General features: G+C 71.1%; 98 protein-coding genes and 2 pseudogenes (1 of these 100 running past the window's edge). 50 read left to right on the top strand and 50 right to left on the bottom strand.

Annotated elements, in window-relative coordinates; translation table 11 throughout:
* Positions 1-45, top strand: the 3' portion of a protein-coding gene (locus IE269_RS01815; protein ID WP_438817524.1) for an ABC transporter permease. The gene continues 810 nt to the left of window position 1, outside the view; only the last 45 of its 855 coding nucleotides appear in the window; its start codon lies beyond the left edge, outside the window; the stop codon is at positions 43-45.
* Positions 46-172: 127 nt separating this feature from the next.
* On the opposite strand, the gene greA is transcribed toward IE269_RS01815, so the two are convergent.
* Both greA and IE269_RS01805 read right to left on the bottom strand, forming a co-directional pair.
* Positions 173-670: a transcription elongation factor GreA gene (gene greA, locus IE269_RS01810; RefSeq protein WP_189820876.1), complete on the bottom strand. Its 498-nt coding sequence runs from the start codon at positions 668-670 to the stop codon at positions 173-175.
* A gap of 200 nt (positions 671-870) precedes the next feature.
* Entirely contained in the window at positions 871-1,320 is a 450-nt protein-coding gene (locus tag IE269_RS01805) for a DUF4307 domain-containing protein (RefSeq protein WP_189820875.1), read from the bottom strand.
* A gap of 120 nt (positions 1,321-1,440) precedes the next feature.
* On the opposite strand from IE269_RS01805, the gene mca reads away from it, so the two are divergent.
* Both mca and IE269_RS01795 read left to right on the top strand, forming a co-directional pair.
* Positions 1,441-2,322 (top strand): mycothiol conjugate amidase Mca, encoded by an 882-nt coding sequence (gene mca / locus IE269_RS01800; RefSeq protein WP_189820874.1) that lies wholly within the window; start codon positions 1,441-1,443, stop codon positions 2,320-2,322.
* A complete protein-coding gene (locus tag IE269_RS01795; RefSeq protein WP_189820873.1) occupies positions 2,323-2,589 on the top strand; it encodes a hypothetical protein in 267 nt (88 codons plus the stop codon).
* Here IE269_RS01795 and IE269_RS01790 read toward each other — a convergent pair.
* From IE269_RS01790 to IE269_RS01775, 4 genes are all read right to left on the bottom strand, one after another.
* The gene (locus tag IE269_RS01790) at positions 2,577-3,551 is read right to left on the bottom strand and encodes an alpha/beta hydrolase (protein WP_189820872.1); all 975 of its coding nucleotides are present in this window, start codon (positions 3,549-3,551) and stop codon (positions 2,577-2,579) included. The genes IE269_RS01795 and IE269_RS01790 overlap by 13 nt on opposite strands.
* Positions 3,548-4,894 (bottom strand): CHAT domain-containing protein, encoded by a 1,347-nt coding sequence (locus IE269_RS01785; protein WP_189820871.1) that lies wholly within the window; start codon positions 4,892-4,894, stop codon positions 3,548-3,550. Before IE269_RS01785 ends, IE269_RS01790 begins: the two co-directional genes overlap by 4 nt.
* A gap of 6 nt (positions 4,895-4,900) precedes the next feature.
* Positions 4,901-7,804, bottom strand: coding sequence for a hypothetical protein (locus tag IE269_RS01780; protein ID WP_189820870.1), 2,904 nt, complete (start codon positions 7,802-7,804; stop codon positions 4,901-4,903).
* A gap of 136 nt (positions 7,805-7,940) precedes the next feature.
* Entirely contained in the window at positions 7,941-11,183 is a 3,243-nt protein-coding gene (locus IE269_RS01775) for an ATP-binding protein (RefSeq protein WP_189820869.1), read from the bottom strand.
* Between the two features lie 240 nt (positions 11,184-11,423).
* Here IE269_RS01775 and IE269_RS01770 point away from each other — a divergent pair, with 240 nt between their 5' ends.
* Entirely contained in the window at positions 11,424-13,451 is a 2,028-nt protein-coding gene (locus IE269_RS01770; RefSeq protein ID WP_189820868.1) for a thioredoxin domain-containing protein, read from the top strand.
* Positions 13,452-13,581: 130 nt separating this feature from the next.
* On the opposite strand, the gene IE269_RS01765 is transcribed toward IE269_RS01770, so the two are convergent.
* Both IE269_RS01765 and IE269_RS01760 read right to left on the bottom strand, forming a co-directional pair.
* On the bottom strand, positions 13,582-14,742 hold the full coding sequence (locus IE269_RS01765) for a glycosyltransferase (protein ID WP_438817517.1): 1,161 nt from the start codon (positions 14,740-14,742) through the stop codon (positions 13,582-13,584).
* Between the two features lie 20 nt (positions 14,743-14,762).
* Positions 14,763-16,034 carry a glycosyltransferase gene (locus tag IE269_RS01760; protein WP_189820866.1) on the bottom strand — a complete coding sequence of 424 codons (1,272 nt, stop codon included), beginning with the start codon at positions 16,032-16,034 and terminating at the stop codon, positions 14,763-14,765.
* Positions 16,035-16,575: 541 nt separating this feature from the next.
* Between IE269_RS01760 and IE269_RS01755 the strand changes: the two genes are divergently transcribed.
* Both IE269_RS01755 and IE269_RS01750 read left to right on the top strand, forming a co-directional pair.
* Positions 16,576-18,060 carry an ArnT family glycosyltransferase gene (locus IE269_RS01755; protein ID WP_229897398.1) on the top strand — a complete coding sequence of 495 codons (1,485 nt, stop codon included), beginning with the start codon at positions 16,576-16,578 and terminating at the stop codon, positions 18,058-18,060.
* Positions 18,061-18,113: 53 nt separating this feature from the next.
* Entirely contained in the window at positions 18,114-20,585 is a 2,472-nt protein-coding gene (locus IE269_RS01750) for a galactose oxidase-like domain-containing protein (protein WP_189820864.1), read from the top strand.
* A gap of 59 nt (positions 20,586-20,644) precedes the next feature.
* Here the strand turns inward: IE269_RS01750 and IE269_RS01745 are convergent, their stop codons facing one another.
* Both IE269_RS01745 and trhA read right to left on the bottom strand, forming a co-directional pair.
* Entirely contained in the window at positions 20,645-21,283 is a 639-nt protein-coding gene (locus tag IE269_RS01745; protein ID WP_229897397.1) for a TetR/AcrR family transcriptional regulator, read from the bottom strand.
* A 345-nt stretch (positions 21,284-21,628) separates the two neighbouring features.
* Positions 21,629-22,303: a PAQR family membrane homeostasis protein TrhA gene (gene trhA, locus IE269_RS01740; protein ID WP_189820862.1), complete on the bottom strand. Its 675-nt coding sequence runs from the start codon at positions 22,301-22,303 to the stop codon at positions 21,629-21,631.
* A gap of 254 nt (positions 22,304-22,557) precedes the next feature.
* On the opposite strand from trhA, the gene IE269_RS01735 reads away from it, so the two are divergent.
* The gene (locus IE269_RS01735) at positions 22,558-24,390 is read left to right on the top strand and encodes a phosphoenolpyruvate carboxykinase (GTP) (RefSeq protein ID WP_189820861.1); all 1,833 of its coding nucleotides are present in this window, start codon (positions 22,558-22,560) and stop codon (positions 24,388-24,390) included.
* Positions 24,391-24,605: 215 nt separating this feature from the next.
* On the opposite strand, the gene IE269_RS01730 is transcribed toward IE269_RS01735, so the two are convergent.
* The 10 genes from IE269_RS01730 to IE269_RS01685 all read right to left on the bottom strand — a co-directional run bounded on the left by IE269_RS01730 (position 24,606) and on the right by IE269_RS01685 (position 35,548).
* On the bottom strand, positions 24,606-25,193 hold the full coding sequence (locus tag IE269_RS01730) for a hypothetical protein (RefSeq protein ID WP_189820860.1): 588 nt from the start codon (positions 25,191-25,193) through the stop codon (positions 24,606-24,608).
* Positions 25,180-26,754, bottom strand: coding sequence for a substrate-binding and vWA domain-containing protein (locus IE269_RS01725; RefSeq protein ID WP_189820859.1), 1,575 nt, complete (start codon positions 26,752-26,754; stop codon positions 25,180-25,182). Before IE269_RS01725 ends, IE269_RS01730 begins: the two co-directional genes overlap by 14 nt.
* Positions 26,751-27,926: a toxic anion resistance protein gene (locus IE269_RS01720; RefSeq protein ID WP_189820858.1), complete on the bottom strand. Its 1,176-nt coding sequence runs from the start codon at positions 27,924-27,926 to the stop codon at positions 26,751-26,753. The genes IE269_RS01725 and IE269_RS01720 overlap by 4 nt, the downstream gene beginning before the upstream one ends.
* Positions 27,923-29,047, bottom strand: coding sequence for a substrate-binding domain-containing protein (locus tag IE269_RS01715; protein WP_189820857.1), 1,125 nt, complete (start codon positions 29,045-29,047; stop codon positions 27,923-27,925). Before IE269_RS01715 ends, IE269_RS01720 begins: the two co-directional genes overlap by 4 nt.
* Positions 29,048-29,175: 128 nt before the next feature.
* Positions 29,176-29,577, bottom strand: coding sequence for an SCO4983 family protein (locus tag IE269_RS01710; protein WP_189820856.1), 402 nt, complete (start codon positions 29,575-29,577; stop codon positions 29,176-29,178).
* 173 nt (positions 29,578-29,750) lie between these two features.
* Positions 29,751-30,962 carry a pyridoxal phosphate-dependent aminotransferase gene (locus IE269_RS01705; RefSeq protein WP_189820855.1) on the bottom strand — a complete coding sequence of 404 codons (1,212 nt, stop codon included), beginning with the start codon at positions 30,960-30,962 and terminating at the stop codon, positions 29,751-29,753.
* 230 nt (positions 30,963-31,192) lie between these two features.
* On the bottom strand, positions 31,193-31,411 hold the full coding sequence (locus IE269_RS01700; protein WP_189820854.1) for a hypothetical protein: 219 nt from the start codon (positions 31,409-31,411) through the stop codon (positions 31,193-31,195).
* A 975-nt stretch (positions 31,412-32,386) separates the two neighbouring features.
* Complete coding sequence (locus IE269_RS01695) at positions 32,387-32,596, bottom strand: hypothetical protein (protein ID WP_189820853.1); 210 nt, start codon at positions 32,594-32,596, stop codon at positions 32,387-32,389.
* 44 nt (positions 32,597-32,640) lie between these two features.
* Positions 32,641-34,236, bottom strand: a complete 1,596-nt coding sequence (locus IE269_RS01690) for an N-acyl-D-amino-acid deacylase family protein (RefSeq protein ID WP_189820852.1) — start codon at positions 34,234-34,236, stop codon at positions 32,641-32,643.
* Between the two features lie 13 nt (positions 34,237-34,249).
* Complete coding sequence (locus IE269_RS01685) at positions 34,250-35,548, bottom strand: amino acid deaminase (RefSeq protein WP_189820851.1); 1,299 nt, start codon at positions 35,546-35,548, stop codon at positions 34,250-34,252.
* A gap of 79 nt (positions 35,549-35,627) precedes the next feature.
* Here IE269_RS01685 and IE269_RS01680 point away from each other — a divergent pair, with 79 nt between their 5' ends.
* From IE269_RS01680 to IE269_RS01665, 4 genes are all read left to right on the top strand, one after another.
* Positions 35,628-36,710 (top strand): sugar kinase, encoded by a 1,083-nt coding sequence (locus IE269_RS01680; RefSeq protein ID WP_268253581.1) that lies wholly within the window; start codon positions 35,628-35,630, stop codon positions 36,708-36,710.
* On the top strand, positions 36,707-37,486 hold the full coding sequence (locus tag IE269_RS01675; RefSeq protein WP_189820849.1) for an IclR family transcriptional regulator: 780 nt from the start codon (positions 36,707-36,709) through the stop codon (positions 37,484-37,486). The genes IE269_RS01680 and IE269_RS01675 overlap by 4 nt, the downstream gene beginning before the upstream one ends.
* A 57-nt stretch (positions 37,487-37,543) precedes the next feature.
* Positions 37,544-37,957: a RidA family protein gene (locus IE269_RS01670; protein ID WP_189820848.1), complete on the top strand. Its 414-nt coding sequence runs from the start codon at positions 37,544-37,546 to the stop codon at positions 37,955-37,957.
* A gap of 745 nt (positions 37,958-38,702) precedes the next feature.
* Positions 38,703-40,214: a GntP family permease gene (locus IE269_RS01665; protein ID WP_229897395.1), complete on the top strand. Its 1,512-nt coding sequence runs from the start codon at positions 38,703-38,705 to the stop codon at positions 40,212-40,214.
* Between the two features lie 688 nt (positions 40,215-40,902).
* Here the strand turns inward: IE269_RS01665 and IE269_RS01660 are convergent.
* The gene (locus IE269_RS01660) at positions 40,903-42,099 is read right to left on the bottom strand and encodes a serine hydrolase domain-containing protein (protein ID WP_229897393.1); all 1,197 of its coding nucleotides are present in this window, start codon (positions 42,097-42,099) and stop codon (positions 40,903-40,905) included.
* A 625-nt stretch (positions 42,100-42,724) separates the two neighbouring features.
* On the opposite strand from IE269_RS01660, the gene IE269_RS42920 reads away from it, so the two are divergent.
* The 7 genes from IE269_RS42920 (at position 42,725) to IE269_RS01625 (ending at position 48,678) form a co-directional block, all read left to right on the top strand.
* Positions 42,725-42,985, top strand: a complete 261-nt coding sequence (locus IE269_RS42920) for a hypothetical protein (protein ID WP_229897392.1) — start codon at positions 42,725-42,727, stop codon at positions 42,983-42,985.
* Between the two features lie 117 nt (positions 42,986-43,102).
* The gene (locus IE269_RS01650; protein ID WP_189820846.1) at positions 43,103-44,449 is read left to right on the top strand and encodes an Nramp family divalent metal transporter; all 1,347 of its coding nucleotides are present in this window, start codon (positions 43,103-43,105) and stop codon (positions 44,447-44,449) included.
* A gap of 168 nt (positions 44,450-44,617) precedes the next feature.
* Positions 44,618-45,634: a DUF1648 domain-containing protein gene (locus IE269_RS01645; protein WP_189820845.1), complete on the top strand. Its 1,017-nt coding sequence runs from the start codon at positions 44,618-44,620 to the stop codon at positions 45,632-45,634.
* 1 nt (position 45,635) lies between these two features.
* Complete coding sequence (locus IE269_RS01640; protein ID WP_189820844.1) at positions 45,636-46,013, top strand: GntR family transcriptional regulator; 378 nt, start codon at positions 45,636-45,638, stop codon at positions 46,011-46,013.
* A 148-nt stretch (positions 46,014-46,161) separates the two neighbouring features.
* Complete coding sequence (locus IE269_RS01635; RefSeq protein WP_189820843.1) at positions 46,162-46,854, top strand: sporulation delaying protein family toxin; 693 nt, start codon at positions 46,162-46,164, stop codon at positions 46,852-46,854.
* Positions 46,855-46,966: 112 nt separating this feature from the next.
* Positions 46,967-47,617, top strand: a complete 651-nt coding sequence (locus IE269_RS01630) for an SdpA family antimicrobial peptide system protein (RefSeq protein WP_189820842.1) — start codon at positions 46,967-46,969, stop codon at positions 47,615-47,617.
* Positions 47,611-48,678: a sporulation-delaying protein SdpB family protein gene (locus tag IE269_RS01625; protein ID WP_189820841.1), complete on the top strand. Its 1,068-nt coding sequence runs from the start codon at positions 47,611-47,613 to the stop codon at positions 48,676-48,678. Before IE269_RS01630 ends, IE269_RS01625 begins: the two co-directional genes overlap by 7 nt.
* Here IE269_RS01625 and IE269_RS01620 read toward each other — a convergent pair.
* Positions 48,573-49,643 carry a chitinase gene (locus IE269_RS01620; protein ID WP_308436927.1) on the bottom strand — a complete coding sequence of 357 codons (1,071 nt, stop codon included), beginning with the start codon at positions 49,641-49,643 and terminating at the stop codon, positions 48,573-48,575. The two genes, IE269_RS01625 and IE269_RS01620, sit on opposite strands and share 106 nt — an antisense overlap.
* 506 nt (positions 49,644-50,149) lie before the next feature.
* Here IE269_RS01620 and IE269_RS01615 point away from each other — a divergent pair.
* The 14 genes and pseudogenes from IE269_RS01615 (at position 50,150) to IE269_RS01550 (ending at position 64,191) form a co-directional block, all read left to right on the top strand.
* A complete protein-coding gene (locus tag IE269_RS01615) occupies positions 50,150-51,004 on the top strand; it encodes a hypothetical protein (RefSeq protein WP_189820839.1) in 855 nt (284 codons plus the stop codon).
* A gap of 100 nt (positions 51,005-51,104) precedes the next feature.
* Positions 51,105-51,827 (top strand): Flp pilus assembly protein CpaB, encoded by a 723-nt coding sequence (gene cpaB, locus IE269_RS01610; RefSeq protein WP_189820838.1) that lies wholly within the window; start codon positions 51,105-51,107, stop codon positions 51,825-51,827.
* Positions 51,828-52,677: 850 nt separating this feature from the next.
* Positions 52,678-54,291, top strand: a complete 1,614-nt coding sequence (locus IE269_RS01605; RefSeq protein WP_189820837.1) for a CpaE/TadZ family protein — start codon at positions 52,678-52,680, stop codon at positions 54,289-54,291.
* The gene (locus IE269_RS01600) at positions 54,288-54,719 is read left to right on the top strand and encodes a TadE/TadG family type IV pilus assembly protein (RefSeq protein ID WP_189820836.1); all 432 of its coding nucleotides are present in this window, start codon (positions 54,288-54,290) and stop codon (positions 54,717-54,719) included. The genes IE269_RS01605 and IE269_RS01600 overlap by 4 nt, the downstream gene beginning before the upstream one ends.
* 50 nt (positions 54,720-54,769) lie before the next feature.
* Positions 54,770-56,087, top strand: a pseudogene (locus IE269_RS01595) (CpaF family protein).
* On the top strand, positions 56,084-57,064 hold the full coding sequence (locus tag IE269_RS01590) for a type II secretion system F family protein (protein ID WP_189820835.1): 981 nt from the start codon (positions 56,084-56,086) through the stop codon (positions 57,062-57,064). Before IE269_RS01595 ends, IE269_RS01590 begins: the two are co-directional and overlap by 4 nt.
* 51 nt (positions 57,065-57,115) lie before the next feature.
* Positions 57,116-58,006: a DUF5936 domain-containing protein gene (locus IE269_RS01585; protein WP_189820834.1), complete on the top strand. Its 891-nt coding sequence runs from the start codon at positions 57,116-57,118 to the stop codon at positions 58,004-58,006.
* A 233-nt stretch (positions 58,007-58,239) separates the two neighbouring features.
* On the top strand, positions 58,240-59,763 hold the full coding sequence (locus tag IE269_RS01580) for a sensor histidine kinase (protein WP_438817516.1): 1,524 nt from the start codon (positions 58,240-58,242) through the stop codon (positions 59,761-59,763).
* Positions 59,764-59,812: 49 nt separating this feature from the next.
* A complete protein-coding gene (locus tag IE269_RS01575) occupies positions 59,813-60,922 on the top strand; it encodes a response regulator transcription factor (RefSeq protein WP_189820833.1) in 1,110 nt (369 codons plus the stop codon).
* A gap of 200 nt (positions 60,923-61,122) precedes the next feature.
* The gene (locus IE269_RS01570) at positions 61,123-61,335 is read left to right on the top strand and encodes a hypothetical protein (RefSeq protein WP_189820832.1); all 213 of its coding nucleotides are present in this window, start codon (positions 61,123-61,125) and stop codon (positions 61,333-61,335) included.
* Positions 61,332-61,946 (top strand): pilus assembly protein TadG-related protein, encoded by a 615-nt coding sequence (locus IE269_RS01565; protein WP_268253580.1) that lies wholly within the window; start codon positions 61,332-61,334, stop codon positions 61,944-61,946. The genes IE269_RS01570 and IE269_RS01565 overlap by 4 nt, the downstream gene beginning before the upstream one ends.
* A gap of 32 nt (positions 61,947-61,978) precedes the next feature.
* Positions 61,979-62,584, top strand: a complete 606-nt coding sequence (locus tag IE269_RS01560; protein ID WP_189820830.1) for a hypothetical protein — start codon at positions 61,979-61,981, stop codon at positions 62,582-62,584.
* 2 nt (positions 62,585-62,586) lie between these two features.
* Positions 62,587-63,255: an OmpA family protein gene (locus IE269_RS01555; protein WP_189820829.1), complete on the top strand. Its 669-nt coding sequence runs from the start codon at positions 62,587-62,589 to the stop codon at positions 63,253-63,255.
* A 147-nt stretch (positions 63,256-63,402) separates the two neighbouring features.
* Positions 63,403-64,191 carry a hypothetical protein gene (locus IE269_RS01550; RefSeq protein WP_189820828.1) on the top strand — a complete coding sequence of 263 codons (789 nt, stop codon included), beginning with the start codon at positions 63,403-63,405 and terminating at the stop codon, positions 64,189-64,191.
* A gap of 18 nt (positions 64,192-64,209) precedes the next feature.
* Here the strand turns inward: IE269_RS01550 and IE269_RS01545 are convergent, their stop codons facing one another.
* On the bottom strand, positions 64,210-64,980 hold the full coding sequence (locus tag IE269_RS01545) for a hypothetical protein (protein ID WP_189820827.1): 771 nt from the start codon (positions 64,978-64,980) through the stop codon (positions 64,210-64,212).
* 154 nt (positions 64,981-65,134) lie between these two features.
* Positions 65,135-65,626, bottom strand: a complete 492-nt coding sequence (locus tag IE269_RS01540; protein WP_189820826.1) for an ATP-binding protein — start codon at positions 65,624-65,626, stop codon at positions 65,135-65,137.
* Between the two features lie 341 nt (positions 65,627-65,967).
* Here IE269_RS01540 and IE269_RS01535 point away from each other — a divergent pair, with 341 nt between their 5' ends.
* Entirely contained in the window at positions 65,968-66,759 is a 792-nt protein-coding gene (locus IE269_RS01535; RefSeq protein WP_229897390.1) for a DUF5753 domain-containing protein, read from the top strand.
* 10 nt (positions 66,760-66,769) lie between these two features.
* A complete protein-coding gene (locus IE269_RS01530) occupies positions 66,770-66,961 on the top strand; it encodes a hypothetical protein (protein ID WP_189820824.1) in 192 nt (63 codons plus the stop codon).
* A 17-nt stretch (positions 66,962-66,978) separates the two neighbouring features.
* On the opposite strand, the gene IE269_RS01525 is transcribed toward IE269_RS01530, so the two are convergent.
* The 7 genes and pseudogenes from IE269_RS01525 to IE269_RS01500 all read right to left on the bottom strand — a co-directional run bounded on the left by IE269_RS01525 (position 66,979) and on the right by IE269_RS01500 (position 73,274).
* Positions 66,979-67,740 (bottom strand): hypothetical protein, encoded by a 762-nt coding sequence (locus tag IE269_RS01525; RefSeq protein ID WP_318299650.1) that lies wholly within the window; start codon positions 67,738-67,740, stop codon positions 66,979-66,981.
* Between the two features lie 29 nt (positions 67,741-67,769).
* A pseudogene (locus IE269_RS42915) lies at positions 67,770-68,096 on the bottom strand (SMI1/KNR4 family protein); the annotation flags it as partial.
* Between the two features lie 57 nt (positions 68,097-68,153).
* The gene (locus IE269_RS01520) at positions 68,154-68,717 is read right to left on the bottom strand and encodes a dihydrofolate reductase family protein (RefSeq protein WP_189820823.1); all 564 of its coding nucleotides are present in this window, start codon (positions 68,715-68,717) and stop codon (positions 68,154-68,156) included.
* Between the two features lie 47 nt (positions 68,718-68,764).
* Positions 68,765-70,933: an FxSxx-COOH system tetratricopeptide repeat protein gene (gene fxsT / locus IE269_RS01515; RefSeq protein ID WP_189820822.1), complete on the bottom strand. Its 2,169-nt coding sequence runs from the start codon at positions 70,931-70,933 to the stop codon at positions 68,765-68,767.
* A 140-nt stretch (positions 70,934-71,073) separates the two neighbouring features.
* Entirely contained in the window at positions 71,074-71,565 is a 492-nt protein-coding gene (locus tag IE269_RS01510) for a hypothetical protein (protein ID WP_189820821.1), read from the bottom strand.
* A gap of 889 nt (positions 71,566-72,454) precedes the next feature.
* Positions 72,455-72,805 carry an MFS transporter gene (locus IE269_RS42910; RefSeq protein ID WP_229897388.1) on the bottom strand — a complete coding sequence of 117 codons (351 nt, stop codon included), beginning with the start codon at positions 72,803-72,805 and terminating at the stop codon, positions 72,455-72,457.
* A gap of 79 nt (positions 72,806-72,884) precedes the next feature.
* Complete coding sequence (locus IE269_RS01500; protein WP_189820820.1) at positions 72,885-73,274, bottom strand: hypothetical protein; 390 nt, start codon at positions 73,272-73,274, stop codon at positions 72,885-72,887.
* Positions 73,275-73,495: 221 nt separating this feature from the next.
* Between IE269_RS01500 and IE269_RS01495 the strand changes: the two genes are divergently transcribed.
* Positions 73,496-73,663: a hypothetical protein gene (locus IE269_RS01495; RefSeq protein ID WP_189820819.1), complete on the top strand. Its 168-nt coding sequence runs from the start codon at positions 73,496-73,498 to the stop codon at positions 73,661-73,663.
* A 45-nt stretch (positions 73,664-73,708) separates the two neighbouring features.
* On the opposite strand, the gene IE269_RS01490 is transcribed toward IE269_RS01495, so the two are convergent.
* Positions 73,709-74,242 carry an RICIN domain-containing protein gene (locus tag IE269_RS01490; protein ID WP_189820818.1) on the bottom strand — a complete coding sequence of 178 codons (534 nt, stop codon included), beginning with the start codon at positions 74,240-74,242 and terminating at the stop codon, positions 73,709-73,711.
* 119 nt (positions 74,243-74,361) lie between these two features.
* Positions 74,362-74,994: an NADPH-dependent F420 reductase gene (locus tag IE269_RS01485; RefSeq protein WP_189820817.1), complete on the bottom strand. Its 633-nt coding sequence runs from the start codon at positions 74,992-74,994 to the stop codon at positions 74,362-74,364.
* A 165-nt stretch (positions 74,995-75,159) separates the two neighbouring features.
* Here IE269_RS01485 and IE269_RS01480 point away from each other — a divergent pair, with 165 nt between their 5' ends.
* The gene (locus IE269_RS01480; protein WP_189820816.1) at positions 75,160-75,471 is read left to right on the top strand and encodes a hypothetical protein; all 312 of its coding nucleotides are present in this window, start codon (positions 75,160-75,162) and stop codon (positions 75,469-75,471) included.
* Positions 75,472-75,505: 34 nt separating this feature from the next.
* On the opposite strand, the gene IE269_RS01475 is transcribed toward IE269_RS01480, so the two are convergent.
* From IE269_RS01475 to IE269_RS01460, 4 genes are all read right to left on the bottom strand, one after another.
* Positions 75,506-76,261 (bottom strand): DUF4232 domain-containing protein, encoded by a 756-nt coding sequence (locus IE269_RS01475; RefSeq protein WP_189820815.1) that lies wholly within the window; start codon positions 76,259-76,261, stop codon positions 75,506-75,508.
* A gap of 292 nt (positions 76,262-76,553) precedes the next feature.
* Positions 76,554-77,030 carry a DUF3592 domain-containing protein gene (locus tag IE269_RS01470; RefSeq protein WP_189820814.1) on the bottom strand — a complete coding sequence of 159 codons (477 nt, stop codon included), beginning with the start codon at positions 77,028-77,030 and terminating at the stop codon, positions 76,554-76,556.
* Between the two features lie 33 nt (positions 77,031-77,063).
* A complete protein-coding gene (locus IE269_RS01465) occupies positions 77,064-77,945 on the bottom strand; it encodes an aminoglycoside phosphotransferase family protein (RefSeq protein WP_189820813.1) in 882 nt (293 codons plus the stop codon).
* A gap of 225 nt (positions 77,946-78,170) precedes the next feature.
* Positions 78,171-78,800, bottom strand: coding sequence for a hypothetical protein (locus IE269_RS01460; protein WP_189820812.1), 630 nt, complete (start codon positions 78,798-78,800; stop codon positions 78,171-78,173).
* Positions 78,801-78,874: 74 nt separating this feature from the next.
* Here IE269_RS01460 and IE269_RS01455 point away from each other — a divergent pair, with 74 nt between their 5' ends.
* The 4 genes from IE269_RS01455 (at position 78,875) to fxsT (IE269_RS01435) (ending at position 88,061) form a co-directional block, all read left to right on the top strand.
* On the top strand, positions 78,875-79,465 hold the full coding sequence (locus IE269_RS01455) for a DUF1707 SHOCT-like domain-containing protein (protein WP_189820811.1): 591 nt from the start codon (positions 78,875-78,877) through the stop codon (positions 79,463-79,465).
* Positions 79,466-79,735: 270 nt separating this feature from the next.
* Positions 79,736-82,303: a VMAP-C domain-containing protein gene (locus tag IE269_RS42905; protein WP_318299648.1), complete on the top strand. Its 2,568-nt coding sequence runs from the start codon at positions 79,736-79,738 to the stop codon at positions 82,301-82,303.
* The gene (locus IE269_RS01440) at positions 82,300-83,445 is read left to right on the top strand and encodes an AAA family ATPase (protein WP_189820810.1); all 1,146 of its coding nucleotides are present in this window, start codon (positions 82,300-82,302) and stop codon (positions 83,443-83,445) included. The genes IE269_RS42905 and IE269_RS01440 overlap by 4 nt, the downstream gene beginning before the upstream one ends.
* Positions 83,442-88,061: an FxSxx-COOH system tetratricopeptide repeat protein gene (gene fxsT, locus IE269_RS01435; RefSeq protein ID WP_229897385.1), complete on the top strand. Its 4,620-nt coding sequence runs from the start codon at positions 83,442-83,444 to the stop codon at positions 88,059-88,061. Before IE269_RS01440 ends, fxsT (IE269_RS01435) begins: the two co-directional genes overlap by 4 nt.
* Here the strand turns inward: fxsT (IE269_RS01435) and IE269_RS01430 are convergent.
* From IE269_RS01430 to IE269_RS01420, 3 genes are read right to left on the bottom strand one after another with little or no spacing between them, the layout of a single operon-like run.
* The gene (locus IE269_RS01430) at positions 88,023-89,915 is read right to left on the bottom strand and encodes an aKG-HExxH-type peptide beta-hydroxylase (RefSeq protein ID WP_189820808.1); all 1,893 of its coding nucleotides are present in this window, start codon (positions 89,913-89,915) and stop codon (positions 88,023-88,025) included. The two genes, fxsT (IE269_RS01435) and IE269_RS01430, sit on opposite strands and share 39 nt — an antisense overlap.
* On the bottom strand, positions 89,912-90,133 hold the full coding sequence (locus tag IE269_RS01425) for a hypothetical protein (protein ID WP_189820807.1): 222 nt from the start codon (positions 90,131-90,133) through the stop codon (positions 89,912-89,914). Before IE269_RS01425 ends, IE269_RS01430 begins: the two co-directional genes overlap by 4 nt.
* Before the next feature lie 55 nt (positions 90,134-90,188).
* Positions 90,189-90,584, bottom strand: a complete 396-nt coding sequence (locus tag IE269_RS01420) for a DUF192 domain-containing protein (RefSeq protein WP_189820806.1) — start codon at positions 90,582-90,584, stop codon at positions 90,189-90,191.
* 104 nt (positions 90,585-90,688) lie between these two features.
* Here IE269_RS01420 and IE269_RS01415 point away from each other — a divergent pair, with 104 nt between their 5' ends.
* The 3 genes from IE269_RS01415 (at position 90,689) to IE269_RS01405 (ending at position 94,402) form a co-directional block, all read left to right on the top strand.
* Positions 90,689-91,468 (top strand): prepilin peptidase, encoded by a 780-nt coding sequence (locus IE269_RS01415; RefSeq protein ID WP_189820805.1) that lies wholly within the window; start codon positions 90,689-90,691, stop codon positions 91,466-91,468.
* Between the two features lie 156 nt (positions 91,469-91,624).
* Positions 91,625-92,734, top strand: coding sequence for a baeRF3 domain-containing protein (locus IE269_RS01410; protein WP_189820804.1), 1,110 nt, complete (start codon positions 91,625-91,627; stop codon positions 92,732-92,734).
* Between the two features lie 108 nt (positions 92,735-92,842).
* Positions 92,843-94,402, top strand: a complete 1,560-nt coding sequence (locus tag IE269_RS01405; RefSeq protein WP_189820803.1) for a DUF2079 domain-containing protein — start codon at positions 92,843-92,845, stop codon at positions 94,400-94,402.
* 251 nt (positions 94,403-94,653) lie between these two features.
* Here IE269_RS01405 and mgrA read toward each other — a convergent pair whose 3' ends face one another.
* Complete coding sequence (gene mgrA, locus IE269_RS01400) at positions 94,654-95,694, bottom strand: L-glyceraldehyde 3-phosphate reductase (protein WP_189820802.1); 1,041 nt, start codon at positions 95,692-95,694, stop codon at positions 94,654-94,656.
* Between the two features lie 140 nt (positions 95,695-95,834).
* Between mgrA and IE269_RS01395 the strand changes: the two genes are divergently transcribed.
* The 5 genes from IE269_RS01395 to IE269_RS01375 all read left to right on the top strand — a co-directional run bounded on the left by IE269_RS01395 (position 95,835) and on the right by IE269_RS01375 (position 101,611).
* Positions 95,835-96,596 (top strand): isoprenyl transferase, encoded by a 762-nt coding sequence (locus IE269_RS01395; protein WP_189820801.1) that lies wholly within the window; start codon positions 95,835-95,837, stop codon positions 96,594-96,596.
* Positions 96,597-96,899: 303 nt separating this feature from the next.
* Positions 96,900-98,222: a PhoH family protein gene (locus IE269_RS01390; RefSeq protein WP_189820800.1), complete on the top strand. Its 1,323-nt coding sequence runs from the start codon at positions 96,900-96,902 to the stop codon at positions 98,220-98,222.
* Between the two features lie 406 nt (positions 98,223-98,628).
* The gene (locus IE269_RS01385) at positions 98,629-99,351 is read left to right on the top strand and encodes an aggregation-promoting factor C-terminal-like domain-containing protein (RefSeq protein ID WP_472941457.1); all 723 of its coding nucleotides are present in this window, start codon (positions 98,629-98,631) and stop codon (positions 99,349-99,351) included.
* A gap of 140 nt (positions 99,352-99,491) precedes the next feature.
* Entirely contained in the window at positions 99,492-100,868 is a 1,377-nt protein-coding gene (locus tag IE269_RS01380) for an AI-2E family transporter (protein WP_189820799.1), read from the top strand.
* A complete protein-coding gene (locus tag IE269_RS01375; RefSeq protein ID WP_189820798.1) occupies positions 100,865-101,611 on the top strand; it encodes a hypothetical protein in 747 nt (248 codons plus the stop codon). Before IE269_RS01380 ends, IE269_RS01375 begins: the two co-directional genes overlap by 4 nt.
* 60 nt (positions 101,612-101,671) lie before the next feature.
* Here IE269_RS01375 and IE269_RS01370 read toward each other — a convergent pair whose 3' ends face one another.
* Entirely contained in the window at positions 101,672-102,205 is a 534-nt protein-coding gene (locus IE269_RS01370) for an alkyl hydroperoxide reductase (RefSeq protein ID WP_189820797.1), read from the bottom strand.
* 51 nt (positions 102,206-102,256) lie between these two features.
* Positions 102,257-102,811 (bottom strand): peroxiredoxin, encoded by a 555-nt coding sequence (locus tag IE269_RS01365; protein WP_189820796.1) that lies wholly within the window; start codon positions 102,809-102,811, stop codon positions 102,257-102,259.
* A gap of 135 nt (positions 102,812-102,946) precedes the next feature.
* On the opposite strand from IE269_RS01365, the gene IE269_RS01360 reads away from it, so the two are divergent.
* Positions 102,947-103,888, top strand: coding sequence for a hydrogen peroxide-inducible genes activator (locus tag IE269_RS01360; RefSeq protein WP_189820795.1), 942 nt, complete (start codon positions 102,947-102,949; stop codon positions 103,886-103,888).
* Positions 103,889-103,911: 23 nt separating this feature from the next.
* Here the strand turns inward: IE269_RS01360 and IE269_RS01355 are convergent, their stop codons facing one another.
* The 5 genes from IE269_RS01355 to IE269_RS01335 form a co-directional block, all read right to left on the bottom strand.
* On the bottom strand, positions 103,912-106,206 hold the full coding sequence (locus IE269_RS01355) for an ABC transporter permease (RefSeq protein ID WP_189820794.1): 2,295 nt from the start codon (positions 106,204-106,206) through the stop codon (positions 103,912-103,914).
* A complete protein-coding gene (locus IE269_RS01350) occupies positions 106,203-106,904 on the bottom strand; it encodes an ABC transporter ATP-binding protein (RefSeq protein ID WP_189820793.1) in 702 nt (233 codons plus the stop codon). Before IE269_RS01350 ends, IE269_RS01355 begins: the two co-directional genes overlap by 4 nt.
* Positions 106,901-107,425: a PadR family transcriptional regulator gene (locus tag IE269_RS01345; protein WP_189820792.1), complete on the bottom strand. Its 525-nt coding sequence runs from the start codon at positions 107,423-107,425 to the stop codon at positions 106,901-106,903. The genes IE269_RS01350 and IE269_RS01345 overlap by 4 nt, the downstream gene beginning before the upstream one ends.
* Positions 107,426-107,511: 86 nt before the next feature.
* Positions 107,512-107,778 (bottom strand): type II toxin-antitoxin system antitoxin, encoded by a 267-nt coding sequence (locus IE269_RS01340; protein ID WP_189820791.1) that lies wholly within the window; start codon positions 107,776-107,778, stop codon positions 107,512-107,514.
* Positions 107,775-108,725 carry an SPFH domain-containing protein gene (locus IE269_RS01335; RefSeq protein ID WP_189820790.1) on the bottom strand — a complete coding sequence of 317 codons (951 nt, stop codon included), beginning with the start codon at positions 108,723-108,725 and terminating at the stop codon, positions 107,775-107,777. Before IE269_RS01335 ends, IE269_RS01340 begins: the two co-directional genes overlap by 4 nt.
* A gap of 303 nt (positions 108,726-109,028) precedes the next feature.
* On the opposite strand from IE269_RS01335, the gene IE269_RS01330 reads away from it, so the two are divergent.
* Positions 109,029-111,446, top strand: a complete 2,418-nt coding sequence (locus IE269_RS01330) for a transglycosylase domain-containing protein (RefSeq protein ID WP_189820789.1) — start codon at positions 109,029-109,031, stop codon at positions 111,444-111,446.
* Between the two features lie 76 nt (positions 111,447-111,522).
* On the opposite strand, the gene IE269_RS01325 is transcribed toward IE269_RS01330, so the two are convergent.
* Both IE269_RS01325 and IE269_RS01320 read right to left on the bottom strand, forming a co-directional pair.
* Positions 111,523-112,995, bottom strand: a complete 1,473-nt coding sequence (locus tag IE269_RS01325) for a catalase (RefSeq protein ID WP_189820788.1) — start codon at positions 112,993-112,995, stop codon at positions 111,523-111,525.
* A 163-nt stretch (positions 112,996-113,158) separates the two neighbouring features.
* Positions 113,159-115,183 (bottom strand): ATP-binding SpoIIE family protein phosphatase, encoded by a 2,025-nt coding sequence (locus tag IE269_RS01320; protein WP_229897384.1) that lies wholly within the window; start codon positions 115,181-115,183, stop codon positions 113,159-113,161.
* Positions 115,184-115,343: the final 160 nt, after the last annotated feature.

The raw sequence follows: 115,343 nt of genomic DNA, 5'->3' as shown, positions 1-115,343 counted from the left end.
TTCCGGACGCTGGCGGTGCGCAAGTACCGCAAGGCCGCGGTCTAGTCGCCGGCGCGCAGAAGGCTCCCACGGACCCGTGCGGGTCCCGGGGAGCCTTCTCGCTCACGGGGGGGGAAACGGCGGAGGCACCGTCCCCCCTCCGAAAGGGGAACGGCGCCTCCGCGCGAGGAACTCAGCCCTGGTAGGGCGTCGCCTCCAGGATCTTGACCCTGGCCTTCTTGCCGTTCGGCAGCTCGTACTCGGCGTCCTCGCCGACCTTCTTGCCGATCACGCCCGCACCCAGCGGGGACTGCGGCGAGAACGTCTCGATGTCGGAGGACGGGTACTCGCGGGAGGCGAGCAGGAAGGTCATCGTGTCGTCCTCGTCGCCGTCGAAGGCGATCTTCACGACCATGCCGGGACCGGCCTCGCCGCTGGAGGCCGTGGCCTCGCCGACCTGCGCGCGCTCCAGGAGCTGCTTGAGCTGGCGGATGCGGAGCTCCTGCTTGCCCTGCTCCTCCTTGGCCGCGTGGTATCCGCCATTCTCCCGGAGGTCGCCCTCCTCGCGGGCAGCCGCGATCTTCTGGGTGACCTCGGCGCGCGCGGGACCCGACAGGTACTCCAGCTCTTCCACGAGCTTGTTGTACGACTCCTGGGTCAGCCAGGTGACTTCGTCGCTGGTCTGGGTCACAGGTGCTCCTCGAAGTTACGGATAACAAAGCATCGCCCTACCCAGAAAGGATGTGCCTCCATGGGCGGGCGAAACCACGAGCCTAACAATTCGATGCCCCCAGGGGGAGAACCAAAACCGTCACGACTGCATCAACGCAGGTCAGCGGTGCATGGTCACTCAGGGGGTGCGGGGTCGGCCACTGACCGCAGCCGGTGCGGCTACTGGCCGTCGGCGGTGCAGCTCAGCAGTTCGGCGCTGGTCGCCTTGGCAGTCGTACGGATCGGATAGATCTCGTCGATCCGGGTCTGCCCCTTCTGGTCGATCCGTACGTCCTTGCGCCCGACCTCGGCCCCGCTCTCGGCGATGGCCCGCACCGTGCAGGTGCCGGTGGCGTCGGCGTCCTTGCGGATCTCCAGGTGCACCCGGACCTCGGTCTGCGAGGAGTTCAGGTCGAACTTGATCATCTCGGCGCTGATCACCTGCTTCGAGATGTACCCGTACCCGATCCAGCCGATCAGCAGGAGCAGCAGTACGCCCAGCACCGAGCCGATGATCTTCAGCTTGCGGTCCGCGCGGGCGTCGGCGGAACGGCCGTACCGCCCCTCGGGGGCACCGGAGGACGAGCCCGAGGGGGTCCCGCCGGGAGCGCCGTCACGTACCGCGTTCATGCTGTGATCCTCCGGATGCGCAGGGGCCAGGAATATTTCCCGCCCCCGGTTCGGTCACTATAAGAGCCGCACATTGCGCCGCAGACACCGAGGGCGCCCGGATCACCGAGGAACGAGATCTTGACTGAGCAGCTGCGCTTGATGGCCGTGCACGCCCACCCCGACGACGAGTCGAGCAAGGGTGCGGCCACCATGGCGAAGTACGTTTCCGAGGGGGTGGACGTCCACGTCGTGACCTGCACGGGCGGGGAGCGGGGCTCCATCCTCAATCCGAAGCTCCAGGGCGACAAGTACATCGAGGAGCACATCCACGAGGTGCGCGCCCGTGAGATGGACGAGGCCCGCGAGATCCTCGGCGTCAAGCAGGAGTGGCTCGGCTTCGTCGACTCCGGCCTGCCCGAGGGCGACCCGCTGCCCCCGCTCCCGGAGGGCTGCTTCGCCCTGGAGGACGTCACCGAGGCCGCCGGCCGCCTGGTGAAGTCCATCCGCGCCTTCCGGCCGCAGGTCGTCACGACGTACGACGAGAACGGCGGCTACCCGCACCCCGACCACATCATGACCCACAAGATCACGATGGTGGCCTTCGAGGGCGCGGCCGACCCGGCGGCCTTCCCCGAGGACGAGTTCGGCCCGGTCTGGCAGCCCCTGAAGCTCTACTACAACCAGGGCTTCAACAAGCCGCGCACGGTCGCCCTGCACGAGGCGCTGCTCGCCCGCGGCCTGGAGTCGCCGTACGGGGACTGGCTGAAGCGGTGGGACGAGTTCGAGCGCGAGGAGCGCAACCTCACCACCTTCGTGCCCGCCTCGGACTTCTTCGAGATCCGCGACAAGGCACTGCTCGCGCACGCCACGCAGATCGACCCGGACGGCGGCTGGTTCCGCATCCCGATGGAGATCCAGAAGGAGGTCTGGCCGACCGAGGACTACGAGCTCGCGAAGGCTCTGGTGCCGACCTCCCTCCCCGAGAGCGACCTCTTCGCGGGCATCCGCGACAATGGCTGAGTGAACGTCTCCCAGGCAATGACTCAGTTCGTGCCGCTCGCCGCAGACACCTTCGACAAGAACAAGGTGACTCCGGGAATCCTCGGCTTCCTCGTCTTCGCGGCGCTGGCGGTCGGGGTGTGGGCGCTGATGAAGTCGATGAACCGGCACATGGGCAAGGTCTCCTTCGAGGAGGCCCCGGATCCGGACGCGCCCGCTCCTTCGGAGGCCCCGGAGAAGGCCTCTGCGAAGGCCACCCTCTCCAAGGACTCCGCTCAGCGCGAGTAGTCCGCCAGGGTCAGCAGCAGGTGCGCGGACTCCGGCCCCAGGTGGTCGGAGTGCGCGCCCGCGGGTCCGCGCCCGGCGGTGAAGACCGCCGAGGCGTCGACGCTGACGAACCAGTGGTCGAGCATGTCCATGTCGTACGGCTCGGCCGCGCCCCGCAGCGCGATGTTCCGCACGGGGCGGGGCGCCGGGCCGATCCCCTGGTTCCCCACCCCCGCCCGCTTCTCGGCGATCCGGTGCCAGACCCCGGTCGCCCAGTCCCTTTGCGCGTACGTCGCCACGACCGGCCCGTGCACGGGGGCGTGCTCCAGCGCCGTGAAGGTCGTCTCGAAGACGTCCCTGGGCGCCGCCATCTGCAACAGCAGCATGCTGTCGACGCCGAACGGCCGCTTCGGGTCCCGGGGCCTGGCCGACCACCCGAGCGTGGTCTCATCCGCCGCCCACTGCACGGCCTCGCACAGGAACCTGCACCCGAAGGAATGCCCCACCAGGTGCAGGAACTGGCCTTCCCGCGTCCCCAGCACGGCCGCGCGGGGATCGCCGCGCCCGGCGTCCACGTACCCCAGCAGCTGCCCCAGGATCCGGGGCGCGTCGCTCATCCGGTGCGCCCGGTCCCGTATCCGCCGGTATCCGCGAAGCCCCGGCGAACTGGCCGACGGCCACCGGACGAGCAGCACCCAGGGCTCGAAGGGGTCGAGGTGCCCGTACAGGTCCCGCTGCTCCTCGTACTGCTTCCTGAGCAGCCCCAGCAGGTCCAGGGCGCTCCGGAGGGCGGACTCGGGGGAGGTCTGCCAGCCGTGGACGTACACGAAGAGGTCGGTGGCGCCGGGCGGGGGAGTCAGCCGCTCGGCGAAGAAGTCGGGGAGGGCGGGGTGGGGGACGGGGCGCGGGCCGTGGGGGGTGTCTTCGACGGCCCAGCCGAAGTCGTTGAGGTCGATGATGCCGGTCTCGTACGCGTCGTTCATACGGTCGCCTCCTGGCCGTGGTCCGGGGACGGGGCCGGGGCGCGCTCCAGGCGGCTGTCCATGCCGCAGTGCAGGGCGTAGGCCAGGCCGAGGGGGTTGCGGTAGCGGTCCGCGAAGTGGCGGGCGAGGTGGTGGACGGTCTCGCCGGCGGTGCGGGTGCCGTCGAGGTAGTCCCGTACGAAAGCGAGCGCGTACTCCGCGCCGAACCGCTTGGGCATCTCGATCTGCGGGCCCAGCACCCCGCTCGCTCCCGCCCGGATCAGTACCCGGCCCAGGTCGGCCCGGTCGTGGGCGCCGGTGGGGCCGGCGGCGTGGCAGGCGTTCAGCAGGATGAAGGGGCGGAAGGCGGAGACCTCGCCCATGGGGCGGCGCAGCCGGGCGACGGTCTGGGCGTCGATGGGTGTGCCGTCGGACAGGCGGATCACCAGGCGCGGGGGTTCGGGGGCGCGGTCGACGTAGTGGCCGTGGCACCAGAAGTACATCAACTGCTCGTCGAAGTGCTCCCGGGACAGGGCGTCCAGCAGCTCGGTCCGACTCGTGCGCTCCACGAACTCCGTTCCGCTGGCGAGGAGTTGGGCAAGGTCGGTGGCTCTGGTCTCGCCCTTGCGGTCCAGGGCGGTGTCGTGGTTGAGGCTGACGACGGGGCGGCGGGGGGCGGTGGTGCGGCGGCGCAGGGGGTAGCTGCCGCCGGTCTGGTCGAGTTGGTGGCGGTGGCCGAGGAAGCGGGCGAAGAGGGCGCGGAAGGCGGCGTCGTCCGTGCCGGTGGGCGGGGGTCCCGGCAGGCACAGCATGGGCCACGGCAGGAAGAGGTCCGAGTCGAAGCGCACCCGCAGCCCCTCGTCGGCCAGTGCCTCGGCGAGGAAGCGGCGGAAGTGGACCGTCTGGGGGTCCGGGCCGCCGAGCAGCGTGTCGAAGAGCAGGGCCGCTCCGTCGTCCGCCAACTCGCCCAGAATGGCGAGGAGTTCGGCGGGCGGCTCGTCGTGCAGGTCGAGCAGGGTGGCGTACGGCTGGGGGGCGCGTCCGGCGGCGGGTCGCCGGTCCGCGTCCAGCGGGGTGTGGTGCACGAGCAGGGTGTTCCACTGGTGGCACAGCCGGGCCGCCTCGGCCCGGACCAGGGAGGGCCGCACCGGGAGCCGTGCGCTGTGCTCGCTGCGCAGCACGGGCAGGACCCGCCCCCGCATGTGGGCGAGGACGCCCTGGTCCTCCCAGGTGGTGAAGGACACCACCAGGTCGGGTCCCGGTGAGTCGAGTCCGTCGAGTTCGGTGAAGTCGGCGCTGGGGTTCTGGAGGATGCGAACGGGCAGGCCCTGGAGGGGAGTCGAGGTGAAGTGCGGTTCGTGCATACGGGCTCAGGTCCTCTCCGCGTGGTGCGGAACCGGGCCGGTGCGGCCGTGCGGCCGGTCGGACTCGGGCAGCTCGATCTCCGTCTCCACCTGTTGCAGTACGGTCCCGCTGTCCGCGTGCGCCACGGTGAACCGCAGGATGTGCACCCCGGGCCGGTGCGGTTCGAGCCCGAACTCGGCACCGTGCCGAGGCGAGGCGGACGGCCGCAGCGTCGCCCCCACCGGTTCGACGGACACGGCGGTGCGGGGCGCGGCGGTCGCCGTCAGCCAAGGGGTCTCGCCGGTCGCCCAGGGGTGCCGGGGGCCGGGCACCACACGCAGCAGCAGCCGGATGCCGGGGCCGTCGTCGAGGAGGTCGAGGACGATGCGGCAGCGGTCGGAGTCGTCCAGGGAAGCCGTCGGGGCGGGGGGCTCGTGGTCGTCGCCCAGGGGGTACGGGAGGAGGACGTCCCGTACGGCGCGGAGCGGGGGGACGGGGTGGGAGGGGGTGGCGTGGGCGGCGGGCTCGGGGACGCGGGGACCGGACGTCATCGCGCGCTGGAGCAGGGGGCCGAACGAGGGGTCGGGTCCCGGCGCGGCGGGGCGGTCGATCCGACTGTTCACCAAGGCCAGGAGGTACGTGGTCCAGGCCCGGCCCCGGGTGTCGCCGAGATCGGCGAAGAGGTCGTCGGCACTGGTCAGCAGGCGGTGCGCCCGGCCGGGGTCGTCCTGGTCATGGACGGCCAGGTGGAGGCCCTGCTCCAGCAGGGTCCAGGCTTGTCCGTGCAGGCAGCCCGAGGTCATGAAGAGCTGGAACGCCCGGTCCCACAGGCGCCGCAGCTCCTCCACGAGGTCCGCGTCCATGGCGGACCCCGGGCGCACTTCGGCCGCCGCCCGCTCCCGCAGCAGGACAGCCAGCTGGTGCAGTGCCCACGCCTGGCCGAGCCGGTCGCCCAGCTTCTTGAAGAGCTCCAGGGCCTCGGTCAGCCGGAGCAGCGCCGCGTCGCGCCGTTCGCGGGAGCCCACCGGCCCCCTCGCGGTGGAGTCCGCGAGGGCCAGTGCGCTGTAGTACCGGGTCCAGGCGACGCCCCGGACGTCCTCCGTGGCCCGGTGCGCGGCCAGTGCCCGGTCGAAGGTCTCCTGGGTGAGGTTCAGCCGGCCGAGCGCGGTGGCGGTCCAGGCGAGGCCCCGCTCGTCGCCGCTGTCCTCGAAGCCCAACTGGGCGGTGCCCAGCCACTGTTCCGTGTCACGGCCGTCCATGGCGCGGGGGGCCAGGAGGCCCAGCCTGCCCCGGCGCAGGTTCGCGACCGCGAGGCCGTGCCGTCCGCCCTCGCGGTTGTGCAGGGTGATGGCGGTGTCGAGGGCGCGGGCGGCGTCCTCGTACCGGCCCTGGTCGGTGAGGAGTTCGCCCTTCAGGCTAAGCAGGGCGGGTGTGTCGGGGTATTCGCGCAGCCCGTCGGCGACCGTCCGCAGGGCGTTGATGTGATCGCCCAAGTCGCGTTGGCACAAGGCCAGTTCCAGGAAGGTCTGGGTGAAGGGGCGGTGCTTGCGGAGGGTCCGCAGGGCCGGTAGCGGCGCACCGAGCTGGCGGGCGGCGGTCGACTGGGACAGCGGGAAGGCGGGGGCGCGCAGGTGCAGGGCCCGGGTGCGCACCAGATGCAGGGCGGCCAGCCGGTGGTGGTCGCCGCGCCGTACGAAGTAGCGGGCCAGCAGATTGGCCAGCTCGTGGGTGTTCGGCTCCCAGCTGTCCGATTCGAGGGCGAGCAGGTCGAGGTGGTCGTCCGCCGACTCGGCCAGGCCCAGGGAAGCCTCCCAGAGGTCGGGGGCCGGTTCGTCCCCGTTGTCGCCCGCGATGCCGTCGAAGGCATGGGCCGTGCCGAGGGCCTGGTGGTGGGCGGCGTCGAGGAGGGGCTGGCGGTGGCGCTGGGGGGTGCGGGCAAGGCGGGTGGGTCCGTACCGGTAACGCTCCTGGTCCGGCGGGGTGTAGCGGACGATGCGCGGCCGGTCGGTGACCAGCCGGAACCGGGTCGGGCTCAGGGGGTGCGCCAGACCCACCCGCAGCAGCTCCGCCACCAGCGGCTCCACGCGTTCCCCGGGTTCGGCGAACAAGTGCCGCATCACCGGGGGACCCAGGGACCGGGTGTCGAACTCCTTGCGGTCCGACTTCTCCAGCAGGTTCAGCAGTTCCCCGCACCGCCATTCGAGCGCCCGGTGGGCGATGTAGTGCAGATCGCCCGTTCGAGAGGGCGGAATCCAGTCGCTGGACAGCCTTGCCGACCTGGCCAGCGGCAGGAAACCGGGCAGGCCGCCGCACCCTTCGTGCAACTGGTATACGTAGCTCGGCCCTTGGTCCCACTTCCGGTGGAAGAGTTCGCGGACGGCGTGCTCGGGCAGGGGGCGCACCCCGTGGCTGAGTAGCCCCTCGTCCGCCAAGGGCCAGTCCTCGTACGAGGTGAACAGGGCAACCGCACGGGTCCGCCGGAAGGGTTGCGACAGGATGTCGCCCGTCTTCTCGTTGGGTATCCCGTCCAGGACCACCACGGCGGGCCGCTCGCGCAGTGCGCTGTGCACCAGGTCCCCTGCGAAGTCCAGGGAGTCGACCTCCGTGCCCGTCAGGTGCTTCCATCGCGAGGCCAACCGGAGCCGCGGGACGTCGAGTTGGGCAGCCAGGCGCAGAAGGGGCAGTGGCGGCAGGATTCCGGCCGCCGCTCCCACCGGCAGCCAGTGCACAGGCAGGCGCAGGCACTCCCCGGCCTGCCTGGCCACTTCCGCGGCAAGGGCCGACGTACCCGCGCCCGGGTCGCCGTGCAGGTGCAGCAGCCGGGATCCGGCGTCGCTGGTCAGCGCGGACACCAGCGCGTCGCATTCCTCGTCCCGACCGACCAGATCGACCCGCGGCGGCGGAACAGGCCCCCGCAGTGAATGCCTCATCGCCGCCTCCGACCCCCGGGCCGCCGCCGCCCCCGCCTCTGGCGCGAACCGTTTCCAGCGTCGCAGCAGGGGCCCGCCCCCACAAGCAAATCCCCCGATTCGGGGCGCACTTGACCATCCCCGACGGCGCGCGTCCTTACTTCCCCGCCCCCACCGGCACCCCCATCACCTCCCGCGAATGCCGGTTCGGCACCATCCCCAGCCGCCACGCCTGCCACCCCGCACCCAGGTCCACACCCCGCCCCAGCACCACCCGGTACGCCGCCAGGCAGTCCGCCAGCCGCTCGTCCCGCGTCGGATGCGCCTCCGACGCCAGCAGCGCCAGCTCCTCCTCCGCGAGGGCGGTGCCCGCCTCCGGGCCGCCCGGGTGGGCGAACGGCAGCAGTGTGCAGCGCAGGAAGCGGGCCCAGTCGCCGCCCCGCCGGTCGTCGTACGAGGCGAAGAGGGAGATCGCCTCGTCGCACAGCGAAAGCGCCTGCTCGGGGCGGGAGTTGCCCGCGTCGATGACGACCAGCTCCAGCACCGTCCACCCCTCCCCGTGCGCCACCCCGATCCGCCGGAAGTCCTGCCGGGCATCGGTCAACAACTGCCGTGCGAACCCCGAATTGCGGAGATTCCCGGTCTGGACGGCCCGCTGGTCCCGCGTCACCCGCCCCGAGTGGTGCCGGGCGCAGGCCAGCCCGTACACGTCCCGCATCCGGGAGAACATCGTCCGGGCCCGCTCCAGCTCCCGTACCGCCTGGTCGTGGTCGCCCCGCTCCTCCAGGGACTGGCCCAGGTAGTACAGGGTCCACGCCTCCCCGCGCGCGTCCTCGTTGTCGCGGTGGCGGGAGAGGGCCTGGCGCAGGCCGTCCACCGCCGGGGCGGGATCGCCCGCGACCAGCCGGGCGCGGGCGAGCTGCGTCATGGCCCACGCCTCGCCCCGGTCGTCGCGGGTACGGCCGTACAGATCCAGCGCAGCCCCCAACTCGGCCTCCGCGCGCGGGACATCACCCATGCGCAGGCCCACCTGCCCGAGCTGGAAGTGCGCCCACGCCTGCCCGTGCAGCGACTCGCTCTCGCGGTGCAGGGCGAGGGCGGTGTCGAGGAGTTCGACGGCCTCGGCGAGGTTCGCGCGGTCGCGTTCCACGGCGGCCAGGGCGTGCAGGTTCCAGGCGCGGTCGCCCGCGAGGGCGGGGGAGGACTGGAGGTCCAGGGCCTCGCGCAGCTTGGTGGCGGCCTCGGTGAGATTGCCCTGGTGGTGCAGGGTGATGCCGAGGGAGCCGAGCGCACGGGCGGCCCCCGCCTCGTGCTGGGCCTCGAAGTAGAGGTCCACCACGGAGGACAGTGTCGTACGGGCCTTGTCCAGCTCGCCGAGCTGCCGGGCGGCGATACCCGTGCGCCATTGCACGGAACGTACGAGAAGCCCCTGGTCAACGGCCTGCGTCAGCTCGCTGATCTCACCGAGCCGGTACAGGTCGCCGCGCAGCAGGCAGTAGTCGCAGAGCGCGCCCAGCAGGTTGAGCACGAGCTGCGGGTCCACGCCCTCCGCGTGCCGCAGCGCCGCCGTGATGAAGGACGACTCGTCGTCCAGCCAGCGCAGCGCCGCGTCCAGCGACGTAAAACCATGCGGTCCGAAGCGGTCGGCCCGAGTCGAGTTCTTCCCGTCGACCAGACGGATCACAGAATCGGCCAGCTCGCCGTAGTTCTGGATGAGGCGTTCCTGGGCGGCCGTGCGCTCGGAGGGCTCCTCCTCGTCGAGAAGACGGGTGTACGCGAAGGAACGCACCAGGTCGTGGAGGCGGTAGCGGTTCCCGCCCACCGGCTCGATCAGCCCGGACCCCGCCAGCTCCGCGAGCCGCCGCCGCGCCTCCTGCTCGTCCGTGGCCAGCAGTGCCGCAGCCGCTGCCCCGCCCAGTGACGCCCGCCCCGCGAGGGACAGCCGGCGCAGCAGCCTGCGCCCCTGCTCGGACTGGTCGGCGTACCGCAGCGAGAGCGCCCGCTCCACCGGGTCCAGGGGACCGTACGCCGCCAGATCGGCGGCCAGCGCGCGCGGGCTGCGCGGCCCGAGCGAGGAGCCCGCCACCCGCAGCGCCAACGGCAGCCCCCGGCACAACTCCGTGATCCGGTCCGCCGATTCACCGTCGTACGGAGCGTCCAACTCCTCCTGCGCGACCGCCCGCATCAACTCCTCGGCCCCCGCCCCGTCGAGCGGCCGCACGGCGAGCTGATGCACCCACGCCGGTATGTCCTCGGGCAGGGCCAAGGGCTGGGAGGCGGTCACCAGCACCAGACTGTCCGAACGCTCCGGAACGAGCGTGCGCACCTGCTCGGGATCGGTCGCGTCCTCCAGCACGACGGTCACGGGCAGCCCCGTCAGATGCTGGTGGTACACCTCCGTCAACCGCTTCAACTGCTGTTCCTGAGTGGAACGTTCGCTCCGCTGCTCCCGGAACAGCAACTGGTCGCGCGGCGCCCCCAACCGGTTCAGCAATTGCAGCAGCGCATCGCGCGTGGACGTCGCCGACCCGACCCGCCCCGGCGCCCCGTTGCACAGCTCCACCAGGCCCGCGCCCCGGAACTGGTCCCGCAGCGCATGCGTCGCCCGCAACGCCAGCGTGGACCGCCCCGACCCCGCCTCCCCGTACAGCACCACCACCGTCGGCCGGGTCTGCGTACTGGCCCGCGCCGCATGCACCCACTGCGCGATCTGCGCCATCTCCGTCCGCCGCCCCGCGAACGGCCCCTCGGGCTGCGGAAGATGGGCGAACGACTGCTCCAGTACGGTCCTGCGCCGCGCCGCCGCACTGCGATTGCCACCCCGCAGCGGAACGGTCTCGGCAGCGGCCTTCTTCACCGGCGGCCGGCTCCTGGTAGCCGCACTCAACATCCGCTGCCGATCCAGATAGGGCCGTACCCCTCTCACCTCCAGAGCCGTCAGCCACTGCAACTTCAACTGCTCGGGCCCGCCCGGCTGTCCGAGCGCACCCGCCCTGCGATGGGCGGCCGGCCAGTGCCCGGCGGTCACCTTGGCGACGGTCGCGGCCGCCCCGGCCACCGCGACGACACCCCCGGCCGCGAACGCGGTCGCGGACGCCGTCCCGAGCGCCAGGTCGGCGGCGAACGCGGCGACCGCCGCCACACCGGTCACCAGGACGGGCGTGCTCAGCTCCGCCCTGCTGAATCGTTCCGACAGCGGCTGCTGCCCGGCGCCCGCACGGTCGAGCGCGGTGACGTACGCGGCGTACTCCTCGGCGGCGGGCGCGGCCAGCTCGTCCAGCGCACCGCGCGCCCGCACCAGCAGCGCCCGCCCATCGGTCCGGCCGCCGGACCGCCGCACTTCCTCCTCGACGGCCCGCACCAACACCCGCTCGGCTTCAGCCCGATGGCTCTCCCGCATGTTGCGTCCCCCTCCGCGGCGATCCTGCGTCGTCCGGGCACGTTCTTCCCTGCGTGGACCGCCCGGATGTGTCAAGTGTCCTGCCTGACGGGCCCGGGCGCGAGGGAGCACGGGCAGGGAGCACGGGGCGTGCGCTGCCGGTGACTCAGGGAGTGCGTGGGATGAGGGGACGGGGGGCTGCGTGCTTCCCGGAAGGAGGGGTTCCGCCGTGGCGGGGAGGTCCTGGGGCAGGATGGGGGAATGCCCACGAATCGACTGGTCCATGAGACGTCCCCCTATCTCCTCCAGCACGCCGACAACCCCGTCGACTGGTGGCCGTGGTCGCCCGAGGCCTTCGAGGAGGCGCGGCGGCGGGGGGTGCCGGTGCTGCTCAGTGTGGGGTACAGCAGTTGTCACTGGTGTCATGTGATGGCGGGGGAGTCTTTCGAGGACGAGGGGACGGCCGCCCTCATGAACGAGCACTTCGTGAACGTGAAGGTGGACCGGGAGGAGCGGCCGGACGTCGACGCCGTCTATATGGAGGCCGTGCAGGCGGCGACCGGGCAGGGGGGCTGGCCGATGACCGTGTTCCTGACGCCCGATGCCGAGCCGTTCTACTTCGGTACGTACTTCCCGCCGGAGCCCCGGCACGGGATGCCGTCCTTCCCCGAAGTGCTGGAGGGTGTGCGGGCGGCGTACGCGGACCGGCGCGGGGAGGTCGACGAGGTCGCCGGGCGGATCGTGAAGGACCTCGGCGAGCGGTCGCTGGCCTTCGGGGCCGACGGGGCGCCGGGGGAGGAGGACCTGGCGGGGGCGTTGCTGGGGCTCACCCGGGAGTACGACGCCCGGAACGGGGGCTTCGGCGGGGCGCCGAAGTTCCCGCCGTCCATGGTGCTGGAGTTCCTGCTGCGGCACGCGGCGCGGACGGGGTCCGAGGGGGCGCTCCAGATGGTCACCGACACGTGCGAGGCGATGGCGCGCGGCGGGATCTACGACCAGTTGGGGGGCGGCTTCGCGCGGTACTCGGTGGACGGGGGCTGGGTCGTTCCCCACTTCGAGAAGATGCTCTACGACAACGCGCTGCTGTGCCGGGTGTACGCGCACGTGTGGCGGGCCACCGGGTCGGTCCTGGCGCGGCGGGTCGCGCTGGAGACCGCGGACTTCATGGTGCGCGAACTGCGCACGGGAGAGGGCGGGTTCGCCTCCGCGCTGGACGCCGACAGCGAGGACGGGGCGGGGCGGCACGTCGAGGGCGCGTACTACGTGTGGACGCCCGAGCAGTTGAGGGAGGTGCTCGGGGAGGCGGACGCGGAGCTCGCGGCGACGTACTTCGGGGTGACGGAGGAGGGGACCTTCGAGGAGGGGGCGTCCGTTCTGCAACTGCCGCTGGATGGTGGCGAGTTGGCGGATGCGGCGCGCATCGCGTCGATCCGGGCGCGGCTGCTGGCGGCGCGGGGCGAGCGGCACGCCCCCGGGCGGGACGACAAGGTCGTCGCCGCGTGGAACGGGCTGGCGGTCGCGGCACTGGCCGAGGCCGGGGCGTACTTCGACCGCCCGGACCTCGTGGAGCGCGCCACCGAGGCCGCGGATCTTCTCGTACGGGTCCACCTGGACGACGCGGCCAGGCTCGCCCGCACCTCCCGGGACGGCAAGGTCGGCCCGAACGCGGGCGTGCTGGAGGACTACGCGGACGTGGCCGAGGGCTTCCTCGCGCTCGCGTCGGTGACGGGGGAGGGGGCGTGGCTCGAATTCGCGGGCTTCCTCCTCGACCACGTGCTGGTGCGGTTCCGGGGGGAGGGCGGTTCGCTGTACGACACGGCCGACGACGCCGAGAAGCTGATCCGCAGGCCGCAGGACCCGACGGACAACGCGACGCCCTCGGGGTGGACGGCTGCGGCGGGGGCGTTGTTGTCGTACGCGGCGCACACGGGCTCCACGGCCCACCGGGAAGCGGCGGAGGGCGCGCTCGGCGTGGTCAAGGCCCTCGCCTCGCGGGCCCCTCGCCACATCGGGTGGGGGCTCGCGGTGGCGGAGGCGGCACTGGACGGGCCGAGGGAGGTGGCGGTGGTGGGGGCGCCCGGCGACCTCGCCGTCACGGCCCTGCACCGTACGGCGCTGCTGGGGACGGCGCCGGGGATGGTGGTGGCGGTCGGTGCGCCGGACAGCGACGAGTTCCCGCTGCTGGCGGGGAGGCCGGCGGGGGCGGCGTATGTGTGCCGGCGCTTTGTGTGTGCGGCACCGACGGGGGATGTGGGGGTGCTGGGGGAGCAGGTGGGGGTGCGGGGGTAAGGGGCGGCCGGTGTCGGGGGTGCGGGCAGGGCAGGGCAGGGACCGGGGTGGCCCGGTGTCCGGCGGGCCGCCCCCTTGCCCGCCCGTTCCGCCCCCGGGGGGCGGCCCCGCCGCCCAAGGGGGGCGGGGCTCAGCGGTGGAGGGAAGTCCCGGAGGTCGCCGGAGCCGTCGTCCCGGAGCCGAGCACCCCCGCCCCCCTCCTCCCGTACAGCCACCGGTCCACCACCAGGAAGCGTCCCGCGAACACCACCACCATGCTCACCGCCGTCGCCGGTACGGCGCCCCACCCCGCCCCCACCACCAGCACCGCACTCAGCGGAATCCGCGCCAGCAGGTCCGCGTTGCCGACCAGCGCGAAGCCGAAGAGGCGGCCCAACCACCCGTGCCCGGAGCGCCGTTGGCGGTACAGCAGCCCGTCCACCAGGAGGAAGTTCCACAGCAGGCCCGCCTGGTTGGCGATGATCTCGGCCGGTGCGAAGTACATTCCGCCGCGGCCGTTCAGGGCCCACAGCAGGAGCAGGTTCGGTACGAAGCCGGAGAGCCCGATCAGGCCGAATGCCACCACCCGGGCCCGCGGGTCGGAGGTCCGCAGCGTCACCAGGTGGCGCAGGAAGCGGAGCCCTTCTCGGACGGTCGACTTCGACTCGCCCGCGTGGCGCGCCCCGAAGGAGTACGGCACCTCCGTGATGCCGCGCGGCGCGCACCGTACCGCCAGCTCCAGCAGGATCTTGTAGCCGAGCGGCTCCAGCGCGCCGGAGCGCTCCACCGCCTCCCGGCGGATCGCGAAGAAGCCGCTCATCGGGTCGCTCAGCCCGCGCAGGGTGCGCGGGAAGAGCCCCTTGGTCAGCAGGGTCGACGCGCCCGACACCGCGAGACGGTACCCGCCCGCGAGCCCCGACCGGCTGCCGCCCGCCGCGTACCGGCTGGCCACCACCAGTTCCGCGCCCGCCGCCGCACCCCGTGCCACCAACTCCGGCACCAGTTCCGGCGGATGCTGGAGGTCGGCGTCGATGACGACGATCCACGGCGCACGGGCCCGCCCGATGCCCTCGACGACCGCCCCGCCGAGCCCCGCCGTCGGCACGGCCCGGTGGTGCAGCACCACCGGCAACGGGCTTGCTGCGGCGGCCCGTTCGATCACCGCGCAGGTGTCGTCCGTGGAGTCGTCCGCGAAGATCACCTCCGCGCTCAGCGGTACATCCGCGAAGGCCGCCCCGAGCCGCCGCAGCAACTCCTCGATGTTTCCCGCCTCGTTGAAGGTCGGCACGACGATCGACAGATCGACAGCCACAGGCTCCACCGCATCCCCCGTCATACGTCCCCCCGCCCGTCCACCGCGACGGGCTCCCGCCGCGCATGCCTGCCCCGGCCCACTGTTGCGGGACGCGTCCCCAGATGCGCCCCGACGTGCGACGTCAGCTCCCAGTCCCGGCGCCCCGTGTACTCCCGCCACACCGCGCGCAGGGCCGCCGCCGCCAGCACCACCGCGTACAGCGGGCCGCCGATCAGCAGCTTGACGTAACTCCAGAAGCCGATCCGGAAGCCGTACTCGCGCCCGAAGTCGTGCAGTGCGACCGCCTCGAAGACCATCATGGCGGCCATCGGCACCATCGGCAGCCAGGCCACCAGAGCGATCGGCAACGGTACGCCGCCCAGCCACGCCAGCAGCAGCCCGAGCGGAATCATGATGCCGGTGGCCGCCTGGAGGAAGGGCGTCGACAAGGTGTACCGGGCCAGGATCCGCTGCTTCCAGCCGGGCAGCCGACGCCACTCCCCCTTCCGCAACACCTGCAGGAACCCCTGGTTCCACCGCGTCCGCTGCTTGTAGAGCGCGAACAGCGAGTCCGGTGTCTCCTCCCGCGTGACCAGCGCCGCGTGGTACGCCACGACCACCTTCGCGCCCCTGCTGGACAGCCGTACGCCCAGGTCGCAGTCCTCGGCGAGGCAGTCGCCGTCCCAGCCGCCGGTCTCCCGCAGCAGGGCCGCGCGGACGAAGACCGTGTTGCCGCCGAGCGGGATGAAGCCCTTGCGGGCGTGCAGGTGCAGGCGGCTGCGGAACCAGAAGAAATACTCCAGGCAGTTGCGCAGGCTGTACCAACTGCTGTCGTAGTTCACGAGTTGGACGCCGCCCTGGACTACGTCCGCCTCGTCGCGGCGGAACGCGAAGTCGACATGGCTCAGCAGCTCAGGGTGGACGATGTCCTCCGCGTCGAACACGCCGATCACCTCGCCGCGCGCGTACGGCAGCGCGGTGTTGAGGGCGCGCGGCTTGTTCTTCACCGCGTGCGTGTCGACGACCGCCTGCACCATGTGCGGGTGTTCGGCGGCCAGTTCGTGCGCGATGGCCGAGGTGCCCGGGTCGTCGTGGCCGACGATCAGCACGATCTCGAAGTCCGGATGGTCGATCTTCAGCAGCTGCTCGACGGTGTGCCGCAGCACGGCCTCCTCGTGCCGGGCCGGCACCAGGAGCGAGAACGTCACTCCGTGTCGACCGTCCGGCTCCGCGAATGCCGTCGATTCGAGCGTTTCGGGCGTGCGCCAGGCATGGACCATCCACCAGAGCGTGACCGCCGCGGTCGCCATCAGGACGAGCGAATCCACTAAAAGGACAGCGGAAACCACGAATTCCCCCTCTTACCCCCGTCGGACCGATCCCCTCGGTCCTTCCCCCTCGGGGACCCCGTCCGGGAAAGTAGCAGGTGGTTTAAAGCATCGGCAATCGCGCGGCAAAGCACGGCAATCGGCGTTCCGCGCCCGTCACTTCCGGAATGGATCGTTCTTCTTATGTGCACGGGGTGCGTATGGCATGCTGCTGCGGTATGTCCGGGCCGGGGGGTCGGCTCCGGGCGCCGAGGACCAGGGGGGTACTCGGGTCGGGGGTGGGGAGTTCCTCATGAGCAATGCCGTGCTGCGCCCGGGTGCTCAACCCGAGCGGACGGGCGGGGAAACGGGCGGGGAATCGGCCGGGGATTCACGGTCCGGTCACGCCGTGTCCACACGTTTCCTGCCGGGAATTCCGCCCGGAAAGAGCGAAGGCCGCAGAGAAGGACGCAGGGAAGACAGCAGAGAAGACCGCCGAACGGAAGGCCCTATTCTCCGTCTGTTTCGGCGCGATTTCCTCTGGGTGACACCCCTGTTGTTTCTCGTCGTCGCCGTCCGCGCCTGGAACATAGGGAATTACCCATTCCCCAATGACGACGAGGGCACCTATCTCGCCCAGGCCTGGGCCGTCCAGCACGGCGAACTCGCCCATTACACCTACTGGTACGACCACCCGCCGTTCGGCTGGATCCAGCTCGCCGGGCTCTCCTGGCTGCCCGCCTGGCTCCTGCCCGATCTGCCGACCTTCGTGCACGGCAGGATCGCGATGCTGCCCGTGGTCGCCGCCGGAGCAGCCCTCGTCTTCGTCGTCGGCCGGCGCATCGGCCTCGGCCGCCCGGCCGCCGCCGTCGCCCTGCTGCTGTACGGCTTCTCGCCGCTCGCGGTGACCCTGCACCGGCAGATCTACCTCGACAACTTCGCCGTGGTCTGGGCGCTCGCCGCCTTCGCCCTGGCGCTCTCGCCCCGCCGCCACCTCTGGCACCACGTCGCCGCGGGAAGCGCCTTCGCGCTCGCCGTGCTCTCCAAAGAGACCATCGCCGTGCTGCTGCCCGTACTCCTGGTGGCCCTGTGGCAGGGCAGCCACCGGCGCACCCGCACTTTCTCCTTCGCCGGATTCGGCTCGGGGCTGGTCCTCACCGGGCTCTTCTATCCGCTGTACGCCCTCCTCAAGGGCGAGCTGCTGCCGGGCGCCGGGCATGTGTCGCTGCTGGGCACGCTGAAGTTCCAGCTCGGCGGGCGCGAGGGCAGCGGCTCCGTCTTCACCGACGGCACCGACGCCCACCGCCTCGTCCTCGACTGGTTCGCCCGCGACCCGTACCTGCTGGTGGGAGGGTGTGCGGCGGCCGTCCTCGCGCTCGCCGTCCGCCGGCTGCGGCCCGTCGCGCTGGCCGTCGTCGTCCTCGTAGCGGTCGGTCTGCGGCCCGGCGGCTATCTGCCGCAGATGTACGTCGCCCAGCTCCTGCCGTTCCTGGCGCTCGCCCTCACCGGCCTCGGCCACGCGGCGATCGGCCGCCTCCCGGCCCGCCACCGCAAGGCCGCCCGCCTGCGCCTGGTCCGACCGCTCGCCGGAACCGCCCTGTTCGCCGCGGTCGTCGTCGCGATCGCCCCGCACTGGTACGCCAAGGACCGCACCACCGTCCTCGGCGACGACAACGGTGTCTACTACGCGGCCTCCGCCTGGCTGCGCACCACCCCCGTCGGCGACCGCGCCCGCCTGCGGGTCGTCACCGACGGCGTCCTGTGGCTGGACGCGGTCGCCGCCGGATACCGGCCCGGCACCGGCGCCATCTGGCACTACAAGCTCGACCAGGACCCCGCGGTCACCGCGAAGATCCCGCGCGGATGGCGGGACATCGACTACGTCGTGTCCACACCCGCACTGCGCGGCGAACGCCAGCACCTGCCCACGCTGCGCGACCTCTTCGCGCACAGCGACCCGGTCGCCTCGTTCGGGGAGGGCGACGGCCGGATCGACGTACTCAAGGTCAGGAAACAGGGGGAACAATGAGACGGAAGAGACCCACCGGAAGCTCCACCCGCATTTCAACTCGTTCAATTTTCATGCTGCTTGCCCTGCTCGCCGCGGGCGTCGGACTGGCCCCGCTCGCCGTGTCTCCCGCCAGAGCCGCGGCGAATCTGATCACCAACCCTGGTCTGGAAACGCTCGACGCGGCCACACAGTTCCCGCAGTGCTTCGAGAAATCCGGCTGGGGCGACAACGACTTCACCTATGCCGTCACCGCCGACGCCCACAGCGGCAGCCGCGCCGTCCGCATCGACCTCGCCCGCCGCGCCGACGGCGACCGCAAGACGATGATGCTGGAGAACGCCTGCGCGCCGAAGGTCGTCGAGGGCCACCAGTACGACCTGTCCCTCTGGTACAAGTCGACCTCCCCGGACGTGGCGCTGACCCTCTTCCGGCACGACAAGACCGCCGGCTGGGTGTTCTGGACCGACGTCAAGACGCTGCCGAAGGTCCAGGCGTACACCCACGAGGAAGTCCGTACGCCGCAGATCCCGGCGAACACCGACCAGATCACCTGGGGCGCCGCCCTCTACGGCGTCGGTTCGCTCACCACCGACGACTACGCGATGGCCGACGCCACCGTCCCCGAGCCGCCCGACGACCCCTGCAAGGCGGGCGGCACGGGCCCCGAGTGCAAGGGCGAGTGGACCGTGCAGAGCGCACCGTCCCCGGTGCGCGCCATCCACTCCGTCCTCCTGCACACCGGGAAGGTCCTGCTCATCGCCGGTTCCGGCAACGACCGGGACGCCTTCAGGGCGGGCACCTTCAAGACCTCCGTCTACGACCCGGTGGCGAACACCTACACCGACATCCCGACCCCCGAGGACTTCTTCTGCGCGGGCCACGTCCAACTCCCGGACGGGCGTGTGCTGGTGGTCGGCGGCAACAAGGACTACGCGTCCGCCGACGGCACGGTCGGCTACAAGGGCCTGAAGACCAGCTACATCTTCGACCCGGCCACCAACAAGTACGTCAAGACCAACGACCTGCTCTCCGGCCACTGGTACCCCTCCGCCACCGCGCTCGGCAACGGCGACGTGCTCGCCCTCGGCGGCCTGGGCGAGGACTCCTCGGGCACCGTCGTCAACGAGCACTTCTCCTTCGCCCAGAACAAGTGGCTCCCCATGGGCCAGGCCAAGCAGTCCTGGGCCTTCTGGGGCCTGTACCCGGCGATGATCCTGCTCCAGGACGGCCGCCTCTTCTACAGCGGCAGCCACACCTTCGGCCCCGGCCTGCCCGGCACCGGCGCCTCCCTCTACGACTACGACAACAACACCATCACCGACGTCCCCGGCCTGCGGAAGAAGGACGAACGCGACCAGTCCGCTTCCCTCCTGCTGCCGCCCGCCCAGGACCAGAAGGTGCTCACCGCGGGCGGCGGCAACCACACGGTCGCCCCCGACGCGCACCGCCTCGTCGACCTCATCGACCTCAAGGCGGACGCCCCCGCGTACAAGCCCGGCCCCGACCTCCCGCAGGGCGTCTACAAGGACGGCACCAAGCAGAAGGGCGAGGAGGGCAAGGTCTACCTGTCGACCGTGATCCTCCCCGACGGCAAGGTCCTGGAGACCGGCGGCGCCCTGCACACGTACCGCGAGGACCCCGTCTTCTCGGCCTCGATGTACGACCCGGCCACCAACACCTTCGGCCGGCCGCTCGCCTCCGACCCGGTCCCGCGCACCTACCACTCCTCCTCGACGCTGCTGCCCGACGGCCGCGTCCTGAGCATCGGCGACAACCCCGGCGACGGCTCCTTCGACCAGCGCGTCTCGATCTACAAGCCGCCGTACCTCTTCAAGGGCGCGCGTCCGCAGATCACGTCGGTGGCCTCGCAGTCCTGGGCGTACGGCACCAACCAGCGCATCACCGTCGACACCCCCGTGGTGAAGGCGAGCCTGATCCGCCCGGCCGCCGTCACCCACTCCTCCGACCCCAACCAGCGGTACGTCGACCTGCCGATGACCGTCGACGGCAACACCGTCGACCTCTCCCTCACCAGCAACCCCAACCTGGCCCCGCCCGGCTGGTACATGCTGTCCGTGGTCGACGCCAAGGGCGTCCCGTCCGTCTCCAAGTGGGTGCGCATCGGCCCGCAGGGCCAGGTCGCCGCCGCTCGTGTGCAGAGTTACGCCGACGAGCTGACCGCCGCCCCGAAGGCGCCCAGCGCCCCGGCGGGCCCGAAGAGCGCCCCCAAGGGCGTCACCCTCGCGGACGGCTACGACGGCTGCGACCACGCGTACGGCACGGTGAGCACCTGCGTCCCGTGGAACTTCCCGAAGCTCACCAAGCCGGTCGCCGACCGCTGCGACTGGCTGAAGTCCAAGGGGTACGGGCCGCTGGAGGCCCGGCGCGACCGGCACGGCCTGGACCGCAACGGTGACGGAGTGGCGTGCGGGAAGGGCGACTTCAGGGGGTGGGTGCCGGGTACGAAACCGGTCCTGACCAAGAAGCCGCCGGCCGCGGAGCCCTCGGCTGCGAACCCACCGGAGGCCAAGCCTCACCACTAGCCCCACGGGTCCCACGGAAAGCGAGGGGGGTCTCAGCCGTTTCAGCCGCCTCGGTCGCCTCAGCCGTCGAGCCGGTCGATACGGGTGAGGCCCCCCTCGAACGTCCGCAGCATCCGGTCGATCAGCCCCACCAGGTCGTCCCGCTGGCCGCGCTCGGCCCAGTACAGCGTCGTCTCCAGCACGGCCGCCAGCAGCCCCGTCGCGAAGATCCGCACCTCCAGCTCGCCCGCGTCCCGCCCGGTCCGCTCGGCGATCACCCGGCACAGCATCCTGCTGGTGACGCCCACGCTCTCCACGATCCGGGCCCGTACGGCAGGCACTTCCAGCATCAGCCGGGTGCGCAGCAGCACCTCGTCCGGCTCCTCGTCCAGCGAGCGCCGCATCGCCTCGGTCACCACGGCCCGCACCGACTCCAGCAGGGGCTCGTCCGCCGGGCGCTGGCGCAGCGCGCCCTCCATCACCGGGTCGTACTCGTCGGGCAGGACGATGTCCTCCTTCACCGGGAAGTAGCGGATCACCGTGCTCGGCGAGACCTCGGCCTCCTCGGCGATCTGGTCGACCGTCGTGGCCTCCCACCCCTGGGCCGACACCAGGCGGAAAGTCGCCCGGCGAATCTCCAGGCGCGTCTTGATCTTTTTGCGTTCGCGCAGGCCGGGGCGGGTGTCGGAGGTGACGGGTGGGGTGTGTGGGGCGGCCATGGCGTCATTGTCGGCCATCTTCCGCGCATTGGCGGATCTTTGGCGGCCGGGGCCATTGTCAGTGCCGCATGTCACCGTGTGTTGTGGGTAGCCGAACTGTCCGTGAAATGACGACAGATGTGCGGAGTGATAGAGGAAGGGGGAGGCATGAAGAGATTCATGAACGTGCTGACCGCGGTGATGGCGGTGCTGTGCGTACTGGCTTTTCTGACCCTGGGGGCGGCGGCCGTCGTGGCGGTGGTGCTGATGGCCGTGGGAGTCCTGGCATGGCAAGTGGCCGCGGCGTCGAGGCCACGGCCACTGAGGCTGCACGGGCGGGGGACGGGTCAGGTCCCGGCCGGGGGCCTAATAGGCCACCAGCGAGATCGCCGTGTAGTGCGCGACGAAGGCGGCGAGGGTGAGGGAGTGGAAGACCTCGTGGAAGCCGAACCACGCCGGTGACGGGTTGGGGCGCTTGAGCCCGTAGATCACGCCGCCCGCGCTGTAGAGCAGTCCGCCGACGACCACCAGCACCAGCACCGCGATGCCGCCGGCCCGCATGAAGTCGGGCAGGAAGAAGACGGCGGCCCAGCCCATCGCGATGTAGCAGGGGGTGTAGAGCCAGCGCGGGGCGCCGACCCAGAAGACCCGGAAGGCGATGCCCGCACCGGCCGCCGCCCAGATCGCCCACAGCAGGGTGGTGCCGGTGGACTCGGGCAGCAGCAGGACGGTCAGCGGGGTGTAGGTGCCCGCGATGATCAGGAAGATGTTCGCGTGGTCGAGGCGGCGCAGGACCGCCTCACCCCGCCGGCCCCAGGTGCCCCGGTGGTAGACGGCGCTGACCCCGAAGAGCATGCAGGCGGTCAGGACGAAGACCGTGCACGCGACGCGGGCGCTGGTGGAGTCGGCGAGCGCGATCAGCGCGATGCCCGCAACCAGCACGGCGGGGAACATGCCGGCGTGCAGCCAGCCGCGCATTCTCGGCTTTATCGGGGGCGGGACGATCTCGGTGACCTGGGCGGGCACGGCATGCGACGTCATGACCCGAATGCTACCTACGGTTCCGTAAGTTCTGGCTACGAGTGGCGATGCTCACGCATGAGGGGATTGTGAGGAGTGGCGATGCTCACGTGTGCGGCCCCCTGGACAGATGGGCGGTGCACCGGGATGATCAAATGAGTGCGGTCGGCACCGGATGAGCGCCAGAGGGACTGTTCCAAAGAAAAACGTGTGAAGCATCCGGGTCGCAGCCCCCACGGGGCAACAAAACACAAACCCCTCATCAAGGAGCAATCGTGGCGCGCGACATCGCGGCTCCCACCACCGTCCCCACCAACCACCAGGAGCTCGTCTCCTGGGTAGACGAGATCGCAGCCCTCACCGAGCCCGACCGTGTCGTGTGGTGCGACGGTTCCGAGGCCGAGTACGAGCGGCTCTGCGAGGAGCTCGTCGCCAAGGGCACGTTCAAGAAGCTCGACGAGATCAAGCGCCCGAACTCCTACTACGCCGCCTCCGACCCCTCCGACGTCGCCCGGGTGGAGGACCGCACCTTCATCTGCTCCGAGAAGGAAGAGGACGCGGGTCCGACGAACCACTGGAAGGCCCCGGCGGAAATGCGGGAGCTGTTCCAGGGCAAGGACGGCCGGGAGGGCATCTTCCGCGGCTCCATGCGCGGCCGCACGATGTACGTCGTCCCCTTCTGCATGGGCCCGGTCGGCTCGCCGCTGTCCGCGATCGGCGTCGAGATCACCGACTCGGCGTACGTCGCCGTCTCCATGCGCACCATGACCCGGATGGGCCAGCACGTCTTGGACGAGCTGGGCACCGACGGCTTCTTCGTGAAGGCCGTCCACACCCTCGGCGCCCCCCTCCAGGAGGGTGAGGCCGACGTCCCGTGGCCGTGCAACTCCACCAAGTACATCTCGCACTTCCCCGAGGACCGCGAGATCTGGTCCTACGGCTCGGGCTACGGCGGCAACGCCCTGCTCGGCAAGAAGTGCTACGCCCTGCGCATCGCGTCCGTCATGGCCCGCGACGAGGGCTGGCTGGCCGAGCACATGCTCATCCTCAAGCTCACGCCCCCGCAGGGTGAGTCCAAGTACGTGGCCGCCGCCTTCCCGTCCGCCTGCGGCAAGACCAACCTCGCCATGCTGGAGCCCACGATCTCCGGCTGGACCGTCGAGACCATCGGCGACGACATCGCCTGGATGCGGTTCGGCGAGGACGGCCGGCTGTACGCGATCAACCCGGAGGCCGGTTTCTTCGGCGTCGCGCCCGGCACCGGCGAGCACACCAACGCCAACGCCATGAAGACCATGTGGGGCAACTCCGTCTTCACCAACGTCGCCCTCACCGACGACAACGACGTCTGGTGGGAGGGCATGACGGAGGAGGCTCCGGCCCACCTCACCGACTGGAAGGGCAACGACTGGACCCCCGAGTCCGGCACGCCCGCCGCCCACCCGAACGCCCGCTTCACCGTCCCGGCCGGGCAGTGCCCGATCATCGCGCCGGAGTGGGAGGACCCGAAGGGCGTGCCGATCTCGGCCATCCTCTTCGGCGGCCGCCGCGCCACCGCCGTCCCGCTGGTCACCGAGTCCTTCGACTGGCAGCACGGCGTCTTCCTCGGAGCCAACGTCGCCTCCGAGAAGACCGCCGCCGCCGAGGGCAAGGTCGGCGAGCTGCGCCGCGACCCGTTCGCCATGCTGCCGTTCTGCGGCTACAACATGGGCGACTACATGAACCACTGGGTCAAGGTCGGCGCGGACAAGGACCAGGCGAAGCTCCCGAAGATCTACTACGTGAACTGGTTCCGCAAGAACGACGCGGGCAAGTTCGTGTGGCCCGGCTTCGGCGAGAACAGCCGCGTCCTGAAGTGGATCGTCGAGCGCCTGGAGGGCAAGGCCGAGGGCGTCGAGACCCCCATCGGCATCCTCCCGACCAAGGAGGCCCTCGACACGGACGGTCTGGACCTCCCCGAGGCCGACCTCGACTTCCTGCTCACGGTCGACAAGGAAGCCTGGCGCGAGGAGGCCGCCCTGGTCCCCGAGCACCTCAACACCTTCGGCGACCACGCGCCGAAGGAACTGTGGGACGAGTACCGCGCGCTGGTCCAGCGCCTCGGCTAGTCCCCCCTGATACGTGGTCGGAGCCGGCCTGTTCCCCGGCTCCGGCCCAGCCCCCTCGCTCGGCCTCCCGGGTGCACGAACACCCGGAGGGCCGAGCGTGGGGGAGCCGCACTCGGATCGTCACGACACCGCCCTGACCAGTGGGATCCCTCGAACGAGCCGCGGCACGGCCCCCGACGTCTCCAGGCGTCGGGGGCCACCCCTTTTCCGAACGCCTAGCGCTCCTCCAGGTACCGGGTCAAGGACTCCTGCCGCATCCCCTCCACCTCCCGCAGCCCCTCCGCGACCCCCCGAACATCCCGCAGGATCAAGGCCAGTTGGCGCACCACGTGCTTCTCCGGCGACTCGCCCCCGCCCGGCGTCCACTTCGTCCACCACCGCGCCCCGAGATACGTGTCCACCGCCTCCGGCACGTCCTCCCGTACCGCCCGCCCCAGGATGTGCAGGGACTCCGGGTCGCGGTCCCAGCCCCCGTGGGCCAGCAGCGCGTCGAGCAGCCCGACGAGCTCCGCCAGCTTCCGCGCCGGTACGGGCGGCAGGTCGGGCGTCACCGAGGTCACGTACGCACGCAGCCGGTCGAAGTCCTCCCGCAGAAGCGCGGACCCCTCCTCCCCGAACCCCGGCACCTCCACCCGCTCCGGCGGCGCCACCAGCGCCCCCGCCCCGTACAGCCCGGCCACCACCAGCGGCCAGTACGCCCCCGCCGCGCCGGTGAAGGTGAGCGCGAGGCCGGCCAGCCCGGCCCCGCACCCGGCGAGGTTCTTCCGGGACTCCAGGTAGCCCAGGACCCTATTGGTAGCCACGGATCTCCTCGAAAGCCTCGTCCAGCGAACCCTTCGTCGCGTCGAAGAGACGTCCGCCGGTGAGCCCCGCGATGTGGCTCAGTTCCGTCATGTTGGAGTCCCCGAAGCGGATCGCGAACACCGGTGTGACGCGCCGGTTCGGCGGCAGTGCCGCATGGTAGGCGTCGAAGTCCGCCTCGGAGGCGCCCGCCGTGTTCGCGCCGTCCGTCATCAGGACGATGGTGGTGAGGGCGTCCCCCGGGGTGCCGATGCGTTCGTACGCCTCACGCAGGCTGCTGTAGATGGCCGTGCCGCCCCGGGCGGTCAGGCCGGCGGCCTCCGTGCGGAGCGCGTCGAGCGCGAGAGCGGGCCGGGCCGGGTCGACCGTGTGGCGTACGACCCGCTTCACCTCCGAGCCGAACGGCAACAGCGTCACCTCCTCCCGGTCCCGGAAGCGGCGGCCCAGCGCCGAGTCGGGCTTCCCGATCAGACGGTCGAGGGCCTGCTTGAGCCGGTCGAGCCGGTCGCCGCCCATCGAGGCCGACGTGTCCAGCACGTACACCGTGCGCGAGGGGCGGCGCAGCACGTTCTCGTACGAGGCGAGCAGTCCGTCGGCGACCGCGCGGGTGGCGGGCAGGGGAAGTTCGCGGCGGCGCTCCCCGGCGTCCTGCGCGGGGGCTCCCGTCACCGGGCGGCGCAGGGTGGCCGTCGCCAGGGACGCCTGTACGGCGGGGGAGCGCAGGTGCGCGGTCAGCTTGGCCGCGTCCTCCTTGGCGCCTGCGGACGCCGAGGTCAGGAGGGAGAAGGGGTAGTCGGCGGTGACGACTCCGTCGCGGGGGCGGACGACGGTGAGGTCCGGGTCGTGGTCGCGGTTCATGGAGAGCAGCACGGACTCGTAGTTGATCAGTGCGTTCATGGAGCCGCGCCTGCCGTACGAGTCCGCCAGCCAGCCCGAGGAACCGGCCGTCAGGCGCTGGCCCGCGAAGAACTGCTTGAGCCGGGGGGTCGCCCTGCGGACGTCGGTCTCCGTCAGCGCGCCCTGGGCCCCGGAGAGCGCCGAGGTGACCGAGACGAGGGCCGAGAAGCCCGAGTTGGAGCGCAGCGGGTCCGTCATCGCGTACGTCAGACGGCCGGACACCACTGCCCGGTGCACGTCCGCCCAGGTGACCTTCCCCGGGCTCCAGCCCAGCTCGCGCATGCTCTCCGGCTTCACCCCGATCGCCACCGGGGAGGTCATCAGGGTCGTCTCGGAGGTCAGCTTCCCGGCGGCCTCCGGGCGCAGTCTCAGATAGTCGTTGGAGGACAGCCAGACGGCGTCGAAGCGGCCGTCGGCCCGGCCGGAGGCGATCTCCTCGACGGCGTCCAGCGTGCCCGCCCAGGTGAAGCGGACCTCGACCCCCGTCTCCCGGTGCGCCTGGGTCAACACCGTCTGCACGTCCGCGAGTTCGCTGGACGCCAGCACCCGCAGTGTCCCGGCCCGGTACTCCGTGTCGGCGTTCGGGGGCTCGGGCGTCTCTCCGCACGCCCCGACCAGCAGCGCCACCCCGAGCAGCGCCAGCGCTCTCCGCAGTCGACCGATCATCGCGGCGCACCCCCGTCCGAGGCCGACCTGCTGCGCTCCAAGTAGTCTCCCGCCGCCGTGAGTTCGGCCGTCAGGGACTGCACGGTCGTCGCCATCGCCTCCGTCGCCTGTGCCTTGTACGTGTCGATGGCGTCCAGCGTCGTGAAGATCTCCCGGAACGCCTGCCGCAGCGTCTCCGGGCTGACCGCCGCCTCCGCCGCGAGCTGCTGGATCTCGCCGCTCTGGGTGGCGAGCATCTGCGCGTTGCCCCGGATCAGCTCGTCCGTGGTGCCGCGCAGGGCGTTGACCTGCTCGACGACCTTCTTCTGGTTCTCCAGGGCGGAGGCCAGCATCACGGCGATCCGCAGGGCGGTGACCGTCGTGGTCGCGGCCCGCTCCACCCCCTTGATCAGCTCCTCGTTGTTGCGCCGCACGACGTCCATCGCCAGATAACCCTGCGCGCAGACCGCGAGCTGGGTCAGCAGGTCCTGGTGCTTCTGCCGTACGGGAAAGAGCACGTCGACCCGGAGCGCGTCCGCCTGCGCCGGGTCGACGCCCTGCGCCTCGGCGATCCGCCGCTCGACCGCCCCGTCCAGGGCTTCCGTCAGGACGGCGTACTCCTGGAGCTTGCCCATGGTGTCCCACAGGCGGGTGCGCTCGGTGTGCAGGGCCGCGTTGTCACGGCGCAGCTCGTCCTGGCCGCCGCGCAGCGAGCCCACGATCCGGTTCAACGTGCTTTGTGCGGAGGCGTACTTGGCGAGGTGGTCGCGGAAGCGGTTGCCGCCCGGCAGCTTCCCGAGCAGCCGGCGGGCGCCGCGCGCCGGGGTGTCGCGGGGGTCCAAGTCCTCGACGGTGCGCCGGAGTTCGACCAGCGAGCCGCCGACCCGCCCCTGCGCGTCCTCCTCGCCGGAGGTCAGGGCCCGTACCGTACGGTCCAGCATCCGGTTCGACTGCTGGGCGGCACCCCGGATCTCCCCGGAGCCCAGCGCGGTGATCTCCCCGATACGGGTGGAGAACTCGGGGGAGCGGGTGTCCAGGCCGGACAGCGAGGCCACGTAGTCGGCGGCCCGCCGGGCCATCTCCTCCCGCACCTCCGCCGCCACCGGCACCAGCCCGGCCGCCTGCTCGGCCCGCACCGGTCCGGCCGGCTCCGGCGGCGTCAGTACGAGCGGCGATGCCTCGGACGTGGTCATGACGATCCCCCCTGTGCGCGCCGCGCCAGCGCGTGCAGCACCGCGGAGGTGGGCACGGGCGCCTGGCGGACGCCGGTCAGCGACTGGTTGAGGTACGAGGAGTGCGGGGCGGCGGCCGAGGCGAACTCGCCCGGAGCCCCCTGCGGCCGGAAGCCGTGCCGTACGGCAAGAGCCCGCAGCTTGGGATCGGACACCAGCAACTCACCGACAGTGCGGCCGAGTTCCGTGACCGGAACCACCGTGTGGTCACTGCTGACCGTCGTGTCCGGGTACAGCACCACCAGGTCGCCGACGTCCTGGCCGCGCAGCAGCAGCGACGCCACCTGGGACTCGTACACGAGCACCAGCGGATTGCCGACCCCGCTGATGAAGTCGCGGAACGGCGCGTCACTGCTGGTCTGCTGCGCCCCTTGTACGGAGACCAGCTTGCGCAGCAGCGGCGCGGTGCGCCCGACCGCCGCGTCCCCGTCCGCGACCCGGCCGCCGTCCGCGACGTACGAGGCGGCGGCGAGGTAGAGGGCGCCCGAGCTGGACGCGCTCGGGTCGGTCGTCGAGACGAAGAGCGAACCGCTCAACTCCCCGTACTTCTCCGCCCCCTTGAGCTGCTGCCAGGTGCGGTCCGCCTGTGCGGCGTCCAGCAGCGGCTTCATGCGCAGCGTCCCCGAGTGCGTGCCGCGCAGTGTGGCGAGCCCGGCGTCCGCGAGGACGCGGGCCGCGTTCTTGTGCGCGACGACGACCAGCGGCGAGTAGAACGGCCGCAGCACGGAGCCCGCGCCGCCCGCCTTCTTCCGCAGTTCGTCGGCGGGTGCCTTGCTGGCCGGGAAGACGAAGTCGTAGCCCTTCAGGGGCAGTTGCTCCATCGCCCACGACCCGGACGTCTCCGCCCGCACGGTGTAGCCCTTGGCAGCAAGGGCCTCCACCACCAACGGATCGGCGAAGAACTCCGCCTTCTCCGATCCGATCACTCCTCGCACGGTCTTCGTTGCCGTGCCCGGGTCTGTGCCCGTGCCCTGTTCTTCGCGGCCCACTGCGACGGCAACTGCCACACCGCCGATCAGCAGCACCGCCAGGACGATTCCCAGGATGCGTCTCACAGGGGCAGAGTGCTCCCGGAAACCCACATTCCGGGCGAGGTCAGATGAACACGGGGTGTACGTCCGATCGCAGTACGCAACCGGAACTGGTCACCCCCGTAAGGGAGTTGGTGGCACCCGGCCCACGGACCTCCGCGGCCGTGGACCGGGGCCGATCAGAGGCTGACCGTGGATGCGTCAGCGGTGCCGCCGGCAGTGGTCGCCGCCGTGTGCGCGTCCATGCGCTCGGCGGCGAGGATCGCGGCGGCGGTGTCCGCGCGCGAGGCGGCGACCACCAGCGCGCGGCCCGCGAGGGCGTGCGCGCGGCGGTGCAGTGCGGCCGGGTTCTCCCGGCGGTGCCCGGCGTGCCGGGCGGGCGGGGCGCCGCGCAGCCGGGCCACCTGGACGGCGATCCGGTCGGCGGCGGTGTCGAGGCCGAGTTCGTCGGTGACGGCGAGGAGGGCGGAGAGGTGTCCGGCGAGCTGGATGTCCAGCTCCTCCTCGCGGGTGCGGTGCGGGAAGCGGGCATCTGCGTCGGCCATGGAGTGGACCGACTTGGTGCGGATCGGTTCGTACATGACGGATGGCCTCCTGCGTCGAGCGTCAGGAAGCCATCCTATCTTAGATCCGGTCTAAAGTAGAGCGCCCTCAGGGGTGCGGGGCTGTGCTGATTTGCGGCTCCGCCGCGCGGGCGCGATCGGCCACAACGAACCCGCACGTTCAAACAGGCGCTTGCACCCCGCCCAAGGGGTCAGTGCTGGCCGTATCCGTCCAGGAAGTTCCCGATCCGGGTCACCGCATCGGCCAGATCCTTCGAGTTCGGCAGCGTCACAATCCGGAAGTGATCCGGCTCCGGCCAGTTGAACCCGGTCCCGTGCACCACCATGATCTTCTCGGCCCGCAGCAGGTCCAGCACCATCTGCCGGTCGTCCTTGATCTTGAAGACCTTCGGGTCCAGCCGCGGGAACAGATACAGCGCCCCCTTCGGCTTCACGCACGTCACGCCCGGGATCTGGGTGAGCAGCTCGTACGCCGTGTTCCGCTGCTCCAGGATCCGGCCGCCCGGCAGCACCAGGTCGTCGATCGACTGCCGGCCGCCGAGCGCGGTGGCCACCGCGTGCTGCGAGGGCATGTTGGCGCACAGCCGCATGTTCGCGAGGATCGTCAGCCCCTCGATGTACGACGAGGCGTGCGCCTTCGGCCCGCACACCGCCATCCACCCGCTCCGGTAACCGGCCACCCGGTAGTTCTTGGAGAGCCCGTTGAAGGTGAGGACCATCAGGTCGGGGGCGATCACGGCGGTCGGGGTGTGCGTCGCGCCGTCGTACAGGATCCGGTCGTAGATCTCGTCCGAGCAGACGATGAGGTTGTGCCGCCGCGCGATTTCCGTCAGCCCCCGCAGCATCTCGTCGTCGTACACCGCACCCGTCGGATTGTTCGGGTTGATGATGACGAGCGCCTTCGTCCGGTCGGTGATCTTGCGCTCGATGTCGGCGAGGTCGGGCATCCAGTCGGCCTGCTCGTCGCACCGGTAGTGCACGGCGGTGCCGCCCGCCAGCGAGACCGAGGCGGTCCACAGCGGGTAGTCGGGGGCCGGGACCAGGACCTCGTCGCCGTCGTCGAGCAGTGCCTGCATCGACATCTGGATCAGCTCGGAGACGCCGTTGCCGAGGTAGATGTCCTCGACGTCGAGGTCGATGCCCTTGGTCTGGTAGTGCTGCATCACCGCGCGCCGCGCCGACAGCAGGCCCTTCGCGTCGCCGTATCCGTGCGCGGTGCCGAGGTTGCGGAGGATGTCCTCCAGGATCTCGGGCGGGCACTCGAACCCGAAGGCCGCCGGGTTGCCCGTGTTGAGCTTGAGGATGCGGTGACCGGCCGCCTCCAGCCGCATCGCCTCCTCAAGGACCGGACCCCGGATCTCGTAACAGACATTGGCGAGCTTCGTTGACTGGATCACCTGCATGACGGCGAGCTTACGGGCGAGTACGGGCCGCTGCGCGCGAATACGGGCGCCCTCCCCGAAGGAGTGCCCGAACCGGACTCCCCGCGTCTTCCATCGCAAAGCGGACGCGGGGTGGGGCCCGCCCAAACGCAAGCCCCGCCCGCCCGGCGACCACGAATCCGCAGGCCGGGTGTCCTTCATCACCCCGCGATCACCCGCGATCACCCGCGAGCCCCCACGATCCCCCGCGATCACCCGGCCGCCGGGGGACCCCCCTCGCGCGCCGCCCGCGCGGCCACCGGCCCCAGCCACTCCGCGAGCCCCGCCGGGTCCGCCCGCTGGAGGTAGAGCGTCGCGAACACCGGCCCGTTCAGCAGCGCGTGCAGTCTCCGCACAATCGGTACGGTCCCCAACTCGCCCCGTGCGAACGCCCGTTGCAGCAGCCCGGTGAGCGCCTCTTGCTGCCGCACCAAGCGGGTTGCGGGTCGCTTGGGCGCGGGGCGGTGGGTGATTGCTGTTCCTTCCGGGGCGCTGCCCCCGGAGCCCCTGGTGTTCTCCCCGGCCTCGCTCCTGCACGGCTGTGCCCGATGTGCGGCTGCCGCCGGATGGCCGTTCGCCGGGGTGCTGGCCGGTGGGCCCCGTGCGGGGGTGGGCCCTGTTCGGGTCGGCACCCGGCACGGGGCGTTCGCCCCGGCCCCGCCCCTTTGCCGCTGCGTTTGATGTGCGGCTGCCGCCGCGTGGCCGGTCACCGGGCCGTTGCCCGGTGGGCCCCGTGCCGGGGGTGAGCCTTGTTTGGGTCGGCACCCGGTGCCGGGGGGGGGCGCCCCAGCCTCGCCCCTTCACCTAAACCCGCGGGGCGTGGGGCCGGTTCCGTGCGGGTGGGTGGGGGCTGGGCGCGCAGTTCCCCGCGCCCCTGGAGTGCCTGCCCTTCGGGCGGCACATCAGAGCATCTCGGCCCGCGCCAGGCATCTCAGCCCGTCGAGGGGGTCCCCCCTGCTCGAGCGAAGCCGAGAGCTTGGGGGAGTTTGAGGACGCGCGGGCGCAGCCCGTGCAGGGTGCGAGGGGCGTAGCCCCGTCTGGGGCAGCAACCCCCACCAACAGCCTCGCGAGTTTAGGTGAAGGGGCGGGGCTGGGGCGGGCGCCGCAGGCAAAGCCGGGGCGCACCTCGCGGGGCGTGGGGGCGCGGTCCCGGAGTTCCCGGTGATCCGCAGTACGCGCATCGCACGCAAGGCGTGGGGCGGGGGTGCCGCCGGGCAACCTAACCCGTACCGGCGCACAAAAAATGGCGCAGGCCGCGAGATCCACTCGGGGGAGGAATCTCGCGGCCGTCGCCTGTTCGGTCAAGCGTCGCTCACGTGGGAGGTGTGCGGCGCTGTGCGCACGTGGGAGGTGCGCGGTGGTGCGGTCGGGTCAGCCCGTGGGGCGACCGTCCGTACCGGGTGTGACTAGCCGATCGGCAGGCCACCCATGAGCGGGGCGGCGGGGATGCCCGCGGGCTTCGCCTCGGCGGAGCCGACCTTGGCGTCGGACGTCGCCTTGTGGGTGGCGGTCGCCTTCTTGGCGGTGTTGGCCGCGCTGTTGACCGTGGCCTCCCCATTTCGGAACTGCGGTGCGTACCGTTTTCCGTACCGGCGGACTTTCGGTCGGGGAGACACCGAAATGGCCTATACGCAGGGACTTCCCAGGGACTTCCCGGGCTTCAGCGCCGCCCCGGAGTCCTCCGCACGGACCGTCCTGCCAGTACCTGGGTCCGCTTGCCGTCCTCGATCACGAATTGCCCGTCAATCAGTACGTGCGGAATTCCGACCGGCAGAGTGCGCGGCGCCTCGAAGGTCGAACCGGCCGCCACGGTTGCCGGATCGAAGAGGGCGAGATCCGCCCGGTATCCCTCACGGACGAGTCCGCGATCGGTTAGCCGGAGGCGGGCGGCGGGGCGGGAGGTGAGATGGGCGACGGTTTCCTCCAGGGAAAGGACGCCCAACTCCCGTGCGTAATGGCCGAGATAGTGCGGGAAGGTGCCGTAGGCGCGCGGATGCGGTTTGTAGCCCTGGAGGATTCCGTCGCTGCCGCCGGTGTGCACGCGGTGGCGCATGATGGCGCGGACGTTCTCCTCGTGCCCGACGTGCTGGAGGATCGTGGAGCCCAGCCGGTCGTTGATCAGCAGTCGGCGGGCGGTCGTCCACGGGGCTTCGCCGCGTTGGGCGGCCGAGGCGGCGATCGTCTTGCCGACGCAGCCCGCGAGACCGGGGTCGGAGACGCCGGAGACCTCGATGGTGTCCCACTCGATGGGCACCCCGTGACAGCCGTCCGCGCCGATCTCCTCCATGTGGTGGCGGATCTTCTCGGCGGTCGCGTCGTCCTTCAGGCGCTTCAGGATGGCCTCGGGCCCGCCCTCGCTCGCCCAGCTCGGCAGCATCGCGACGAGCGTGGTGCAGCCGGGGGTGTACGGGTAGGTGTCGAGGCTGATGTCGGCGCCGTCGGCGAGCGCCTCGTCCAGGAGGGCCAGCAGGTCGGGGGCCTTGCCCTTGTTCACGCCGAAGTTCATGGTGGCGTGCGCCAGGTGCAGGGCGCAGCCCGCGCTGCGGGTCAGCTCGACCATTTCCTCGTACGCCTGAAGGGCTCCGGCGCCGTAGGAGCGGTGGTGGGGGCAGTAGTAGCCGTCGTACGAGGCGACCACCCGGCACAGCTCGGTCAGCTCGGCGTCGTCGGCGTACATGCCGGGCGTGTAGGTGAGCCCGGAGGACATGCCGACCGCGCCCTGCTCCATGCCCTCGGCAACCAACTGCCGCATGTGGTCGAGCTGTTGGGGTGTGGTGGGCCGGTCGTCCCAGCCGACGGCGTACATCCGGACCGTGCCCTGGGGGATGAGGTAGGCGGCGTTGACCGCGATGCCCCGGTCGAGCCGGTCCAGGTACTCGCCGACCGTGCGCCAGTCGAAGTCGATGTCCGAGCCGTCGCCGTTCCATCCGGTGATCGCGGTGCGGACCGAGGCGAGGGTGCGGTCGTCGACGGGTGCGTACGAGAGTCCGTCCTGCCCGAGGACTTCCAGGGTGACCCCCTGGGCGGCCTTCGCGCTGTGGTCGGGGTCGCGCAGGAGGGCGAGGTCGGAGTGGGCGTGCATGTCGATGAAGCCGGGGGAGAGCGCGAGCCCGTCGGCGTCGAGGACGCGGGTGCCGGTGAGGCGTTCGTTGCGGGAGATGCTGGAGATCCGGCCCTCGGTGATGCCGACGTCGGCGCGGTACGAGGCACCGCCCGAGCCGTCGATCACCTGCGCGCCGCGTATGACGAGATCCATGACGGCGGCCCTCTCAGAAGAACGTGCGGACGAAGTCGACCACCGTGCCGTCGGCCTCGACCACGGGGATGAGCTGCCACTTGTCGAAGATCGTGCACGGGTGGGACATGCCCAGGCCCACCCAGTCCCCGACCTCCAGCTCGGCCGAAGCATCGGTGCTCAGCCAGCCGTGCTGGTCGGAGAGCCCGGTGACGGTGATGCCGGTCGCGGGGCGGACGCTGCCGTCGCGGGCGGACCGTACGACCTGGGCCTCGGGGAGGTGGAGGTCGTACGCGGCGTCCCGCTTGCCCGCATTCACGAAGGCCTGCGCGGGCGTCGGCCGGGACACGACCTGCGCCCACAGCCGGAAGGCGGGCTGCAACTGCCCTTCCTCCGGTACCCGGTTGAAGGGGGTGAGCTCCTTGTAGTGGCCGTCGTCGTGCGAGACGTACGCACCCGAGCGCAGCAACTTCATTACGGGGAAGGAGAGTTCGGGGATCTCGGCGAAGACGTCCGCGACGGCGTCGAACCAGGCGCTGCCGCCCGCGCTGATGACGATTTCGCCGAGGTCGGGGGAGAAGCGTCCGGCGCGGTCGAACTCGACTGCCAGGGTGACCAGTTCGCGCAGCCAGGAGCGGACCCGGTCGCCGTCCGCCTTCGGCACCTCGCCCTCGTACCCGGCGACACCCACCAGCCGCAGCGTGGTGGTCGCGGCCACCGCGTCGGCGACCCGGGCGCAGTCGGCAGGGGTGCGTGCGCCGGTACGGGCGCCCTCGCCCGCGCCCAGCTCCACCACCACGTCCACCGGCCGGGAGGCCCCGGCCGCGCGCAGCGCCGCGTCCATCAGCTCGACGCCGCGCACGGAGTCGACGTAACAGACGAAGGTGAAGCCGGGGTCCGCGTCGAGTTCGGCGGAGAGCCAGCGCAGGGCGGCGGCGTCGACCAGCTCGTTGGCGAGGAAGATCCGCGGGATGCCGTACGCGCGGTAGACGCGGGCCTGGTGGGGGACGGCGGCGGTGATGCCCCAGGCGCCGCGCTCCAGCTGGCGGGCGAAGAGCTGCGGGGACATGGAGGTCTTGCCGTGCGGGGCGAAGGCGAGGCGGTGGCGCTCGGCGTAGGTCTCCAGGAGGGCGAGGTTGTGCTCCAGGGACTCCGCGGAGAGGGCGAGGAGGGGGGTGGTGAAGCCGCCGTCGAAGACGTTGCGGCGCTGGGCGGCCAGCTCGCCGACGGTCAGCCCGGCGGCCTCGGCGTCCGGCGGGAGGGCCTTGAAACGGTGGGTGACGGGCTCGTTCGCGAGCTCCTGTACCTCCGGCGTGGCCTGTTCGGCTCCCATGGGGCTCCTCCCTCCGGGTCATTGCAAATAATGCAACGCCCATTGCGTATATCGCTCACCGATGTCTAACATCCGAGCCGTGTCCGCACAACAGTCAGGTTCAGGTACCAGGGTCGCCGCAGCAGGCGCGGCCGAGGCGCATTCCCGCGCCCGGGTCGACGTCGTCTGCCTCGGCGAGTCCATGGTCACCTTCCTCCCCTCCCGCCCCGGCCGGCTCGCCGACGTCCCGTCCTTCGGGCGCACCATCGGCGGCGCCGAGTCCAACGTGGCCTGCGCGCTCGCCCTGGCCGGGCACGACACCAAGTGGGTCAGCCGGGTCGGCGCGGACGGTTTTGGTACGTATCTGACCGAGGCGATCGGTGCGTACGGGGTGGATGTGACGGATGTCGTACGTGATCCGGAGCGCCGGACCGGCATCTACTTCCGCACCGCCGACGACCGCGACGACGCCACCCACGAGGTCGCCTACTACCGGGCCGGGTCCGCCGCCTCCGCGATGTCCCCGGACGCGGTGGCGCGCGAGGCGCTGTTCGCGGCGCGGGTGCTGCATCTGTCGGGCATCACGGCCGCACTGTCGGCGGACTGCCTGGCGTTGATGCGGGAGTTGTGTGCGGCGGGGGAGGGGCGGCCGTTGCTGTCCTTCGACGTCAACTACCGTCCCGGGCTGTGGAGTTCGCCCGGTGAGGGTGGGCGGGTGCTGCTGGAGCTGGCGCGGGGCGCGGATGTCGTCTTCGTCGGTGAGGACGAGGCGGCGGCCGCGTGGGGTGTACGGGGTGGACCTGCGGCCGTGCGGGACGCCCTGCCCGAGCCGGGTGTGCTGGTCGTCAAGCAGGGCGCGGCCGGGGCGACCGTCTTCGCCGGGGACCAGGTGCACTCCGTACCGGCCCCCTTGGTCGAGGTCGTCGCGCCCGTCGGGGCCGGGGACGCCTTCGCCGCCGGGTTCCTCTCCGCGATGCTGCGCGGACTCGACGTACCGCTGCGGCTGCGGCACGGGCACCTGACGGCCGCCGCCGCCCTCACCGTGCCCGGAGACGTGGCCGAAGTGCCCGCACGGGAACTGGCCGACGAGTTGGCCGCCCTGGACGAAGAGGCCTGGGGGAGACTTCGTCTGGGCCCCGGGTGGACCGGGGCGGGGGCGCACGTGGAGGTACGTACCGCATGAGTCAGACAGTCGACCGCGCGCTGAGCATTCTGCCGCTGCTCGCACAGGGGCCCGCCGACCTCGGCCAGGTCGCCGACCGGCTCGGCGTGCACAAGTCGACGGCGCTGCGGCTGCTGCGCACGCTGCACGAGCACGGGCTGGTGCACCGGCAGCAGGACCAGCGGTACCGGCTCGGGGCGCGGCTGTTCGCGCTGGCTCAGGAGGCCGTGGAGAACTTGGATGTGCGCGACATCGCGCATCCGTATCTGAAGGAGCTCAACGCCGAGTGCGGGCACACCGTCCATCTCGCGGTGCGGGAGGAGGGGGAGGTGCTGTACATCGACAAGGTCGAGAGCCGGTATCCCGTACGGATGTACTCGCGGATCGGGAAGCCGGTGGCGATCACCGTGGCCGCGGTCGCGAAGCTGCTCCTGGCGGATCTGCCGGAGGGGGAGCGGCGGGAGATCGCCGAGAAGCTGGAGTATCCCCAGTACACGGCCCGGTCGACGCCCAACGCGGCTGCCTTTGTGCGGGAGTTGGCGTTGGTGCGCGAGCAGGGCTGGGCCACCGACCTCGGCGGGCACGAGGAATCCATCAACTGCGTCGGCGCGCCGATCAGGGGCGCGGACGGCAAGGTCGTCGCGGCGATGTCGGTGTCCGCACCGAACGTCGTCGTCACGCGGGAGGAGCTGCTCACGCTGCTGCCGCTGGTGCGCCGGACGGCGGAGGCGATCAGTCGTGAGTACTCCGGTCACTCCGGTGACTCCGGTGCGGGCGACGTCCCGCACCACGCGTAGGGCGCGCCGGGCGCCCTCCGCACCACCCCACCACTGTCTGGTTAGGAAGTAACCCCCATGGCTGACAAGCTCGAAAAGACCGCGATCACCCCGTCGACCCACACCGCGCCGCCCGCGAAGTTCTCGCACGGCGTCCGGAAGGGGAACCTGCTCCAGGTCGCCGGACAGGTCGGGTTCCTCCCGGCGGTCGAGGGCCAGGCGCCCACGCCTGCCGGGCCTTCCCTGCGGGAGCAGACCCTTCAGACCTTCGCCAATGTCAAGGCGATTCTGGAGGAGGGGGGCGCGTCGTGGGAGGACGTGATGATGATGCGCGTGTACCTCACGGATGTGGATCACTTCGCGGAGATGAACGCGATCTACAACGAGTACTTCGCTGATCTGAAGGAGGCGCCGTCGGCGCGGACCACGGTGTACGTGGGGCTGCCGGCGGGGCTGCTGATCGAGATCGACGCGCTCGCAGTTCTGGGCTGAGCGCTTTTGGGGGCCTGAGTGCGGGTGGCTCAGCCCTCGGGTGACGGGGCCGTCTGCTCCGTCGCCCACCGGGCCCTTGGGGGCGCCCTCTCTCTCCGCCCAGCCCCTTTGGGCGGTGCTCTCCTTTCCGCCGCCATCCCCTCGGGCGGCGGGCCGCACCCACCGGCCCTCTTGGGCGCTCCCCCTCCCCCCCTCGTCCCCTTGGGCTGCGCGCCCCTTCCGCCTAGCCCCCTCGGGCGGCGGGGCCGTCCGCCCCCTTCCCCCTCCCTCGCCCCCTTGGGCGGCGGGGCCGCCCCCCGGGGGGCGGGACGGGCGGGCAAGGGGGCGGTACGCCCGATCCGGGCCCGCCCCGGTTCCGGCCGCTGCCCGCACCTTGCACGCCGGGTGCGCGCAGCCCCGGGGCCCTCGGGACGCCTCCCGGTACCGGGTGCGGTCAGGTCCGGCCCGCCGGGCCAGGGGGTCCCCAGCCCCGCCCCTTCACCTAAACCCGCGGGGCATGCACGGTTCCCGTGCGGGTGCGTCGTGGCTGGTCGCGCAGTTCCCCGCGCCCCTGAAGGGGCGCGCCCGCGCGGCGGACCCGCACATCGACACAGTCCCGCACCCCCAAGCCCCCGCACCCCCAACAGGGTGCAGGCCCACCCCGACAACACCCCAAGCAATCCCCGCACCTGCAAGAAGCCCCGCTCTCTCCTACCCCCCTCGGGGCGACAACGATGTCCCCCGGAACGCCCGGAGTTGACCGCACATGCAGCTCGCAGCACCCGTACCCGTACCCGCCCCCGCCCTCATATCCCTCGCCGCCGACGCCGCCAAGGAGACGCCCCACACCGGCGGCCTCCTGGCCCTCATCAGCGGCACCCCCGGCCTCCTCACCGTCGCCGTCCTCGGCATCGCCCTCCTCCTCTTCCTGATCATCAAGGTCCGGCTCCAGCCGTTCGTCGCGCTGCTCGCCGTCTCCGTCGCGGTGGGCCTCTCCGCCGGCCTCTCGGTCACCGAGCTCTTCGGCACCGTCCAGAAGTCCACCGCGATCTCGGTCATCGAGACGGGCATGGGCGGCATCCTCGGCCACGTCGCGATCATCATCGGCCTGGGCACCATGCTCGGCGCGATCCTCGAAGTCTCCGGCGGCGCGGAAGTCCTCTCCCAGCGCCTGCTCAACCTCTTCGGCGAGAAGCGCGCACCCCTCGCCATGGGCCTCACCGGTCTCATCTTCGGCATCCCGGTCTTCTTCGACGTCGGCATCTTCGTCCTCGCGCCGATCGTGTACGCCGCCGCCAAGCGCAGCGGCAAGTCCGTCCTTCTCTACGCCATGCCGCTGCTCGCGGGCCTGTCCATGACCCACGCCTTCCTGCCCCCGCACCCCGGACCGGTCGCGGCCGCAGGGCTGTTCAAGGTCTCGCTCGGCTGGGTCATCCTGATGGGCCTCGCGGTCGGCATCCCCGCCGTCCTCGCAGCCTGGGTCTATTCCGCCTGGATCGGCAAGCGCATCTTCGTACCCGTACCGCAGGACATGGTGGAAGCGGCCGAGGAGGCGAAGGCGGCGGTCGTCGCCGAGCAGCAGGCCTCCGGGGTCGAGCCGCGCGAGGATCCCGTACCGCTGGGGACCGTCCTGGCCATCATCGGTACGCCGCTCATCCTCATCCTCGGCGCGACCTTCTCCTCGATCGCCCTGGACCCGTCCACGCTGCGGTCGGTCATCGAGTTCTTCGGGAACCCGTTCGTCGCGCTCACCATCGCCCTGCTGCTGGCGTACTACCTGCTCGGCATCCGGCGCGGCTGGTCCCGCAAGTCCCTTGAAGCCGTGTCGACTTCGTCGCTCAAGCCGGTCGGCAACATCCTGCTCGTCGTCGGCGCCGGCGGCATCTTCGGCGCGGTCCTCAAGGGCAGCGGCATCGCGAAGGCCCTCGCTGAGACCTTCGACAACGTCGGGCTCCCGGTCATCGTGCTCGCCTGGCTGATCTCCGTCGTGCTGCGCGTCGCACAGGGGTCGGCGACGGTCGCCATCGTCACCACCGCCGGAATCGTGGTTCCGATGGTCCAGGGGCAGGACGTCTCGCAGGCCCACCTCGCGCTGATCATCATGGCCATCTCGGCGGGCTCGATCTTCGCCTCGCACGTCAACGACGGCGGCTTCTGGATGGTCGCCAAGTACTTCGGCATCTCCGAGCGCGACACCCTCAAGTCCTGGACGGTCCTGGAGACGGTCCTGTCCGTGGCGGGCTTCGCGGTGGCCGCGCTGCTCAGTCTGGTGATCTAGCGGTCCGGCTGACGTTGTGGGGCCTCGGGCTGGAGCCGGAGGTCCCACGGCGGGCGTTCGCGTGTACGGGCGCGTTTCTGGCGGGCCCGTGTCGGTGTGTGCGGGGGAGGGTGCCGGAGCATCCCGTCCCGTGCCGGGGTGCGGGGTGCGGGGGAGCGCCGGAAGTGGGGTGGGCCCGTGCCGGGTGTGCGGGTGCGGGCCGCCCCTCTTTTCATGGTCGCGCTTCCGGGTGGCCCGTAAAGGGCGCTCCTGCGTCGCGTCGGCTGCGCCGATTCCTCCCCCAAGCTCTCGGCTTCGCTCGAGCAGGGGGTACCCCCCCGCTCCACCCTTGACGGGCCACCCTCCAGCGCTGGGCTTTGAGGGGGGACAGCCCGAAAAACGGTCCCCGGACACGGTTCGGGAAGTGGCCGTTCGCCGTTGCCGGGCGGCGGGTTGGTGGGTGGGGGCGCCGGGAAGCGGTGGCAGTCGTGTGCCATCCGTCGCTGGGTGGGTGGGGTGTCGTTCGTGGTGGCGGGTGCGTTCGGCCAGTTGCGGCCGGTGGGGGTGCGCCGACCTCAATGGGGCTGTGGCCATGGGTCCGGCGGGTGCGGGCCGTCGGCTGGCCGAGGCTCAAGCTAGTGGCTCGCGAAAGTGGGACACATGGGAGCGAAAGTGTCCCACCTTTGTGGGGGTGTGGAGGCGCCGTCGGCTATGGGCGTCGGGGCGTGAGGGAGCAGAGGGCTGTGTCCAGGGTGCGGTCCACGTGTTGGCGGCCCTGTGCGGCCGGGCCCGGGTTGGCGTTGACGGCGACGGTTGCGGTTCGGCCGTCGTCGGTTGCGCCCGGGGATGTTGCGTAACCCAGGAAGTCGCCCTCCTGGCCCCAGCGCAGGCCCCCGCAGCTCAGTTTCTGGCTGCTGATGCCGAGGCCGAAGCGGGTGCCCGCGGGGTAGCCCGAGTCGGCGGGGATCGCCACGGTGGTGCGCATTTGGGCCAGTTGGGCGGGGCGCAGGAGCTTGCCGGTGAGGAGGGCGGAGAGGAAGCGGTTGAGGTCGTTGGGGGTCGAGATCAGGGAGCCCGCGGCCCAGGCCGAGGAGGGGTCGAGTTGGGTGACGTCCAGGAAGGGGGTGCCTTGTTTGAGGGCGGAGTAGCCGTGGGGATGGGGGCCTTGGATTTGTTGGTCGCCGGGGGTGGGGAGGTAGGTGTTGCGGAGGCCGGCGCGGTTGATGACGCGGTGGGTGATCTCTTCGTTCAGGGGGCGGCCTGTTACCTGCTCGACGAGGAGTCCGGCCACCACATAGCCCGTACTGCTGTACTGCCAGCCCTTGCCCGGCGGGAACACCGCCTTGTGGCGCAGGGCGAGGTCCAGGAGGGTGCGGGGCTGGTAGTAGCGGTGGCGTTTGGCGGCCATGTCCGCCAGGTCGGTCGCGAGGTAGCGGGTGTAGTCGGGCAGGCCGCTGGTGTGCTGGAGGAGGTGGCGCACGGTGATGCGGCGGCCGTCGATGCCGTTGCCGCGCAGGAGTCCTGGGAGGTACTTCTCGACGGGGGCGTCCAGGGACACCTTTCCCTCGCCGACGAGTTGGAGGACCGCGACCGCCGTGAAGGACTTGTTGACGCTTGCAGCCCGCGTCCGCCCGTCGACCGACGCCTTCGCTCCTGTGCGCAGGTCCGCGACTCCGGCGACGGCCTGCCGGGTGCGGCCGTCGCGGTCGGTGGTGGCGGCCCAGGCCGCCGGGTAGCCGTCGTCCTGTACGAGCCGGTCGAGGGCGTGCTGTACGGGGTCGGGGGTGGGGGCGGCGGTCGCGGGCAGCGTGCTGGTGAGGGCCAGGGCGGTGAGGGTGAGGGTGAGGGCGGTGGCGGCTGTGGTGCGCAGGTGGCGGTGGGGGGTGGGGTGCGGCGACATGGACATGGGGGACCCTTCCTCGTACGTACGACGGGGGTTGTCCGTTCCAGCGTGGGTCCGTGTGTCCTCCGGCCACCATCCGGGCAGCCGCAGGGCTTTCCGTGCGGGCAGCCTCACGGTTCGGGTGATGCTGGCCCCCGGCCGCCGTGCGGGGTACCGCCTCCCGGTGGCGGATCGGTTCAGCCCCGGCCCGCTGGGCCAATGGGTCCCCAGCCCCGCCCCTTCACCTAAACTCTGCGGGGCAGTTGGAGGGTTCCGTGCGGGTGCGTCGTGGCTGGTCGCGCAGTTCCCCGCGCCCCTGACGGGGCACCGCAGATCGAAACAGCCCCGCGCCCCTGGAGGGGTGCCCCCGCGATACTGGCTTCGGCAGCACGCACCGGACAGGGACGGACGGACACCCACCATGAGCCAGTACGGACACGGGCACCCGGGTGGTGTCGATGGGCAGCAGCCACCGGCGCCGCTGGGTGCCTTCGGGCCGCCGCCGCCCGCGTTTGTCCCCGGGCAGCACCAGCCCCCGGTCCCGCAGTATTCGCCGCCCGCGCCCCAGCCGGGGTATCACCCCGCCACGCCCGAGCAACTGCTCGCCCCCGGACCCGAGTTCCTTGCCACGGACGCCCACTTTGGCGTGGTGATTGACGCGAGTGGGGTGTCCTTCGATGCCGACGGCAACACCGCCGAGTTCGGCTGGGGTGAGCTGCTCACCGTGCAGTTCAAGCCGAGTCCGGTCGGGCGGCGGCTCATGGTCGCCGCCGTTCTGCCCGACGGGCGCTTCTTCGAGTGCGTCGTCAACGCCCGCAAGGCGGCCGTGCTTCAGCAGTGGTTGGGGGAGATCGGGTACGTGGTCGGGCACTACCTCGCCGCCCGCGGATACCCGAACAACACGCCGTAGGAGCCCCGTCCGGCTGCGATACGGAGACGATCTTGCCCCGGCCCTTGCGTCCGGCCGCCCCCGCGACCCACCGTGTTGCGGATCACCGTGGGGGGCCAACGGGAGGCAGGAAAGTCCATGTCAGACAGCACATCCACCGGGAAGGGCAACGGGGGCGTGACCCCCGAACTCGCCGAACCCGCCCTGCGCAAGGCGAGTTGGAAGTACGTCGGGCCGGGCATCGTCGTCGCCGCCACCGGGGTCGGGGCCGGGGACCTCGTCGCGACCCTCATCGCGGGCAGCCGGTTCGGGTACACCCTGCTGTGGGCCGCGATCATCGGATGCATCGTGAAGATCTCGCTCGCCGAGGCGACGGGGCGGTGGCACCTTGCCACCGGGAAGACTCTGTTCGAGGGCTGGCGCAGTCTGGGGCAGTGGACCTCGGTGTACTTCGCCGGCTACGTCGTCATCTGGGGCTTCGTGTACGGCGCCACGGCGATGACCACCTCCGCGCTGCCGCTCGACGCGCTCTTCCCCTCCGGCCCCGGGCTGCAGTTCTGGGCGATCCTGTGCGGGGTGCTCGGGCTGATCTTCGTGTGGTTCAACCGGTATGCGGCCTTCGAGAAGTTCATGACCGTCGTGATCGGGATGAAGTTCCTGGTGGTCGTGTACGTCGCGATCCGGGTCGCGCCCGACCTCGGGAACGCCCTCGCCGGTCTGGTGCCGACCCTTCCGGACGGCTCGATCCTCTACACGCTCGGCCTGATCGGCGGCGTCGGCGGCACCATCACCATGGCCGCGTACGGCTACTGGGTGAACTCCAAGGGCTGGACCGACGCGAGCTGGATGAAGGTGATGCGGCTCGACAACCGCGTCGCGTACATCACCACCGGCGTCTTCGTCGTCGCGATGCTGATCATCGGCGCCGAGCTGCTGCACTCGTCCGGCATCGCCCTCGGCAAGGGCGAGGAAGGGCTGGTCGACCTCGGCGGCGTACTGGAGGACAAGTTCGGGGTCGTGACCGCGAAGCTCTTCCTGATCGGCTTCTTCGCGACCTCGTTCGGCGCGCTGGTGGGCGTGTGGCACGGGGTGAGCCTGATGTTCGCGGACTTCGTGGAGCGCATCCAGCGCGAGCGCAAGGCCAAGGCCGCGGGTGAGGGCGCGGTCGCCGACGCGGGCGGCATGGTCGAGGAGGTCGCGACCGGCAAGCGGGAGAAGTCCCTGCCCTTCCGGGCGTACCTGCTGTGGCTGACCTTCCCGCCGATCGCCCTGCTCTGGAGCGGGGAGCCGTTCGGCCTGGTCGTGCTGTACGGAGTGCTCGGCGCGTTCTTCATGCCGTTCCTGGCGCTGACGCTGCTGTGGCTGCTCAACACCTCCCGTACGCCCGCCGCATGGCGCAACGGCTGGCTCAGCAACCTCATGCTCGCCCTGGCCGGCCTGATGTTCGTGGTGCTGTGCGTGAAGCAGGTCGTTGATCTGTTCTGAGGGTCATCTGCCATGCGTTGACGGGACTTTGACGTTCCGTCGGTCCGCTTGACGGCTTCCATACGGGCACGTCGTTGTGGGTGTTCCGGCCTCCGGGCAAGACTGCGGAGGCCGGAACAACACCTAGTTGTTCTAGCGGCATGCGCACAGTGGGAGGCGGGGTTTTCGATGGGTCGGGACAAGAGCCGGCAGGGGCGGCTGCTGTTGCTCGTGGGGCTGCCCTTTCTGGTGGCGGCGGTTGCGGTGGCCGTGACGTTCGTACGGTTGCGGGGGCGGCTGCCTGATGCCCTGGCCACGCACTTCGGTGCCGAGGGGGTCCCGGACGGGCACACAGCGTGGGGTGTCTTCCTTGCCGTCTCGCTCGGTCTGTTGGTGGGTGGTGGGGTTCTCTTCACGGTTGTCTGCCGGGCGGCCCTGAAGGCGCCCGGCGGGCAGCGGACCACCGTGGCGGCGGGCGCGGCGTCCGCCGTGCTCCTCGGCTGGCCGGTCGTCGCCGTGCTCGTGGCGAACGCGGACACCGGCGCCCGGTTCGGCGGCCGCGTCGCGCACTTCCCCTTCTGGCAGTTCGCGGCGGCCCTCGGCGGGGCCGTGCTGGTCGGTGCGGTGGTGTGGCTGCTCGCGGGAGCGGGCGCGGGGGAGCCCGTACCCGAGGGCGACGGGCCGGGCGAGGACGCCGAGGGCGTGCCCCGGCTGGAGCTGGCCGACGGCGAGACGGCCGGGTGGACGCGGGTGACCGGGTCGCGGGTGCTGCCCGCCGTGGGCCTCGCCACGCTGGCGCTCGGGGCGGTGGTCGGGCTCACCACGGGCTGGGGGCCGGCGGTCCCGGTCCTTGTCGTGGGGGCACTGCTGGCCACGGTCACGGGTGCGCGCGTCACCGTGGACCGGCACGGGCTCACCGTCTCGCCCGTACTGCTGTCCCGGCCGAGGATGAACGTTCCGCTCGACCGGATCGAGACGGCCGGACACCGCCAGGTCAGCGCCCTGGGCGACTTCGGCGGGTGGGGGTACCGGATGCGTCCGGGCGCGAGCGGGATCGTACTGAGGTCGGGTGACGCGCTGTCCCTGCACCTGGCCACCGGGCGGGAGTTCGTGGTGACGGTGGACGACGCGGCCTCGGCGGCAGCCCTGTGCAATGCCCTCACGGAGCGCGAACGCAGGAGCGGTGGCAGCGGGGCGGGGGACTGACGTGCTGTTCCGGCTGGACACCGGTTCCGCCGTCCCGCTGGGCGACCAAGTCGCTGCTTGTGTACGGAGAGCAGTCGCGGACGGCGAACTGGGCCCCGGCGCCCGGCTTCCCCCGGCCCGCCAGGTCGCCGAGTCTCTCGGCGTGAACGTCCACACCGTACTGCGCGGATATCAACGCCTGCGCGAGGAGGGGCTCGTGGACATGCGCCGGGGGAGAGGGGCCACGGTCACCCGTGGGGACGGGCTGCGTAGGGCTCAACTCGTGGGGATGATCGGTGCGTTGGTGTTGGATGCGCGGCGGCTCGGGATCTCGGACGAGGAGTTGCTGGACCTGGTGCGGGGTGTGCTCCACAACCAGGTGCCCCCTGCACTCGGTTAGGGGCGCGTCAAAGGTGGACGGCAAACCGGTCCGGAGTGATCGGCTGCTGGCAGTCTCCTGATCAAGCCCGCGATTCGGGGGGACATCAACCGTGTCCTCCTGATTCGTCGCGCCGTCACACCCTTACGAGTGTCCGAGGGGAAATGGCATGAAGCACAATCGGCGCACCATCGGCCTGGTCGCGGGGCTCACCGCGGCCGCGTTGTCCATCACGGGGGTTACCGCGTCGGCGGCCCCGAGCGCCGGGGCGTCCGCCCCGGCCGCCGTCGTCGCGGCGGTGCCGTCGGCCGCGTCCGCCGCTGCCCTGGAGAAGGACGGGCGTGCCGTCTTCGGCGGTCTGTACTTCGGCCAGGGGCAGGTCGGCGAGTCGCTGTCCCGCAGCCCGCTCTTCTCCGACCTGCGCAAGGGCCTCGCCCAGAACGACAAGGCCGAGTCGGTCAAGGTCGCGGACGCGCTGATGGACCGTATCGACGCCAAGCACCCGGGATTCTTCGCGGAGTTCAGCCGCAAGAGCCGCAGCGGCGACCCGCGCCGGGTCGAGGCCGCCGTCAACGACGGTCAGGCCAAGCTCGTCGCCGAGCTGACCAAGGGCGACAAGTCCGCGCGCGTCCCGGAGAACGGCCAGCGCTGCGGTGCGACCGTCGCTGTCGCCGCGGCGGCCGTCCACGTCGCCGCGGTGTTCACGGCCGCCGGCGCCGTGGTGACCGTGACCGTCGCGGTCGGTGCCAACTTCGTCAAGGCGAAGAACTGGTTCTGGAGCGTGGCCCCCCAGGGCGCCGACGGCGCCCTCGGTCACGACGAGGCCGTCGCCTCGGTGACGAACCTGCTGAAGACCGCCTGATCCAGGCGGAGTTGCCAGTACGAGTGCGGGGGCGGGGGCTGCTGTGCGCGCCGGTGGGTCCCGCCCGCCGTGTGTCATGTCTACAACAAGCGCGGGGCGAGGGAACACTCACGTGGGAAGCACGAACCGGTTGCGCGCGGCGCGCGACCTCTGCCGAAGACTGACGACGCAAGGGCCCGGCCCGCGACGGGTGCCGGTTCCGTCCCGTGCGGTGCTGGCCGTCGTGGTCGTGTGGGGGGTCTTCCTCCTGTACGTCGCCCAGGTACAGCTCCCGAAGAACGTGCTGGCCCTGCCCGGTCAGGACCGGGTGACGTTCACCGTGGCCAACCTCGCCCCGCAGGGCTGGGCGTTCTTCACCAAGTCGGCGCGGGACGCGGAAGTGCTTCCGTACGGGCGGACGGGGGAGGGGAGTTGGGGCTCCCTGCTGCTGGCTCCGCACGCCGCGCCGCGCAACGCGTTCGGCCTGGACCGGGGCTCCCGCTCGCAGGGCATCGAGATTGCCCTGCTGCTGGACCGGGCTTCGGAGAAGGACTGGCGCGAGTGCGGGGAGGGGGGCGGGAGCGGCCCGGACGGGTGCCTCGCCGGGAGCGACGGCGGTGCGGCGGCTCCGCCCGTGCGCCGGGTCGAGAACCCCTCGCCCTCCCCGACCCTCTGCGGCCGCGTGGCCCTCGTCCAGGAGAAGCCGGTGCCCTGGGCCTGGCGCGACCTGGTCCCCGAACGTCTGACCCCCGAGCGGCTCCTCACCCTGGACGTCACATGCTGAACCAGCCCGCGAAGCCCCATGCTCAGAGCACTCGGGGAACCCGGAGCCTCCCGCTCCCGTGGACCAACGCCTACGGCCTCGCCCGCACCCTCCTCGCGCTGGGCACCGCCGGGACCCTCGCCCTCAGCAGTACGGACACCCTCTTCCGCCCCGTCGCGACCATGGGCACGTATCCGCTGTGCCACGGCATCACCGCGAGCGGCGCCTTCTGTCTCGTGCCGCACGGCCAATTCACCCTCCTGCGCTGGGTGTTGGTGGCCGTGCTCCTGGTCGTGGCGTCGGGCTGGCGGCCGCGCTGGACGGCGCTTCCGCATGCGTACATCAGCTTCAGCGTGTTCTCCGGCATCGCGATCGGCGACGGCGGCGACCAGCTCACCTGGATCCTGTCGCTGCTGCTGGCGCTGGTCGGGCTCGGTGACTCCCGGCGCTGGCACTGGCAGCAGCCGTCACCGGGCCCGGTGCCGGGGCGGGTGTGGGTGCTGCTCGGGGTGAGTGCGTGGGTGATGGCCCGGTTGCAGATGGCGTTCGTCTACTTCCAGGCGGGCATCGCGAAGCTGCCGCACGCCGAGTGGGCGGACGGCAGCGCCATGTACTACTGGATGAACAACCCGTCCTTCGGAGCCCCGGGCTGGCTCCGCCCGGTGACGGACGCCGTGGTCGGCTCGCCGGTGGGGGTGGTCGCGCTCACCTGGGTGCCGGTCGCGCTCGAAGTCGCCCTGGCGGCAGCCCTGTTGATTCCGCAGCGGTGGCGGTGGTGGCTGCTGGTTCCGGGGCTGGGCTTCCATCTGGCCATCGCCGTGGTGATGGGGCTGTGGAGCTTCGCGCTGGCGATGTGGGCGGGGCTGTTCCTGCTGCTGGTGCCCCTGGGGCACAGCTTTCCGGCGCTGCGACGGGAGGTGCAGCCCGCCGCCTCCGACGAGCACCGGGCGGCCCCGCCCCGTACGGAATCGGGCGACTACGGCAGCGACCGTACGTGCGCGCCCACCGACTTCGACCAGGCGTGCCCGTCCTTGGCGTCCCAGTTCGTCGACCAGGCCATCGCGCCGCGCAGCCCCGGGTAGGTCCTGGCGGGCTTGAACTTGCCGCAGTTGGTGCCCCTGGTCAGGCAGTCCAGGGCCTTGTTGACGACCGAGGGGTCGACGTAACCGGCGTCCTTGTTGCGCTTGTTGGAGGGGAGGCCGAGGCCGACCTGCGAGGGGTCGAGGCCGCCTTCGAGCTGGATGCAGGCCAGTGCGGTGAGGAAGTCGACCGTGCCCTGCTGGTAGACCTTGCCGTCGCAGCCCTTCATCGAACCCGAGTTGTAGAACTGGGTGTTGACGACGGTCAGGAAGTCCTTGATGTTCAGGGCGGTCTTGAAGTAGTCGCTGTCCGTGGACTGCATGTCCTTGGTCTGCGGGGCCATCGTGACGACCAGCTTCGGGCCGATTCGGCCGTGCAGGTCCTTCAGGGCGCGGGTCATGTACTCGGTGCTGAACCCGTCGTTCTCCGTGTCGATGTCGACGCCGTCGAAGCCGTACTCGGTGATGAGTGCGTGCACGGAGTCCGCGAAGCGCTTCGCTGTCTCGCCGTCGTCGACCTCGACCTTGCCGTGCTCGCCGCCGACCGAGATGATCACGGACTTGCCGGCCCGCTGCTTGGCCTTGATGTCGGCCTTGAACTCCGCGACCTGGTATCCGCCGAGGCCGCCGGTGTCGAGCTTGAAGCCGACCTTGCCGCGTTCGTCCGCGAGGTCGGCGAAGGAGACGGCGATGATGTCGTACGCGTCGGAGACGTCGCGCAGCTTCTCGATCGTGGCGCCGTTGCGGAAGTTCTGCCAGTAGCCGGTGAGGGCGTGCCGGGGGACCTGGGGCGCGCCCAGCGCCTTGGGGGTCGGCTTCGGGGCGGCGGAGGTCTGCTCCGGGGCGTCCTTGGGGCCGCCGTCCGGCTTCTCCTGCCCGTCCGACGTGCAGGCTCCCAGCATCCCGGCGGCGAGAACGGCGGCAGCCGTGCCGAGGGTGAAGCGACGGATGCGGGATGCGTGGCGCACGTACGGACTCCAGTCGGTCGTCATCGGGGCAAGCCGTTCAAAAACGGCCAAGCTGACCAAATTGGTTCAGGCCATTTCGGATGTCAAGTGGATCACTGCGCCCATTGTGGGCGGCTTCTCGCCGTCGCGCCGAAGTTTGGCCCGAAACCGTCTCCCCCGACCGGCAAACGGAACGCATGATCACAAGCGGTAGTGCAGCAGTGACGTGGGGTGGCAGTCGCCCTGCGCGGGCAAACGGAGTGCGAATACTCACCGAACAAGATCAACTCACCGGGAAAAACGGGGAGTTGAGTGGCGTACGGGATCTCTGGAAGCTGTTCTCTCCCCCGTATGACGTGGCTAAAGTGCAGATGCACCACGTGTGGTGACGAGTGGTTGCACCACGCGTGAGCGAAAGAAGCGAGAAGAGCGACAGCACAAGGACACAGCCGAACAGGTACGAACACGTACGAACGTGTACGAGCGCGGACGAACAGGGTCGGGCAACGGGGAGCGGGGACATCGACGTGCCGACAGCGATAGCCGTGACCAGCGCCGACCTGGTGCTGCCGCCGACCGACCGGCAGACCCCGACCGCCGCCGTCCTCCAGCCGCCCGGCAGCCAGTCCCTCGACGCGGCCCTCGCCGAGACGAACGTCCTGCTGGAACGGCACGGCTACCTGGTCGCCCTCTACCCCTCCTCCCTCCCGCCGGCCCACGAGCACCGCCTGCACACGGTCCGCTCGGTCCTGGAGACCGACCGCATCGCCCTCCTCAAGCTGGACCTCCCGCCCCTGGGCATCGCCGTCCTCACCCGCCAACTGCGCCAGCTCTCGGTCTGCGACTTCAGTGCGGGCGTCGTCGCCTCGGCGGCCCGCCTGCTCTCCCACTACGTCTACGCGGGCGCACTCCTCAACTCCGTCACCAAGCTCGACCGCATCCCGGTCACGCTCAAGTCGCACGCGAAATCGTGGATGCCGGGCACGCAGTTCGCCGTACTGGCCAATCCGGAGCCGCAGCTGATCAAGGTGGGCGGCGAGGAGAAGCTGGCCGGGCCGGAATTCGCCACGCAACTGGCGGTCGGGGCGGGTCAGTTGTCGTCCACCTGGGTCACGGAGACCCTGGCCCCCGCCTGGCAGGTGCAGGGCGTCCAGGAGGTCGGGCTGCCGGCGGCGTCGGCGGGCTGGTGGGGCACGCCGAAGACGGTCGAGTTCGCGGCCTTCCTGCCCGATGTCTCCGTCCTCTACCAGCTCGTCTCCTCGGTGCGCATCGAGCAGTGCCACTGGTGCGGGATCCAGCTGATAGGGGACCGCTGCGGGTTCTGTTCGGCGCCGGTGGCGTCGGCTGAGCCGCATGCGGCGCTGAGCCGCGGCTCGACGTAACGCACTCGCTTCTTCTCAGGCTTCAGGCCCTTGTTCGTCTGCACGACTCGCACGGTTCCGTTCCGACGCACGACGTAATCCGATCGAGGTAGCTCGCACCATGAACTCACGGCAGCGCCGCGGCATCATCCTGCTGATCCTCTCCGTCCTGTGCGCGGTCGGCGCGTTCGTCGGAGTGCTGACGGTGATCCGCGACGTGAATTCGAAGGTCGGCCCGGAGGTGACCGCGTACCGCCTGAAGTCGGACGTCGCGCCGTACAAGGCGCTGTCGACGGCGCAGTTCGACCGGGTGTCGATGCCCAAGCGCTGGCTCTCGGAGAACGCGGTCACCGACATCTCCGAGATCCGCGGCAAGATCGCCGTCACCCAGCTGAAGAAGGGCTCGCTGCTCCAGACGGACATGCTGGTCAAGCGGCCCGAACTCCAGCCGGGGGAGCAGGAGATCGCCATCATGATCGACGCGGAGACGGGCGTCGCGGGCAAGATCACTCCTGGTTCCAAGGTGAACGTGTACGCGACCTTCGAGTCCGACAAGAAGCTGGACCCGAAGCACAAGCAGGAGGAGTCCTGGGTCATCGTCTCGGGCGCGCGGGTCATCGACGTCGGCAAGATCACCCCGCTGGAGCCGGACGCGAAGGACCGCAACCGGAAGATGAAGGACGCCGTCCCGATCACCTTCGCGCTGAGCACGCGGGACGCGCAGCGCATCGCGTACGCGGAGTCCTTCGCCGTCCATGTCCGCCTGGCCCGCATCCCCGACGGCAGCGACCCGAACATCACGCCGCGCGACCGCATCTTCGACCTCCCCGGAGACCGGACGTGACGTCCCGGCCCCGGCTCCTGCCGCTGCCCCTGCTTCCGGCCCCGGTCGCGGCCCCGGCCCCGGTCGCGCTTGCCGCGCCGGGGGCGCGGGCGGCTGCGGTCTGCACCTCGGGTGCGCCTTGTGTTCCGGGGGCGGCCCGTACCCCGGGGGTGGCCCGAATCCCGGGGGCTGCCCGAATCCCGGGGGCGGCCCGGATCCCGGGGGTGGCCCGAATCCCGGGGGTGGCCCGTGCCCCAGAGGGGGTGCGTGTCCCAGCGGGGGTGCGTGTCCCGGGGGCGGCCCGAACCCGTACGGCCCGCGCCTGCGGTGGTGCGCTCGGCGCGGGTAGCCGCTGGGCCGGTGCGACCCGTACCTGTGCGCCGGGCGCGGGTGTGCGCCCGACCGGCACCACCCGTACCTGTGCGCCCGGCACGGGCACCCGCACGACCGGCACCACCCGTGCTGGTTCACCCGGCGCGGGTACCCGCTGGACCGGCACCACCCGTACCTGTGCGCCCGGCACGGGCACCCGCACGACCCGCACCATCCGTACCCGTACGACCCGCACGGGCGTGCGCACGACCGGAACCACCCGCACCGGTGCACCCAGCACGGGCACCCGCAGGACCGGCACCACCCAGGCCGGTGCACCTGGCACGGGCACCGGGATCGGCACCACCCGTGCCCGTACGCCCGACACGGGCACTCGCACGACCCGCACCGGCACGCGCAGGACCGGCTCGACCCGTACCCGCACGACCGGCTCGACCCGTACCCGTACGACCCGTACCCGCACAACCCGCACCTTGGTGCGGACCGCACCACCCCTCGCACCAGCAGTGACGTGTGGACCAAGAGTGAGGACGGCCGCATGACGACGCGTATCCTCCCGGCGGTGGGCGACCCGGACGCCGCCCGCGCCATCATCACCCTGCTCAGCCAACTGCCGGACGCGGAACCCGCCTCGCCCGCGCCCGACTCGACGTCGCTGCTCGACACGCTCGCCCGCCTCGCGCAGGAGTCGCTGGACGAACTCCCCGAGGTGGTCCTCGTCCACGAGCGGATCGGCCCCGTCCCCGCCCTGGAGGTCATCCGCGAGGTCGCCCTCCGCTTCCCGGCAGTGGGCGTCGTCCTGATCTCCGCCGACACCAGCCCGCAGCTCTTCACCGCCGCGATGGACTCCGGCGCCCGGGGCATGATCGGACTGCCGCTCAGTTACGAGGAGTTGGCGGGGCGGGTGCAGAACGCGGCCTCGTGGTCGGTCGGCGTACGCCGCCACCTGGGGGCCGGGGCCGACGTGTTCAGCGGCCCCGGCGGGACCGTCGTCACCGTCACCGGAGCCAAGGGCGGCATGGGCACCACCCTGATCTCCGTCCAGCTCGCCCTCGCCGCCAAGGCCTCCGGCCGTACGGTCGCGCTGGTCGACCTGGACCTCCAGTCCGGGGACCTGGCCTCGTACCTGGACGTCCAGTTCCGCCGCTCGATAGCCGACCTCGCGGGGATCTCCGACATCACCCCGCGCGTGCTGCAGGACGCCCTGTACACGCACGCCACCGGCCTCGGCCTGCTCCTCGCCCCCGTGGACGGCGAGCGCGGCGAAGAGGTCACCGACCGCGTCGCCCGCCAGGTCGTCAGCGCCCTGCGCAACCGGTACGAGATCGTCGTCGTCGACTGCGGTACGCAGATGAACAGCGCCAACGCGGCTGCGATCGAGATGGCCGACCAGGCCGTCCTGGTCGTCACCCCGGACGTCATCGCCGTACGCGCCGCCAAGCGCATGGTCCGCCTCTGGGACCGGCTCCAGATCCGCAAGGCGGAGGAGACCACCACCGTCGTCAACCGCCTCACCCGCAACACCGAGATCCAGCCGCCCCTGGTCGAGAAGATCACCGGCACGAAGATCGCCCGCAGCTCCGTCCCCTCCAACTACAAGGAACTCCAGTCCGCCGCCGACGCCGGCCGCCTCCAGGACCTGGAGGCGCGCAGCACGGTCAAGCAGGCGATCTGGGCGCTGGCGGGGGAGCTGGGCCTGGTCAAGACCCAGGAGAACGCCTCCGGCGGCCGTGGCGGCCGGGCCCGCGGCGACCGGGGCCTGGTCGGCCGCAGCCGCCGGGGCGACAAGGGCGCCATCTCCGCCGAACTCGCCGGGATGTTCCCGCTGATCCTGCTGGTCATGGTGCTGATGTGGCAGGCGGTGGTCTGGGGGTACACCTTCTCGCTCGCGGGGAACGCGGCGGACGAGGGGGCGCGGAAGGGGACGGCGGCGTACGGGGCGGGCGGCAGCGGCGTTGCGGAGTGCGAGGCAGCCATACGGTCCCGGCTCCCCGGCGCGTGGGCCGTCACCGAATCCCACTGCGGCGCGGAAGGCAACCTCTACAAGGCCACCGTGAAGTTGAACGTCCCGGTCCTCTTCCCCGGCGCGAACGCCTTCAACTGGTCCTCCGAGGGCAAGGCCGGGGCCGCCCTGGAAGGAGCCGAGAAATGATCTCCGTACGCTTCCGAGCCGCCCGAGCCGCCCGAGCCGCCCAAGTCCCTCGCGCCCCCGCCACCAAGGGCAAGGGCGACAAGGGCGTCGCCAGCCTCGAATTCACCGGCTTCCTGCCGATCCTCCTCATCGTCGTCCTCGCCGCCATCCAACTCGGCATCGCGGGCTACGCGGCCCTCCAGGCCGGTTCCGGAGCCCGCGCCGGAGCCCGTATCGGGTCCCAGGAGGACTACCGGGGCCAGTGCACCGCTGCGGGCAACGCCGCGATGAGCGGCTGGCTCGTCGCCCGAGGCGGCAACGTCACCTGCGGAGGCGGCGACATCGTGCAGGCCACCGCCACCGTCCCCGTCCCCTCGATCATCCCCGGCTTCACCTTCGGCCCCATCACCCGCACCGTCTCGATGCCCGCCGACGACACCACCCCGTAACCCTCCCCAGCACGCACACGCACCCGTACGCACCCGTACCAAGGAGCCCCATGAGCCTGCGGCAACGCATCGCCGCCCCCGAGGAGCACGGCGGGGGGCGGGAGGACGGCCACCTGGTCGCCACCTACCGGGCGAAACTGCTCGAAGAGATCGACCTCGCCGAGATGTCCTCCCTCGCGGCGGCCGAGCGAAGGGCCCGCCTGGAGCGCGTCCTCGGCCACATCATCAGCCGCGAGGGCCCGGTCCTCTCCACCTCCGAGCGCTCCCAGCTGATCCGCCGCGTCGTCGACGAAGCCCTCGGCCTGGGCGTGCTCGAACCGCTCCTCGAAGACGCCTCCATCACCGAAATCATGGTGAACGGCCCCGACTCGATCTTCGTGGAGCGCGCGGGCCGCGTCGAGCAACTCCCCATGCGCTTCGCCTCCCACGAGCAACTGATGCAGACCATCGAGCGCATCGTCTCGACCGTCAACCGCCGCGTGGACGAGTCCAATCCGATGGTCGACGCCCGCCTCCCCTCCGGCGAGCGCGTCAACGTGATCATCCCCCCGCTCTCCCTCACGGGCGCGACCCTCACCATCCGCCGCTTCCCGAAGGCGTACCGCCTGGACGAGCTGATCAACCTGGGCACGCTCGACCACAACATGCTCATGCTGCTCTCCGCCTTCGTCCGCGCCCGCTTCAACCTGATCGTCTCCGGCGGTACGGGCTCGGGGAAGACGACCCTCCTCAACGCCCTCTCCGGCCTCATCCCCGACCACGAGCGCATCATCACCGTCGAGGACGCGGCCGAGCTCCAGCTCCAGCAGGCCCACGTCATCCGCCTGGAAACCCGTCCCCCGAACGTCGAGGGCAAGGGCCAGATCACCATCCGCGACCTGGTCCGCAACTCCCCGAGGCGGCGAGACGCTCGACATGCTCCAGGCCATGTCCACCGGCCACGACGGCTCCCTCGCGACCGTCCACTCCAACAGCGCCGAGGACGCCCTGATGCGCCTCCAGACCCTCGGCTCGATGTCCGAGGTCGAAATCCCCTTCGAGGCCCTGAAGGACCAGATCAACAGCGCCGTCGACGTGATCGTGCAGCTCAGCCGCATGGCGGACGGCTCCCGCAAGATCACCGAGATCGTGATCCTGGTCAGCCACGGCCGCGAGAAGTTCCAGATCGTCCCGGTGTCCCGCTTCCTGGCCCAGCCGATGAGCCCGGACCGCCTGGTCCACGGCCACTTCGAGCACCTCCCGCTCCCGCGCCGCATCGCCGAGCGCCTCTACCTCGCCAACGAACCGCTCCCGCCTGCCTTCGGCGTCCGCGACGACCCCCTGAACGACTCCCTCTACGTACGACAAGCCATCGAGGCCCGGCCATGACACCCCACCTCCTGGCGGCTGCCGCCGCACCGCCCCCCACCCTCACGCAGTACGCGCTCCTCGCCCTGGGTGCGACCCTGCTGACCTGCCTGCTGGCGGTCGTCGGCGTGCACACGTACGCCTCGGGCAAGGCCCAGCGCAACGCCCTGGAGAACCGCCTCGCCCTCACCGCCGGCCACGAGACGGGCCGCCGCCGCCACTTCCGTGGCATCGACCGCCGCCTGCGCCGCACCACGCTCGGCAAGAAGCTCCAACTCCGCATCGCCTCAACGGGATTGGACGTGACACCCGGCGAGTTCTTCGTGTACGTCCTCGGAGGCGTCGCCGCGCTCTGGCTGATCGCGATCTCGGTCCTCGCCCCCTTCTTCGGCCCGATCGCGGGCCTGGTGGCGATCTGGGGGGCGCACACCTTCCTCAACTGGCAGCGCCAGAAGCGCATCGAGGCGTTCATCAACCAGCTCCCGGACCTCTCCCGCATCCTCGCCAACGCCACCGCCGCAGGCTTGGCCCTCCGTACCGCACTGGGTATGGCGGCCGAGGAACTGGAAGCCCCCGCAGGCGAGGAACTGGCAACCGTCGCAAGCCAGTTGGCGGTCGGCCGCACCATCGACGACGCCCTCGGTGAACTCTCCGAACGCCTGCCCTCCCGCGAGCTGGTCGTCCTCGTCACCACCCTCGTCCTCTCCAACAAGGCGGGCGGCACCGTCGTCGGCTCCCTGCGCAACCTCACCGAGACCCTCGAAGAGCGCAAGGAGACCCGGCGCGAGGTCCGCACGATGCTCTCCGAGGTCAACGCGACGGCCTACACCGTCCCGCTGCTCGGCCTCGGCGCCATGATCATGCTCAACTCCATGAACCCCGGCTCCATGGAGAAGATGACCGGCAACCCCATCGGACAGATCGTGGTCGGCGTCGCCGTGGCCCTGTACGCACTGGGCTTCGTCGCGATGCGCCGACTCGGCAAGATCGAAGTCTGAGGTGGGCGGCACACACACCATGAACCTGACGACCCCGACCGGGAAGACCTCATGATCGGACTGCTGCTCGCCCTCGCGTTCGGCCTCGCCGTCGCGGGAATCTTCGCGGGTGTACGGATGTACCGCGCCGAGGCCAAGGTCCCGGGTGACCTGGCGGTGGCGCTGGAGGTCGGCTCCTCCCGCGTCTCGGCCACGGACTCGGTGATCGACCGCATCGGCATCCGGTTCGCCCCGGCGGTGCTGCGGACGATGGGCCCGACGCTGGTCGACAAGAAGCGCCGCAAGATCGACAAGGCGGGCAACCCCGGGGGCCTGACGGTCGACCGCTACGCGGCCCGGCGGGCGGCGTACGGAATGTTCGGCGGCCTCACGGGCTTCCTCTGCCTGATCAACGGCTTCACCCTCTTCGCCGTCTTCTGCGTGCTGTACGGCTGGTTCGCCGCCGACGCGCTGATCTGGCAGGCGATGCGCGCCCGGAAGGAGATCATCGAGCGCACGCTCCCGGACTTCCTGGACGTCCTCGCGGTCGTCGTGAGCGCGGGGCTGGGCTTCCGCCAGGCGCTGGACCGGGTTGCCGAGAAGTACGAAGGCCCTTGGGCCGACGAACTCCGCATCACGCTCCGCCAGATGGACATGGGCGTGAGCCGCCGCATCGCTTTCGAGGAGCTGCGCCGCCGCAACGACTCCGAACAGGTCTCCCAGTTCGTGACCGCGCTCCAGCAGGGCGAGGAACTCGGTGCCCCCATCGCCGACACCCTCATCCAGATCGCCAACGACATGCGCCGCACGGACGCCCAGAACTCCCGCCGCCGGGCGGCGAAGGCGATCCCGAAGACGACGGTGGTGACGCTGACCTTCATGGTCCCGGCGACGCTCATCCTGATCGTGGCGAACATGTTCCTGGGCTCGGGCGCCGACTTCTCCTCCATCTTCGGAGGCTGATCCGGATGCCCTTCGACTCCCCCCACACGCCGCCGCTCCCGGAGCATGCCCCTCCGGAGACCGACGCGCCCCCTCCGGACACGGCCTCCCCCTCGGGCGACGCCCTTCACGCCCCTTTGGGTGACGCCCTTCCCGCCCCTGCCCCCTCGGGCGGCGCCCTTCCCGCCCCCTTGGGTGACGCCCTCTCTGCCGCCGTCCCCTTGGGCGGCGCCCCTTCCACCTCCCCCGTCCCCTTGGGCGGCGCCCCCCTTTCCGCCGTCCCCTTGGGCGGCGGGGCCGCCCCCCGGGGGCGGGACGGGCGGGCAAGGGGGCGGCCCGCCCGATCCGGGCCCACCCCGGCACCGGCCCTCTCGTCACCGGCCCACCCGGCCACCACCCCGGCCACGGCCTCACCCGAAGGTCCCCGCCCCCCATCCTGGCTCCGCCGCACCGCAGCCGCCCTCCGCCGTACCCCGGCACCCACCCTGGCGGACTCGGCCCCGACCCCCACCGCCTCGGCCCTGGCCGATGACGCCCCCGCCCCCAGCCTCCCCATCCAGCTCAACGCCCTCCAGGCCCTGTGCCGCCAGGTCTTCGCCTTCCGCCTCGCGATGATCGCCATCGGCGCCCCCCTGGCCCTGAGCCGCGCCCAGACCCCCACCGGCACCACCCTCGTCGGCGCAGCGGTCATCGTCACCTGCGTCGGCTCCTACGCGATGCTCCGCGACTGGGAGACCTTCGCCCCCCTCCTCATCAAGTACCGCTCCCTGATGGCCGCCGACTTCGTCTTCGGCTCGGTACTCCTCCTCACCGCGTCCCCCGACTCGGCCCTCGGCTACGCCACCGTCTGCACCCCCCTCCTGGCGGGCCTCCTCTACGGCTGGCGCGGCGCGGGCATCTTCACCGCGATCCAGATACTGCTTCTGTCCCTGGCGTACGGAGCCTGGGCCACCCGCCTCACAGGCCCCACCGGTACGGTCCTGATCTGCGGCTTCTGCGTGGCCGCCGGCGCCGTCGGAGTCACCCTCCGCAACCTGATGTTCCGCTTCGGCGAAGCCACCCAGGCACTCTCCGAGGTGAAGGCCCGCCTCGCCGTGACCGACGCCATCGGCACCGAACGCGCCCGCCTCGCCCGCGAGATGCACGACTCGGTCGCCAAGACCCTGCACGGAGTCGCCCTGGCCGCCGACAGTCTGGCCCAGTCCGCCGACCGCATGGACCCCCTCACGGTGAAGCACCAGGCCGGAGTCGTGGCCCGCTCGGCCCGCAAGGCCGCAGCCGAGTCCCGCGAACTCCTCTCGGACCTCCGCCGCCAGACCACGTACGACCAGACCGACGGCGGCCTCGACATCACCCCCGAACTCACCTCCCGCGCGGACGACTTCACCCACCGCACGGGAATCCCCGCCACACTCGCCCCCACCCCCGACGGCGCCCCACTCCCACCCGTCCCGCACGCCGTGGCCCGCCAGCTCCTCACCATCGCCACGGAAGCCATGGAGAACGCCCACCGCCACGCCCACGCCACCCGCGTCACGGTGGAGGCAGGCACCTCCGACGACCTCCTCCGCCTGAGCGTCCTGGACGACGGCACGGGCCTGCCCCCGGGCCTCTCTCTGGACGACCTGCGCAGGGCGGGCCACTTCGGCCTCGTCGGCATGGTGGAACGCGCCGCCGCGATCGGCGCCCGCATCCGCATCGGCCGAGGCCGCAGCGAGAACGGCACGGAAGTACGCCTCGAACTCCCGCTCTCCGCCCTGACCCCAACCCAGACCTGACCGAGCGCATCCCCATCCCCACCCCAGACTCCCGAGAGGAGGCCGCACCATGCCGGAAGCACACCGCGAGAACACCTACAGGCACACCGCAGGACAGCACTCCGTACCCTCCACGCACGTGTCGCAGCACACCTCGCCACACACGGTCGTTCCCCGCTCGGAACAGACCCCGCACGGGATACCCGTCCCCCCTCCGGCGGCGGCGTTCCAGACCCCCGCTCCCCACCCGGACTCGCACGCGGAGCCCCAACGGTCCCCCCACCCGGACCCGTTCGGCCCGCCGGCGGTCCTGCGTGTCGTGATCGCGGACGACAATCCGGTCGTACGGGCCGGACTCACCGCACTGTTGGGCGCCCGGGAGGACGTGGAGGTGGTCGGCGAGGCCACCGACGGCCGAGAGGCCCTCGCCCTGGCGGACCACTTCCGCCCGGACGTGATCCTGCTGGACGCCCGGATGCCGGGCGTGGACGGCATCTCCGCCCTCCCGCACCTGGTGAAGATCGCGCCGGTCCTGATGCTGACGTACAGCAGCGAAAGCGAGATCGTCCAGGAAGCCCTGCGCCTGGGCGCGGGCGGCTACGTGGTCCACGGCGAGTTCACGGCCGACCAACTGGCCACCGCGATCCACGACTTGAACCAAGGTCGCGCCTACTTCACCAGCTCGGCCCAGACGGCCCTGCTCGCCCACCTCCGCAACGGTGGTTCCACTGGGCCCACGCCGCCCCCGCTCCCCGAGGGCCTCGGCTCGGTGTACAGGACGGGCGTCCCGTACACCGGCCGCAGCGTGACTCCTCAGCCCTCCAGTCGGCCCGATCCGAGGCCAGACGTCCAGACTTCACCCGGAACCGCACCACCCTCTTCGCAAATGCAACCTTCCGTGACATCCTCTCCCTTTGGGCAGTCATGGTCTAACGTCAACAGGCAGGAATTCGGGCTGAGTTCGAGGGAGGTGGAGGTGATGGACTTGATCGCCGCAGGCATGAACAACCAGCAAATCGCCGCCACCTGCTTCATCAGCGAGAAGACGGTCAAGAACCACATCAACCGAATCTTCGCAAAGCTGCACAGCGCGAGCCGCAGCGAAGCGATCGCGATGTGGATGGGCACGACAAGGAGCGTCAACGGCAGCAACGGGGGAGGGGTGATCGGCCGTGCCTGAACCGACCACGAAATCGACGTCACGCCCGACCCTGACCCCACCCGCCCTTTGGGCCCGCAGTTGGGCCCACGGGCCCTCTGCCGAGGGGGTCGCTCGGGCATACGTTTCGGTTGTCGCAAGCGGGACCGGACAGAAGGCGCCGACCGGACCTGCGGGTGGCGTTTCTGTCCGAGAGACGTGTGCATCCGGAGGGGCTTCGTATGGAAAAGGCATTGCTCGCGATCACGACCTGGCGGAACACGGTCGTCAGCAGGATGAAGGAGCGTTCCGACCGGGGCGCGAGCGTGGTGGAGTACGCGGGCCTGGTGGTGATCATCGCGTTGATCGTGGTGGCGGTGAACGGGCTGGGGTTGGACAACACGATTTCGCAGGCGATTCAGCAGGCGGTCGCGGACATCACTGGCGGCGGGTGACAGTCGCTAGGTCCCAGCTTGACCGAGGGCAGGCATTCCCCATCTACATCATGTCGGTGGGGATCCTGCTCTTTGTCGCGTTCGCGCTCTTCGTCTTTGCCCAGGCCGCCTCTGCCCGCAGTGGCGGCCAGTCTGCTGCCGACGCTGCGGCGCTTGCGGCAGCGCAGGAGTCGCGGGACGAGTACACCGAGAACTTCTTCCGCGACATCACCGATCCGGTGACCTGGCCGCTGTGGCTGTTGGGGCAAGGAGAGGTCGCCAGCGGCGCGGGCGGCGCGGCGGCGCTTGCCAACGAGAACAAGTCGGACCTCACCGGAGGGCCGACGCTGACGCGTGAGGGCGGCTTTCCTGCGCGCGGTGTGACGATTCAGACTCGTTTTACGGGTGGTGACTCGGTTGTTCCTGGCATTGAGACCAGGACCGCCAGGGTGTCAGCTACTGCGGTGATCAAGCCTCGCTGCTTCATCGGCCCGGAGAGTGATCCCACCAAGTTGGTGTTCGTCCACTGCAAGGACGGTGCGATCTGGGAAATCGATCCGAAGAAGATCGTGAATCTTCCGGGTCCCCTGCCCGAACCTCAAGATCTCTTCGATGTCCACCTGGTCAAGTAGCAAGCGAACAACGAGCAAAGGAAGAGCTGTTGATGAGCATGCGGCACACCATGAAGGCCCGAAGGGCACTGACCGCAGCGGCGATCACGACTGGCTTGGCTTTCACGGTGGCCGGATGCGGCGGTGATTCAGGTGGTCAGCAGCCCGCGCAATCTTCTAATTCTTCAACCCCGGCGCCTGCGAAGCAGCCCGACCAGAAGCCGAAGGAGAACCAGCCTGAGACTCCCGCTTCTGACACGGTACTGGCAGAGGTTAAGGGGGGGCAGAACCACAGCCTCACCATCAATTCGGTAATTCGTGATGCCGGTGGCTTCGTCACGGTTACGGGCAAGGTGAGGAACGGGCGGCCTGGTGTTTGGGTTCCCAACGACTGGAGTGGTGACGAAAAGGAGCTGAACACCAACGGTGCCTCAATGGCAGGTGCTTCTCTCGTCGACAAGACAGGGAAGAAGAAGTACCTGGTTCTGCGCGATACGGATGGCCGTTGCCTCTGCACTAAGTTCACGGGTGGGTTCAAGAGGGACGAAGAGAAGACCTTTTTCGCGCAGTTCCCGGCACCCCCAACTACTTCCAACAAGGTCGACTTCCAGATCGCAGACATGCCGCCAGCCTCGATCGAGATTACTGAGGGGCAGTAGCCATGCCGATTGCGTTCCTCCGAAGCAGGCCAGTACATCTCGCTTCTTCTGCAATTGCCGCAGTTGCCCTCGTGGGAACTCTGGGCGTGTCGACGGCGAAAGCAGATCCCACTCCCGGGGTCAGTCAGCCGCCAGGCAGCACAACTTCTCAGCCCCCTCCTAAGGTGGATCCGGCTGCGCCAGGGCTCAAGATTCCCGATGGCGGAACGCTGGCCCCCGCTCGCGTGGTCGACATCAAGTCAGTGGTCGAAGACCTGGGTGGTGAGGAGCGTCGGTCGGACACCAGTACCGACGTCACCTTCGCCCTCCAAGCCGAAGTCCTCTTCCCCAAGGACAGCCACAAACTCCAGCCCGAAGCCGCAGCCCGCATCAAGGCCGTCGCCGCGGAGGCCCAGAAGAACAACGCCACCAAGATTCGCGTCTTCGGCTTCACGGACAACCTGGGCACCTACGAACACGGCCTCAAGCTCTCCAAGAACCGGGCCGACATGGTCCACCGCGAGCTGATCAAAACGCTCGGCTCCAACGTCACCTACGAGGTGCGCGGCTACAGCGAGGACTACCCGATCGCGGACAACTCCAACGAAGAGGGCCGCAAGAAGAACCGCCGCGTGGAAATCACCTTCCCGCGCGGCGCGGCCTCCGGCTCCGGCAGCACTCCAGGAACTTGAGGCTGACGGCTCGAACTCCCGTGCACCCCACGGGATTTGACGCTTTCCTCGGCCGGGTGATCTCGTGTCGCCCGGTCGAGGAATGGAGCGGAAACAGTGAGCAGAGCCCCCCTGCCCGGACGTACGGCGTCGCTTGCCGTAGGTGTCGTGAGCAGCCTTCTCGCGCTGACGGGATGCGGTGCGGGGACGTGGACCGCATCGGCGCCGCCGGGTGAGACAGTGCCCGGCGGCCCAGGACCCGCTGAGAAGAGCGCCAACGAGAAGATGTCGGCGCGCGAGCTGTACGACGCTGCCGACCGGGCGATGCAGGACCTCGGCACGGCTCGCATGACCATGCGTCTGCGCACGGGCGAGTCCGGCAGGTCCGTCCAGTCGGATGTCGTGATGGACTGGAGCGGTGAGAACTGCCGCATGACCCACGTCGCCGTCGACGGCGACGGCTCCCGGTACACCCAGGAGACAGTCCGCAAGGGCGAGGACGTGTGGATCAAGGCCGATGCGGGGAGTTGGGCAAAGGCCCTGGGCCCCGAGCTCGGAAGGTCGGCTGAGGAGACCGCACGCGGTCGGTACGTCCACGGCACGGTGAGCCAGGAGCGCTTCCGGGAAGCGGTGGACTCGTGCGGCCTGGCGCATTTCATGGGGAACAGCGAAGAGCCTCCTGACCGCCTGGTGAAGGGGCCGGCCACCCTGCGCAAGGGGGAGCACATGATCCCCCTCAGGGCGACATCCACCGCCGAGGGCGACAGCGACGACGACGTCGAAGCGCTCCTGTACGTGGCTGCGGAGGGCACGCCATGGGTGCGGGAGACAACCACCAGTGCGGACGACTTGTCGTTCTCCGTGGAGGTCACCGACTACAACGCACCTTTCCGCAACCTTCCCCCCGCCCCCTCCGCGACCGTCGACTCCTCGGCGCTGGCCTCGTCGGCTGCCTGAGCGGGCACGTGGTGCCCCTCACCTCCCCGGCGGGTTCTGGTGGCGGCGGTGGGTGCGTTCCCGGCGGGCGCGGGTGCGTGAGCACACGTAACAGATCCAGCCCTCCGGTTCGACCGCCCCGGTGCCGTTGGGGCAGCCGTCCGTGGCGCAGAGCTGCCGGGACCGGCCGGGGAGGGCGCCGGTCGGCCGGCGGCGGCCTCCCTCCCGTTGTGCCGGTACGGATCCCAGCGGCGGGGCGGCGAGGATGTGCTCCGCGTGCCGGAAGGTGTCGAAGTGGGCCCACTCGGGTTTCACCGCGTCCAGGACGTTGCTGAGGTGGTGCGTCTCGCAGCGCTGCGCGAGCCATCGCCGTACCTCGATGAACGGCAGCCCTTGCAGCGACCACACCCACATCAGCCCCGCCGAGGCACTGAGGATGGCCTGCCCCGCCCGGCCCGGAGCATACGGAACCTCCACCTGCTCCCACGCACCCTCGGAGGGGTCGAAGACCGTGTTCGTGCAGCGGCTCAACCGCCCCTCGTCGCCAGCTTCCCCTTCGGACGCGTCGGCCCAGAGCGCACCGAACTCGGCTTCTTCCAAGGGTGGTTCAACCGACGCGACACACCGCACTTCGTCGATCGGGCACGGGGCGAGCTGCACGCTCATGTAGTGCAGGGCGTGCCGCACGACCTCCACCCGTTTCGGGTCCGGCTGTCGCACCTCGTCCTCGGAGTGCGGCACCACGTCCGGTACGAACCCGCGCGCCGTCAGCCTCTCCATGTGTGCCCGCAGGCGGCCCACCAGCTCCATGAGCTGCGGCGGCAGGTCCGTGTGCGGGACGGCCGGGCAGACGGCCGGGTGGGCGATGCGGCAGGCGGGACCGGTTGCCGGAATGGATCTCCATGACCGAACCTCCCTCCACGAGGGGCGTCCGGTTCCACCCGGACGCCCCGTGCAGCAGATCTCAACGAGGCAGCGTGGCCCAGGACTTGATGCCCCGGTGGGGAGGTACGGCCTCGTCGACGCCCCAGTCCCCGCCCCAGTCCTCCACCGCTTCGGCGAGCAGCCACAGGGCGCGCCGTCGGCGGACGAAGCAGAGGGAGGTGGCGTCCGGGTCGGCGTGGGGAGGGTGCTGGTCCCAGACGATCAGGCGCAGGGTGCTGTGGTGGTGGCGCAGGGATACGTACAGGTCCGCGTCGGAGGTCAATCGGCCCGCAACGGCGATGAGTTCGGTGACGACCAGCGCCAGGACCGGCGCGTACCGGTCGAGGTGGTGGGCGTGCAGGGCGCCGGTCAGGGCCCGCCGGACGATGCCCGCGCTGCGCGGCTCACCGGGGACGGTCAGGCTGACGGCCAGGTTGTCCGCCTCGTCGTAGGTGGTTCTTGCGGTGGGGGAGGGGTCGGGGTGAGCGGCGATCGGACAGAGGGGGTGGAGGGGGGAAACGGTCTGTTGCATGGCTGAACTCCCTCGTTCAGTACGGCTGTTGACCCGTCGCACGTCGTGACGCCCGAGCAGTGGCCTGTCTCCCTGGCGTGACCCCGTCCCCTCCCAGGGAAAGGAGGCTGCGGGCAGGCTCACGCGATGCACTTCCGGCTCGGCTGTGTAGTCGGTGCGCTACCTAACGTAGGGATAATGTGGCTCAGGTGCCACCTGCATGGCCGCATTGGCCACTAAGGGATGGGTCGGCTGTCCGTGCTGACGGCAGACTGGCCCCATCGGCGGGAAGGATGAGGGTTGTGCCTACGAGAGCGACACCGACTGAGCGTCAGAAGCGGCTCGGCGCTGAACTTCGCAAGATGCGTACGGCCGCAGGCGCGTCGGCCGAGTACGCCGCCGGGCTGCTGGGGCTCGACCGTACGAAGATCTCCAACATGGAGATGGGCATCCGGGCGTCCAGCCCGGAGCGTGTGCGCACGCTGGCCAGCAACTACGAGTGCGGGGACGAGGCGTACGTCGAGGCGGTCGCGGCCATGGCCGGAGACCGTACGCGCGGATGGTGGAACCGTTACCGGGGAGCGTTGCCCCAAGGGCTCCTGGATGTAGCCGAGTTGGAGTGGCACGCCACCCGGCTGCGTACGCTCCAGACCGTCCACCTGCCGGGCCTCCTCCACCTGAGCGGGTACGCCCGGTCGATCTTCGCCTCGGCGATTCCGGCGCTGCCGACCTACGAGGTCGAGCTGAGGGTGGCGCACCGGTTGGAGCGTCAGCAGGTGCTGGAGCGGCCCAATCCGGTGTCGTACGTCGGATACGTGCACGAACTGGCCCTGCGCATGCAGTTCGGCGGGCGCAGGGTGGCCCGAGAACAGCTGGAGCACCTGTGCTCGGCGTCCGAGCGGGACAACGTCGAGTTGCGGGTCCTGCCCATAGACGCAGGTGCCTTCCCCGGTGCCGGGCACGCCATCCTCTACGCGGAGGGGACCGTGCCCCAACTCGACACCGTCCAGCTCGACTCGGCGCACGGCCCGGAATTCACCCATGCCGAAGCGCAGTTGTCGAAGTACCGTGCCCACTTGGACTGGATGGACGTGCACACCCTGGACGTCAAGAGGTCACGGGACCTCATCCACACCATCGCCCGCGAGCTGTGAGGAACCTGAGATGCCGCAGATCACCTGGGAAGAACCCTTCTGCGCGGAGGGCAACAACTGCTTCCGCATAGGGACGGACGACACCGGAAACGGCTACATCGCGGTACTCGGCCGGGAGGACGAAGCCCTCACCGACACCCGCGAAGCCCTCCGCACCCTCATCGTCGACATCAAGGCGGGCAAGGCCGACCACCTCCTCTGACCGGAACCTCGCACGAACTAGCCAGAATTGCGGCGGCCGTTGACAACGGTGCGTACGGCCCGGTCGCCACGCGGGTCGGCCATCAGCCGGGCGATGTCCCACCACCGCAGCAGCAGTGCCGGATAGTGCGGCGGGACGGCCTCTCTGAAGTCCTGGTGGAACCGTTCGCGGACGCTCTCGTGGCGCAGGGCGGCGACGATGTCCTCCAGGGAGGGCGGGCGGTGACGGACGGCGGGCGGCAGCGTGGCCTCGTACTCCGGAGCGAGCCTGTGGCCGGGCTGGACCATGACGTTCCCGCCCAGGGCGGCGGCGACGTCGTCCTCGAGCTTCGCCTGGGCCTGTGCGGCACGCTCCCACCAGTGGTCCCGGAAGGCGGTGACGGCCTCGGGGGCGGCCAGGTCGAGGGCATCGCGCTGCTCGTCGTACGCCGCCCAGTCGTCGGCCGGGAGGGCCTGCCGGATCGCGCCGAGGGTCTTCGCGGGATAGGGCGGCGGGGCCTGGCCGAGGTGCCGCACCCACTGGTTCCCGGGCTCCTCGCCGGGGGACCCCCAGACCAGTGCGCCGCTCAGCATGCCGGGCTTCTCCGGGCCGGCCGCCGCCAAGGGGGCTTCGAGGCTGACCGCCATGAGTTCCAGGTAGGCGGGCAGGGACTCGTACTCCCACTCGCGCTCCCCGTACCGGTTCCATCGGCACACGCTCCCGGTGTCGCCGTTGAGGTAGAGGCCGGAGGCGGTGTCGCCGGGCTGAGGGAGCAGAACGGTATCCAGGACGGCTGCCACGCCCACGGGCCGTAGTCGTCCGGGACGTCGTCCGGGCCGTGCTCCTCGCCGTACTCCGCCTGGAATTCCAACTGCCTGCGGTGTACGTCGATCACGGAGTCGAGGGGCAGCAGCGCCCAGCCGCCGAGCATGAGCCCCGAACCGTTCACGCCGTCCTCACCGGCGGACAGTCGCCACAGCGCCCTCAACTCCTCCGGGACGCCCGCGCCGAGGGCCTCTTCCAGAGCCGCGACGCCGTCGTCTGAGGTACCGGGTCTGAGGGCTGCGTAGGAGGGCGGGGTGTACTCGGCCAGCCATTCCACGATCCGGCTCCAGGCCCGGGTGACGCGTACGTCCGCTGGTATGTCAGTGGTCATGCCCACCACGCTCGCACCGCGCTCCGACGGACCGCGCAGCGGGTGTCGGCACAGGCCTCAGCGCCTCGTCTCGTACCTGGTCAGCACCACCCCACCCGGAAACGTCCGCGTCTCCACCAACCTGAGGCTGACCGAGCCGTCCAGTGCGGCGAAGAACGGTGTGCCGCCGCCCACCAGGACCGGTGAGGTGGTCAGTACGTACTCGTCGATCAGCCCGGCCCGCATCGCCGCCCCGGCGAGCGCCGCGCCGCCGATGTCCATCGGGCCGCCGTCCTCGGCCTTGAGCCGGGCGATCTCGGCGACCGCGTCCCCGCCGAACAGCCGCGCGTTCCAGTCGACCTTGTCGAGGGTCGAGGAGAACACCACCTTCGCCATGTCCCGCCAGCGCCGCGCGAACTCGACGTCCGCCGGGCCGGCGTCGGGCTGCTGGTCGCCGGTCGGCCAGTGGGAACTCATCGTCTGCCACAACTTCCGCCCGTACAGGGTCAGTTCGGTCGCCTGCAACTGATCCGACCAGAACTGGAACAGCTCGTCGCTCGGCACACCCCAGTCGATGCCGCCGCCGGGTGCGGCGATGTAGCCGTCGAGGGACACGTTCATGCCGTACGTCAGTTTCCGCATGCGGCCAGCCTGCCGTGAGGAGCTCTCCCGCGTACACCCAACCCGCGTCAGTCCACCCGTGACGTTCGGCCGTCGTCCGCCTCCCTGGCCGCGTCGGCGCATCCGGCGAGATGGTCGCGAACGTACTCCGTGACCGGATGCTCCGGTCCGAGTGCCCTCACCGCCTCCTCCAGCACGGGCGTCAACGCTGCGACAGCACCTGCGGCGCCCCCGGCCTCCGTCCGCAGCATCGCAAGGTTGGCGCGTGCGTAGAAGGTGTCGGGGTGGTGCCGGTCCAGGGCGTGGAGCATCCGCTCCACCACGGGTTCCAGTGCCGCAACGCCCCCTGCGGGATCGCCTGCCGCCCCCAGCTCGAACGCCCGGGTGTGGGCGGTGGCGAGAGAAGTGCGGTGGTCGTGGCCGAGGGCCTGGTTGGTCCGCTCCAGCAGGGGGCCGAGATCGGCCAGCGCCCCCGCGTGATCGCCTGCCGCACCTCGGCACCAGGCGAGATTGCCCCCGGAGAGAAGCGTGTCGGGGTGATACAGCCCCAGCACCCGGGTCTGATCGGCCTGGAGCGACTCGTAGGCGCTGATCGCACCGGACAGGTCACCGCACTGGCCCTGCCACCAGGCGAGGTCGTTGCGCGCCTGGAGAGTGTCCGGGTGGTCCGGTCCCAGAACCCGCCGCATGTCCTCCACCAGGGACCTGAACGCTGTGGCGGCCCCTGCCGGATCGTTGTCCGCGCCTCGCCATTTGGCCAGGCCGTTGCGGGTGACGAGAGTGAGGTGATGGTCCGGCCCCAGATTCCGCAGCATGTCCTCGAGCAAGAGCGTGAGCGCCGCGACCGCCCCGCTGAATTCTCCCGTCTCGGCCCGCCATGAAGCCGCCTGCCGCCGGGCGGCCAGGCTGTCGGGATGGCCGCCGCCCAGGTGGCGACGGGCGGTCACGGCCAGCCTGTCGAAGTACTCCGTGGCGGCCTTCGCGTGGCCGGTGTCGCCCAGGCTCTCGCCGGTGAGGAACAGCACCGGGTGCACCGTCCCCCGCAGGAGCGCCCTCTCGCCGTTCCGGGACAGGGCCTCCGCGTTGGCGCGCAGGACAGCAGCCGCCGTGACACCACGCCCGACCGCGGGCCAGGCCGCGCGCAGCGCATCGGCCGCGGCGAGGACCAACTCGTTGCGACGGCGTGGGCGGAGACCGTCACGGGTGGCCCGCTGGATGAGCTGGTGCACGCGTACGGCCTGGTCGGGCGTGCCCGGGTTGTGGTCGACCAGGCTGAGCCGGTGAAGGGCCCGGAGTGCGGTGACGACCTCCCGCTCCGTCACGGCCGGCTCCGTCCTCCGGCGCCGCGTGAGGTGGTCCAGTACCGGAGCGCTGGTCAGCACCGACTGCGGGATGCCGTTGGGATCGAGCAGAGCCGCGAGCTGGAGGACGGGCCGGGCCAGCCCGACCGGGCGAAGGGTGTTGGCGCGCTCGACGGACAGGGACCAGGCCGCAGCCAGTGGAATCGCCTGCTCGTCCGGCAGCCGGTCCGGGGCGGTGTCCGCGAGTGCGGTGGTCCGGTCTGCGAGGAGTTCGCGGTACGCACTTGCTTCCTCGCCCGAGTCGACGAGGTAGGCGGCGGCCTGGGACAGGGCCAGCGGGAGGTGGCCGAGGTCCTGGGCCAGGGCGGCGAGGTCGGTCTCGGGCTCGTGGCGGTCGTGGGTGGCCAGTGAGGTGCGCAGGCACGTGACAGCCTCCGCCGGACTGAACAGGCCGACATCGATACGACGACGGCTGCCCCCAGTCAGGGCCGCGTCGCGTCGGCGAGTGGTGACAAGCGTCCTCCCGTACGAACTGAACGGCGGCCAGAGCCCGTTGAGGTCGTCCGGGTCGGCGAGGTCGTCCAGGACGATCAGCCACCGGCACGGTGCGCGACTGGCCTTCGGGGTCAGCCAGGCAAGGAACGCGCGGGCCGCCCGCTCGGGGTCGGTCGGATCGGCCAGGCACAGGTCGACGGCGGCCTGGGCGTAGGCGGCCAGTACGGCCGAGCGGCTGCTCGCGGTGATCCAGCACAGCAGGTCGAGGGCGTCGTCGCCCCAGGCGGTCCGCGCGTAGTCGGCCGCGAGCTGGGTCTTGCCCACCCCGCCCATACCGGTGAGCACCTGGCCGAGGACGGCTGTGTCGCCCGCCGCGAACACCGCACGGAGCTGTGCCGCCTCGCGCCTGTCCTGGAAGGACTGTGCCGGGGACGGGATCACGCCCACCTGGTGCGGCAGGGCGACTGCCTGCGGGGGAGCGGCGTAGTTGTTGATCTGGCCGACGGCCGTGCTGTTCTGGGCGGCGTGGGCGGCGTACGTCGGCGCCGTGCCGGAGGGGCTTGGTGGGGTGGCCGGTCCGTTCAGCCCTGCGGCGGATCCGGCACCGGAGGGCGGCCCACGTGGGCACCCCCGTGAATGATGTTCGCGGCGATCGAACCGTCCGACGCGCTGATCTTCATGTCGCCGCCGATGGCCTGGCCGCCCTCGCCCGCCGATACGTCGCCCCGGACGCTGTAGGGGGCGAGCAGCTCCTCCAACTCCCCTGCTGCTTCGGCGCGTTCTCCGCTCTCGAAGTCCTCCAGCCGGGCTTCGATGCGGGCCTGCCAGCCTGCCTCGTGGCGTATGCGTACGGTCTCGGCCTCGGCCTCCGTGGCTTCCGAGGCCGAGGCGGCCTCCAGCTCGGCTGCTGTCCGGTCGAGGCGTTCCAGCTCCACGCTCTCGCGCTGGCGGTCTCCGCGGCCGAGCCAGGTGGCTATGCGCCGGCGGAGTCCGTTCCACGCGTCCGTGCCTGCGGCCTGCACCACTGCGGCGCCGCCGGCTGCGGCCAGTGCCGTCATCGCTTCTGGCAACATGCTGCTTTTCCTTCTGTCGGGAGACCAGCCTTCCCCGGAAGCCGTACGGCCAAGAGGGGTGCCGGTGCAGTTCGCCGAGAACGCGTAGGGCCTCGGGTGCTGGATGCGCAGGGTGCTTGGGCAATGTGTCGTGGGCTCGGTACGTCGAGGTGGGTGGGCGGGGCTTGCTTGCCCGGACCGGGCGCTGTTGGGGCCGTCCTCTGGACCGGAGTGTGGCGCTTCCGGGGAGCCCGTCAAGGGCGCTCCTGCGTCGCGTCGGCTGCGCCGATGTCGCATGCGCTCCACCCTTGACGGGCTCCCCTCCAGCGCTGGTTTCGTTTTGCGGAGGACGGCCGAAAAATGGCCCTGGGGGAGGCCGGGAAGTGGTCGCGCGCCGTTGCCGGGTGGCGGGTTGGTGGGTGGGGGTGCCGGGAAGCGGTGGCGGTTGTGTGTTGCCCGGCGCTGGGTGGGTGGGGTGTTGTTCGTGGTGGCGGGTGGGTGGGGTTGGTTGCTGCCGGTGGGGGTGCGCCGACCTGAATGGGCTTGTCGGTGTGGGCTTGGCGGCTGGCCGCTGGTGGGGGTGGGTGTTCAAGCTGGTGGCTTGTGTTGGTGGGGTGGGGGGCGGTGGAGCGAGGTGGGGTGCGCGCGAAAGTAGGACACTCTTCCGGCTTTGTGTCCTAGTTGTGTGAGGCTCCGGGGTGCCGGGGTGCCGGGGTGCCGGGGTGCCGGGGTGCCGGGGTGCCGGGGTGCCGGGGTGCCGCTTTCTCCGCCGTGTGGGGGAGGTGGATCGTTGTGCGGTACGACGTGCTGGGGTGGGGGGGCGAGAGGTTCGGGGCATGACGACGAAGGGCCCATCTCGGCTCGAATCCCGCGTGCCGTTGCCGCCTCCGCGTTGGGTGGTGATATCCGCTCATGTGGTGGCCTGGTCGACCGTCCCCTCCGGGGTGTGGCGACTGGCGCTCGTGTTGGGGGTCCCGCTCGCGCTCAACGAGGTTTTTTCGGCCGGCAGTTCCGCGGCCCGCGAGGGGTCGGCCGCCGCCTCCTCGGCCCAGGTCCCCGCAGCCGCGCCGGGGAGTGCCGAGTCGAGGCTCGTCGAGGCCTGGACGCGGTACAGGACGACGCCGACGGCGAGCCCGATCGCTCCGCCGAGGTTGTGGAAGGTCCAGGAGGCGCCCATCGCGAGTCCGGCCCGGCGTTCCGGCGCCGAGGAGAGCGCGGAGACCGTCGCCGGCCCCAGGACCCACGCCCAGGCCACCCCCATCAGCGCGAGCGCCGCCCCGGGCGCGGCGAGCGGGACGCTGGCCGTCAGACGCGTGAGGATCCCGATCGCCCGGACACCCTCACTCCGGACGAGTCGTGTCCGCCGCGTTGGGCGGCTTGGGGACGACACCCGGCATCGGCGCGAACGACCACTCCCCGTCCTCCCGGACCACCACCTCGCTCACGTTCACCGGGGTCGAACCCGGCGTACGGGTCCCCCGGAGCTTCACGTTCCAGACGCCCGGGAACTCGGAGGACTTCGTCCACTCCACCTTCCAGCCCTGCCCGCCGAACTCGGCGATGCGCGCCGCCGCGTCCTTGTCGCCGCTGGGGTGGGCCGCGAGGTGACGTACGAGACCCGGCTCGTCGGACGCGTTGAGCAGCTGGACGTACGTACTCAGGAAGGGGTCGAGGCCCTCGGTGGACGTCGGGTCGTCCTTCGTGCAGGAGGTGAGGAGCAGGAGCGCCACAGAAGCGGCTGCGGCTGCGGTCGTGGATCGCCCGGGGGATCGACGTAACAAAGTCGGACACCAACTTCCTTTAGGGGGAGGGTAGTTACTCCCACTGATACTCGTACCCGCCCCGGCCCACGGGCGAATGGCGACTTCCGCATGGGGATGTATGCCGGTGGCTGCGGGGAGCCGTCCCCTCCGGGGCAACGCCCGGCGGATGAGCGCGCTGGCCCCGTGGAGTGGGGGGCACGGGTACGGACTGCCACTTCGTCCAGCGCATCGGCCGGGCAGGGTGCCGCACCGGCACAGGGGCGGCCGGGTTCGTCTGCACGCTGGCGACCTGGACCGCGCAGGTGACCGCCTGGATGTTCGCCACGCTCTCTGCCGTGGGGCTGTCGTGGGGCTGACGACGGCGGTGCGCAGGCGGCCCTCCTGAATCCGGGCCCTTCCGGCTAGCGGCCCGTGAGGCCCCACGTCTGGTACGAGTAGGCGTTGTTGGTCCACAAGGTGGCGTAGACGCCGTTCGCGACACTGCCTCCCTTGGGTGTGATCGCCTTGAAGCTGTGGGCGTGCAACAAGGTGCGGGTCTTGGACGACCACTCCTGCGAATCATTGGTCCCGCAGGTCCACAGGGTCAGGACCGCCCCGTTGGTGTTGTACGCGTTGCCCTGCGGTGTCAGGCACTTTCCGCTGGCGTCGTTCACCAGGCGGTCCCGGGAGTCCCGGTGCCATCTCTGGGGGGCGGTGTCGGTGCAGGTCCAGAGCGTGACGATCGTGCCGTTGGCCTTGCCGTTCCCCTTGGGGGTCAGGCAGAACTCGCCGTTGGCGTGCAGGTTCCAGATGTACTGGCCGACGGCGGCCGGCGCTTGTGCCTGCGCCCTTGCCTGCGCCGGTGCTTTCGCCGGTGCGCTGTGTGCCGCAGTGACCGGCCCGAGCAGCCCGAGTGCCGCTGCTCCGGCTGCTGCCGCTGTCAGAAGGCGTCGCACGAGGTTCTCCCTTGCTGTGCCGGACGAGCGGGGTGAGATGCCCAACTCCCGTCGCCCTGTTCGCATTTCAGTTCGGTTGGCGGTCTTGCAGTGGGGGCGTCGACGCGTCCCGGTAATGATCAAAGTGACGTTGACTGCTGTCGCACCACTCGTACGTTGAAGACGTGCGAGCCCAGGCCGTTGGCGATGCCCGTGAAGAGCAGGGCGAAGTGCTCCTGGCCGCGTGCGGTGGTGATGCCGCCGAGGTCGAGTTGGGCGGAGGGCGGCCAGCCCAGGTCGGCCAGGAGGCGGCCGGTGGTCTCCTTGGCGGCTGCGTCGTCGCCGGAGAGGAAGACGGTGCTCGGGCCTTCGAGGTCGTCGGGGGCGGTCATGACGGCGGAGTCCATCGTGCAGAGCGTCTTGACGACGGGGGTGTCGGGGAAGGCCGCCTGGATCTGTTCGCCGAGGCTGCTGTTGGGGTGGGAGAGCTCGGTGTAGTCGTCGGAGAGGCCGACGCCCACGTCGATGAGGAGGGTGCCGGTGAGGGCTTCCGCGCCGATGGAGTGCAGGAGGTCCAGGGAGACGGTGCCCGGGGTCGCGTTGACCAGTACCTCCGCGTGGGCGGCGGTCTCGCCGAGGCCCGCGACGGGGAGGCCGAGGTCCTCCCGCTCCTTGGGGTGGCGGGAGCCGAGGAGTACGTCGTGACCGGCCTGCTGCCAGCCGTGGGCGAGGGCGCGGGCCACGTTTCCGGTGCCGAGGATTCCAATTCGCATGTGGAGGAAGGTAGTTGGGGAGGATGGGGTGGGGGATCGGGCTGGGGGACCGGTGGGGTCGGCACTATGGGCGTAGGTCCGGAGGTCCGTGGGCTCGGTCGGGCGGTCGGGAGCCTCGGCGGATCGTCGTCCACCCTGTCCGCCGTCTCCACCGGAGGAACCCCGATGGCCCTCAGCGCACGTCTCGTACGCCGCATCGCGCGCGACTTTCCCGAACCGGGTTCCGCGGCGGAGGCCGAGCGGCTCCTCGACGGGGTCCCGGACGGGACCGAGCGGGTCGGGGCGGCGGTCGTGCTGTACGCCCGGGGCAGCGTTCCCCGTCTCCGGTGCGCGATCGAACTCGCCCGCAGCGACTGGCGTGACGTCCTGGCCGGTGCCGGACTGGCCGACGAGGACTGGCCCAGCCGTCTGGTGGCGGAACTGGGCACGGAGCCGCCCCGTTCGCCCGGGGCGGCGGGCCCCGCGCGGCCGGAGTGAACGGCCGCGTGGGTGGCCCGCGTTCGTGCTGCGGTCAGCGCTGCGTGATGGGGCGCATCGCGATGCCCTCCGAGAGGGACCACTCCGTGACGCGCTGGCCGTCGTCGCCGTAGAGGACCTTCACGCCGGCCGGGAGCGCCACCCGCTTGGCCTCGCCGACGTTCGTCAGCTTCTTGCGGCCCTGGAGGGTCACGTCGATGACCGTGATCTCGTACTCGTCCATGCCGCCGCCGGCCACCAGCACACCCGCATAGGCCTTCGCGCCCGGCTTGAGCACCGTCGGCTCGTTGATCTCGGCGCCTTCGAGAAGCTTCGCGGGCGCGCCCGCGTCGGGGCCGAGCTGGGTGATCGGGTAGTGGTACAGAGTGCAGGTCTTCGCACCGGTGTTGAGGGCGGTCAGCTTGAGGTGGCGGGCGGGGGCGCCCTTGGCGTCCACGTTGGTGGCGGTGATGTCGACGGTCTCGGGCTCGCAGGGGGTCGCCGCCGTGCTGCCGGAGCCGGTCCCGGAGCCCTTTCCGTCGCCCTTGCCGGAGCTGTTTCCGGTTCCCTTGCCGCTGTCGCCGTTCTTGCCGTTGTCGCCCGCGGTCTCGGCGGGCTTCGGTGCGGAGGAGCCCGGGACGTCGGGGGCGGCGCCGGCCTGCGGGGGGTTGCTGGGGGAGCCGGAGGAGCCAGTGGAGGAGCCCGGCTGGCAGGCGGTCGCGCCCAGCAGGGCGGCGGCTGCGAGGGCTGTCGCCGCGCAGACTTTCCAAGTGCGGTCGGTCGTACGGGTGTTGGGTGTGCTGGTGTTCATGGTGAGTCCCCGTGGAAAGCCGATTTCGGCTGGTTCGTCATGCAATGGCAAGCAGAGTTTGCCTCGGGGGTGGAGGGTCACGCGCACTGCCCGCGATCTGTTACCGATCGGTTACGTACGGTAATAGTCCTGCGGGATGCGGCCCAGGCGTGCCGAACGACGAATCTAGGGGCGGGCGGAAGGGGCGTCGTCACCCGGCCGGTTGAGCTTGGTCTGCAACTCGCGCGGTAGGCCCGGCCGCGTACAACTTCCGCGGTATGTCCGGGCTCACGGCGAGGTGGAGGGGAGCGGGTCAGCCCCCGCCCTTGCGCCTGCTTCTGCGTGCCGTGCGGGCGTTGACCGCCGCCTTCCGGGCCAGGCCGATCAGCAGGATCAGGGCGGTCAGCGCGCCCAGGACGAGGAGGGGCGGGAGGTCGTCGTCGGGGAGGTTCGCGCCCCGGACGCGGGCGACGGCGGGGTTGGCGGAGGCGACCTCCAGGGGGACGGGGGCGCCCACGGAGGGGGTGGTGGCGAGGCGGTCGAGGCTGAGGGTGGTGGAGCGGTAGGTGCGGCCGCGGACGGTGTAGGTGACCGTGTAGTCGGTGGTCTTGTTGCGGTGGGTGGTGGCGGCGGTGATCCGCCCCTCGACCCGGACCGGCGCGTCGTCGATCAACTCCCCGTACGCCCACTGCCTGCCCGCGGCCGACAGGCACCCCACGGCGACGAGCAGCGCCAGCACGGCACCGACCAGAGCCGGGCTGAGCGTGCGGCGCGGGCGGCGGCCGGACATGGTGGGGACGGTAGTCCCCGGGGGCGGGTCCGGCTACGGGGCGCGGTGCAGCCCGGTGCGCGCCGCCAGGCCGAACTCGGCGAGCGCCTGGGTGATTTGGCGGCCGGTCTGGGCGGCGACGCGGGGGTTCGTGGCGGCGTGGTGCGTGTACGCGTTGAGGCCCGTGGCCAGTGCCCAGCCCATGCCGCGCAGCCAGGTGGCGTCGTCGGGGGCGAGGGCCTCACGGAAGGCGGCACGGGAGCCGGGGGTCAGGAGGGTGTACGCCACTATCAGGTCGAGGGACGGGTCGCCGACGCCGAACCCGCCGAAGTCGATGACGGCGGTGATGCGGCCGTCGGTGTCGGCGAGGAGGTTGCCGGTGTGGAAGTTGCCGTGCAGCCAGCGGTCCCGGGCGGGGTCGTGGGGTGCGCGCAGGGCGGCTTCCCAGAGGGCGGTCATGGCGGGGGCGTCGAAGACGTGCGCGGTGGCGGTGATGGCGCGGCGGGTGCCGGGGTCGTAGGAGGGGAGGGTGGGGGTGGGGAGGGGGTCGGTGGTGGGAGGGAGGGCGTGGAGGGCGTGGAGGAAGGCCGCCAACTGGGTCGGGGTGGAGGGGTGTTGGGTTTCGGGGGTGGGGGTGCTGCCGTCGAGCCAGCGGGCGACGGACCAGTGGTACGGGTAGGCGTCCGTGGGTCTGCCGAGGGCGAGGGGGGTGGGGACGGCGAGGGGGAGGTGCGGGGCGATGCGGGGGAGCCAGCGGTGCTCCTTGACGGCCTGGCCGGCGGCCCAGTCGCCCCGGGGGAGGCGGACGGCCATGTCGTCGCCGAGGCGGTGGATGACGTGGTCGGAGCCGGCGGGGGCGAAGGGGCGGAGGGGGAGGTCGGCCCAGGCGGGGAACTGCTCCTTGAGGAGGGTGCGGGCGAGGTCCTGGCCGGTCACGGGGGTCCTTCCGGGAGGGGGGGCTTCCGGGGCATCCCAGCACCGGGTCCGTCCCGGTGTCGACCGGGTTTCGGGGCGGGGGCGGTCCCCCCCCCGGGGGCGGAATGGGCGGGCAAGGGGGCGGCCCGCCCGATCCGGGCCCGCCCGATCCGGGCCCGCCCGGACACCGCCCCCACCCGCACCTCGCCCCCCCGGACGTGTCCGGCCCCGCCCCCCGCCCGACGGTCAGGAGCCCTTGAGGGCCTGTTCGAGGCGGGCCGCCTGGTCCGAGGCGAACTTCGAGAGGCCCGTCGTGTCCTTGCTGCGGTACTCCTGGGAGACGGCCACGACCACCGTGCCCACCCGGAAGTGGACGACCCGCAGCGCACTGTCCGCGTCCTCGCCGGACTTCACGTAGGTGGTGGTGTTGCCGACAGCCGGGCCCTTCTCCGCCGTCGCGTCGGAGGCCAGCTTCGTCTCCTCCTTGTAGCCCGCCTCGGCCGCACCCTTGCTGCCGTACGCCTTCACGCTCGTACCGACCAGCGAACCGCTCGCGTCCGTGTAGTTGCCCACGCCCTCGTAGGCGAGGCCGTCGCACGGGCCGTCGCAGGAGGCCGCCTGCGCCTTGATGCCCCCGTTGTCGCCCTGCGCGTCCTCCTTCCAGCCCTTCGGCAGGTCCGCCGCCCGCAGCAGCGCCCCGTCCAGGGTCTTGGCGTCCTTGACGGGCGACGCAGGGTCGGTCAGGCCCGCCTGGGAGGCCCCGCCGCCCTTCCCGGACTCCGTCGCGCCGTCGCCGGAGTCCCCGCCGCCGCACGCCGACACCGTCAGCAGCAGTACGGCCGAAGCCGCCCCCACCCAGATCCTCCGGGACTTCATTACGCGTACCTCGTCATCTCTTCACACAGTGCATTCACCGGCAACCTACACACTGCGGTTCGTATCATCGGCGCATGGCCATAGAACCTGGACGCCGCCCGCTCCGTGCCTCCGACGCCGACCGTGAGGAGGTCGTCGAGCAGTTGCGCGAGGCCGCTGCCGAGGGGCGGCTCGACATGGAGGAGCTGGACGAGCGGCTGGGGCTCGCGCTGTCCGCGAAGACGGTGGATCAACTCCCGCCGCTGGTAGAGGACTTGATTCCGGCGGAGGCGATCGCAGGTGCGGGCGAGCCGTTGGTGATCAAGGGCGGAATGCACGGGCAGACCCGTGCCGGGGAGTGGAAAGTGCCCCCGCGCATCGTCGCGCAGGGCGGCATGGGCGGCGTGAAGCTCGACTTCACCCGTACCGTCGTACGGCACAAGGTCGTCGAGGTGGAGGCGGACGGCGGCGCGGGCTGCGTCGTCCTGGTCGTGCCCGAGGGGTGGGGCGTGGACCTCGACGGCGTGCACGGCGGCATCGGCGGCGCCTGGAACAAGACCAAGGGCGAACGCCTGCCCGGCACCCCCCTCCTCCGCGTCACCGGCAGCGGCGGCATGGGCGGCGTCTACGTCCGCAACCCGGGCCGGCTGCAACGGCGCAAGCTGAGGCGTGCGTTGGAGCAGTGACGGGAGGGAGGGGCGGATGATGGGGCGGGTGGGGTGCGGATGAAGAGCGGATGAGAAGCGATTACGGAAACCGCCGGGGCTCCGCCCGCGTCCCGAAAGGTGTCCGGGCAAACGCCGCCAGGCAAACGTCTCCAGGCATTCTCAGGGGTTCCGTTTCCGGGTTACCTTCGCCTTGGGCCAATGATGTTGCCGGAAATGACGTTGCCGGATGCGAACGGACGGGCGCGGGGGAGGTGGTCGGCATTGGGTCCGGAGGCGGGACAGGTGCGCGTGCTCTCGCCGAACGGCGGCCTGGCCGGGGCCGGTTTCCTGGTCGCCCCCGACGGTTCCCGGCTGTACGTGCTGACCTGCGCCCATGTCGTGACCGCCGTGACAGGCCGCACGGCTGCGGTCGGTGACGGCGACGGCTCCGACATCGTGATCGTCGACCTGCCGGGGCAGGGCTGGTCCGCCGAGGCCCGTGTGGTGGAGGGGAGTTGGTCCCCCACCCCGCTGCTGGACGTACAGGATCCCGGGCACGGCGCACAGAACTGCGGCGACTTCGCCGCCCTCGCCGTCGCACGCGGCGCACCCCGCCTCCCGGACGGCTGCGGCCCGCTGCCGCTCGCGGCCTGCGGCCCTCCCGAGGGCCAGTCCGTACTCGTACGCGGCTATCCGGGCGGTCTGTCGGACGGCGTCGTCGCGACCGGGAGCCTCGTCGGGACGGGCGGTGCGTGTCCCCGCTGGGTGCAGTTCGAGGGCACCCGCGCCACCGGCGCCGCCTTCGAGGGCGGATTCAGCGGGGCCGCCGTCTGGGACCCGGTCAGACGCGCCGTCATCGGGTTGGTCACCGCCGCGCACAACGAGCGGGACACCAAAGTGGCCTGGATGCTGCCGATCGAGGCGGCGGCCGGATTCTGGACCCCGCTGGGTGCCGCGCTGCGGCCCCCGGAAGTGCGCTCGTGCCGGCCTCCCGCCGCGCGGGCCCAGCGCGAACTGGTCGAAGCCCTCCTCGACATACCGCTGATCGACCAGGACTCGGGGCGCGGCCTGCGCATGGCGTTACCCAGGGCGGTGCGCCGCAACGTGTCGGACCAACTGCCCCCGTTCCAGCACGTGCAGGCGTTGACGGGAGGCTGCTTCGAACTGAGCGGCGGCTGCCCCACCCTGCGCCGTACGGTCGAGGAACTGTGCGGGGACACCGCCGCCACCCGCAAGGCCCTCGCCGTACTCGACCGGCTGTGCTGCGGGGCCGCCGCCGGGCCGGGCGCACTGCCGGGCGCGGGGCACGGCACGAACGGCGCAAGCGCGACGGGCACGACGCCGTACGCAGGGGACAGCCCCTCCGTCCCCGTGCCGCCGCAGGCACCCGCCCCCGAGCCGCCCGCCCCGCCGCCCAGACAGGCCCTGTCGAAGTACCTGGTCGACGCCGCCGTCGCCGTCGACAGCCTCCAGGACGACACGACCCTGCGCCTGCTGATCGAGCACTTCCGCGTCACCGTCCGCTTCGACTGGGACCGGCCGGTCGGCCACCAACGCCGCCTGCTCGTCGTCCAGTTGATGGAGGGGCTGTGCGAACGCACCGAGGGGCTCGCCCCGTTGGTGGAGTACCTGGAACTCCGGTACGAGATCACGCCCGAGATCCGGAAGTTCAAGCGGGCGGTCGCGGCCTGGCAGGTGGACCTGTTCACCAACACCCAGTGGGTCGAACTCTTCGAACTGCTGGAGCTCGTGGAGGTCCCGCACCTGGCCCGCCGCTTCGTGGACTTCCTGCGCGACCTCGGGCACCCGCCGCCCGTCGACTGCACCGAACCCTGGGCGGTGTTCCTGCACGCCTGCACCCTCAACTCCCGGCCGGGGGAGTCCCTCCCCTGCTTCCGGGTCCTGCGCGAGCTGCTGGCCGACGGCATAGAGGCGGCCGGGGAGCGCAACGCCCTGCTCGCCTGGGCCCGGGCCAACGACTCCGCCTACGTACCCCAGGAGGAGCTTGTGCCACCGCTCCTGGACGTGGAGGAGCCGCGCGACCACCCCTTCTGGCGCCCCGACGGCTACCTCATCGTCCGGCTGCGCCCCCTGCTCGACGCCGCACCCGGCAGCGACGCCCTGCTGTCCCACTGGTGGCGGGCCCCGGGCGGGGAGCAACTGCGCGGCCCCGACCGCAGGATCGACCTCCGCGACGCCGAGTTCGAGGTGCGCAGGCTCCTGCGGTACGTCGAGGACGGCGACGCGTACCCGTCGAACGCCGATCTGGCGGTTGAATTCCTGCTTCCCCGGCAATTCTTGGGCCTCCATGTGGAACGCTGGCGCAAGGACGCCCTCCAGGGAGTGGAAGGCGTCCTGGGGGAGGATCATCACGTGGTGCTGCGCAGCCTGGAGCGCATCAACAGACCGGATCTGCACGACCGTTGGTGGCGTCGCTGGGACGCCTTCGTGGCCGGGCAGGCAGGCAGGGTGCACTGGTTCCCCGAGGACGGCCGCCCGCATCTGCTGTCCGACCCGCCGCCCGCCGTCGTCGTACTGAGCCGCCCGCCGCAAGGCGGTCGAAGCACTCAGGGAGAGCGCAGGGAGCTCGACGAGCTCTCGGAGGCGCTGAGAGTCGGGGTGCCGGTCGTCCTGTGGGACCGGAGAGGGGAACGGGATCCCGCATTCCGGACCGCCCTGAACCAGTTGCTGACCGAATACGACCCGCGCCGACTACCCGAGCTTGTCAGGGGATTGCGGACTGCGGTCGCATCATCCGATGCTGAGGAGTATTTCTCTGTCGGCCGCCATGTCGCTTTGCTGTGGGACGATCCGGAACGGATGCCCGTCGCGCACGCGGGCTCCCCTCCCCCCACAACTGGAGAGGAGAGGCTGTGACGTTCCCCGCTGACGCTGCCGCGTCCCATTCACCCAACGGCCACACGGAAGAACCCAGGCCCCGCTGGTGGATCTACCGGGGTACGGGTGAACCCCTGCGGGACACCACCCTCGGCGCCGTCCTGCCCGCCGCCCCGCCCTGGCGCACCTTCACGGGCGCGCCCGCCCTCCCGCCGCCCCCCGAGGACGAGGAGGAGACCGTACGCAGGCTCGGCGGCGGCCCGCCCGCCCGCACCCTCACGAAGTTCGCGCGCGGCGAGGCGGAGATGGTCAACGCGGCCCTGCTGCTGCGCCGGCCGCTGCTGGTGATCGGCCGCCCCGGCACCGGCAAGTCCAGCCTCGCCTACCGGGTGAGCCGCGAGTTGCGCCTGGGACGAGTGCTGCGCTGGCACATCAGCAGCCGTACGACCTTGCAGCGGGGCCTGTACGAGTACGACGCCATCGGCCGCGTCCAGGACAGCGCGGCCCTGCGCGCGGTGGCCGGGGACGACCAGGAAAAAGAGGGTGCCCCGACCCGGCCCGCCGACGTCGGCGACTACATCCAGCTCGGACCGCTCGGCACCGCCCTGCTGCCGTACGAAGAACCCCGCGTACTGCTCATCGACGAACTCGACAAGAGCGACCTCGACCTCGCGAACGACCTGCTCAGCGTCTTCGAGGAGGGGTCCTACCCGATCCCCGAGCTGCTGCGGGCCCGCCGCCGGCAGCCGAAGGTGAAGGTGCTCACCGACGACCCCGCCGGAGAGGCGGAGATCACCGGCGGGCGGGTCGTCTGCCAGGCGTTCCCGTTCGTGGTGATGACCTCCAACAGCGAGCGCGAGTTCCCGCCCGCCTTCCTGCGCCGCTGTCTCGTGCTGCGCATGCCCGAGCCCGAGGAGCAGGACCTCGCCCACATGCTCGCCGCCCACTTCGGCGGCGACGCCGTCGAACAGCTCGGCGGCCCGCTCATCGCCCGCTTCCTGGAGCGCAGCCGCGAGCAGGGCGGACTCTCCATAGACCAGCTCCTCAACTCCCTCTACATCGCCACCTCCTACGGTGGCGAGGAGCGCCCCGGCGACCTCCTCGCCCTCGCCGAGAGCGTCTGGCACCGGCTCGACGGATCGGCCCCCGGCGGCGGCCCCGGATGGGGGGATTCCGGGTGACTGGTGGCGACGCACCGCGCTCCGGCCCCTCCTGGCCCGAGCTCCTGGACGCCCTCTACCTGGCCGCCTGCCAGGACAACGCCGCGCCCTACCGCTGGCGTCCGGAGCGTCCCGAGCGTCCCGTCCCTCCGCCACCGCGCCGCACCCCCGCAACCCCGCCGGCGCACGGGCCGGAGGGCACGTCCGGCATCCCGGGCGACACGGGGGAAGGCACGGAGGACCCCGCACGCACGCCCGGCACACAGGGCACGACCGACCAGCCCGGCACACCCGGGGACGACGGCACGCCCCGGGAGGACGGCCGGAGCGCGGAGACCCCGCCCGACGACCTCGCCGAGGACGAGTACGTCGAGACGGCCGCCCTGTACGCCACCCACGGCGCCCCCGCCCCCGGCCGCTCCGCACGCCCGGGCGACCCGCCCACCGCGCCGGAAGCAGGTGTCCGCCACATCCCGTGGGGCGTCCTGCGCCCCGACGGCGCCGACCCCGTCGCCGCCACCACCGTCACCGCACCGCTGCCCGAGGCCCTCGCACTGGCCCGCGCCCTGCGCCCGTTACGCCTGCACACCGACGTCCCCGACACCTGGGAACTCGACGAGGAGGCCACCGCAGAGCGCGCCGCCCAGGAAGAACTGTGGGTGCCGGTCTGCCACCCGGTGCAGGAACGGCGGCTGCGCCTGCTGCTCCTGGTCGACGGCCACTACTCGATGGCGCTGTGGCAGGACACCGTCCGCCGGCTGCGCAACCTCCTGGAGCAGACCGCCGCCTTCCGCTCCCTCACCGTCACCTCCGTCGACCTCACCGGCACCGGCCCGGCCGCCCACGGCGGGGCCGCGTCCCCGGGCCCCGACAGCCTGGTGCTCGTGGTCACCGACGGCATCGGCGACGGCTGGCGGGACGGCTCCGCGGCCTCCTTCCTCTGCTCCCTCGCCCACACCTCGCCGCTGGCGGTACTGAGCCTGATGCCGCAGGAGCTATGGGAGTTCACCCTGCCCAGTGCGGTACGCGCCCGCCTCGACGTGCCCGAGACGGCCGCCCCCAACCGCCGCCTGCGGCTGCGCGGCCCCGCCCTCCCGGAGGGCGAACTCGGCGACCCCGTCCGGCGCTCCCACAGCCGCGCGCCCGTCCCCGTACCGCTGCTGGAACTCACCCCGGGATCGCTGGGCCGGTGGGCCCGCCTGGTGGCGTCGCCCGGCGGCCGGTTCGACGCGGCGGTCCTGCTCACCGCCGCCCACGGAGACCTCGGCGCACGCCGCCGCGCCGAGCCGGAACCGTACGCCGGGCGCACGCACCCCAAGGGGGCCGACGGCGCGCGCGACCCGCTCGCGGCAGCACCCCCCGGGCGCACCCGGCAGGAACGTGCCCGCGACATCGTCCGCGCTTTCAAGGCCAGGGCCTCACCCCTGGCCTATGCCCTCGCCAAGCGTCTCGCGGCGGCCCCGCTGAACCTGCCGGTGATGCGGCTCGTCCAGAACGCGCTGCCCGGCGCCCGGGACTTCAACCTCGGCGAGATCATGCTCTTCGGCCTGCTGCGCCCCACCGGCCACGGCCACGACGCCGAGGACACCGACACCGTGTCCTTCGACTTCCCCGAGGGCGTCCGCGAAGAGCTGCTCGGCCTGGGCACCCGTGCCGAGACCATGGTCGTGCTGCGCCAGGTCGCCGGGGCGCTCGGCCCCCGGCTGGCCTCCGCCGTCGACGGCGGGGAGGCCGCCGTCGCCTGGGAGGCCGACGCCGCCGACCCGCCGGTCAACGAGCGCACCCGGCCCTTCGTGCGGCCGCTGCACACCGCGCTCGCCGCCGTGTCCGGTCCCTACCTGGCGCGGGCCACTCGATTGGGTCAGCTGCTCGGCGTCGGTCCCGGCGGTCCCCTCCCGCCTCCCGCAGGGGGCGACGGGGTGCGACCCGCCCCCAGGGGCGGCGTAACGGAGGGTGTCGGATCGACTACGCTTGACATTCCGTCATCCGTACCTCCCCCGTCCGCCGTGCCGCACCCACCCGTACTGCCTTCGACACCCCCCTCGAAGGCCACTCACCCAACCGGAGTCCCAGGAGGATCCGTGTCGACCGCGTCGCAGACCAGCCCCTTCCCCCCGCCGGCCACCCGGCCGGCTCGGCTCTGGGGCAACGTGCCGCAGCGCAACCGGAACTTCACTGGGCGGGAGGACCTGCTGGCACGCCTCAGTCAGCGGCTGACCAGCAGCGTCTCCGGCGGCACCGGCGTCACCGCGGTCCTCCCCGAGGCGCTGCACGGCATGGGCGGTGTGGGAAAGTCCCAGATCGCCATCGAATACGTCTACCGGAACAGCCGGGACTACCAGCTCGTCTGGTGGATCCCCTCCGAGCAGACGAGTCTCATCGTGCAGTCCCTGATCGAACTCGGGGAGCAGATGGGCCTGCGGGTCGGCGCCGAGCGAAGCGCCGTACCGGCAGTCCTGGAGGCGTTGCGAGTCGGCACCCCGTACTCGAACTGGCTCTTGGTCTTTGACAACGCGGAGGACCCTCACGAAGTCCGGAAGTTCTTTCCGAACGACGGTCCGGGGCGGGTGATGGTGACGTCCCGTAACTCCCAATGGTCGAATCTGGCCAGTTCACTAGAGGTCGATGTGTTCGCACGCGAGGAGAGCGTTGCCCTGATCAGGCGGCGCAGCCAGCAGATTACCGACGAAGCCGCCGACCGTCTGGCGGAGTCGCTCGGGGACCTTCCCCTGGCCGTCGAGCAGGCCGCGGTCTGGCTTGCCGAGACGGGGATGCCCGTCAATCAGTACCTGGATCTCTTCGAGACCAAGTACGCCGAACTACTCCAGACCTCGCCGCCGCCGGACTACGAACTGCCGGTCGCCGCCGCCTGGAACGTGTCCCTGGACCGGCTGCGCGAGAACCACCCGGCGGCCCTCCAACTCCTGCAGGTGTGCGCCTACTTCGCTCCCGAGCCCATCGACTGGGACCTGTTCTCCGCGGTACGCGGCGTCGCCGCCCCCACCGCCCTGCGGGCCACCCTCGACGACCCCATCAAGCTGGGCCGCGCCGTCCGCGAGATCGGCCGCTACGCACTGGCCCGCATCGACCACCGCAAGTCGACCATCCAGGTCCACCGGCTGGTGCAGCGCGTCCTCATCCAGCAGATGAACGAGCAGGAACGCGCGGAAATGCGCCACTGCGCGCACGAGATCCTCGCCAACGCCGACCCCCGCAACCCGGAACGCCCGGCGGAGTGGCCCAGCTACTCCAGCCTCCTGCCGCACGTCCAGGCCTCGAACATGATCGAGTGCGAGGACCCCTGGGCCCGCCAGCTCGTCCTCAACGAGACCCGCTTCCTGCTCGCCCGAAGCGACTACCAGGAAGCCCTGAACGTCGCGGAACGCGCGGCCGGCATCTGGCGGCGCAAGCTCGGCGACGAGCACGAGCACGTCCTGGAGATCGACCAGGCCCGCGCCCAGGTGCTGCGCTGGCACAACCGCTACGACGAGGCGTACGACCTCCAGAAGCACCTGCTGGAACGCTGCCGCCGCATCCTCGGCGAACGCCACCCGGCCACCCCCCGCGCCGTGAGCTTCCTCGCCGTCCTGGAGCGCGCCCGCGGCGACTTCCTCACCGCACGGGCCCTGGACCAGCAGGCGTACGAGGCCCTGGACCGGGACTTCGGCCCCGACGACCCCGCCACCCTCCAGGCCGCCCACAACTACACGGTGAGCCTGCGCCTGTCCTCCGACTACAAGGACCTCCAGGAGACCCGCAGGCTCGACGAGGACACCTTCGAGCGCCGGGTGGAGGTCCTCGGCGAGGACCACCGGCAGACCCTGCTCAGCCAGCACTGCGTCTACGTCGACCTCCAGGAGCTGGGCCTCTACCAGGAGGCCGCCGACGGGCAGGAGCAACTGCGCGACCGGCTGCTGACCATGCTCGGCGAGGACCACCCGCTGACCGGCTTCGTGACCCGGGAACTGTCCATCACCCGCCGCAAGCTGGGCCGCCACCAGGACGCCTTCGACCTCTCGCGGGGTGTGCTGGAGCTCAACCGGTCCCGCCCGTCCGGCACCGACAAGCACCTCGTCGGGTGGGCGGCCCTCATCCACGCCACCGACCTGCGCCAGACCGGCGACCTGGACGCAGCCGCCGAACTGGGCCGCGAGGCAATGCAGTTGATCACCGAAGCCCTCGGTGCCGACCACCCGCACACCCACGCCACCGCCACCAACCTCGCCGTGACGCTGCGCCTGCTCGGCCGCGTCGAGGAGGCCCTGGAGCTCAACCGCACGGCGGTGGAGGGCCTGAGTGAGCGGCTCACCCCCCAGCACCTGCGCACCCTCCTCGCCAAGGCCAACCTGGCCAGCGACTACGCGCACCTCGGCGACGCCGCCAAGGCCCGCGAGCTGGGCGAGGAGATCAGCCGGGAGGCGGGCGTCGTCAGCGGCGACGTCCACCCGGACACCCTGGCCATCCGGCTCAACCTGTCGTACGACCTCAAGGCGACCGGCGAGACGGAACGCGCCAAGGAGCTCTACGACCGGACCCTGGCCACCATGCGCGAGGTCCTGGGCCCCGACCACCCGGCCACCGTCAACGCCACCCGGGGACTACGGGCCAACTGCGACATCGACGCGCTCAGCATGTGAGCCGGCGCCGCCCGGACCGGGCGGCGCGAACCACCGGGCCAGTTCGTGCGGGCCCGGTGGATGTGTTCCGGCCCGCAGCAGCGCCGCGTGCACGGCGACGACCAGCTCGGGACGCTCCAGCAGGAGGTTTCCCGGGGGCGTCTCGTCGTGTACGAGTCCCAGTCCCACCCAGTCGCTGACGTTCACCGGTGTGCTCAGCGGGTCCGCCGCCTTCAGGAACAGGCCGCGGGCCTCCTCCCGGTCGCCCGCCACCAGTGCCGCGTCGGCCACCGTCAGCTCGCCCGCACCCCACAGGTCCGACGTCCCGGCCTCCAGCTCGGCGCGCAGCCGGTCGAAGGCCGGCCGGTCGGTGAGCCACAGCCGGGTCAGCCACAGCCGTGACAGCACCCGCGACTGCGCGCGGGCCGGGACCAGACGCACCGGCGGCAGCACGGCGGGCGGCGGCTCGCCCGCCAGCCAGCGCCGGGCCAGCGCATCGGCGTCGGTCTCGGCGACCGCCAGGTGGGCGGCCCGCCAGGAGGCCACCAGGTCGGCGCAGCACTGGGCGGCGAGGGCACCTGGCAGCTCCGCCACCCGCTCCGGCCACCAGGGGGCCGCCTGCCCGTCCAGTGCGGACACCAGGTGCGCACCCGCCAGGGTGAGCCGGTCGGAGCTGTGCAGGGCGGTCAGCGCCACCCTCAACTGCCAGCGGTGGTAGGCGAATTCGAACGCGGCCCGGTCGTCGCCGGGGGTGCGCCGACGGTGCCAGAAGGCGGTGATCCCGGCCGTGGCGTGCGTACCGTACACCAGTCCGCGCAGCGGGCGGGGGTCGCGGCGCCAGGGGGCGAAGTGCAGCGGCTCGGGGCCGGGGCGGCCCTGGTCGAGGAGCGGGGTCAAGTCGTCGACGGCGGCGAGCAGTTGGTGGTGCGCTTCGTGGACGAGGGTGGCGGCGGCCGTCGGTGCGTCCGGCGGCAGGGACATCACGACCGCCCCGAAAGTGTCCGGCGCGGTCGCGCTGACCGGATGCGTGGACGTCGCGGCGGCGGGCACCAGGCAGCGGACCGCACCCCACACCAGACGGTGGGCGGGCGGATGGTCGGCCCTCAGTAACTCGGAAGCATCGGCGAGGAGTTGACGCCAGCGGTCCAGCTCGTCGGGGGGCAGGGGTGCCGGGTCGAGCAGGGAGCGGTAGTCCCGTTGCGGGGAGAGGTGATCGAGCGTCACCGTCCCCGACCCGCCGGGGAGTTCGACGCCGGGCAGTGGATGCCAGCCCTCGGACGGCAGGTGCAGCGCCCCGGGCAGCCGTACGGAACCGCTGTCGCCGAAGACGACGGTCTCCCGCTCCGTGCACTCCACGCCCACCACGGCCCACTCACCGCGCGCCACCCGCCCGGTCAGCCCCAGCGACGGCAGCCAGAGTCTCCCTCGGTGCGCCGGGACGCGCAGTGAGCACCGCGTCCCCGAACGGATCGCGGCGGCCGCCGCCAGCGACCCGGCGAGCCCGGCCTCGGCCCGCAGCGGCACGTCCGGTCCTGAGGACTTTGCACCGTGGCTGATCCGGCGCAGCAGTTGCAGCGCCCGCCCGCCCACCATCGGGTCCGCCAGCACGGCATCGGCGGCGGCCGGGTCGGCCCGCTGGACGGCGCACAGCAGCTTCCAGGCGGTGCGCGGAAGGGTCGGCGGCAGGCCCGTGCGGGGCCAGTCGTTCGGCAACCGGTCCAGGGCGGGGGTGAGTTCGTACGCCCCGACCAGGGCGAGCAGGGTCCGGCTGCGGCGGGCAGCCGTCAGCAGCGCCACGTCCGAGGCGTCGACCTCGCCCGTGGCGACGGCGGTCAGCGTCCGCAGCGGCAGTCGGTGGTGCTCAGTGTCGCTCAACTCTCATTGCCGGTACCCGGTCGCGCCGACGGCGAGCCCTGGCACGGCGGGGACACGTCTCCCGAGCACAGGGGTGCCGCCGTACGGGCGAGCTGCCTGCGCAGGGAGGCGAGAGCGGTGGACAGTCCGTCCACCCCGCTCAACTCGCCGAGGGGCACCCCCGACAGATCGAGCACCCGAGCCTGCGATATTCCGGTGGTTCCCGCTGAAGCCGCCATGCTCCCCATGGTGACGGAACGGCACCCAGTGCGGAAGACCCCTTCTCGCCGGGGGTCAGGGGCCCTGAGCGGGTTCCGGGAGGATCCGGACGCGTGCGCCGGGGCGTACGCCCCAGCGCGTCAGTGCGCCCGCCTCCGCCTCCAGCACGTGCCGCGTCCTGAGGTGGGGGAGGGGCAGCCGGTTCGGCGGCAGCGTCCGCACCGCGAGAACCCTCAACTCCCGGTCCAGATAGGCGACTTCGAGCGGGAAACGCATCCGGAAGGTGTGGATCCCGGAGGCGGTCGTCAGCAGGAGTGCCCCCTCGATCCCGCTGCGCCCGAGGAGCCCCCGGGAGCGGGCGCGGGCGGAGGCGGCGATCTCCAGGGGGATGCCCGGGAGGAGGTCCGGGTGCGCGGAGTCGGCGAGGCACAGAGTGCCACGGCCGTCCTCGTAACGCTGCTGTCGTCCCACGCCCGGACTGTACGAGGGCGGGGCCACCGGTGTCAGCGGAACCGGTGTGCACAGTGGGCCCACGGGCCCATGACCCCGCGCCGGGGCGCACCTAGGGTGGGGCCGTGTCCGTCACCGTGATCGTGCTGGCCGCCCTCTGGGGAGCCGCCGCAGGGCTGCTCCTGCCGCGTGCCGCCCACCGCCTCTCCGTCGAGCCGGAGGAGGAGTGGCGCGACGCCTGCCCCTCCGGTCACCCCTTCACCGGCTTCGCCCGGGGGTGGGCCGGCACCGGGCGGTGCGCGCGGTGCGCCGGGGGGAGCGGGGCGCGGGGGGCGCTGCGTACCGCCGTCGGCCCGGCGACGTACACCAAGACCCTGCCGTACCCCCTCGTCGGCGCACTCGCCTGCGCCGCGCTCGCCGCCGCCACCGGGCCCCGGCCCGAGCTGGCGGTCTGGCTGCTGCTGACCCCCTTCGCGCTGCTGCTGGCCGGCGTCGACCTGCGGGTGAACCGGCTGCCCGACGTCCTCACCCTGCCGCTCGCCGCCGGGGCCGCGGTCCTGCTGGGCGCGGCGGACCTGCTTCCGGGGAACGGGGGGTCCTGGCTCGGGGCGCTGCTCGGCGGGGCGGGGCTCGGGGGCGTGTATCTGCTGCTCCATCTGGTCAACCCGGACGGGATGGCGTTCGGCGACGTGAAGCTCTCGCCGGCGCTCGGGGCCGCGCTCGGGTGGTACGGCTTTCCCGTGCTCTTCATCGGGACCTTCGCGGGATTCCTCCTCGGGTCCCTGTACGGGCTCGGGCGGATCGTCGTCGGGCGCGGCACCCGCAGGTCGCACTTCCCGTTCGGGCCGTTCATGATCGCCGGTGCCTGGCTGGGCGTGCTGATCGGGGCCCTCGGGGCCCGCTGATCCGGAACGCCGCGCGGGGGCGGATCGGGGCCAATCGTGAGAAATTGCGAAGAGCAGTCAGCCGGTGTGCCCCAGTGCGGTGCGCTGTGTCCCTGTGCAGTGCGCTGTGCCGTGCCCCGAGCTGTCGCCCCGACCGCTACCCCGAGTGGAGTGCCCATGAGTGACGAGGACGCCTCCGACCTGCTCGCCGAACTGCGCCGCCCCCGGCCCTACCCGGCCGTCTCCCTCACCCTGCCCACCCACCGGCACCGGCCGGAGAACCAGCAGGACCACATCCGGCTGCGCAACCTCCTCTCCGACGCCGAGAAGCGGCTCGCCGCCGACCCGAAGGTGAGCAAGGAGCAGGCCGCCGCCGTGGCGGGCAACCTGGGCGAGGCGGTGGACGAGCTCGACCCCGAGCACTTCCTGGAGGGCCTGGTCCTCTTCGCCTCCGCCGACGAGGCCCGTACGTACCTGGTCAGCTCCACGGTCCCCGAGCGGATCGTCGTCGGCGAGACCTATCTGACCCGCAACCTGGTCGCCTCCTCCGCCCGGCAGATCCCCTACCTCGCGCTGCTGCTGAGCGTCGGCGAGGTCCGGCTCTGGCACGGCGTCGGCTACGAGCTGACCGAGATCGACCAGGAGGAGAGCGGCTTCCCCGTCATCTCCTCCGGCGTCGACCGCGACGGCCCGCCCAACCGCGAGGGCGGCCACGGCGAGGAGCAGGACTTCCGCAACATGCTCAGCGAGGCCGACCGCAAGCTCACCCCGCTGCTCCAGGAGGCTGTGCTTCCGGTGGTGGTCGTGGGGCTGCGCCAGCACATCGTGACCTTCCGCGAGCTGTCCCGGCACAAGGCCGTGCTGGCGGCGGACCTGGAGGTCGGCGGCCTGCTCCAGGCGACCGCCCCCGAACTGGTCGAGCAGCTCGCCCCCGCGCGGGCCGCGCTGGCCGCGATCGACACCGAGGAGGCCCTGAAGGCACTGGACGCGGCCCGCAGCGGCAAGCGGTACGCCGCAGGCGCCCAGGACTGCTGGCAGGCGGCGCGCGAGGGTCGCGTGGGACACCTGGTGGTGGAGGAGTCGGTACGGGTCTCGGCCCGGGTGGACGAGGTCGAGGGCGCGCCCCGGGCGGCGCTCGTCTTCGTGGACGAGGGCGGCGAAGGGGTCGAGGACGACGTCGTCGACTCGCTGGCGGAAATGGTGCTCGACGCCGACGGCGACGTGACCTTCGTGCCGGACGGGACGCTCGGCGAGACCGGAGGCATCGCGGCGGCGCTGCGGTACTGACAGGCCCTGCGGTACTGACAGGCCCTGTGGTATTGACAGGTTCCGCGGCTGGAGAGGGCGTGGGTGCGGCTCCACCGGGGCCGCACCCACAGTGGTTAATCTCCGCATATGCGGACAATTCCTGACAGTAAGTCAGTTCAGATCGTCCCCGTGGCGGTGCGCCGCAAGGTGCGCGGCGCCGCCCCCTGGGCCTGGGCCGCGGCCCTGTTCGTCCTCTACGCCACCCTCTCCGTGCAGCGGCACCGCCTCCTGCGCACCACCGGCTACGACCTCGGAATCTTCGAGCAGGCCGTCAAGGCGTACTCCCAACTCCGGCTCCCGTACGTCCCGTTGAAGGGCGAGGGCGTCAACCTCCTCGGCGACCACTTCCACCCCGTCCTCGCCCTCCTCGCACCCCTCTACCGCCTCTTCCCCGCCGCCGAGACCCTGCTGCTCGCCCAGGCCGCACTCCTCGCCCTCGCCGTGGTGCCGCTCGCCCGGTGGGCCGGGCGGGCGCTCGGACGGGCGGCCCTGCACGCGATCGCGATCGGGTACGGGCTGAGCTGGGGGATCGCCTCCACCGTCGCCTTCGACTTCCACGAAGTCGCCTTCGCCGTACCCCTGTTGGCGTTCTCCCTGGAGGCGCTCGGGCGGGGACGGTACGAGAAGGCGGTGCTCCTCGCCGTACCCCTGCTGCTCGTCAAGGAGGACCTCGGGCTCACCCTGGCCGCGCTCGGCGGGTACCTGGTGTGGCGCGGACGGCGCGCGATCGGGTTCGCCGCGCTGCTCGGCGGCGTCCTCGGCACGCTCGTCATCACGAAGGTGCTGCTGCCCGCCCTCAACTCCTCGGCAACGTACGCCTATGGCGAGTACGTCTCCGACGGCCCCCGGGGCTCCGTGCTCATGACCCTCCTCGCCGCACCGCTCGACGCGCTGCGCCCCGAGGTCAAGGCCGTCACCCTCGTCCTCGTCTTCGCGCCGACCGCCCTGCTCGCGCTCCGCTCGCCGATCGCCCTGCTGGCGCTGCCCACCCTCGGCTGGCGGCTGCTGTCGCAGCACGACTACCACTGGGAGACCGCGTTCCACTACAGCGCGGTCCTCATGCCGATCGTCTTCGCCGCCGCGATCGACGCCCTCACGCCCTACGGCCGGTTCGGCCCGTTCTCCCCGAGCGGCGCCAAGGACAACCCCCTCGCCGCCCGCCACCTGCGCGCCTCGCTCGCCACGATGGTCGCCGTCGCCCTCGTCCTCCTCCCCTCCTTCTCCTTCGGCCTCGTCCTGCGCAAGGACACCTGGCGCACCCCCGACCACGTCCGCGCCGCCCGCACACTCCTCGACCGCATCCCCGACGGGGCGACCGTCGCCGCCTCCAACCGGCTCGTCCCGCAGCTCGTCTCCCGTACGACCGTCGTCCTCTTCCCCGGCTATCCGGTCCCCGGGGAGCTGTACGACACCGACGGCACGCCCCCGCCGCCCACGAGCGAGTGGATCCTGCACGACAGCCGCCCTCATCCGGCGTGGCCGCTCCCCGACGGCCACTGGCCGTACCCGCCCCACCGCCAGCAGGAGGAGCTGGCCCGGGCACAGAAGACGTACGGATACCGGATCGTCGCCGAGGCCGACGGGCTCACGCTCCTCCACCGGGAGGGGGCCGTTGTGCGGGGCGGTGCAGAAACGTCAATCCGGTGAACTGGGCGACACCCCCGACGGGGGAACCCCGACGGGCCTGTTTTCGCCCCCGAAAAGCCCTCCGATGCCATACGCCGCAAGGGATTCGGCACCTTGCACCGTGCACAGTGTCGACTTCGGAGAGTAATTGATTCGCGTCCTGGTGCGCAGCATCACTTACGAAGGGTTATGGTGGAAACCCCCCCTCGGGCCGGTCCGTATCCCCCCCACGGACCGGCCCGTTTTTTGTCTCCGCGCCCCCTCGGGGCGCGTCAGCCCCGTCCGGCCCAGATGTTCGTGCCGGGGGTGGAGACCGCGAAGGAGTCGATCTCCTTCAGCTCCGCGTCGGTCAGAGCCGGAGCCCCGAGCGCCGCCACGTTCTCCTCCAACTGCTTGACGCTGGACGCCCCGATGAGCGCCGACGTCATCCGCTCGTCCCGCAGCACCCACGACAGCGCGAGCTGCGCCAGCGACTGACCGCGCCGGGACGCGATGTCGTTGAGCCCGTTGAGCCGGCGCACGACCTCCTCGCTCAGCAGGTCCGGGTCGAGCGACTTGCCCTGGGTGGCCCTGGACCCCTCGGGGATGCCCTTGAGGTACTTGTTCGTCAGCAGCCCCTGCGCCAGCGGCACGAAGGAGATGCAGCCCATGCCCGCCTCCTCCAGGGTGTCGAGCAGGCCGTCGTCCTCCGTCCAGCGGTTGATCATCGAGTACGACGGCTGGTGGATGAGCGGACGCACGCCCATCTCCCGCAGCAGGCGCGCCGCTTCGGCGGTCTGCTCGCTGTTGTACGAGGAGACGCCGACGTACAGCGCCTTGCCCTGCTGCACGGCGGACGCCAGCGCGCCCATCGTCTCCTCGAGCGGGGTGTCCGGGTCGAAGCGGTGCGAGTAGAAGATGTCGACGTAGTCCACGCCCATGCGCTTCAGCGAGGCGTCCAGGGATGACATCAGGTACTTGCGCGAGCCCCACTCGCCGTACGGGCCGGGGTGCATCCCGTAACCCGCCTTGGTGGAGAGGATCAGCTCGTCGCGGTACGGGGCGAAGTCCTGCGCGAAGATCTTGCCGAAGTTCAGCTCGGCGGAGCCGGGCGGCGGACCGTAGTTGTTCGCCAGGTCGAAGTGGGTCACCCCGAGGTCGAAGGCGCGGCGCAGGATCGCCCGCTGCGAGTCGAGGGAACGGTCGTCGCCGAAGTTGTGCCAGAGGCCCAGGGAGACGGCCGGGAGCTTGAGCCCGCTGCGGCCCGAGCGGCGGTACTCCATCGTGTCGTAACGGTCGTCGGACGCGCGGTAGTGAAGGGAATCGTCAGTCACGGTTCCCCTCCCTATCACGTACGTACTTGTGACAGACCGGGTTGGGACGGTGTGGCCCGTGCGCAGTAGTGTGACGGGCTCGGGGCCACGGCAGACCGCAGACTTCCGGGCCTCGGGGAACACGAGAGGGTGGAACCGCTGTGAACCTGCGCGACCTGGTGTATCGGCTCTACGCACGCCGGGTGGAAGGCCGACTCGACCACGCCCAGGTGCCCAAGCACATCGGCGTCATCCTCGACGGCAACAGACGCTGGGCGAAGGCGGCGGGCGGTACCACCGAGCAGGGGCACAAGGCCGGCGCCAGCAAGATCCAGGAACTCCTCGGCTGGTGCGCGGAGACCGACGTCGAGGTCGTCACGCTCTGGATGCTGTCGACGGAGAACCTGGACCGGCCCGAGGCCGAGCTGACTCCGCTGCTGTCCATCATCGAGGGCGCCGTGCGCGACCTCGCCGCCGACGGACGCTGGCGCGTCCACCACGTCGGCACGATGGACATCCTCCCTGCACGAACGCAGGGTGTCCTCAAGGAGGCCGAGCAGTCGACGTCGGGCAACAAGGGAATACTGGTCAACGTCGCCGTCGGCTACGGAGGACGCCAGGAGATCGCCGACGCGGTGCGTTCGCTGCTCCTCGAACACGCCGAGAAGGGCACCTCCTTCGAGGAGCTCGCGGAGATCGTCGACGTCGAGCACATCTCGGAACACCTCTACACGCGCGGCCAGCCCGACCCGGATCTGGTCATCCGCACCAGTGGTGAGCAGCGGTTGTCCGGATTCATGCTCTGGCAGAGCGCCCACTCCGAGTACTACTTCTGCGAAGTCTTCTGGCCCGCCTTCCGCAAGGTCGACTTCCTGCGCGCCCTGCGCGACTACGCGGCCAGGCACCGGCGTTACGGTTCCTGACCGCACCCCGTACCCCCCAGGCGTACCGAATACGCGTCATCTGTCCTGGCCATGACCAGGTATGGCGGCGCGTGTTCGAGGGAATACCCCTTCCAGGTCGGCGTCCGGACCACGGACGCCGAATCTCAGTGAGCGGCTGGATGTCGCTCGCCCGGGAGGCCCTTTGCACCAGGACGCTCGCGCAGCAAGAAGCGCAGGCGACGTGGAGGGCCGGTTCTCGGCCCGCGCATCGAGGCCGAGTCCGGTCCCTCCGCCCGCGACGTCGTCGCACCCCAACCTCAGTACGAGGGGGTACGTCCTTCCGTGGTGAACAGCTCTAAGCGCCGCCTTCCCGACAGGCGCACCTACGTTCTCGACACCAGCGTCCTGCTGGCCGACCCCAGCTCCATGACCCGCTTCGAGGAGCACGAAGTCGTGCTGCCGATCGTGGTCATCACCGAACTGGAGGCCAAGCGGCACCATCCGGAACTCGGTTACTTCGCCCGGCAGGCCCTGCGCATGCTGGACGAGTACCGCATCCGGCACGGCCGCCTCGATGCCCCGATCCCGATCGGGGACCTCGGCGGGACGGTGCGGGTCGAACTCAACCACTCCGATCCCGGTGTACTGCCCGCCGGTTACCGGTTGGGGGACAACGACTCACGGATTCTCGCCGTCGCACGCAATCTCCAGGCCGAGGGGTACGACGTCACCGTCGTCTCCAAGGACCTGCCGCTGCGCATCAAGGCCTCCTCGGTCGGCCTCCTCGCGGAGGAGTACCGCGCCGAACTGGCCATCACCGACTCCGGCTGGACCGGAATGTCCGAACTGACCCTGGAGGCCGATCAGGTCGACCTGCTCTTCAGCGAGGAGCGGGTGTACGTCCCCGAGGCCGCCGACCTGCCCGTGCACACCGGGCTCGTGCTCCAGTCGGAGCGCGGCAAGGCGCTGGGCCGGGTCACCGCGGACGGCAACGTCCGGCTCGTACGCGGGGACCGGGGAGCCTTCGGCATCCACGGGCGCAGTGCGGAGCAGCGGATCGCGCTGGACCTGCTCCTTGACCCGGAGGTCGGGATCGTCTCGCTGGGCGGGCGGGCCGGCACCGGCAAGTCGGCGCTGGCGCTGTGCGCGGGCCTGGAGGCCGTACTGGAGCGCCAGGAGCACAAGAAGGTGATGGTCTTCCGGCCGCTGTACGCGGTCGGCGGGCAGGAGCTGGGATACCTCCCCGGCTCCGAGTCCGAGAAGATGTCGCCGTGGGCGCAGGCCGTCTTCGACACCCTCTCCGCGGTCGCGGGCAAGGAGGTCATCGAGGAGGTGCTCGGGCGCGGGATGCTGGAGGTCCTGCCGCTCACCCACATCCGCGGCCGCTCGCTGCACGACGCGTTCGTGATCGTGGACGAGGCCCAATCCCTGGAGCGGAACGTCCTTCTGACGGTTCTGTCCCGGATCGGGGCGAATTCGCGGGTGGTGCTCACCCACGACGTCGCCCAGCGGGACAACCTGAGGGTCGGGCGGTACGACGGAGTGGTCGCCGTCGTCGAGAAGCTGAAGGGTCATCCGCTCTTCGCGCACGTCACGCTCACCCGCTCCGAGCGCTCGCAGATCGCCGCGCTGGTGACCGAAATGCTGGAGGACGGTCAGATCTGACCCAAGTGTCCCGATGGGCACGGCAGTTGGCGCCGCCCGGCGGGCCCCGCGGAAAGCGGGTGATCCTAGCCGGGCGGCGTCGCGTCGCGCCGGGGGTTCCACAAATCCGCAGCCCTGAAACCAGTGTGACCTTTCACACGTAACGAAGAATTGATTGTCGGCCTGATCTTCCGGCAGAGTCTTGCTTCCGTCAGGCCCCGCATACGGCACACCCGCACCTCCAGAGGTGCAACACCACACAAATCAACAGACTTCGCCGTATGCCGCCCGAGTAACACGGAGCACTCCCCAGGGAGTTGCCCACCGGGTCCGAGCCTCCCGTGACACAGCACGTAGGGAGGACAGCGCCAGGGGTGCGATTGCGTCCGCGAGGGTCACCGGCCGGACGCTGCTGGAAGGAAACCGTGTGAGCCGGATTTCGGTTCGGGGATTCGCAGTGGCCTCCGCCACCGCGGTCACCACTGTCGGCGCCGTCGTGGGCGTCGCATCGGGCGACCCGCAGTCGTCGAGCGACAACAACTTCGAGGCAGCCGCCGCCGACACGACTCTCCTCGCGGACATCCCCGTCGGCCAGCAGGCGCAGGTGGCCTCCGCCGCCGTCGCGCAGCAGGCGGACGTGCAGGCCGCAGCCGCCGACGAAGCCGCCAAGACGCAGGCCGAGCAGTCCGCCCGCCTCAAGGCCGCCTCCGACGCCAAGGCCAAGAAGCAGAAGGCCGACGACGCCAAGGCCGCCAAGGAGAAGGCCGAGAAGGAGGCGAAGGAGCGCGAGCAGAACGAGGACGTCGCGAGCCGTTCCGCCTCCCGCGACTCCTCCTCCTTCGAGCAGCAGTCGTCGTACACCGTCGCCGAGGTCAAGGCCATCGCCCGGCAGATCGTGCCGGCCGGTCAGTTCCAGTGCTTCAGCAACATCGTGCAGAAGGAATCGACCTGGAACTACAAGGCCACGAACCCGACCTCGGGTGCCTACGGCCTGGTCCAGTCGTACCCGGGCAGCAAGATGTCCTCGGTCGGCGCCGACTGGCGCACCAATCCGGCCACCCAGATCCAGTGGGGCCTGAACTACATGAACCAGCGCTACGGCAGCCCGTGTGACGCCTGGAACTTCTGGCAGGCCAACCACTCGTACTGAGAAGCGTGATCCCGGGTACACGTCGCCCGGGCAGTCAACTTCACGGAGCCCTCCACCGTCCTACGGTGGGGGGCTCCGCACGTGTACGGTCGGGTCCGTCAACTCCGGGGGGAGCCGTGGGGGGAAGAGGAAGCAGCATCATGTCGAAGACACCAGGGTGGCTCGGCGGGCTCGGCGCCCGGCTGACCCACATGGGAGAGCGTCTGGAAGAGCGCCGCGCCCAGGCGCAGGCCGATCCCGACGCCGTGGCCGCTCCGGAGGTCGACGTGCCCGATCATGTTCCTCCGCCCCCCGACTACGCGCCCGCCGTGGCCGCCAAGCCCGAGCCCGCGGCCGCCGTGCCGTGGGGGCTGCGGGTCGCCGCCGAGGCGTCCTGGCGGCTGCTGGTGCTGGCCGCCGTCATCTGGGTGCTGGGGCAGATCATCGTCCAGGTGCAGCTCGTCGCCTTCGCGTTCATGGGCTCGCTGCTGATCACCGCACTGCTCCAGCCGACGGTCTCGCGGCTGCGGAAGATGGGCCTGCCGCGCGGGCTCGCGACCGCCTTCACCGCCATCCTCGGCTTCGTGATCATGGGGCTGATCGGCTGGTTCGTGGTCTGGCAGATCATGGACAACGCCCAGGAGCTCACGGAGAAGGTCCAGAAGGGCATCGAGGACCTCCGCCACTGGCTGCTGAACAGTCCCTTCCACGTCACCGACAAGCAGATCAACGAGATCTCCAAGAACCTCAGTGACGCGATCGGGACCAACGTCCAGGAGATCACCTCCGCCGGACTCCAGGGCGTCACGGTCATCGTCGAGCTGATGACGGGCATGCTGCTCGCGATGTTCTCCACCCTCTTCCTGCTGTACGACGGCAAGAGGGTCTGGGAGTGGACGCTCAAGCTGATCCCCGCCCAGGCGCGTCCGGGCATGGCGGGCGCGGGTCCGCGGGCCTGGCGCACGCTGACCGCCTATGTGCGGGGCACGGTGATAGTGGCCATGATCGACGCCATCTTCATCGGACTCGGCCTGTTCTTCCTGGACGTCCCGATGGCCGTGCCGCTCGCCGTCGTGATCTTCCTCTTCGCCTTCATCCCGCTGGTCGGCGCGGTCATCTCCGGTGCGCTGGCCTGCGTCGTCGCGCTCGTCGTGCAGGGACCCTTCGTCGCGCTGATGGCGCTGATCGTGGTGCTGGCCGTGCAGCAGATCGAGGGCCACGTGCTCCAGCCGTTCATCCTGGGCCGCGCGGTACGGGTCCATCCGCTCGCGGTGGTCCTCTCGGTCGCCGCCGGTGGTCTGATGGCCGGCATCGGCGGTGCGGTGGTCGCGGTGCCGCTGGTGGCGGTGCTCAACACGGCGGTCGGCTATCTGCGGGCCTACTCCAAGGAGAACGCCCTGCGGGCCGCCCCCAAGCCGCACGGCGCCACCGCCCACGCGGTCGCCCCGACCCCGGCACCGGGCGCCGAACCACCGGCCTCCGAGTCCGGGTCGACCCAGGACCGTACGTACGAGAAGGGCAACGGAAACGCCACGTGATAACCGAGCCGGAGCTGGTCGGGGGACCGGACGAGGGGCCGGGGCCCGAGCTGCTGGACACCGAGGAGGGGCCCACGCTCGCCGAGCGGGCGCGGGTCTGGCGGAAGCTGCCGTGGGTGTGGGCGGTCGGCGGGGCGGTCGTCGCGTCGGCGCTGTGGGCGGGCGGGCTGTACGTGTTCCGGGACCAGGGCCCTAACCAGCGCGGGTATGTGTTGAAGTACGGCGACTGCGGCGACCTGCGGGTGCCGGAGCTGTCCCGGGTGTTCGGCGAGCGGAACCCGCCGGCGGACGCCGCGTCCTTCCACGACGACCCGGCACTGGTGTCCATGGAGTGCACCCTCGGCCTGCGGCCCCGAGCCGGGGTGCGCCCCGGCGACACGGTCGTCGACGTGGTGACCCTCACCGTCGAGCAGCACCGCCGGACCGACCCGGGCCCCGAGTTCGCCGTACGCAGCAAGCGCGCGGCGGTCTACGCGCCGGGACTGGGCGACGAACTGCCCCTCGGGGAGGTCCGGGGGCTGGGCGACCGGGCCTACTACGGCTCCGGCGCGGTGGACGGGTTCGCCTGGTCCCAGCTGTCCGTCCTGGACGGCGGCGTGGTCCTGTCCCTGAGCGTGCAGCCCACGGTGCAGCGGCCGGAGGGCGCCGACAACGGGCCGTCGGGGGAGCCCGACCTGTCCGGGGTGCGGGAGAAGGTCCTGGTGGCGGACATGCGGTCGCTGATGGAACAGCTCAAGAAGTAGCCCGTACGCGAAAGGGGCCCACCGGCATCGCTGCCGGTGGGCCCCTTCCCGTACGTACCGCTACGCGGAGAGCACGGCCTCGGAGTCGAGGGTGACGCCGACGGCCTGGATCACCGCGGCGATCTTCACGGCCTCCTGGATGGTCTCGCGGGAGACGTCCGCCTTGCGCAGGACCTGCTCGTGCGAGTCCAGGCACTGGCCGCAGCCGTTGATCGCGGAGACCGCGAGGGACCACAGCTCGAAGTCGACCTTCTCGACACCCGGGTTGCCGATGACGTTCATCCGCAGACCGGCGCGCAGCGTCCCGTACTCCGGGTCGGAGAGCAGGTGGCGCGTGCGGTAGAAGACGTTGTTCATCGCCATGATCGCGGCGGCGGACTTGGCCGCCGTGTACGCCTCGGCGGAGAGGTTCGCCTTCGCCTCGGGCTCCAGCTCGCGCAGCACCTTCGGCGAGCGCGAGGCGATCGCGCAGGCCAGCACGGTGCCCCACAGCTGCTGCTGCGGGAGGTCGCTGTTGCCGATGACCGAGCCCAGGTTCAGGCGCAGGTCCTTGGCGTAGTCCGGGACGGCGGACTTCAGTTCGTCGAGTGCCATGTCAGATCAATCCGTTCAGTGGTCCGTACGGTCGGGCGTGCTGCGGGGGAATTACTCGCCCGAGAGCAGCGCGACCGGGTCCAGGGTGTTCTCGCCCTTGGTCCAGTTGCACGGGCACAGCTCGTCCGTCTGGAGCGCGTCGAGGACCCGGAGGACCTCCTTCGGGTTACGGCCCACGGAACCGGCGGTCACCATCGTGAACTGGATCTCGTTGTTCGGGTCGACGATGAAGACGGCGCGCTGGGCGAAGCCGTCCTCGCCCTCGATGCCGAGGTCACGCATGAGCTCGTGCTTCGAGTCGGCCATCATCGGGAACGGCAGGTCGGTGAGGTCCGGGTGGTCCTTGCGCCAGGCGTGGTGCACGAACTCGGAGTCGCCGGAGAAGCCGAGGATCTGGGCGTCGCGGTCGGCGAACTCGTCGTTCAGCTTGCCGAACGCGGCGATCTCGGTCGGGCACACGAAGGTGAAGTCCTTGGGCCACGCGAAGACGACGCGCCACTTGCCCTCGTAGGACTTGTGGTTGATCTGCTCGAACTCCTTGCCGGACTCCAGGGAGACACAGGCGGTGAGGTCGTACAGGGGGAACTGGTCACCAACAGTGAGCACGCGCTCTCCTTGTGGCATCGGGAAAGTCCCTTTTCAGGGGTTTCCTGTGGGGGTGGACGGATCCCCAGAGTGACACAGGGGGCATTGATAGCGGAAATAGCTAGACTTGCTCGTACCGATCGGAGGTGGCTATCAGTGGCCGTAGTAAATAGGGGCAAGCAGCCCTCTCTGGCCCAGCTGCGGGCCTTCGTGGCGGTCGCCGAGCATCTGCACTTCCGCGATGCGGCCGGTGCGCTCGGGATGAGCCAGCCCGCCCTGTCCGGGGCGGTCTCGGCCCTGGAGGAGACCCTCGGCGTCCAGCTCGTCGAGCGTACGACCCGCAAGGTGCTGCTCTCGGCGGCCGGCGAGCGGCTGGCGGTACGGGCCCGGGTGGTGCTGGAGGCGGTCGGCGAACTCCTGGAGGAGGCGGAGGCGGTCCGTGCGCCCTTCACCGGGGTGCTGCGGCTCGGGGTGATCCCGACGGTCGCGCCGTACCTGCTGCCGACGGTGCTGCGGCTGGTCCACGACGCCTACCCCGCGCTGGACTTGCAGGTCCACGAGGAGCAGACGTCGTCACTGGTGGACGGTCTGGCGGCGGGCCGCCTGGACCTGTTGCTGCTGGCGGTGCCGCTCGGGGTGCCCGGGGTGGTCGAACTCCCGCTGTTCGACGAGGACTTCGTCCTGGTCATGCCCGACCAGCACTGGCTGGCCGGGCGGGACGACATCCCCCGCGAGGCCCTGCGCGAGCTGCACCTGCTCCTCCTCGACGAGGGGCACTGCCTGCGCGACCAGGCGCTGGACGTGTGCCGGGAGGCGGGGCGGGAGGACGGCGGCCCCGTCACGACGACGGCCGCCGGTCTCTCCACCCTGGTCCAACTGGTGGCCGGGGGACTCGGGGTCACCCTGCTGCCCCGCACCGCCGTCCAGGTGGAGACGGGCCGCAACCCCGCCCTGGTCACGGGCTACTTCGCGGACCCGGCCCCGTCCCGCCGCATCGCCCTCGCGATGCGCGCGGGGGCGGCACGGGCGGAGGAGTTCACGGAGTTCGCGAAGGCGTTGCGGGGGGCGCTGGAGGGGCTGCCGGTGCGGATGGCGTAGGGCCGCCCTTCCGTGCCGGGTGCCTATTCCGTGCGGAGACCGTCGGGGCGCATCAGGCGCCAGAGGGCAGGCATGCTCAGCAGGCTGACCAGGAGGACGACCCCCGCGCCCAGGCCCGACATCGACGCGATGGCCCGCCAGTCGACGCCGACCCGGAATCCGGTCATCAGCAGCAGCACAGCCCCCAGCCCGTACCCGATGGCGACCGCGAGCAGCAGCCCGAGGCCCACCGGCAGGGCCGTCTGCCACAGCACCGACCAGCCCAGCGTCGAGCGCTTCGTGCCGAAGGCGACCAGTGCAGCCAACAGCTTGCGGCGTTCGCGCAGTTGCTCCAGCTGGGAGATCAGCAGGCTCGCCCCGATGAGGAGCAGTACGCAGGCGGCGCCCGCGAGGACTCCCCGCCGGATCTGCACGTACCGGTGGTCGGTCTGTCCGTCGGTCATGCCCATGGCCTGCACCATCGGATCGGCCGCGTAGGCGGTGTTGCGCACGTGCTCCACGACGTTCGGCACCCCGAGGTCCAGCTTCAGTGTGAAGCGGTGATCGTACGAGGGCTTGACCGCCGCGGGCATCGCACTGGGGGTGGCGAAGACGCCGTTGACCGGGTACCTGCCCACCGCCGGCTTGAGCGGCACCGTCGGGGCGCCGGCCGGCAGCGTCCAGGACAGGCGCGACTCGGGCTCACCGGGCATGGCCGGGTCGAGGAAGTACGCGTGCCCCGGTGTGAATCCCTTCAGGTCCTTGCCCGCTGCCAGGAAGACGTCCCCGTCCTTGCACGACGTCAGCTCCACGAGCTCGCGCAGCGCGGTGCAGTCGGCCACGGTCACGTCGGCGTAGTGCTCGCCCCCGGAGGGTGAGTCGCCCAGGCCGGTCCGGGCGTAGGCGAAGGTCTTCTCGACGCCGGTGATCGCGGCCAGGTCCTTCCTCAGTTGGTCCGCCCCGGGGGCGGCGGGACTGGCCGCGTGGACGGCCACCTGCATCTCGCTCTCGGAGGCCCCGTTGTCCCGGGTGTAGTGCTCGCCCGTGCCGCTCAGCAGCATCTGGAGGGCGATCGCTCCGGCCACGGCCACGGCGATGCCGTTGGCCGCCCGGGCCGCCGTGCCGCTGCTCAACTGGAGCCTGCGGACGGCGAGCTGGAAGGAGACGGGTCCCTTGCCGAGGCGGGTGACGACCGCTTCGACGACCCAGGGCAGGAGGACCGTGACACCGATCAGCAGCATCGCGGTGCCCAGAACGACGAAGTTCTGGTCGAAGTGACCTCCTCCGTCACCCCTGCGGATCTGCGGCAGCAGCAGCGCCAGCCCCGCCACGGGCAGCAGCACCCGCCACCACACCCGGCGGCGCACCGGCTTGGCGGTGCGGACCACGCCGAGCGGCTCCACGACCACCCCGCGCATCGCCAGCAGCGTCACCAGGACCGCAGCCGCCGGCACCGCGAGGCAGACCAGGACCACCAGCGCGGGCGCCGGGGCGAGGTCGGAGGGGAAGACGCTGATGCGTTCCAGGGTGATCAGCCCCGCCATGGACCGGGCCGCGAAGAACAGCCCGGCGCCCACCACCAGCCCGAACAGGGCGCCCACGAGCGCCTCGCCCGCCGCGACCCACCGGGTCATGCGCCCGTCGGCCCCGACCAGCCGCAGCGCGGCGAGCCTGCGGTCGCGCCGTTCGCCCCCGAAACGTACGGCTGCCGCGATGAGTACGGCGACGGGGATCAGCAGGACGACGAACGCGACCAGGACCAGGAGCATCAGGATCGGGTCGAGGCCTTCCTGGGGGAAGCCCTGGAAGCGGTTGATGCGGGAGGCCTCGTCGCGGACGAGGGTGTCGCTGCCCTGGTAGTAGGCGAGTTCGTTGGGCCCGGCCAGGCCCTGGTCGCCGATGACGGCGGTGACGGGGCCGTTCAGGCGCTTCTTGAGGAGGTCTCCCTCGGGAGAGTCGAGGAGTTCCTTCAGCGCGGGGGAGACGGCCAGTTCGCCCGGCTTGGGCAGTACGGACAGGCCGGGCGGCACCGGGGCCCCCGGGCCTTCGGGGCGCAGGACTCGTCCTCGTACCGACAGATCGTGGTAGTCGGACCAGACGGTGCCGATGAGGAGGGTGTCCCGGCCCGGCTTGTCGAGGCTCTGCTCGCCGACGAACTCGCCGCGGGCGTTGTCGCGCTGGTCGCGGGCGGCGAGGGCGTTCGGGATCGCGGAGGTGACCAGCAGGAGGGCCACGCCGCAGCCGACGCCGATGGCGGTCAGGATCGTACGGATCCATCCCTCGCGGCCGCCGTTGACGGCGAATCTGGCGCCCAGCCGGAGGTCGTCGAGCGCGCTCATCCGGTGAACTCCAGGGTCAGGTCGCGGGACTTGCCGTCGCGTACGACGACCTCGCGGTCGGAATAGGCGGCGACCCGGGCCTCGTGGGTGACCAGGACGACGGCGGCGTTGGTGGAGCGGGCGGCGTCGGTGAGGAGCTCCATGACGCGTTCGCCGTTGAGGGAGTCCAGGGCGCCGGTCGGCTCGTCGGCGAAGATCACGCGGGGGTTCGGGGCCAGGGCACGGGCGACGGCGACGCGCTGGCCCTGGCCGCCGGAGACCTCGCCGGGGCGCTGGGCGGCGACGGTGTCGACCTCCAGGCGCTCCAGCCAGGACAGGGCGGTGCGCTCGGCGTCCTTGCGCTTGGCGCCGTTCAGGCGCAGGGGGAGCGCGACGTTCTCCACGCAGGTCAGCTCCGGGACGAGCTGGCCGAACTGGAAGACGAAGCCGAAGTCGGAGCGGCGCAGGGCGCTGCGCTCGCGGTCGGCCATGGCGGAGAGGTTGCGGTTGTCGTAGGTGATGAGCCCGGAGTCCGGGGTGACGATTCCGGCCAGGCAGTGCAGCAGGGTCGACTTGCCGGAGCCGGAGGGGCCCATGACGGCGACGACCTCGCCGGGGTGGATGGAGAAGGACGCGCCGTCGAGGGCGGGGGTGGAGCCGTAGGCCTTGTGCAGGCCGGTGGCGGTGAGGAGGGACCCGGCGGGTGCGGCGGAAGTCATCGGCGTACCTCCGCGGCGAGCCGCTCCAGGCGGGCGGCGGTCAGTTCCAGCCAGCGCAGGTCGGCCTCCAGGTGGAACAGGGCGTGGTCGCAGATCAGCTGGTCGGCGAGGTCGCCGCGCCGCTTGCGGTCGGTGAGGTTGCGCATCAGCCGCAGGTGCTCGGCGCGCTGGGTGTCGAGCAGCTGACCCGCCGGGCGGTCGGTCAGCAGGGCCAGGACGACCTTGGTGTAGAGGGTCGACTGGAGGTACGGCTCGGGCTTCTCGGGGCTCGCGAGCCACTGCTCGACGTCGGTGATCCCGGCGTCGGTGATCGCGTAGGTCTTGCGGTCGGGGCCGTTGCCCGACTCGGTGCCGTCGACCTCGACGAGGCCGTTCTTCAGCAGGCGGGACATCGTCGCGTACACCTGCCCGTAGGCGAGCGGACGGTCGTGCCCGAACTTCTCGTCGAAGGTGCGCTTCAGGTCGTACCCGTGGCGGGGGCCGGCCTCCAGGAGGCCGAGCAGGGTGTGGCTGATGGACATGCGGAGGACTATACACACCGCGTATACGCGGTGTGTATAGCTGGGGAAAAAGCAGGTGGGAGACGGTCGAAACCGCCTCCCACCTGCTAGTTCTCGTCTGCTTCTGGTTCTTCCGGTTTTGCCTTCGGTGGGCGTCCCCGGCGCGGGATCGGCCCCGTGTGCTTCGGCAGCCGTCCCGCGTCCGTGAGGGACTTCCGGAGCAGGAACTCGATCTGCGCGTTCGCGCTGCGCAGCTCGTCCGCCGCCCAGCGGGCCAGGGCGTCGTACACCTTGGGGTCCAGCCGCAGCAGCACCTGCTTGCGGGCCTCGCGCCGGGCCCTGGGTGCGGGCTCCTCGGTGGCGTCCTCGCTCACTGGTAGAGCGACCCGGTGTTGATGACCGGCTGGGTGGCCCGGTCGCCGCAGAGCACCACGAGGAGGTTGCTCACCATGGACGCCTTTCGTTCCTCGTCCAGCTCCACGATGTCCTGCTCGGAGATCCGGGCCAGCGCCTGCTCGACCATGCCGACCGCGCCGTCCACGATCAGCTTCCGGGCGGCGACCACCGCTCCGGCCTGCTGCCGCTGGAGCATCGCGGAGGCGATCTCCGGGGCGTACGCGAGGTGGGTGAAGCGGGACTCGATGATGTGCACGCCGGCCGCCTCGACGCGGGCGTGCAGCTCGATCGCCAGCTTCTCGGTGATCTCGTCGGCGTTGCCGCGCAGCGACAGGCCCTCCTCCTCGTGGGAGTCGTACGGGTACTCGATGGCGATGTGCCGTACGGCCGCCTCGGTCTGCGTCGAGACGAACTCCAGGAAGTTGTCCACCTCGAAGGAGGCCTGCGCGGTGTCCTCGACCTTCCACACCACGACGGCGGCCAGCTCGATCGGGTTGCCGTAGGCGTCGTTGACCTTCAGGACCGCGGTCTCGTGGTTGCGGACGCGGGTGGAGATCTTGTGGCGCGTGGTGAGCGGGTTGACGTAGCGCAGGCCGTCGGTGCGGATGGTGCCCCGGTAGCGGCCGAAGAGCTGGACCACGCGGGCCTCGCCGGGCGCCACCATGTTCAGCCCGCCCATCGCGATGATCGAGGCGAAGAACAGCAGGATGCCGACGACGATCAGGGCGACCTTGAGGCCCACCCCGTCGGCGGCGATGCCGATCACGGTCAGCCCGGCACCGGCGACGACGCCGAGCAGCCCGAGGAGCAGCGCCAGGCCGCCGTTGATGCTGTGCGCCGCGAACTCGGTGACGCGGGGGGCGGGCATGTCGGGTACGTCGCCGGGAGGGTTGCCGGAGGCGGTGTGGTGGGTGTCTGTGGTCATCGCGGTCCCCGTTTCTGTGCTCGGTGCGCCTCGTGGGCGTCTAGCAAAGTGATATCACTTTAACGCGCCCCGGGGATCCGGCAAAGCCTCAATTCGGATTCACTTCCTCAACTTCTTCCTCACCTGGCAACCTTTGGGCACGCTTGTTCGTCGGTTCCCTAGGGGGAGGTGCTGATTGTCACGTCCGTAAAAGGTGCGATCGGCCCCTAAATGTCCGATCCGGCGGTGTTAGCTTTCTGAGCTGATCCGGCGAATGTCCGGTGAGTGTGGCGAGTGATGACTGAGATGCGGAGCGACTGACCCATGGGTCGAGCGGATGAGCGCAGGGCCCGGCAGTCCGGCGGTTCACGCCGGGCGTCGCGGGCTCCCCGGAAGAGCGGCATACGCCGGCTCTTCACCTGGAAGAAGGTGCTGGGTACGTTCTTCGGGCTCTGCCTGTTGGGAATGGGAGCCTTCGTCGCCCTGTACATGGCGATCGACATCCCCGAGGGCAACGCCTCGGCGAGGACGCAGAGCAACGTCTACAAGTACAGCGACGGCAAGACGGTCATCGCCCGCACCGGCAGCGGCGAGTACGCCCGCGAGAACGTCTCCCTGGACACCATCCCGAAGAAGGTCCAGCTGACCTTCGTCGCCGCCGAGAACATGTCCTTCTACGAGGACCACGGCATCGACTTCAAGGGCACCGCCCGCGGTCTGCTCAACACCTTCTCCGGCAAGGGCAAGCAGGGTGGTTCGACCATCACCCAGCAGTACGTCAAGAACTACTACCTGACGCCCGAGCAGACGGTGACCCGCAAGCTCAAGGAGCTGGTCATCTCCCTGAAGGTGGACCAGAAGTACGACAAGGACGTCATCCTCCTCGGGTACATCAACACCAGCTACTACGGGCGCGGCGCCGCCGGAATCCAGGCCGCCGCCCAGGCGTACTACCGCAAGGACGCCTCCAAGCTGACCGTCGAGGAGGGCGCCTACCTGGCCGCCCTGCTCCAGGCGCCCAGCAGCTACGACGTCCTCAACGCGACCCCGACGAACAAGAAGCTCGTCATGGACCGCTGGAACTACGTCCTGGACAACTTGGTCAAGATGGGCGAGCTCCCGCAGGCCGACCGGGCGAAGATGACGTTCCCGATGCCCAAGCCCGTCCAGCCCAACCGGGGCATGAAGGGCCAGGCCGGTTACCTGATCGAGGCCGCCGAGCAGCAGCTGAAGGTCCGCGAGCACCTCACCGACGAGGAGCTGGCGGCCGGCGGCTGGACGATCACGCTCAACATCGACAAGAAGCGGCAGCGGGAGCTGGAGAAGGCGGTCGACCGCCAGCTGGAGTCCAAGCTCGACCGCAAGAGCAAGAAGAAGGTCGACCGCAACGTCCAGGCGGGCGGGACCTCCGTCGACCCGAAGACGGGTGCGGTCGTCGCCCTGTACGGCGGCGCGGACTACCTCAAGCACCAGATCAGCAACGCCACCCGCACCGACTACCAGCCCGCGTCCACCTTCAAGCCCGCCGTCTTCGCGGCGGCGCTGGAGAACGGGTCGGAGACCCAGGACGGCGAGAAGATCACCGCCAACACGATCTACAGCGGCAAGAGCCGCCGGCCCGTCGTGGGCGAGGGCGGCGGCGGATACGCACCGCAGAACGAGGACGACGAGTCGTACGGCGACATCGACGTCCAGGAGGCCACCGACAAGTCGGTGAACTCCGTCTTCGCGCAGATGATCGTGGACGTCGGCGCGCAGCACGTGAAGGACACCGCGATCAAGCTGGGCATGAAGGACCGCGGCGACTTCGGCGCCAGTCCCGCCATGGCCCTGGGCACCATGAAGGCCAACACCATGGACATGGCGGCGATGTACGCCTCGCTCGCCGCCCACGGCAAGAAGGTCGTCCCGTCCATCGTCAAGACGGCCGAGCACAAGGACCGCACCATCACGCCCAAGGGCTTCGCGGACGGCGAGGGCATCAGCCGCCAGGCCGCCGACACCGTGACCTCCGTACTGGAGCACGTGGTCCAGGAAGGCACCGGCAAGGCAGTCCGCAGCGGCAAGTACAACGCGGCGGGCAAGACCGGTACCTCCGAGAACAACCGCTCCGCCTGGTTCGCCGGCTACACCCCGGAGCTGGCCACCGCGATCGGCATCTTCGGTGAGGAGGCGGAAAAGGGCCGCCAGACCACCCTCACCGGCGCCGCCGGCGGCGGCCGGATGAACGGCTCCAGCTTCCCGGCGCGGATCTGGGCGGACTACACGCTCGGCGCACTCGACGGCGGCTCGGACACCAAGTTCGACCTGGAGATCAAGGAGGGCGCCGGCTGGGAGCCGCCGCCCCCGCCGCCCCCGAAGGAGACCAAGCCCCCGGAGGAGACCAAGCCGCCGGAGGACAAGGAGCCGGACAAGGGCGACGAGCACAAGCCCCCGACCGGCGAGAACCAGGGCCAGAACCAGGGCAACAACAACCAGGGCCAGGACCAGGGCCAGGCCAACCAGGGCCAGAACCAGGGCGGCGACAACCAGGGTCAGAACCAGGGCGGAAACAACCAGGGCCAGGACCAGGGTCAGACCAACCAGGGCCAGAACCAGGGCGGCAACAACCAGGGCCAGACCGGCGGCAACGGTGACAACCAGGGCCAGACCGGCGGCGGTGGCGAGCACCAGGGACAGACCCAGGGCCAGGCCAACCAGGGTCAGAACCAGGGCGGCGACGACGGCGGCGGATGGGGATAGCCCCACCCGCCTGAGCGGGACGACGGCCCCCACCCTCTCCACGAGGGTGGGGGCCGTCGTCGTACGGTCCCGTCAGCTACTTCTGGAAGCTCGCCGACACCCGGTCGCCCAGGTCCTTGTCCACGTTCCGCCAGTACGCGAACGCCCGCTCCAGGACCGGCTTGCTCACCCCGTCCGACAGATGCCCGACGATGTTGCTCACCAGCCGCTCCCGTGCCGCGTCGTCCAGCACCTCGCGCACCAGCGTGCCCGCCTGGCCCCAGTCGTCGTCGTCCCGGCGCAGCGTGTACGCGTGGTGCACCATCTCGCCCGCCGTCGCCCAGCCCGCGGGCTCGCCGAAGCGCTGGGTGTCGGCCGCCGGGCCGCCGTAGGAGTTGGGCGCGTACACCGCACCGGTCCGCGACGGCTCGTACCGCATCGGACCGTCCTTGGAGTACGAGTTGACGGCGGACCGGGGCCGGTTCGGCGGCAGCTGCGCGTAGTTCGGGCCGATCCGGTACCGGTGGGTGTCCGGGTACGAGAAGAGCCGGCCGAGCAGCATCTTGTCCGGGGACGGGCCGATGCCCGGCACCAGGTTCGACGGCTCGAAGGACGCCTGCTCGATGTGGACGAAGAAGTCCTCCGGATTCTCGTTCAGGGTCATCCGGCCGACCTCGATCTCGGGGTAGTCCGCGTGCGGCCACACCTTGGTGAGATCGAAGGGGTTGAAGCGGTAGTCCGGCGCCTCGTCGAACGGCATCACCTGGACGTACAGCTTCCAGGAGGGGTGCGCGCCGTTCTTGATCGAGTCGAAGAGGTCGCGGCGGTGCACGTCCCCGTCCTGGCCCGCCAGCGTGTCGGCCTCGTCCTGGGTCAGGAACTCGATGCCCTGCTCGGTCTTGAAGCGGTACTTCACCCAGAACTTCTCGCCGCCCGCGTTCACCCACAGATAGGTGTGCGAGCTGAAGCCGTCCATGTTCCGGTACGTCTTCGGGATGCCGCGGTCGCCCATCAGCCAGGTCACCTGGTGCGCCGACTCCGGCGAAAGCGTCCAGAAGTCCCACTGCATGTCGTGGTCGCGCACCCCGCTGTCGGGGCGGCGCTTCTGCGAGCGGATGAAGTCCTGGAACTTCATCGGGTCACGGACGAAGAAGACCGGGGTGTTGTTGCCGACCAGGTCGTAATTGCCGTGCTCGGTATAGAACTTCAGCGCGAAGCCGCGCGGGTCCCGCCAGGTGTCGGGCGAGCCCTGCTCACCGGCCACCGTCGAGAAACGGGCCAGCATGTCGGTCCGCTTCCCGGGCTGGAAGAGGTCGGCCTTCGTGAACTGGCTGACGTCGTTGGTCACTTCGAAGAAGCCGTACGCACCCGAGCCCTTCGCGTGCACCACCCGCTCCGGCACCCGCTCCCGGTTGAACTGGGCCATCTTCTCGATGAGGTAGTGGTCCTGGAGCAGGATGGGGCCGTCGGGCCCGACGGTGAGCGAATGCTCGTCGCTCTCCACCGGGATTCCGGCGTTGGTGGTGGTGTACGGGGCGGTCTGCGGCGCCTTGCGAGTCTCCTCGGTCACGAGCGTCCTCCCGGGGATTGGTGGGAAATGGGTCGCTACGTCCGACTGCCCCAGTCAACCCCGCCGACACTGCGTCGGCAACACTTGGACGAAATCCAGGCCAGGCCCCCTTCGCCGCGCCCCAGCCGGGACCCCTTCCCCCCGCCCCGGCCCCCCGCCCCGGCTAGGACTCCTCCTCGGGCTCCTTCGCCGCCCCCGGCAGCCCCAGCTCGAACCAGACCACCTTCCCGCTGCTCAGCCGGGTCGCACCCCACTTGCGGGCCAGCCGGTTCACCAGGAACAGACCGCGTCCGCCTTCGTCGGTGTCCCGAGCCCGCCGCTGCCTCGGCAGCTGCGGCGAGTCGTCGCCGACCTCGCAGCGCAGTACGCCGGTGCGCAGCAGCCGCAGCGTCACCGGCCGTTCCGCGTACCGCACGGCGTTCGTCACGACCTCGCTGACCAGCAGCTCCACCGACTCCGACAGCTCCTCCAGGCCCCAGCGCTCCAGGGCCCGGCGGGCCAGTCTTCGGGCCCGGCCCGGGGCCTGCTCCTCCGGTTCCAGGAACCAGTACGCGACGTCGCTCGGCGCGATCCCGTCGAAACGGGCCGCGAGCAGCGCGATGTCGTCGTCCCGGTCGCCGGGGCCCAGCATGTCCAGGACGTCGTCGCAGAGCGCCTCCAGCGGCGGCGGATGGTCCGGTCCGGTCAGCTGGGCGGTGGCGGCGAGACGTTCCCTCAACTGCTCGATGCCCGTCCACACGTCCCGCAGCCGGGACTCCACCAGGCCGTCCGTGTACAGCAGCAGGGTGGCCCCGGCGGGGGCGTCCAGCTCGACGGCCTCGAAGTCGACGCCGCCGACGCCGATGGGCGCGCCCGGCGGGACGCGCAGCACCTCGGCCCGGCCGCCCAGGTGCAGCAGGATGGGCGGCGGGTGGCCGGCGTTGGCGATGGTGATGCGGTGCGACACCGGGTCGTACACGGCGTACATGCAGGTCGCCATGCGGTCCGTGCCGAGCCGCTGGGCCTGCTCGTCCAGGTGGTGCAGGACCTCCTGCGGCGGCAGGTCCAGGCCCGCGAGGGTCTGTGCGGTCGTCCGGAACTGGCCCATGATCGCGGCCGAGGTCATCGAGTGCCCCATGACGTCGCCGACGACCAGCGCCACCCGGGAGCCGGGCAGCGGGATCGCGTCGTACCAGTCGCCGCCGACCCGGGCCGTCTCGGCGGCCGGGAGGTAGCGGGAGGCCAGCTTCACGCCGGTGGGGCGGGGGAGCGAGTCGGGCAGCATGGTGCGCTGGAGCTCGTCGGCGATGTACGCCTCGCGCCCGTACAGCACGGCCTTGTCGATGCCGAGCGCGGTGTGCGTCGCCAACTGGGCGGCGACGAGGAGGTCGTTGGCCTCGAACGCGACGCGCTCGGGCCTGCGCAGGAAGACGGCCGCACCGATCACCCGGCGGCGGCCCCGGAGCGGGGCGAGTATCGCCCGCCGTCCGTCCGGCAGCCCGCAGTCCTCGCCCAGCAGGTCCGGCAGTGCGACCCGCGCGGACGGCGCGTCGCCGAACACCGGCCGCACCCCGCGCAGCACCTCCGCCAGCGCACCCCCGGACTCCACCTCGCACAGCTGCTTCGCCGGAGAGCCGTCGCCGACCACCGCGTCCAGCTCCTCACCGGCCGGGCCCTCGGCGGTCGTCCGCAGCCGGTCGGTGCGCCGCAGGCGCAGCACGGAGGGGACCGCGGGGCGCTCGTCGCCGACCGGCAGCGGGTCGCGCAGGTAGACCAGGATCGCGTCGGAGAACGTCGGCACCGTCGCCCGGCACAGGCCGAGCACGATCTCGTCCAGGTCGATGCCGCGCGCGATCCGCCGGGTCGCGGCGCCCACGAACCGCAGCCGGTCGCCCTCGGTCCTGGCGGGCGGCCCATCGGCGGCACCGCCCGGCGGGTCGGCGGGCGGGGGTACGGTCGGGCCGCCCGGGGGAGGCACGACGGGACCGCCGGGCGGCGGCGCGGCGGGCTGCGTCTGCGCGGCCGACGTCTGCGTCTGTGCCTGCATGGCCGACGCCTGCGTCTGCTCCGGCACCTGGGACCGGTCCTGGGGCCGGTCCTGCGGGCGCGGCCCGGCGTCGTCCGGCTCCTGGCGCGGCCGGGTGCGTTCGTGCGGCCCGGCAACCAGGGGCTGCCGGCCTTCGTGCGAGGTGGACTGCTGCTCCGTCACGCGTGGGGTTCCGTCCGTCCGGGGAGCTTGTGCGATGCAATCGCTTTGTGCGATATACCCGCTCTGCGGGCGGCGTCGACAGAACGGTGGCCTGGGAACGTTACAGACTCGCCCGCACTCGCGTGCGCATTCGGCACCGTCTCCGGCGTCCTCGCGCGAC

The sequence above is a fragment of the Streptomyces spiroverticillatus genome (assembly GCA_014650415.1).
In the GTDB taxonomy this organism is placed as follows: domain Bacteria; phylum Actinomycetota; class Actinomycetes; order Streptomycetales; family Streptomycetaceae; genus Streptomyces; species Streptomyces spiroverticillatus.
The sequence above is the reverse complement of the archived record's forward strand: the minus strand, read 5'-3'. Positions and strand labels throughout refer to the sequence as shown.

What these genes read in the sequence shown, in the direction of transcription:
- IE269_RS01745 (WP_229897397.1), bottom strand. Translation starts at nt 21,283, where the DNA reads ATGGCCGCCCCACACACCCCACCCGTCACCTCCGACACCCGCCCCGGC.
- IE269_RS01805 (WP_189820875.1), bottom strand. Translation starts at nt 1,320, where the DNA reads ATGAACGCGGTACGTGACGGCGCTCCCGGCGGGACCCCCTCGGGCTCG.
- IE269_RS01605 (WP_189820837.1), top strand. Translation starts at nt 52,678, where the DNA reads ATGACGACGCGTATCCTCCCGGCGGTGGGCGACCCGGACGCCGCCCGC.
- IE269_RS01770 (WP_189820868.1), top strand. Translation starts at nt 11,424, where the DNA reads ATGCCCACGAATCGACTGGTCCATGAGACGTCCCCCTATCTCCTCCAG.
- IE269_RS01570 (WP_189820832.1), top strand. Translation starts at nt 61,123, where the DNA reads ATGGAAAAGGCATTGCTCGCGATCACGACCTGGCGGAACACGGTCGTC.
- IE269_RS01645 (WP_189820845.1), top strand. Translation starts at nt 44,618, where the DNA reads ATGGGTCGGGACAAGAGCCGGCAGGGGCGGCTGCTGTTGCTCGTGGGG.
- IE269_RS01455 (WP_189820811.1), top strand. Translation starts at nt 78,875, where the DNA reads ATGGCCATAGAACCTGGACGCCGCCCGCTCCGTGCCTCCGACGCCGAC.
- IE269_RS01545 (WP_189820827.1), bottom strand. Translation starts at nt 64,980, where the DNA reads ATGGAGCTGGTGGGCCGCCTGCGGGCACACATGGAGAGGCTGACGGCG.
- IE269_RS01720 (WP_189820858.1), bottom strand. Translation starts at nt 27,926, where the DNA reads ATGACCACGTCCGAGGCATCGCCGCTCGTACTGACGCCGCCGGAGCCG.
- IE269_RS01560 (WP_189820830.1), top strand. Translation starts at nt 61,979, where the DNA reads ATGAGCATGCGGCACACCATGAAGGCCCGAAGGGCACTGACCGCAGCG.
- IE269_RS01470 (WP_189820814.1), bottom strand. Translation starts at nt 77,030, where the DNA reads ATGTCCGGCCGCCGCCCGCGCCGCACGCTCAGCCCGGCTCTGGTCGGT.
- IE269_RS01370 (WP_189820797.1), bottom strand. Translation starts at nt 102,205, where the DNA reads ATGGCACTCGACGAACTGAAGTCCGCCGTCCCGGACTACGCCAAGGAC.
- IE269_RS01330 (WP_189820789.1), top strand. Translation starts at nt 109,029, where the DNA reads ATGGGTCGAGCGGATGAGCGCAGGGCCCGGCAGTCCGGCGGTTCACGC.
- IE269_RS01590 (WP_189820835.1), top strand. Translation starts at nt 56,084, where the DNA reads ATGACACCCCACCTCCTGGCGGCTGCCGCCGCACCGCCCCCCACCCTC.
- IE269_RS01510 (WP_189820821.1), bottom strand. Translation starts at nt 71,565, where the DNA reads ATGTTGCCAGAAGCGATGACGGCACTGGCCGCAGCCGGCGGCGCCGCA.
- IE269_RS01625 (WP_189820841.1), top strand. Translation starts at nt 47,611, where the DNA reads ATGCTGAACCAGCCCGCGAAGCCCCATGCTCAGAGCACTCGGGGAACC.
- IE269_RS01635 (WP_189820843.1), top strand. Translation starts at nt 46,162, where the DNA reads ATGAAGCACAATCGGCGCACCATCGGCCTGGTCGCGGGGCTCACCGCG.
- IE269_RS01355 (WP_189820794.1), bottom strand. Translation starts at nt 106,206, where the DNA reads ATGAGCGCGCTCGACGACCTCCGGCTGGGCGCCAGATTCGCCGTCAAC.
- IE269_RS01530 (WP_189820824.1), top strand. Translation starts at nt 66,770, where the DNA reads ATGCCGCAGATCACCTGGGAAGAACCCTTCTGCGCGGAGGGCAACAAC.
- trhA (WP_189820862.1), bottom strand. Translation starts at nt 22,303, where the DNA reads ATGACGTCGCATGCCGTGCCCGCCCAGGTCACCGAGATCGTCCCGCCC.
- IE269_RS01540 (WP_189820826.1), bottom strand. Translation starts at nt 65,626, where the DNA reads ATGCAACAGACCGTTTCCCCCCTCCACCCCCTCTGTCCGATCGCCGCT.
- IE269_RS01665 (WP_229897395.1), top strand. Translation starts at nt 38,703, where the DNA reads ATGCAGCTCGCAGCACCCGTACCCGTACCCGCCCCCGCCCTCATATCC.
- IE269_RS01675 (WP_189820849.1), top strand. Translation starts at nt 36,707, where the DNA reads ATGAGTCAGACAGTCGACCGCGCGCTGAGCATTCTGCCGCTGCTCGCA.
- IE269_RS01650 (WP_189820846.1), top strand. Translation starts at nt 43,103, where the DNA reads ATGTCAGACAGCACATCCACCGGGAAGGGCAACGGGGGCGTGACCCCC.
- IE269_RS01670 (WP_189820848.1), top strand. Translation starts at nt 37,544, where the DNA reads ATGGCTGACAAGCTCGAAAAGACCGCGATCACCCCGTCGACCCACACC.
- IE269_RS01345 (WP_189820792.1), bottom strand. Translation starts at nt 107,425, where the DNA reads ATGTCCATCAGCCACACCCTGCTCGGCCTCCTGGAGGCCGGCCCCCGC.
- IE269_RS01660 (WP_229897393.1), bottom strand. Translation starts at nt 42,099, where the DNA reads ATGTCCATGTCGCCGCACCCCACCCCCCACCGCCACCTGCGCACCACA.
- IE269_RS01790 (WP_189820872.1), bottom strand. Translation starts at nt 3,551, where the DNA reads ATGAACGACGCGTACGAGACCGGCATCATCGACCTCAACGACTTCGGC.
- IE269_RS01785 (WP_189820871.1), bottom strand. Translation starts at nt 4,894, where the DNA reads ATGCACGAACCGCACTTCACCTCGACTCCCCTCCAGGGCCTGCCCGTT.
- IE269_RS01535 (WP_229897390.1), top strand. Translation starts at nt 65,968, where the DNA reads ATGCGTACGGCCGCAGGCGCGTCGGCCGAGTACGCCGCCGGGCTGCTG.
- IE269_RS01460 (WP_189820812.1), bottom strand. Translation starts at nt 78,800, where the DNA reads ATGAAGTCCCGGAGGATCTGGGTGGGGGCGGCTTCGGCCGTACTGCTG.
- IE269_RS01750 (WP_189820864.1), top strand. Translation starts at nt 18,114, where the DNA reads ATGCTGCTTGCCCTGCTCGCCGCGGGCGTCGGACTGGCCCCGCTCGCC.
- IE269_RS01585 (WP_189820834.1), top strand. Translation starts at nt 57,116, where the DNA reads ATGATCGGACTGCTGCTCGCCCTCGCGTTCGGCCTCGCCGTCGCGGGA.
- IE269_RS01335 (WP_189820790.1), bottom strand. Translation starts at nt 108,725, where the DNA reads ATGACCACAGACACCCACCACACCGCCTCCGGCAACCCTCCCGGCGAC.
- IE269_RS01780 (WP_189820870.1), bottom strand. Translation starts at nt 7,804, where the DNA reads ATGAGGCATTCACTGCGGGGGCCTGTTCCGCCGCCGCGGGTCGATCTG.
- IE269_RS01710 (WP_189820856.1), bottom strand. Translation starts at nt 29,577, where the DNA reads ATGTACGAACCGATCCGCACCAAGTCGGTCCACTCCATGGCCGACGCA.
- IE269_RS01690 (WP_189820852.1), bottom strand. Translation starts at nt 34,236, where the DNA reads ATGGATCTCGTCATACGCGGCGCGCAGGTGATCGACGGCTCGGGCGGT.
- IE269_RS42910 (WP_229897388.1), bottom strand. Translation starts at nt 72,805, where the DNA reads ATGGGGGTGGCCTGGGCGTGGGTCCTGGGGCCGGCGACGGTCTCCGCG.
- IE269_RS01485 (WP_189820817.1), bottom strand. Translation starts at nt 74,994, where the DNA reads ATGCGAATTGGAATCCTCGGCACCGGAAACGTGGCCCGCGCCCTCGCC.
- IE269_RS01520 (WP_189820823.1), bottom strand. Translation starts at nt 68,717, where the DNA reads ATGCGGAAACTGACGTACGGCATGAACGTGTCCCTCGACGGCTACATC.
- IE269_RS01410 (WP_189820804.1), top strand. Translation starts at nt 91,625, where the DNA reads ATGAGTGACGAGGACGCCTCCGACCTGCTCGCCGAACTGCGCCGCCCC.
- IE269_RS01760 (WP_189820866.1), bottom strand. Translation starts at nt 16,034, where the DNA reads ATGGCGACCGCGGCGGTCACGCTCTGGTGGATGGTCCATGCCTGGCGC.
- IE269_RS01405 (WP_189820803.1), top strand. Translation starts at nt 92,843, where the DNA reads ATGCGGACAATTCCTGACAGTAAGTCAGTTCAGATCGTCCCCGTGGCG.
- IE269_RS01350 (WP_189820793.1), bottom strand. Translation starts at nt 106,904, where the DNA reads ATGACTTCCGCCGCACCCGCCGGGTCCCTCCTCACCGCCACCGGCCTG.
- IE269_RS01575 (WP_189820833.1), top strand. Translation starts at nt 59,813, where the DNA reads ATGCCGGAAGCACACCGCGAGAACACCTACAGGCACACCGCAGGACAG.
- cpaB (WP_189820838.1), top strand. Translation starts at nt 51,105, where the DNA reads ATGAACTCACGGCAGCGCCGCGGCATCATCCTGCTGATCCTCTCCGTC.
- IE269_RS01725 (WP_189820859.1), bottom strand. Translation starts at nt 26,754, where the DNA reads ATGATCGGTCGACTGCGGAGAGCGCTGGCGCTGCTCGGGGTGGCGCTG.
- IE269_RS01425 (WP_189820807.1), bottom strand. Translation starts at nt 90,133, where the DNA reads ATGGCGGCTTCAGCGGGAACCACCGGAATATCGCAGGCTCGGGTGCTC.
- IE269_RS01600 (WP_189820836.1), top strand. Translation starts at nt 54,288, where the DNA reads ATGATCTCCGTACGCTTCCGAGCCGCCCGAGCCGCCCGAGCCGCCCAA.
- IE269_RS01380 (WP_189820799.1), top strand. Translation starts at nt 99,492, where the DNA reads ATGTCGAAGACACCAGGGTGGCTCGGCGGGCTCGGCGCCCGGCTGACC.
- IE269_RS01685 (WP_189820851.1), bottom strand. Translation starts at nt 35,548, where the DNA reads ATGGGAGCCGAACAGGCCACGCCGGAGGTACAGGAGCTCGCGAACGAG.
- IE269_RS01775 (WP_189820869.1), bottom strand. Translation starts at nt 11,183, where the DNA reads ATGCGGGAGAGCCATCGGGCTGAAGCCGAGCGGGTGTTGGTGCGGGCC.
- IE269_RS01480 (WP_189820816.1), top strand. Translation starts at nt 75,160, where the DNA reads ATGGCCCTCAGCGCACGTCTCGTACGCCGCATCGCGCGCGACTTTCCC.
- IE269_RS01555 (WP_189820829.1), top strand. Translation starts at nt 62,587, where the DNA reads ATGCCGATTGCGTTCCTCCGAAGCAGGCCAGTACATCTCGCTTCTTCT.
- IE269_RS01705 (WP_189820855.1), bottom strand. Translation starts at nt 30,962, where the DNA reads ATGCAGGTGATCCAGTCAACGAAGCTCGCCAATGTCTGTTACGAGATC.
- IE269_RS01475 (WP_189820815.1), bottom strand. Translation starts at nt 76,261, where the DNA reads ATGAACACCAGCACACCCAACACCCGTACGACCGACCGCACTTGGAAA.